Here is a 111,284-nt window from a genome sequence, read left to right as displayed (position 1 = left end):
GAAACGTGGCTATCGCCGTCATAAGGACTATTCGCCACCACCGTGAGGGTCCTGTCACCCGCACCACGACGGCAAGCCCAACGAGTAATGCGCCCATACACAGCGTTGCTTCGAGGACGAACTGCACGCGTTCCGCGATCGCCACTCCCCACGGGGCGAGCGCATTCGAGACTGCCGCAGCGAGGGCGACGGCAGATAGTCCCAATTGCAAGCGACGACTCTGAAACGACAACGCTTTCCCCTCCGACCGGCGGCGTTGACGTTCAATCCTTGCAGAACAGGTTGGCCGCTGGACCGTTATCGCTTACCGAGCTAAACCCGACGATCAATCGAGAGACGGCCTAGCGGCAAGAGATCGCAGGAGCCATACGGCGAAATGGATATGGTGGTTACCAGTAATGTACGCCGCATTTACCATTACGTTGCCTAGCAATGCATTTCCGTGCTGGCGCTGATGCTGGCCACCTTCACCTTCTGCGCAACGCAAGAGTTGAGACACGCGACAGCCCGTATCTGTCAACTTGCTATGGAGCTCGCAGGAAAAAACTCGTGACTTGCGGTTGACTAACACTCGATCGCGGGAAGCGCCCGCGAGGGGCGACTGCGAGGGGACGACTATGCCTACCATCACCACAACGGACGGTGTCGAAATCTTCTATAAGGACTGGGGCTCGGGCCAGCCGATCGTTTTCAGTCACGGCTGGCCGCTGACGGCCGACGACTGGGACGCGCAAATGATGTTCTTCCTGCGTCAGGGCTATCGGGTGATTGCTCACGACCGACGCGGGCATGGTCGGTCCGACCAGGTCGGGACCGGCAATGACGTCGAGCACTGGGTGGCCGACCTGGCCGCCTTGACCGACCAGCTCGACCTGCGTGAGGCCGTCCATATCGGGCACTCGACGGGCGGCGTCGAGGTGGCTTGCTATGTGGCGCGCCACCAGGAGCGGGTCGCCAAGGCGGTGCTGGTGTCTTCCCCGACACCGAGCATGCTCCAGACCGAGAACAATCCGGGCGGACAACCCCAGGAGTGGTTCGACGCGGTGCGGGCCGGTGTCTTGGGAAATCGATCGGAGTTCTTTCGCGCGGTGCCGGAAGGTCCGTTCTACGGATTCAACCGATCAGGGGTGGAGCCGTCCGAGGCGGTCATCGCGAACTGGTGGCGACAGGGCATGTCCGGCAGCGCCCAGGCTCACTACGAGACGGTGGCGTCCTGGCTCGAGGACTACTCCGACGAGCTGAAGGCGATCACCGTGCCCGTCCTGGTGATGCACGGCGAGGACGATCAGATTGTGCCGTTCGCCAGCGCGGTGCCCCGAGCGGTCGACCTACTCCAGAACGGTGCGTTGAAGACCTATGCCGGCTACCCGCACGGCATGCCGACCACGCACGCGGACGTCCTCAACCCGGATCTGCTGGCGTTCATCGCTTCCTGAGATGAGTTTTGCGCACCGGTGCAGTCTTGATGTTCATGGGCAAACTCATCTATGGCTTCAACGTGTCGGTGGACGGCTACATCGCCGACGCCCGGGGCAACATCGACTGGACCGATCCGAGCGAAGAACTGCACCAGTACTGGAACGACTTCGAGCGGGAGACCGCCTTGGCGTTCTACGGCCGACGGATCTACGAACTGATGTCCGCATACTGGCCGACCGCCGACAAGGCCCCGGACGCCTCCCCTTTGGTCGTTGACTTCGCCCAGATCTGGCGTGACATGCCCAAGGTGGTGTTCTCGCGCACGCTGGAGTCCGTCGACTGGAACTCACGCCTGGAACGCGGCAATCCGGTCGAGGTGGTGACGAAACTGAAAGCCGAAACCGACGGCAGGCTGGAGGTGGCGGGCGCGACGCTGGCTGCACCGATCGTTCAGGCCGGTCTGGTGGACGAATATCGGATCGTGGTTGCGCCCACCGCCGTTGGCGGCGGCACCCCGTTCTTCCCGACGCTCCCGTCGTGGATCTCGCTGCGACTGTTGGAGAACCGCACCTTCCCGGGCGGCACGGTCCTGCTGCGCTACGAGGCGAGTTACCCGTAATTACGCCGTTCTCAGTCGAAGACGACTACCTGGCGACCAACCACGTCTCCGCTGGCGAGCGCCTCGAGCTTGTCGTTGATGTCGTCGAGCGACACGGTGGTGATCGCGTGCTTGATCTGTCCGGCGGCGGCGAGCGCAAGGACTTCGGTCAGATCGTTGTAGTTGCCCCAGAACGAGCCGAAATAGGACAATTCCGTGCCGACGATGAGGTTCAGCGGAACCTCAACCTTGGTGCCCATCAGGCCCACCGAAGCGACCGCGCCCTCTGGCTCGAGGATCGAAAAGTCCAGCCCGATTGACTCCGCGGCCCCCGCGCAGTCGAGGATCGCGTCCACGGTGCTTCGTCCGGTGAGGTTCGTCAGCTCGGCCTTGACCTCGTCGGTGCTCTTGCCGCGGGTGTTGACGGTGTGATCTGCGCCGTTGGCCTTGGCGACCGCGAGCTTGTCGTCGGTGCGCGAGAAGGCGACCACCGTCGCGCCGCCGCCGAGCAGCTTCGCGTATTGCACTCCGTAGCCGCCGAGACCGCCGATGCCGGCGACCACCACCGTCCTGTCGGGTCCGAGCTTGCCGGCATCACGCAGCTTCTTCATACCCCGGTACGGTGTGAGACCAGCGTCGGTCAGTGGCGCGAACATCTCCGGCTTCTGACCGTCAGCCGCCGTCACCGCAATGAGATGGCGGTATGGCACGGCGACGTACTCGGCGAAGCCGCCCGGCGGCCCGAACCCGATCCATCCGCCGGTGCCGCTGCATAACTGCTCGTTACCCTCGTGACACTGCCGGCACATGCCGTCGCCCCACCCGGGATTGACCACGACCAGATCGCCGTCGGACAGACCGGCAGCGGCAGGCACGGCGGAACCCAGTTCGGCCACGTGGCCGGCGACCTCATGCCCAGGAATAGCCGGGAACTCCATTGGTGCGGCGGCCGCGAAGTATCCGTCGATGAGCTGATAGTCGCTCCGGCACATTCCGCACGCCGCCACCTTGACGAGGACCTCGTCCGGTGCGGGGTCCGGCACTGGGACCTCCTCTAGACGAAATGGCTCGTGGTATCCGTGCATGCGCGCCGCCCGCATTTTCATGGTTCCTCCCCCGATTTGCGCAACTGTATGTGTCTGTAAACGTAGAGGGGCCGACGCTGTACGCGCCATTCATGCCGCGCGCCACCGAAACCCTTTCTTCGAGGCGTGCCGCTATGTCAGGGGCAACGTGTTGCTCGTCGACGGCAACAGCGACATCAACGATGTGGCGTGGGCGCCGGATCTGGACTCGGAGTAGCGTCCTGCGATTGTGCAGCTTGCTCTGACACCAGACGGCAAGTGGGATATCGCGACGCCTGACCTGGTGTCCGCGGCGAGCGCGGCGGGATTCAGCGCAGTGGGCATTAACGCCGAGCGGGTCGACGGGGCCGCCGTCGAGGCGTACGCCGCAGCCGGAGCTCGTTGCCACGAATTGCTAGCCTTCGTCGTCGGCGACGACGAATCCGCCACCATGGCAAGTGCCGAGCAGTTGGCCGACCGCGCGCAGACTATTAGCGCGGACTGGGTGCTGACGGTGTTCACCGAGAGGGTGCCGGCCGAGCGAATTCGACGCTGCGCCAGGCTCTTCGACGGTGCCGGCGCGGGTATTGCGGTGGAATACACACCGCTGGGCGCAATTCCGACGATCGGCGACGCCATGGAGTACGTGCGCGCCGCAGGCGGGGCGGCGCGGGCCGGGCTGACGATTGACTCGTGGCATTTCTGCTTCAGCTCTAACACGTGGGCGGACCTGGCGGCGGTGCCGCTGGACGACATCGCCTACGTGCAGTTCACCGACGCGCTGGAACCCGAGCATCGAGACCGTATGATCCGCGAAAGCCTGCACCGCCGCGCCCTGCCCGGCGAAGGTGTTCTCGAGTTAAACCGTTTCGCGGCAACGCTGCTCGACCGCGGCTGGGACGGTACGGTCAGCGTCGAGGTGCTCAGCACGCAACTGCGCGACCTACCCGTCGACGAGCTAACCGGACGCCTGTACACCACGACCGCTGCGTACTGGAGCTGAGCCGTCGAGTGCAGCGATCGGCCGACTCAATTGTCTTGATCAACGGGCATTGTGTGGACAGTAATGTTGCCGCCCTTGCGTTTCGCATCGAGCATCGCTTGGTCGGCTCGACTAATGCTGGTATCGAGGAGGGCTATCGCGTCGGCCTCTGGCTCGGTGAAGACGCCGAGCTCGACATGGGTGACGCCGATGCTGGCGGTGACTGGAGCGTGATCGGCCGGTGCGGCGATCGCGCACCTGACTCGGGCGAGATTCGAAGTGGGACCCAACCCGGCGGATTGCCAGCAGAACCCGCCGACTCTAGGTGCAAGGGTATTGCCGATTGAGCACACAATTCGACGGCGGCGAGTAGGAACCGATCAGCACTCCCCTGAAACCACCTGTGGCTGAACCACCGGGTGCGATGACGCGATTCCAATTCGCGGGTGTGACGACAAAGTGGGTGCCAGATTGGGTAACGGTGCTATTCCACGCATGCGAGACGGACTGCCCCACCGGCATGTCGAATTCAAGCCTCCAATCGCTCAGCGGCGCCAGGCTCGCGTTGGTGACGGTGAAGCTTGCGATGAAACCGGTCTGCCACGTATGTTCCACCGACAACGTCGCCGCGGCCGCGGCCGCATGCGCCGTGGGAGCGATGCCGAGTCCGAGGATGGCAACCAGCAGTGCAGACAGGCTTACGTGAAGCGCTGCGCGCCAGCGTTTCACGTAGTTGTCCAGTCCCGCCATATCACCAAACCTAAAGCCAATCAGGCGATATGGGCGCTCGCGCGGCGGGTAAGCTGCAATACCTTTGCTCAACTGAAACCGTCATGAAATCTTGGCTTTGCCACGGCGGCATACTTGACACATGACGCTCCTCGGCGCCGACCCCGTCCTCGCCGTGCATGACCTTGACCGTGCCGCGGGATGGTTCACCCGAATATTGAATTGCACGGTGACTGAGCCGGACCCCGGTAACTGGGCATTCTGCTCGGCCGGGTCGGTGACGTTTAGGCTCGGTCGCTGTCCGGAGGCCTTGCCGGCATCTGACCTCGGCGACCACAGCTACATCGCGTATCTGACCGTCGTAGGCCTCGACGAATACTTCAGGCGCGCTGTCGCTGAGGGCGCCGAGATCCTGAAGCCCCCGACGACCGAGCCGTGGGGTCTGCGCGAGATGGGCCTGCGATCGCCTGAAGGACATCGATTTATGCTCTCCGAGCGGCCGTAGCGGCGGACCGTGTCGGTGACCTGCCATGCCGCTTCGATTCGCCATCCCCGCAGATCCACGGACACAGCCCATGGGTGGAGGCACACTTGTGCAATGGATGTATGCCATTTCATCACCGTCGCGCTGACTGCAGCGCCCCCGTCGCAGGCTTCGACGTCCCCGCGGAAGGCTGAACATGAACTCCGGTGAGGCCGACCCGCCCCGCAAGTTGCACGGCTTGTCGGATATACGCGCCTTCTTCCACACCAACAAGACGCCACTGTTCTTCATCTCACCGACGCCGTTCAACCTGCTGGGCGTTGACCGCTGGATACGAAACTTCTTCTACCTGACCTACTTTGACTCGTTCGAGGGCACGCACTCGCGCGTCTTCGTGCCGCGACGACGCGACCGCCGTGATTTTGACTCCATGGACGAGGTGTGCAGCCACCTCCTGTCCGATTCCGAGACGCTCGAATTCATCGCGGGCAAAGGCCCCGGCGGCAAGTGTTGCTTTGTGATGATGAACGAGGAAATCCAGGCGCTCGCGCGGTCGGCTGGCCTCGAGGTCATGCATCCGCCGATCGAGTTGCGCAATCGCCTGGGCTCCAAGATCGTCATGACGCGCCTGGCCGACGAGGCGGGCGTGCCGAGCGTGCCCAACACGATCGGGCGGGCCGGCTCGTACGACGAGCTTCTGGAGCTCGCACAAAACGCCGGATTGGGCGATGACCTCGTCATCTCGATCGCCTATGGCAATGCCGGCAGCGGGACGTTCTTCGTCCACGGCCCGCAGGACTGGGACAAGAACGCCGGCGACCTGGTCGGGCAGGACCTCAAGGTCATGAAGCGGATCCGCAATGTGGAGGTCTGCCTTGAAGGCGCCGTGACCCGCCACGGCACCGTAGTAGGGCCCGCGATGACCAGTCTCGTCGGTTATTCGGAGCTGACGCCGAGCCGGGGGAGCTGGTGCGGCAATGACATCTGGCACGAGGTGCTGCCGCCCGCACAGACACATGCCGCACGGGAAATGGTGACAAAGCTGGGCGACGTCATGCGCCGCGAGGGTTACCTCGGCTATTTCGAGGTGGACCTTCTGCATGACCTCGACTCCGACGAGCTCTACCTCGGCGAGGTGAATCCGCGCCTCAGTGGCGCGAGCCCGATGACGAACTTGACCACCGAGGCTTACGCCGACATGCCGCTGTTTCTGTTTCACCTGCTCGAGTACATGGGCGTGGATTACGAGCTCGACATCGACGAGATCAACTCGCGCTGGGAGCGCGGCTATGGCGAGGACGAGGTCTGGGGCCAGGTGATCCTCACCGAGACCTCGCCCGAAATCGAGATCTTCACCGCGACGCCGCGCACCGGGGTATGGCGCATCGACGACGACGGTCGGGTCTCCTTTTCGCGGACCGCCAACGACTGGGCCACGCTGCTCGATGGGTCCGAGGCCTTTTACATGCGGGTCGCCGCTCCCGGTGACTTACGTTCCGAGGGCGCCCAACTCGGCGTCTTGGTCACCCGCTCACACCTGCAGACGGACGACTATCAGCTCAGCGAGCGCTGCCAACGCTGGGTCAAAGGCATGAAGTCGAAGTTCGTCTCGACGCCCCTGACGCCGGCCGCTCCGATCGTCTCGCGACTCGTCGCGCGCGCGTGAGCGCCCCGGCCGGTATTTCACTGGACAACTGGCTCTCGGCGCCCTTTTCGCGTTGGTCGTTCCAGCACGTCGAAGACTTCGTGCCGACCGCTCTGATCCCACGCGGGACGGGGCCGGCCGCGGAGCTCCCCCCGTCCCCCGCTCCCCTGCGCGACGTCCCGGTAACCAGTGCCAACGGAGCCGCCACCACAGTCGACGCGGTGATGGCCGCCACCGCGACCGACGGGTGGGCCGTCGCCTGCCGCGGGTCGCTCGTGGCCGAGGAATACCTCGACGGCATGGCCGCCGACACCCGACACCTACTGTTCTCGGTTAGCAAGTCGCTGGTGGCCGCCGTCGTCGGCGCGCTGCACGCGGCCGGCGTGATCGAGCTTGACGCGCCGGTCACCACTTTCGTTCCCGCGCTGGCTAATTGCGGATATGCCGGCGCGACGGTTCGCCATCTGTTGGACATGCGATCGGGTATCGCCTTCTGCGAAAACTACGATGACCCCGCCGCCGAGATACACCTGCTCGACCAGGCGATGGGTTGGGCGCCCAGAAGTCGTCCGGACGCCCCGTCCACGCTGCAGGAGTTCCTGCTGACGTTGCGGCAGAAGTCGGCTCACGGCGGCCCCTTCGAATACCGCTCGTGCGAAACCGACGTGCTCGGCTGGATCTGCGAAGTCGCGGGCGGCCAGCGGATGCCAGAGCTGATGTCGGAATTGTTGTGGAGCCGCATCGGCGCCCAACGGGACGCCACCATCGGCGTGGACGCGGCGGGCACCGGACTGTTCGACGGTGGCATCAGCGCTTGTCTTACCGACATGATCCGGTTCGGGTCGCTGCTTCTGCGGGACGGTGTCTCGCTGACCGGCCAGCAAGTGGTGCCGGCGGCGTGGATCGCCGATACCCTCGACGGCGGGCCCGACTCGCGTCAGGCATTCGCCGCCAGCCCCGACCACGACACCGATTTGCCCGGCGGGATGTACCGCAATCAGGTGTGGCTCCCCTACCCCGGCAGCAACGTCGCGCTGTGCCTGGGCATGTGCGGTCAGATGATCTACGTCAACCGCGCCGCCGAGGTGGTCGCCGCCAAGCTATCCACCCAGCAGCACTCGCACGAGCCACACATGCTGGACACGCTGCGGGCATTCGATGCCGTGGCAGACGAACTGGCTGGCGTCCCCCACCAGGCGGCTATCGCTGACGAGTGAACGCGATCCGTTCTGGTTTGCGCCGCGCGACGACGCGCTTGTCGTGACGTTGGCGCGCCCACCATGCCCGCAGGGCTTCGACTTCGATCGGCGCGGTTGGGTCGTCAAAAGGCGATGGTGCGGTGTACATGGCGCCTTCGTTCTGAAGATAGTAGACGATAGTGTTCACTGTTCGTGACGAAACCAGGGTGGGCTGGCAACGAACGCCACGAGTGACTGTAGCGTGACGGCCGTGAAGTCCTACTCCTCCATCACGCTCGCGGCGTGCGTCGCGGCGTTCGTTCTACCGCTGGCTACCTCGGGCACGGCAACCGCGGCCGGTTCGTGCCCGACCGCGGCACCGCAGAACGCTGGCACGCCCGAATGGACGCTGACCGGGACGACCGGCAGCGTCGCGGTCACCGGATCCACCGATACGACCGCGCCGCGGATCAGCGTGACGGCGCCGTTCAGTGTGACGCAGACCCAGGTGCAGACGTTGCACGCCGGCGACGGGCCCGTGGTCCCGGGCACGGCGAAGGTCTCCGTCTGCTACATGGGCGTCAACGGACGTGACGGCTCGGTGTTCGACAGCAGCTACGAACGCGGCGCGGCGGTTGACTTCCCCCTGACCGGAGTCGTGCCGGGCTTCCAAAAGGCTATTGCCGGACAGAAAGTCGGGTCCACCGTTGCGGTCGCGATGACCTCCGCGGATGGCTACCCGAACGGTCAGCCCAGCGCCGGCATCCGGCCGGGCGACTCACTCGTCTTCGCGATCAAGATCCTCAGCGCCGCGGGCTGAGCGCTGATTTTTGCAGCGCCTGAATCGTTTTCAACAAGCGGGCCAGCGCGTGCTACCCTGTCCGCTTGGATGTTTTTGGTACATCCAATTTGAAATGAGAGAAGTAAGTAAATGGCACAGGGAACTGTGAAGTGGTTCAACGGTGACAAGGGCTTCGGCTTCATCACCCCTGACGAGGGCGACAAGGATCTCTTCGTCCACTACTCCGAGATCCAGGGCAGTGGCTACCGCTCACTCGAGGAGAACCAGCGGGTTCAGTTCGAGGTTGGGCAAGGCGCCAAAGGGCCCCAGGCAGTAGGAGTCACAGCGGTCTAGGGAACTCACATACCTGACGGTGGGCTGGTGCGGTAATTCGCACCAGCCCACTTTGTTTCATCCACTCAACTGGTCACCCGGAAACGCTTGATCCGTGACGTCATTCCGGACACCAACTCGACTCGACTTCTTGGCAATTGAAGATGCTCGGCCAGTAGTCGGGCGACCGCCTCGTTTGCTTTGCCCTCCACCGCCCGCTCCCGGACGTAGATCGTCAGCTCGCCATCAGGGCCGACTTCGACTAGCCGCCCCTTTCGGCTGCCCGGCTTGACCTTCACGACGACGCAGTCGCTCACGCCGACTAAGGCTAGCCGCCCGGACTTCTACGTCGACTCACGGAAAACGTTCACGCAATTGTCGGTAGCTGGTGCTATGCCTGTTCGCAAACGGCGGATGGGAGTCGGAATGGATAGCACAGTGCGGGCCGAGCGCGGCGAACGATTCTGTCGCCTCCACCAGGGCGACGAGATCCTGGTGCTCCCGAATCCCTGGGACATCGGCACCGCCCGGTTGTTTGCCAATCTCGGGTTTCAAGGACTGGCGACTACCAGTGCGGGACTGGCGTTTTCACTGGGTCGACGCGACGGCGACGGCGCCGTCAGCCGGAACGAAACACTCGAGCATGTGCGCACCATCGTCGACGCGACGCCGTTGCCGGTGACCGCGGATCTGGAGAACGGCTTCGGCGCGTCGCCCGAGGCTGTGGCAGAGACGGTGCGTCTCGCGGGCGAGCTCGGCCTGGCGGGAGCCTCGATCGAGGACGCAACATACCGGCCCGACGACCCGATCTTTCACCGCGAGCTGGCGATCGAACGAATCCAGGCCGCCGTGGACGCGGCGCGGTCCCTGCCCTACCCCTTCACCCTGACGGCTCGCTGCGAGAATTTCATCCGCGGCCGACCCGACCTCGATGACACGCTGTCGAGGCTGCAGGCCTTCGAAGCCGCCGGCGCCGACGTGCTTTACGCGCCGGGCTTGCCCGACGAAGCAGCCCTTCGCCTCGCGTGCAGCAGCGTTTCGAAGCCGCTGAACTACGTTGCCGGCATCGGGACGGCCCGATTCACCGTTGCCGAACTCAAGAAATTCGGGGTGCGTAGGGTGACTATCGGCACCTCGTTTTGCCGTGCCGCCCTGACCGCCGTCGTTCGGGCTGCGCGTGAAGTGCTCGACAGCGGATCGTTCAACTATCTCGAAGGTGTGCACAGCGTGGCTGAGTTCAACGCTCTCATCGATCCCTGACGGCGATCCCATGCCGCCGCCGATTACCCGGGCGGCACCAGCGGAGGGCGGCACGCGTTGGAGGTCGGATCCCACCACCAGCCGTTGTCGCACGCCAGTGGCTGCGGGCCGACACCGAGCGGCCTGCACACGTTAGCCGTCGGGTCCCACCACTGCCCCGCGTCACACGCCAAGGGCTGTGGCCCGACACCGAGCGGGCGGCACACGTTGGCCGTCGGGTCCCACCACTGTCCGGGGTCGCATCCAAGCGGTAACGGCGCCCCGGCTGGTCGACAGATGTTGGCCTTCGCGTCCCACCACTCGCCGTCGGCGCATTGGGCCGAACTCACCGCAGGCGTCGCGATCGTCACGGCGGCCATCGACGCCAACGCCCCCGTCACGACCACCAGCGCGTCGCGGACGAACATCTTCATTTGCGGGCCCTCCCCCTTTCGGCGATACACATCATCGAACCGAGCCCGCGCATAGAGGTCAAGGCCCCTTGGGCGCGGCTAGCGTGAATCCTGTGACGGTTGCTACTCAACACTTGGATGACGAAGCCGACATTCGCCGGCGAACCGACCAGTTGGCCGGCGCGATCCGCGCCGCGGATCTCGAAGCGGTGATGTCGATTTACACGCCGGACGTGGTGTCCTTCGACCTCGAACCGCCCCTGCAACACGTGGGGGCGCAAGCTAAACGACGAAACTGGGAGCGTGTGTTCGCGGCGTACGAGCACCCACTCGGCTACGAGATTCGCGACCTCACGGTCACTGTGGGCCACGACGTCGCATTCGCACACAGCATGAATCGGCTCAGCGGCACGCTGAAGAGCGGAACGACGACCGCCGGGTCCTGGGTCAGAGCGACGACGTGCTTCCGCAAGCTCGACGGCCAGTGGTTCATCGCGCACGACCACGTGTCGGTGCCCCTGGATGTGCCGACCGGCGCCGGGCTGCTGAACCTGCGGCCGTGAGATTGGCAGTAGTTGGCAGTTCATTGCGTAGACCTGGCAGCGCCCGTGCAGTGCGATGACAGAAAAGGTCGGAACGAAACGCGCAAGGAGGAACGACGACATGCCACAGCTCGCACTTCGGCAGGCCACCATCGAATACCAGGAATTCGGACCGCAGGATTCACCGCACCCGCCGGTGCTGTTCGTTCACGGCATCCTGGTCGACGGGCGGCTCTGGCGCGAGGTCGCTGACGGCCTGGCACGTCGGGGCTTCCGTTGCATCGTGCCAACGTGGCCCCTGGGCTCGCACCGCATCCCGGTCAACAACGCCACAGCGTTATCGCTGCCCGGCGTCGCCGAGCTGGTCAACGACGCGCTCGTCACCCTCGATCTTTCCGACGTGACGCTCGTCGGTAGCGATACCGGAGGCGGGATATGCCAACTGGTCATCGACGCCCATCCGGAGCGAATCGGCCGTCTGGTGCTCACCAACTGCGACGCCTTCGACAAGTGCCCGCCCTTCCCATTTGACCTCGTATTCGGATTGCTTCGCGGCCCCACCTCGATCAAGGCGCTATTCGCACAGATGAAACTGCGGGCGTTGCGCCAGTCGCCGCTCGGCTTCGGCCTGCTGATCAACAGGCCCGACCCGGACGTCACCGCCGGCTGGCTGGAACCCTGCCTCAAGGACTCGCGCATCCGCCGCGACCTCGCGGCGTTGCTGCGTAGCGTGGCCCGATTCGACCTCACCGACGTGGCCACCCGCCTCCCCCGGTTCACCAAGCCCGTCACGCTGGTCTGGGGCCAACGGGACCGCTGCTTCACCCCGGGCCTGGGCCGGCGCCTCGCGGCGTTGTTCAGCAACGCCAAACTCATCGAGGTACCCGACGCGAAAACCTTTGTCTCCCTCGATCAGCCGGGCGTGGTGATCGACGCGATAGTGGCAATCGCGGCAGTGAGGGCTTAGCACGCCGACGCCCCCGTCGGCCCGATGATCTTTTGATAAGCCGCGCTAAATTCCGCTCGCTGTCTTAGCCTGTCTAAGGGATAGTCGGCGCTCCGGCGAGTGGAAGGTGCCAGGGATATGGGCGCCTCGCGTGCCGGCGTATCGGTCTAGCGGCGTGGGCGTTGGGGATTCGATATGGCAGAGCAGGTCGTCGGAAGGCGAGCTGAAGAACAGGCCGTAGTCGACTTTCTTGATCGAGTGCCGCGTGAGGCGTGTGCGCTCGTCATCGAGGGCGAGCCGGGTATCGGCAAGACCACGCTGTGGTTGGACGCGCTGGACCGGGCTCGTAGCCGCGGCCTACGGACGCTGAGCTGTCGCGCCGCGTCCGCCGAGTCGGTGCTGGCCTACACGGTTTTGGCGGACTTGCTGAGCGACGTGGACGACTCGGTTTGGGCGGACCTGCCGATTCCCCAGCAGGAGGCCCTGGACGGCGCGCTGTTGCGTCGCCGGGTTGAGGCCCACGACATCGATCCCGGGGCGGTGGCGGCGGCGTTTGTGACCATCATCGGCCGACTCGCCGCCGAAAATTCGGTGGTGATCGCGATCGACGACCTGCAGTGGGTCGACACGTCCAGCGCGAGCGTGGTGTCGTATGCCGCACGACGGCTTCCGGCCGGGGCGGCCATGGTGTGCACGACACGCACCCCGGAGGCGGCGGCACGGCTGCAGCTGCCCAACCCCGACGGTGTGCGTCGAATCCGGCTGCGGCCGTTGACGGTTGGCGAATTGCACCAGGTCGTGCTTCTTCGGCTGGGTCGCTCGGTCACTCGCCCCACATTGTTGCGGATTCACGAAATGGCCAGTGGCAACCCATTTTTCGCGTTGGAACTGGCCCGGGAGGTCCGCGCTCAGGCCCGCACTGCCGGATTGAGCTTGCCGAGCAGCCTCAACGACGTGGTCCGTTCACGGATCGGCCGGGTTGGTGCCGAGGACGTTCTGCTTGCGATGGCCAGCCTGCCCGATCCGACGGTGCCGCTGGTGGCGCGCGCCACCGGCGCGACGCCGGATCAGGTGGTGGCGTCGCTCGGCGAGGCCGAGGTCCAAGCGGTGGTTGTCGTCGACGGGAACCAGCTCCGCTTCACCCACCCGATCCTGGCGCATGGCGTCTACAGCGCCGCGTCTCCCGGCCGCCGCCGCGAAATGCACCGGCGCCTGGCCGAACTCGTCGACGAGCCCGAGTTGCGCGCCCGCCACCTCGCCCTGTCGGACGCGACCGGCGAACCCGAAACGATAGAAGCCCTGGACGCCGCGGCGGAATTGGCGCGCAGCCGGGGCGCCCCGGCGGCCGCAGCCGAGCTACTGGAGCTGGCGATCGGGCTCGGCGGGGATTCCCCGGAGCGCCGAATCCAGTCGGCCGCATACCACTTCAACGCCGGAGATGCCGAGCGTGCCAGGGCGGTGCTCGAGCAGACCGTCGAACGGCCCGCGCCCGGAAGGCTGCGCGCGGCGGCGTTGCGGTTGCTTGGGCAATGGAGCTTGCTCGACGGCAGCTCGCGCGAAGCCGCCGAGCTGCTCGACCGCGCGCTCGGCGACGTCGGGACCGACCTCGCGTTGCGCACGATGATCCTGGTCCCGCTGTCGTTCGCGCTGCTCAACATCGGCCAACGAGATCGCGCCGCTCGCAGCGTCGAGGATGCCGTCGCCAGTGCCGAGGCGCATGGTGACCCGGACCTTCTCAGCCAGGCGCTGGGAATGCAGGTAATGGTGCGTTTTCTGCTCGGCGGCGACCTCGACGAGTCACGCCTGCAACGCGCACTCGAGTTGGAGGATTCCCGAGCCCCGGTCTCCGCGCAGCTGCGCCCGAAGATGCATAGCGCGATACTGCTGGCCGCAACCGGCCGCCTCGACCAGGCGCGAGCGGAATTTCATGCCATCAGGCGCGATCACATCGAGCGCGGTGAGGAAAGCGACTTGCTGCTGTTCGCGTTTCACAGCGGTCTCTGCGAAATTTGGCGCGGCGACTTCGTCGAAGCAACTCTGATCGCCGATGACGCCATGGAGCGCGCGTTGCAGCTGGGCCGGGATTTACCGCTCGCGGTGGCCCTCATGCTGCGGGCCGCGATCGCGGCCTACATCGGAGCGGAGGATGAGGCCAGGGGCGACGCCGCCGAGGCGCTCGCGGTGGGCGCGCGGTGCGACTCCCCCGGCTTGGTGACGGTGTGGCCGATCACCGTCTTGGGCTTTCTTGATGTCTCCCTTGGAGACTACGAGGCAGCGTTGAAAACCCTTGAGCCGCTGCTGGATACGTTCCGCGAGGCGCCGGAGGGCACCGAGATCTATGTCGCGCCCTTTCTTCCCGATGCCATCGAGGCGTTGATCGGTCTGGGCCGCTTCGACGACGCCGAGCCGTTGGTCGAAGCGCTTGAGCGCAACGGCCGGCGGCTCGATCGCCCCTGGATGCTCGCCACCGGCGCCCGCGGACGGGCCATGTTGCACGCCGGGCGCGGCGATCTGAGGACGGCCACGTCGACCGCCGAGCGCGCCATGGCCGAGCACCAACGCCTACCGATGCCGTTCGAGCGCGCCCGCACCCAACTATTGCTCGGTCAGCTGCAACGACGGCAACGACGTCGCGACGCCGCCGCCGCGACCCTGCACGAGGTGCTCGAGACCTTCCAGCGACTCGGCAGCCCGGCATGGGCCGGCCGCGCCGAGGCCGAATTGGCGCGCGGGGTCCAGGTCAGGCGGCGTGGGCAGGGTTTGACCGCGACCGAAGAGCGCGTCGCCGAGCTCGCCGCGTCCGGGATGATCAACCGCGACATCGCCGCCGCGCTGTTCGTCAGTCCGAAGACGGTGGAGGTCAACCTCAGCCGCGTCTACCGCAAACTCGACATCAAATCCCGCGCGGAGCTGTACCAAGCGCTGCAAGCGTGGAAATCGGAAACCGCGATGGGTGAATAAGTCCGTCGCGATGAGTTCCGGGCGTGCCACCAGTCATACCTACGAGATATGGAGTAATCGACAGCGCCCAAGGAAGAGGTTGGATGCCATGCCCACCACCAATACGGCTTTACCGCCAATCGTCGATCAGCAGACCTGGCGCGCGGCGCTCGACGACCTGCGCAAGCGCGAGAAGGCCGCCACCCGGGAGCTGGATGCGATCGCCGCCCAACGGCGCCGGTTACCCATGGTCGAATTGCCCGACTACACCCTGATCGGGGCCGACGGACCCATCCGCCTAGCGGATGTGTTCGACGGCCGGTCGCAGCTCATCGTCTACCACCACATGTGGTCCGACGGCGAGGAGTGGCAGTGCGGCGGATGCACGGGCTTCACGTCGCAGTTCACCCGGCTCGAGTTCCTCGACAACTACGACGCCCGCTTCGTCATCGTCACCAACGGACCGATCGACGAGGCGCTTTCCTACAAGCGCAAGGTCGGTAACCGGATGGAGTGGTATTCATCGTCGGAGAGCTCGTTCGGCGCCGACATGGACGCACCGCCCGGCGGGGGCTTCGGGGTCAACGTGTTCCTGCGTGACGGCGACACCGTCTACCGCACCTGGCATACGAACGGGCGGGGCACCGAGCAGCTCAGCCACTCGTTCGGCCTGATCGACATCCTGCCGTGGGGCCGTCAGGAGGAATGGCTCGATTCGCCCGAAGGCTGGCCGTCAAGGCCGACATACTCGGGATGGCTCGACTCCCCCGATATCGCCCGGGCCTACGGAAGTGAGGACAACAGATGACCACGACCGCCGAACGCCACGTCGCCACTCGCACGATCGCCGCGAGGCCCGAAGAGATTTTCGCCGTCCTCGCCGACCCCGCCCGCCACTGCACCACCGAGCCGACCGACTGGGTCCGCGATGCGGTGGACGCCGGGCCGATCACAGCCGAAGGACAGATGTTCGCGATGAACATGTTCCTCGCCCAGGCCGGCGGTCACTACGTGGTCCACAACCTCGTGAATGTGTTCGACAAGGACCGCGCGATCGGGTGGATGCCGGGCCAGCTCGACGACGCTGGCAAACACAATCCCGGTGGCTGGTTCTGGCGCTACGACCTCGCCCCGAACGGCGATGGCACCGACGTCACCCTCACCTACGACTGGAGCGGTACCCCACAGGACTTCCGCGAGCGCGTCGGCCAGATGCCGATCTTCGGCGAGGATTACCTCGCCGCCTCGCTGGCGACGCTGGAGCGGGCCGTCGCGGCTGACGAATGACCGCAGCCCTGGGGTACGCCAAAGCGACGGAAACAAACCTTCTTTCCTGTGCTGCTACCAAATAAAGACGAGGGGATCGAATTCGGCGGTTTTCGCCTAGACCACGTGTTTTAGGCGCGCGTTTTGCTCGATAATCGACCTTCCGAATTGGCTTCTTAATTCGTGCCATCCGGTTTACCTTGGTAGAACTCCAAGCCAGGCTTCAGCGACGTTGGGTCGGTGAATGCGGCAGTCGGGAAGGCGCGCAATGAATTGGGTGGCGGCGTGGTGGCGACAGCCTGACCACTTCGACTGGCTGACCGGCTATCTGCAGGCGCACGGGTTGAGCACCCCCACCCGCCGCATCCTGGCCGGCGTTTCGGCCTCGCTGGCATTGTGGCCGGCAAACATTCTGTGGGGAACGAAGCCGTTTTTCCCGGGCCTTACGCTCGCCGCCTCGGTGGTGGCCGGACTGATCGGGCTTGTCATGGCGATGCTGTGGTTGACCCGCTGGCCCACGCGCCGCCAATCGATCTTTTTCGCGATGACGGGCAGCGCGAGCATCGTGATCGGTTGCCTGACGCAAACCCAACCGATCGTCGCTCTAATGGCCTGCTCGGCCTTGGCCGTGTCGGGCGGCTACCTCGCGTTTTTCCACACCGCCCGATATATGGGCGTGAATTTCTTGCTGGCCGGCGCGGCGGGCGCTGTCGAGGTGGCCCGTCTGGTCGCTGCCGGCGAGGCGACGCTGGCCTTCACCGGCTACTTTCTCGTGCTCGAACTCAACGTGGTCGTCCCCTTCGCCATCCATATCGTCATCCGGGCGTTGGGCGTCGACCTGTTGCGCGCCGACCGCGATCCGCTCACCGGCCTGCTGAATCGGCGCGCCTGCGACCGCGCCATCATCGGCCGGATGCTGGCCGGCCACGACCATATGTTCCTGGCCGTGGCCATGGTCGACCTCGACCACTTCAAGGCGGTCAACGACAGCAGAGGGCACGCCGCGGGCGACGAGGCGCTCGTCGCGGCGGCCCGGGCGCTGACCGCCGTGTGCCATGACAGCGCGGTCGTCGGCCGCGTCGGCGGGGAGGAATTCCTGATCGCGGACATCGTCACGACACCACGGCCGCAGGGATGGGGTCACAAGTTCTGCAACGCGGTTGCGGCGATCCCCGCGTCGGTAACGGCCAGCGTGGGCACCGCCACCCTGGCGTTGCGCAGCGTGGGTTGCGGCGACGTGGAACAGGCATTGCGCCAGCTGGTCGCCGATGCGGACACCGCCATGTACGAAGCCAAGAGATGCGGCGGAAACCAAGCCCGCCACCACCGCGCCCCCACCCCGGCGACGATGTCCTGACGCAGCGTCCCCCGGAGCGCAGTCTAGATGCTGCGCCAAACGGCGCGCGCTGTCTTAGCCTGTCAAAGGGACAAATGTGCCTGCGACGAGGGGCGCGCCCGGGCATGGGGATTCGATATGGCAGAGCAGGTCGTCGGTCGGCGAGCTGAAGAACGAGTCGTCGCCGAATTTCTCGACCGCGTGCCGCGTCAGGCGTGCGCGCTGATCATCGAGGGCGAGCCCGGTATCGGAAAGACGACGCTGTGGTTGGACGCGGTGGGCCGCACCGGCGCGCGTGGGTTTCGGGCGTTGAGCTGTCGCGCTTCCGCCGCGGAGTCGGTGCTGGCCTACACGGTGTTGGCCGATCTGCTCGGCGATGTCGACGACTCGATTTGGGCGGACTTGCCGCTCCCGCAACAGCAAGCCTTGGATGGCGCGCTGTTGCGGCACCGGGTGGAGGCCCACACCATCGATCCCCGGGCGGTTGCGGCGGCGTTCGTGACGGTTATTGGGCGGCTTGCTACCGAAGGTCCGGTGGTGATCGCGATCGACGATCTGCAATGGGTGGATACCTCCAGCGCGAATGTGGTGGCCTATGCCGCGCGGCGGCTTCCAGCCGGCGCGGCCTTACTGTGCACGACCCGGACCGAGCAGGCTGCTTCGCGCCTGCAGCTGCCCAGTCCGGACGGGGCGCGCCGAATCCGACTGCGGCCCTTGTCAGTTGGTGAGCTGCATCAGGTGCTGTCGCTGCGGCTGGGCCGCTCGATCGCTCGCCCCACGTTGCTGCGTATCCACGAGATCGCCGGCGGGAATCCCTTTTTCGCATTGGAACTGGCCCGGGAGCTCGGCTCCCACGGCCGCACCTCCCAATTGAGCATGCCGGGCAGCCTCAACGACCTGGTCGAGTCGAGGATTGGTCGGGCCGGCGCCGCAGACGCGCTGCTCGCCATGGCCAGCTTGCCCCATCCGACCGTGCCGATGGTGGCCCGCGCCACTGGCTCGACGCCCGATCAGGTGGTGGCGTCGCTCGGAGAGGCCGAGGTGCAGGCGGTGGTGGCCATCGAGGGACACCAGCTTCGCTTCACCCATCCGATCCTTGCGCACGGTGTCTACAGCGCCGCGCCGCCGCAGCGCCGCCGCGAAATGCATAGGCGTCTGGCCGAACTCGTCGATGAGCCCGAGTTGCGCGCCCGCCATCTGGCCCTTGCCGACACGTCCGGAGAGGCCGAGACCGTGGCTGCGCTTGACGCGGCCGCCGTCATCGCGCGCGACAGGGGGGCACCTGCGGCCGCCGCCGAACTGCTCGAACTTGCCTTCGGTCTCGGGGTCGACGACCCGCGACGCCAGATACGTTGTGCGACCCACTATTTCGACGCGGGTGACCCCGGTCGCGCGCGGCAAATCCTCGACGCGGTCTTAGCCGCGGCGCCGGCTGGCCCGATCCGAGCCGAGGCCTTGCATCAGCTGGGGCTGGTGCGCCTCTACGACGACAGCTTCCCCGAGGCGGCGGAGCTACTGGAGGCCGCGTTGCGCGACAGCGGCGGTGACGCCGACTTACGGGTGCGCATCTCGATCAGCTTGTCGTTCGCTCTCCTCAACGCCGGGCGACCCGAGCACGCATATGCGCGGGTTCAGCAGGCCGTGGCCGACGCCGAGCGCCTTGGCGCCGGGGCTTTGCTGAGCCCCGCCCTCGGAATGCGGGCGGTAATGGATTTCATGGCGGGCCAGGGCTTCGACCAGTCCGCGTTGCGTCGCGCTGTCGAGATGGAAGAGCCCAGCTTCCGCATTCCGGTGCCATTTCGGCCTCACGTCCAGCTGACGCTACTGCGCGCTTGGACGGGTGGGCTCGAGCAGGCACGTGAGGAGCTGATTGAGCTAGGTCAGCAATGCCTCGTCCTCGGCGAGGAAGGCGAGCTGACGTTCGTCGGATTTCACCTTGTTCTCGTCGAGATCTGGCTCGGCCGGCTGGACAGCGCGGCCAGTACCGCCGATGCGACGATGGAAATGGCAACACAGCTCGGCGGCGACTTTCCACTGTTCATTGCGCTGACCGTTCGGGCCGGGGTCGCCGCCTATGCCGGCCGCCTCGACGATGCCCGGCGTGATCTGGGCGAAGCGATCGCGGCGGGCCAGCGCTGCGGCTCAACGCGGTTGGCCGAGTGGCCCGCGACGCTGGCCGGGTTTGTCGAGGTCTCCCGCGGTGACTATCAAGCGGCACTCGGCGCTCTGGAGCCATTGTTGCCGATGGTGCGGAGCTTCCCCGAGACAAGTGAGATCATCTCGTCGTCGTTCGTTCCCGAGGCAGTCGAGGCGATGATCGCACTGAACCGCTTCGATGAAGCCGAACCATTGGTTGAAGCCCTGGAGCGCAACGGCCGCCGGCTGGATCGCGCGTGGACGCTGGCCGTCGGTATGCGTTGTCGCGCGATGTTGCAGGCGGCACGCGGTGATGTTGCCGCCGCGCTGACAACCGCCGAGCGGGCTATGGGCGAGCACCAACGCCTGGCAATGCCGTTCGAGCGCGCCCGCACGCAGCTGTTCCTGGGTCAGCTGCAACGTCGCCATCGTCGCCGCGAGGCCAGTGCCGCGACCGTGAGCGAGGCCCTGCGGACTTTTGAGCGCCTCGGCACCGCGGCATGGGCCGCGCGCGCCGAAGCGGAATTGGCGCGCTGCGTCCAAGGCAGGCGGCGCGAGCAAGGGCTGACCGCGACCGAAGAGCGTGTTGCCGAGCTGGCCGCCTCGGGCATGATCAACCGCGACATCGCCGCCGCATTGTTCATCAGCCCCAAAACGGTGGAGGTAAACCTCAGCCGCATCTACCGCAAACTCGGCATTCGCTCTCGCGCGGAGCTCTACCAAGCCCTCCAAGTTGGTAAATCAGAATCCGATATGAGTAGGTAAACCCCTGATGTAAGCGGCCGCCCGCATCTATAGCGTGGCCGGGGTGGCGAGCATCGACGCGGGAACACACTCGTTTCTTGTCGAGTGGTATGGGCCGCGCGCGCCCGCGCACTGGATCGGCGAAACCGCTCAACGCCTGAACGACCGCGCCGCGGCAATTTCGGCCCGCGGCGGACAGGTCCGATTGCTCATGGCCGTGGCCGTCCCCTCGGACGACTACGCGTTCGGCGTGTTTGCCGCCGTGTCAGCCGAAGTTGTCGCCGAAACCTGCGCCGACGCCGACGCTCCCCCGGAACGGATCAGCGCCGCCGTCGGTTGGTGGCAGGGGCAGGATTTTCGCTCACCAAGCGAAACGTAGCGACTCGGCGGCCCGCGAATCTACGCATCGGCGTCGGAAACGGCCGCCCGCGCCCGCGGGTAAGGTCAGCGCATGACCGCTCTGCGAACCCAGGTCTGTGTAGCCGGCGGCGGTCCCGCCGGGCTCGTTCACGCTCTTCTGCTGGCCCGCGCCGGCGTCCAGGTCGTCGTGCTGGAAAAACACAACGATTTCTTGCGCGACTTCCGCGGCGACACCGTGCACCCGACCACCCTGCGGATCATGGACGAGCTGGGGTTCGTCGACGAGTTCTTGCGCCTGCCCCACACCAAGATCACCCGCGTTGCCTTCGACGCCGACGGGACACTTCGCACCTTCGGTAACTTCAGCGCGCTCAAACGGCTGGGTTTCAACCAGCCCTACATCGCGCTGATGCCGCAATGGGACTTCCTCGACTTCCTGGCCGAAAAGGCAAGCGCGTACCCGGAATTCACCTTGATCCGCAACGCCGAGGTCAAGGAGCTCATCTTCGACGGCGACCGGGTCAGCGGGGTACGCACACCGGAACTGGAGGTGCATGCCGAGCTGGTGGTCGGCGCGGACGGACGCAAGTCCGCCGTGCGGGAGGCCGCCGGCCTGAACCTCGCCGCCGCGCACTCCCCGATGGACGTGTTGTGGTTCCGGCTGAAATGGCGTCCCGGCGATCCGCAAGAGCTCTTCGGAGTCGCCCGTAGGGGTCTGCTCATGGCCATGATCTACCGCGGCGACTATTGGCAGGTCGCCCATCTCATGCCCAAGGGAACCGACCCGCGCGACGGTTCGCTGGAGGCGTTCAAGGAGCGCCTGGTCGCCGCGCGACCGCAGCTCCGCGAACACGTCAACGACCTGCACTCGTGGGACGACACCAGCCATCTCGACGTGCGGGTGGACCGGCTCGAGAAATGGTGGCGCACAGGGCTTTTGTGCATCGGCGATGCCGCGCACGCCATGTCTCCGGCTGGAGGGGTCGGCATCAACCTCGCGGTCGCCGATGCGGTCGCCGCGGCGAATATTCTGTGCGCCCCACTTCGCGAAAACCGATTGACCGATGCGGATCTCGCCAAGGTTCAGCGCCGCCGCGAGCTACCCACTCGAATCATCCAGGCCGGTCAGGTCTTCATCCAGAACCGAGCTGTCGAACCCAATTTGACCGGCGACCTTTCCCCGATCAAGATTCCCAGCTTCATCGGTCGCGGTCCCCTGCAGTTCATCCCGCCGATCATCGTCGGACGCGGCTTCCGCCCGGAGCACGTACGCACGCCCGACGTACACGCGTCCTAGGGGTCAGCGCGCGAGCGGTTCGAACATGTGCGCCGGGTCTATGCCGAGTTGCCGAGCGACGTGGCTAGTGTCCCAATACTCGCGCCAGTGAGTGATCGCGCCGTCGCGGACCTCGAAGAGGGCGGTGACGGGCGCGTCAGGCCTGGGGGCCCTCCGACGGCGGCCAGTGCGCGCCCGGCGAGGCATCGCCGGGTTCGGCGTGCTCGCCACGGGCCAGCGGCACCCACTGCTCGGTCGGCGCGGGTTGCTTGGAGGACGGGAAGTCCCGCAGCGGACCCGACGGCTTGGCGTCCCACTTGGCGAAGGTCAGCGGGGTCCGCAGCCAGCAGTGCAGCAGGTTGTAGGCCGCCTCCAGCGAGTCGATGTGGGTTCGCTCCCAACCGTGACTGCCGTCGAGCCCGAAGCCGACCAGCGCGGCCCTGGTGCCCGCGCCCGCTTCGATCGCCGCGGCGGCGTCCGAGCGGTAGTAGCGAAACACGTCCCGTACGAAGGGAATCTTTTGCTCCTCGGCGAGCCGGCACAGCTTGCGGGTCAGGTGGTAGTCGAACGGGCCGTGCATGTCGGCCATCGGAATCGTCACGCCATCCTCGATGGAGTGCTGGCCGGGCGCGCAGACAGCGTTGTCGACCGAGATCAGCTCCGCGACGTCAGCGGGCAGGCCGTGGCTGGCCCCGTGGCCGACCTCCTCGGTGATGGTGACCATGATCGTGGTGCGGTGCGGCAGCACAACCTTGTTCTCCGAAAAGTGTTTGGCCAGTGCGAGCGCGATCGCGACGCCGGCCTTGCCGTCGAGGTGACGGGAAACGATGAAGCCGTCGGCGGTTAGCTCGGGGCTGGCGATCAATGCGACAAAGTCGCCGACGTTCACGCCCAGCTTGACGAGGTCTTCCCGCGAAGACACCTTGCGGTCGACGCGGACCTCGACGCTCTCCCAGTTGGTGGGTTGGGTGTCGATCTCGTCGCCGAACCTGTGCCCACTTGCCTTGAGCGGCAAGACCGTTCCCGTGATGAACTCGTCGGGGTCGTCGCTGAAAATCCGCACGCGGGCGCCCGTGGCGAATCGCGCCGAGAAGGTGCCGACCGGAATCAGCTCGAGGCGGCCGTTGTCCTTGAGGTCGCGCACCATGCAGCCGATGGTGTCCGCGTGAACCGCCAGCGCCCGGTCGATGGTCGCGGACTCCCCCGGCAGTTCGGCGGTCAGCGCACCGCGGCGCGTCAGGGTGAACGGCACCCCGAAGTCGTCGAAGATGTCGCCGATCAGCTGCATGACCGCATCCGTGCGCCCCGCCGGACTCGGGGTCTGCAGCAGTGCGAGCAGCGTGTCGATCATCCACGCGCGGTCGGCCTCCGCCATGGCCGCGGTTTGGCCCACGGTTTCTCCTTCCCGGTTCGTTCGGAATCCGGGTTCAACCTACCGGTTCGCGCGGGGACGGAAGGGTGCAGCCGCAACGTCAGCCGGGGTGGCGCAACAGGGGAAATTTATTTCCGTCGTTGCTACAAAATCGAGTTAGGCTCCTCGATGTCCGGGTCACATACATATGAGGAGCCCGCCATGAAAGAGGACGCGCAGGGACACGAGGAAAAAGACATCCGCCGGCTACGCGAATTCGCCACATTCGACAAACTCTCGGATAGTGATTTGCAGCGCATTGTCTCGGCGGCACATCACACCTCCACGTCCGCGCCGTTGCCGCTCATTCATGAGCAGACCCCTTCGGACGCCTGCTACATCCTGCTCACCGGCGAGGCCGGCGTCTACGTCGGCCAGGACCGCGTTGCCCTGGTAGGGCCGGGCGAAGTGATCGGCGAATCTGCGCTCCGCCGTGGGAAGCTGCGTTCCGCGACGGTCACGACGACCGGGCCGTCCGAGGTCCTGCGCATCGAGCGCGACGACCTGGCCCGTTTGCTCGACGAGATTCCGGCACTGCGCGAAACCATGGACGCGACTGTGGCGCGACACGCGCCCGTCGCCGTCCCCGAGCAGACGCCGAAGCCGAAGCCCACGCACCGCAGGGTGGACGCTTTGGTCCCGACGGAGTTGATCGAGCGGTTCGAGCGGGCCGCGGAGGGCGCCGGGGTGCGTGTCTCGGCCGCGCTCGAAGATGCTCTCACTCAGTGGATCGAGCGAAACGGCACAGGGTAGCCGCCTACGGATTCACATTCGGGCAGATTTGCTTGATCCAACCGGTGACCAGGTCCCTGTTGGAGTTCAGGTCGGGGTCGCTGGGTTGCGCGCCGACGGTGGTGACGAAGTGCTCGATCGCCGCCTTCACCGGATCCGGCGGGCTGTACTTCTCGAGCGTGTCGGCGGCTTTGCGCGCGCTTTCCGGTTTCGCCGCCACCATCAAATTGTCCTTGGCGAACGAGATGTCCAGGCAGGTCGATTGGTCGAGCGGCGCGGCGGGCGCCGAGGAGGTGGCGGGCGTCGTCGGTTGCGACGGCGCCGCCGTCGGCGAGCTCGCCGTCGACGTCTCACTCGACGTCGAAGCCGACGAGGAATTGCCGTTCGAGCAGCCCGCCGTGACGACCGCGATGGCGACCATTCCTGCGAGCGCCGTTGGTTTTACCCGCACCAGACACTCCTTTGCCCGACGATGTATTTGCTGCAGGCACCTTACCGGCAATTCCGTTTCGACGCCGTCTCAAAAGCTGGATGTTATGCCGATTCCATTTTCGCGATCAGATCGCCAAGGGCGAGGATCCGCTGGGCGTCGCGCACGTGCAGGCTCTCGATCATCCGGCCGTCGACCGTTATGACGCTGTTCCCAGCGGCCTGGGCCTGTTCATAGGCCGAGACGATCTTGCGGGCGTCGGCCAGTTCGCTGTCCGACGGGCCGAACACGTCATTCGCCGGCCCGATCTGGGACGGGTGAATGAGGGTCTTGCCGTCGAAACCCATCTCCCGGCCTTGCCGGGCCTCGGCGCGGAAGCCGGCCTCGTCGGTGATGTCGTTGAAGACGCCGTCCAGGACGACCTTTCCGGCGGCCCGCGCCCCCAACACGGCCAGCGACAACGCCGTCAACACCGGCGCCCGACCGGGCAGGTGCAATCCGTGCAGATCGTTCACCAGATCGTTGGTGCCCACCACCATTGCGGCCAAGCGGTCGCTGGCCGAGGCGATCTCCTCCACCCGCAGGATGGCCCGGGGCGTTTCGATCATCACCCACAGCCGCAACGAGTCGGGCGCGCCGAGCTCGTCCAGCGCCCCCGTCAGCGCCCGGACTTCTTCGCCGGTCTCGACCTTCGGCACCAGCACGCCGCCGGCGGGCGAACCGGCCACGGCCGCCAAATCGTCGTCGTGCCAGTCGGTGCCCAAGCCGTTGATGCGCGCCACGATCTCGCGGGGTCCGTAGGTCCCGGACGAGATGGCGGCGCACACCCGCGCCCGCGAGTCGGCCTTGGCATCGGGGCCCACGGCGTCCTCGAGGTCGAAAATGAGGACGTCGGCCGGCAGCGTCTTTCCCTTCTCCAGGGCTCTGCCGTTGTTGCCGGGCAGGTAGAGGGCGGATCGGCGCGGGCGCAGCGTCGGTGGCATGACACGACAGTAGGGCCTTTGGGATAAGCCTTGCCCAGAGTGGGAAATCCCCGGGGTGGGAAGAGGGAGGAGCAGCTCATGCAGCGTCACGAAATCCGGTCACTCGCGGACCTCGCGGGTGAGGGCACCCGCGTGCTCACCACGCTCGTGCGCGACACGCACAGTGGCATCGCGCGGCGCGTCTTCGGCGCCGTTGGTCCGGTGTCGAAACCCGTGGAGGTCGTCCACAACACGGCAGCCGCGGCGACGTATCACGCCGTCGACCGCGCGCTTCGGGCCGCCTTGCGCGGCGCCGGTGAGCTGGCCGCCGAGACGCGCGGCAGCGACGAGGACGAGACGGTCGAAGCCAACCCCAGGGTCGCCGGCGTCATCGCCGCGCTTAACGGCATCTACGGCGACGAGCTGACCGACCGCGGAAACGGCTTCGCGCTGACCATGCGGGTGCGCCACCGCGGCAGGCCGGTCGCGATGAACGGCCCGGATCTCGGCGGGGCGTTCCCCCGGGCAACCGGCCGGATCGCGGTGTTCGTGCACGGCTGGTGCATGACCGAGATGTCGTGGTGGCGCCGCCCGCGCGACGGCGAGGAGGTGAAGTCCTACGGCGCGCGGCTGCGCGACGACCTGGGATTCACCCCGGTCTACCTGCGGTACAACACCGGGCTGCACATCTCCGACAACGGGAAATCGCTCGCTTTCCTGCTGGATCGGCTGCGGGGGCTGTGGCCGGTCCCGGTCGAGGAGATCGCGCTGATCGGTCATTCGATGGGCGGCCTGGTGATCCGCAGCGCCTGCCACTACGGAACCCAGCATGAGCACGGCTGGCCCGGCGCCGTCGGCCACGTCGTCTGCCTCGGCTCCCCGCACCTGGGCGCCGACCTGGAGAAGGGCGTCAACGCCGCGTCCTGGGCGTTGGCCCGGCTGCCCGAAACCCGGGCCCTGTCTTCGTTTCTCAACGCCCGCAGCTCGGGCACCAAGGACCTGCGCTACGGCGCGCTGCTCGACGAGGACTGGCGCGAATGCGACCCCGACGAGTTTCTGCGTGACCGGTGCAACGAAGTCCCCTTCCTCTCCCACGCCACCTACCACTTCGTGGCAACCAGCGCGGGCCCGGGCGCGTTAGGCGCCGTGCTCGGCGACCGCCTGGTGCGCCCGCACAGCGCGTCCGGCGCGGGCAAGTCCCGGCAGATTCCGTTCGACCCGGATCACGGGCTGACGCTCACCGGCCTGCACCACTTCGATCTGCTCAACCACACCGACATCTACGCGAAGTTGCACGACTGGCTCGCTCAGCCGCGGCCGGACTCCCCGGGTTAGCCCTTGGATTCGCGCCACTCCCGCTCGAACGGCAACCGCCAGGCGTTGGGGGCGATCAACTGATGAATGGCGTTGGGGCCCCAGGTGCCGGGCTGGTACAGCTTGGCCGGCGGCGGGTCGGTGAGCAGTTCCTCCGAACGCTCCCAAAGTGATTCGATGCCCTCGGCGGTGTTGAACAGCGTGTGATCGCCGCGCATCGCGTCGAGGATCAGCCGTTCGTAGGCCTCCAGCACGTCGACGACGGTGTCGATCTCCTGCGAGGAAAACTGCATGGACAACTTGTCCAGCTTCATCCCGGGGCCGGGCCGCTTGCCGTAGAAGGACAGTGAAACCTTGGAGTTGTCGGCGAGGTCGAACGTGAGGTGGTCGGGACCCTGGGTCCCCACCCCCGATCCGGGCGGAAACATCGTTCGCGGAGCCTCTTTGAACGCGATCGAGATGATGCGGATGCCCTCGGCCATCTTCTTGCCGGTGCGCAGGTAGATCGGTACGCCGGCCCAGCGCCAGTTGTCGATGCCCACCTTGAGGGCGATGAAGGTTTCGGTGTCGGAATCCTTGGCCACCCCGGTCTCGTCGCGGTAGCCGTGGTACTGGCCGCGCACCACATCGGAGGGTTTGACCGGCAGCATCGACCGGAACACCTTGTTCTTTTCCTCGCTGATGGCGAACGGCTCGAGCGCCGTCGGCGGCTCCATCACCACAAATGCCATCACCTGGAACAGGTGGGTGACCACCATGTCCTTGTACGCGCCGGTCTCCTCGTAAAAGTTGGCCCGCTGATCCAGCCCCAGCGCCTCGGGGATGTCGATCTGGATGTGGTCGATGAAGTTGCGGTTCCAGATCGGCTCGAACAGGCCGTTGGCGAAGCGGAACGCCAGGATGTTCTGGGCGGCCTCTTTGCCCAGGAAGTGGTCGATGCGGAAAATCTGTGATTCCTCGAACGTTTCGTGCACGAAGTCGTTCAGGGCGACGGCGCTGGCCAAGTCGGTTCCGAAGGGCTTCTCCATGACCACCCGGGAGCGCTCGACGAGCTTGGCGTCGCTCAGCATCGTGATGACACTGCGCGCCGCTTTGGGCGGGACCGACAGGTAGTGCAGTCGGCGCACGTTCGGCCCCAGGTTGTTTTCGGCTTCGGCGACCGCTTCGGCGAGGGCTTCTGGCCCGGCGCTCTGCGGGACGTAGCGGATGATCTTCGCGAAGTTGTCCCACTGCTCGGAGTTGAGCTTGTGCGTGCCGAACGCCTCGATCGCGTTCTTGGCGAGTTCGCGGAATTCGTCGTCGCCGAGGTCTTCCAGCGACGTCGCGACGATTTGGATATCGGGGGCAAGCTCGGACTGGTCCAAGTAGGCCAGGCCCGGGATCAGCTTGCGCTTGGCGAGATCGCCGGTCGCACCGAACAGGACGATGACGTGGGGATCGAGGCGTTCTGTGTCGTGGCGGCGCGGTCGTTTCTCCGGCGCCGGATAAGAGATCGTTTGCGGTTTCTTGTCGGCCACTCTTGCGATCCTTCCATCGCCGCGCCCTCATTGCAGCCCCACGTTGGGGTCGATCTGCGCGGTTACCGATCGCGCGGCGGGGTATGGAAAGCGATATGACCGGACCCGACCGAGACCAGCTGAGCCACGCCGAGGAGCTGGAGAACATCGTCGACGAACTCGACGAGAAGGTGGCCAACGAGCGGGAGGCCGAAGGCGTCCCCGGCAAGCCCAGCGACCGCGAACGAGACGCTGCCGATGGCGGCTCGCAGGACGAGCCGCCAGACTGATCCCTAGGCCGCCGCGGGCCACGGCGCCTCGCCGCTTGACCGACTCGCGCGTTGCGTCGGCGGTCAAGTCGAAAAACTAGGGAAACCCCTTATTGATCGGCGGCCGCGGCATCTGACAACATCGGGTTGTCCGGGGCAAAACTTCACTCCCACCGCAATTTTCGGGCAACTCGGCCCCACGGTTGCGGGATTTCGACGACGTGGCAGCGACCGCCAGACAACTACGAACGGGGCCCCCAAGTGGCACGTGAGAAACCACTGACCGATACCGCGGCTGAGTTGGCCGGTCACTACGAGTCTTTGTCGGCGGTGCCTGGCCACACGCGGATGGAAAGTCTGATCCTGGCTGAGGGCGGCGTTTATCGGTACGAGTCAGTCGACCGCGTCGGCGACCATCCCACTCCTCCCGGCGACATCTCCGATCTGCCGCCTGACACGACCGTGCGTCGATTGTCCAGCTCGGGAATGTGGTCCGTCGTCGAGGACGACAAGGTGGAGGCCGTGGAGCTCGTCGACACGAGTACCAACCTGGAGGCCGCATTCCGGCAGATGTCGCTCGCAGTAGTCGACGGGGACCTTGTGGTTCGTGACGGCCCTGACGGTCACGGTCAGAAATTCGTCAAGACCCGAGGCGCAGCCGGAGCAACAACGCAATGACGTGCGTCAGGAGCAGACCGGGCCGCTTCTGATCGCATAACCGAAATCGTCGATTACATGTGAGGGTGCGATGACTGCAAGCAGTGGGCTTCAGGTGACGGTCACCGGCGAATTGCCGGAAGATGTGTTGAGCCATATTAATGCCGCCGTTCAGAAAGCCGTTCGCGACGAAGTCGCCAAACTCGATTTGTTGCGAAGCTGGACGGAAAGCGACCCCGTCGCCGAGGACTCGGCAGTTCTGCTTCACCGTCCGATCATGGGAATTATTTTCAAGCCCCCGGTTTGACCTGCGCCGCATGCAGGTCCGGCGACCTAAGGTAGCTGCCGATCCTCTAATCGAGGTGTCCCAATTGGTGTCTGACATGTCAAATCGCGCTGCGCCCGTCGGAGCCGATGGCTTTACGTGCCCGAGCGGTCTGTGCTCGAGTGGCAACCTCTTGATCGGCATCGTCCGGGCGAATGGCACCGTCGCTATGGTCAGGCCCCCGCTGCAGGTGGATCAAGATTTCATTGAGAAAGCCCACGGCGCAAGCGATAACCCGCCCGAGGCACGGTTTCGCTTCGCCGGCCCGTGTGTGTCGACATCGTGCCAGCAGTGGGCGCACGGCAGGTGCACCGTTGGCGACACAGCCGCGGGGGCGTCGCCGGGCGTTGACGACGGCTTGCGTGCCTGCGTTATCCGCCCGACCTGCCGATGGTGGTCCCAGAATGGGCCCGCGGCGTGTCACTCATGCAGCGCGGTTGTTCACACTCCCCGGCCTGAACAAGATGGCCGCGTTGCGACTACCGAAACCTCAGCTGTTTGTTGCCGCCGTTGACACATCACGAGAAGGGTTAAGGGATGGACGAGATGGATGGACTAACCGACCTAATTAAAGCCGACCTCGACAAGGTTCGGTCCGAGCCGCAACCGACGACAAACAGCGAACGCGTGGCTTTCTTGGAAGCTCACCTCAAGACAGCGATGACAAGAGGCGCGCTCATACCGGATGCGCGCGTCGACGTTGCGCGTTTGCGGAAGGCGGATGGCACACCGGACATGGACCACGTCTGGCCGCTGGTAAAACGAACAGTCAAAAGTATGTACGACGCCACCCAAGAATCGTTTCCGATCACCGACGACGTTTCGGAGTGCGGTAAAGCCGTTATGGGAGGCGTCGCGGCGATTTCTGTTGGTTGCGCCATAAGCCCCGCGGCGGGCGTGATCGGATTCGGGGTAGGTGTCTATATGCTCACGCAAAGTTGTCATGAAGGAAGCACGTTCCTCGAATGAATTCCTAGGATCGGGGACACGGCCACAGGAAACAGTGTCCTAGGCCGCCGCGGGCGGCCCGAACCACATGGTGAGCGCGTCGGCGAGGGGTCGTTCCCCCACCCACGCGACGTATCCGTCGGGCCGAATCAGCACCGCGTCCGGGGCGGTGACGGTGCCGAGCGCCGGAAGCTCCCATGCGCCAACGCTTTTCGCGTCGATCGACTTAACTCGGTCCGCCCACCCAGATACGTCCAAGGCGCCGGGCTCGGCGAGGTTGAGCAGCACGGCCCGCGCATCGTGCAGCAGGGCGAAGGTCCGCACCGGGCCGTCGGCGGTGACCAGGTCGAGATCGGGCATCCGACGGCCGAGGAGCGGGTGCCCTTCGCCGAGGCCGTAGTGGATGTCGAGCCCCGACATCATCGCGCCGAATCGTCGCCGGGGCTCGGCCATGCCGAGGAGATCGGAAGTGACCTCCCGCAAGGCCTTCGTCCGGTCGTCGGGGCGAAGCAGGGCCATTTGGGCCATGGCGTTGCGCAGCACGCGCGCCCCGACCGGGTGGCGTTCGGTGTGGTAGGTGTCGAGCAGGCTTTCCGGGGCCGTTCCCTTGGCCACCTTGGCCAGCTTCCAGCCCAGGTTCACCGCGTCCTGCATACCGGTGTTGAGGCCCTGCCCGCCGATCGGGTGGTGCACGTGCGCGGCGTCGCCGGCCAGCAGGATCCGCCCGTCGCGATAGGTCGCCGCCTGCCGCGCGGCGTCGGTGAACCTGGAAATCCATGCGGGACTGTGGATCCCGTAGTCCGTTCCATACACGGCGATCAGCGCCTCGTTCAGGTCGCGCAGGGTGGGTTCGCCAGCGGGCGTGACCTGCCGCTCGGTCACCATGACCCGCATCGGGCCCGGGTCCTGGACCAGGCTGAGCGAATGGACACCGAGGGCGTCGTGGCGGATGCCCCAGGGCGGCGCTTCCCCGGCGTCGAAGTCCATGTCGACCTCGGCGAGTAGGTAGCTCATCGTCGGGTCCCACCCCGGGAAGTCGATGCCGGCCGATTTGCGCACCGAACTGCGTCCCCCGTCGCACCCGACGACGTATTCCGCGCGCAGAAACTGGCCGTCGGACAGCACGACGTCGACGCCGCCGTCGTCCTGCGCGACGCTGGTCACCTCACGCCCGCGATAGATCGGCACCTTCAGCTCGTCGACCCAGCCGGCCAGGATGCGCTCGATGTGGATCTGCCACAGCGCGAGCCCGTACGGGTGCCGGGTGGGAAAGTCGCTGATGTCCAACCGAATCTGCGCGAACCCGGCTACCTGTGCCACCTGGCCCTCGGCAAGGAAACGGTCGGCAATCCCGCGCTGATCGAGGACCTCGATCGTGCGCGAATGCAATCCGCCCGCCCGCGCCCCGATCAGCTCCTGGCCGGCGCGCCGCTCGACAATGGCAACGTCGACGCCCGCCAACGCCAACTCGCCCGCCAGCATCAGCCCGGTCGGGCCTCCCCCGGCGATCGCTACCGCATGCTCGGCCAACGGCAACACACTCATCCCCTGTAACCCCCAGATTTCATTCCGCTCTCGCTTCGACCAGCGATTTTGCGGCATGACCCCGGTCTTGCCGCAAGCCCCCGGGTGCGTAATATGTTGAAGTGGGACGGATTAAAAGCCGTCCCCTTCTTTGCATCCGAGTAGGTTTTCGATAAACCACCAACCGCCTACTGAGATCTGAACTACGGTTCACACGAATGGCGGTTGCACGCTCCCAAAATGGCGGTGAAAGAATTGGCCGCGCGTCCGCATCAGCGCACCTGAGCAGAGAGTGACGGGATGGGTCTACGTTTTGCAGGCCCCCTCGGCCATGCCCGCCGATACAAACTGCGGCTGCGCGCCGACTCCGGAAGCGGCTTCTACGGCAAACACCAGGTCCGGTTGCTGCGGATCTACTTGGGCACCACGACCTTCCTGTACGCCTACGGCGTGGTGTTCACCACCGTGATTGTGCTTCACCCCGACCGCCCGCGGGGCAATCCGGTCGGGGGCATCGTGGCGATCGTCCTCGGTATCGCGGCGCTGGCCTGGCTGGCGGTCCGGCCCGACAAAACCGGGCCGGCGACGGCCGCGGCCATCGCGGCGACGCCGATCGTGATGGCTTTTCACATCGCGATCACCGCCGAATTCGCCTGCCTGATCGCGCCGATGTTCCTGGCGATGTACCTGCGCGCGTTCTACTCTCCACGCCGCGGCATGGTCCTGGTCGGCGTGCTCGCCCTGGCGTGCGTTGCCGGCCTCGCGTTCTCGCACACGGCCAAGTTCTACCTCGACTACCTCATCTTCGTGATCGCGATCATCGGGGCCGCCGAGTCGTTCGGGTTGGTGACGCGAACACTGGTCGCGGCGGCGTGCACGGATCCCCTCACGGGTCTACTCAATCGCGCTGGCTGGGAAATCGCGACCGCCGACCTGCTGGCGCGATCGCGTTCGACGTCCACCGTCATCACCGTGGTCGCGCTGGACATCGACAACTTCAAACGCATCAACGACACCGACGGTCACGTCGCGGGCGACCAGCACCTGATCAGCCGCGCGACCGCATGGCAAAAAGTGGCTCCCGCCAACGCCGTCCTGGCCCGGCTCGGCGGCGACGAGTTCGCCGTGTGCATCGCCGAGCGCGCGGGTCCGGCCCCGAGCGCGGCCGAGCGGTTCGTCGCCGCGGTGCGGCTACAGACCCCGGGCACGAGCGTCGGGACCGCATCGGCCGGCGGGGCGAGCGCCAACGTCGCCGTGCTGTGGGCGGTCGCCGACGCGAATCTGTACGCCGCCAAGCAGAACAGGACTCCGCAGCGCCGGGATCCCGATCTGCGCCACGCGCTGTAGAAATTGTTTATGCGCCAAGCTGTTTCGACTCAGATACGGAACCGGCCTAGTTGTTTGTCGGTGGTGGCTGCGGCTCGAAGGGGTCGTACCACCACCAGTCGGCGCGTTCCCCGAGCGGTCCGCGGCAGGGTGGGACGGCGGGCGGCGGCCGGTTCGGTGGACGCGCGAGTGATCCCGCGCTCAGTGGTCGGCCGGTGTCGTCGGTGACGCTCAGCTGGTCAGCGGGTCCGGTGATGGTGATCAGCCCGCGGTGGTGTGCCCGGTGGTGATACGGGCATAACAGCACCAGGTTGGCCAACTCGGTCGGCCCGCCGTCTTCCCAGTGCCGCAGGTGATGGGCGTGCAACCCGCGGGTGGCACCGCAGCCGGGCACCGCGCAAATAGGATGGCGGTGCTCAAGCGCGCGGCGCAGCCTCCGATTGACTGTGCGCGTGGTGCGCCCGGCGCCGATGGGCACGCCGTCGCGTTCGAACCACACCTCACAGGTGGCATCACAGGTCAGGTACTGGCGCTCGGCATCGGACAGCAGCGGACCCAGATGCAGCGCGGCGGCACGCTGCTCGACATCGAGGTGCACCACCACCGTGGTGTGCTGCCCATGCGGGCGGCGGGTGGCGTCGGCGTCCCAGCCGGCCTCCACCAGCCGCATAAACGCATCAACAGTGTCGGGCAACGGCGGCGCCGCATCCGATGGGGCCTTGCCGTCGCCGCGGTCGCGCTTCCACTGGGCAATCAGCGCCTCGCGATGCGACGCCAACGCGGCATCGAACGTCGCCGCCTCGTCGCGGGGCAGGCTGATCCGCCAACAGCTGCCCTCCTCGCTCGAAGTCTTGGTGATCGAGCGCCCCGCCTCGGGGCGAGGATCGGGTTGTGGGCGCGGTTCAAGCTTGATCGCGGTGCGCAGCTGAGTGACCGTGGCCACTGCGGCCAACTGCGCGTAATGCTCATCCGAACCCTCACCCGCGCGGGCGGCGATCACCCCGATCTGATCCAGCGACAACCGCCCCTGGCGCAAGGCCCGGGTGCACCGCGGAAACTCCTGCACCCGGCCCGCCACCGTCGCGATCGTGTGCGCGTTGGCCGGCGAACAGCCGGTCTTCCAGGCCACCAACGCCGGTATCGACCGCGCCCCGGTATTACCCCACAGTCCGTCGCGATCGATCTCGGCGACGATCTCCACAATGCGCCCATCAATCGCATTGCGTTGACCGCACAACTCCGCCAACTCCTCAAACAGCACGTCAAGACGCGTCGGAGTATTCACCACCCAAGCGCCAACAGATGGGGTTGAAGACATAACCCCATCCTCGCAGCCGGGTACGACAAGTTTTCGGCTACGAAACCCGGGCCGGGATCCCCATCACTGCGGGTGGCTGGCCACGTACTCCGCGGCGGGGATCGGCGACGACGCGGCGTAGCCGATGGGCAGCAGCACGTCGCCGGCGGTGGTGTTGCAGTAGACATCCCAGCGGTAGTAGCCGACAAAAGTGGCGGGATCGGACCCGATGAGGGCCGCGTATTGATCGACCGCGCGCACGTATTCGTTTGCGTGGTTGTACCGGCAGATCGCGTGATCGCGGTCACTGGCAAAGCCGTTGGCGGCCAGGTAGCGGCCCGCCGCCATGATGCTGTCGCGCGGCGAGTTGACGTCGCCGCCCTGCCCATAGGTGGCAAACGTGCCGGGCAGGAACTGCATCGGCCCCTGCGCGCCGGCAGTGCTCACGCCATGGATGCTGCCGAGGCGGGTTTCGACGAGGTTGACGGCGGCCAGGTAGTTCCAGCCGACGCCGGATTCGGACTCCGCCTGGTGGTAGTAGCCCAGCAGTTCGTCGGCCGGGGCCGGTGGCTCGATGCTCCACGCGGGCAGCGTGTCCCGGACGGCCGTCATCGCGGTGAGTTGCCGGCGGGCGTCGACGTTGCGGTCGTAGACATCGAGCAGCGACGCCGGGATCCGCGGTCGGATGGTCGCGTCCCAGTCGGGGTGGCGCCCGATGGCGCGATATGCCGCCTGCTCGCGGTGCGCCGCCGCCACCAGCGCGGCCTCCCCCGTCGACGCGTCACGCAGTGCGTGCTCGTCGGCGACGAGGTCGTCGGCCACCTGTGCGGGGTCTGACGCCAGCTGTGGCTGTGCGCCGGCGGGGATGCTCGGCGCCTCGGGCCGCGTCATGATCGACGAAGATGCCGTTGGAGTCGGTCCCCCGGCCAGGGCGACCAGGATCGCGCCGAGGACAAGCAGCGTGGCGCGCGGTTTACCGCTCACAGTGTGCCTCCCGTTCGATCCGACTCGGGGTAGGACAACGGTAGCGATACCGCCGGCCGACGCTATGTGCTATCCCCGATTCCCGCGCCGGCGACCGTCACCGGCTCGAGCGGCGGTTGCCGCCGGGCCGGCAAACTGGCCCCGGCGGCTTCGTCGCGGCCCAGCGCGATCGCGGCCGCCGCCATCGCCGCCACCGCGACGGTGAGGACCAGCGCTGCCGACCCCCGAACCGCCAGGTGTTCCCCGAGTACCACGACACCCAGCACCACCGCGACGATCGGTTCGCCGACCAGCATGATCGGTACGGACGCCTGCAACGCGCCGGCGTGAAACGCTGCCTGCTGCACCACGGTGAGCGACGCGGCCAGCGCGACCAGCACATAGGGAGCGGGCACGGTCAGCAGCCCGTGCCAGCCGCCCACGGCGAAGCGGTGCGTGCAGATCTTGGTCAGGACCGCGATCATGCCCAGCAGGACGGCCACCGGGACCGCCAGCAGCATGGCGCGGGGGCGGCCGGCGGTGCGGCGGGCCGCGGCGACGCACCCGATCACCAGCGGGACGGTCGTCAGCAACGCGATCGTCCACCCCGGCACCGGCGCCCGGTTATGGCCTTCGCGAGGCTGGCCGACTAGCACGAACACGGCCAGGGCGGCGGTCAACAACGTCGCCCAGCCCCAGTCGGCCCAACTGATCCGCTGGTGACACATCCTCGCGCTCATCGGCAGCGCGAACAGCAGCGACGACACCAGTAGCGGTTGCACCAAGAGCAAGGAGCCGTTGGCCAGGGCCAGGGCCTGGAAGATGTAACCGGCGACCGCGGCCAGCGTGCCCGCCCACCACAACGGTTCGCGGACCAGGGTGGTGGCCATCGTGGCCGACATGGCTTTGTCGTCGGGAACGCCTTGGGCGACTCGTTGCCGAACGACGATGCCCACCGCGGCCCAGAATGCGGCGAGCAATGCCGACGCGATCGCCGCCGCGTGCGACGCCACCCACCCCATGGCCGGGTGCATACCCGGCATTCAAGCGATGTGAACCTCGGCAGTCGAGGGGGCGCGACTCACCGATAGAAGATCGTCGTCCCGACGCCACCGGGGCTATACGAGATGTACACGGGGTGTTCGAGGAAGGGCAGCGCCCCGGTGTTCATGACCTACGGCGAGGGTGTCAGCGTCAGATCAGCTGTAAACGGTCGCGCCGCCCGTGGCGTAGTTGATGTAGATCGGGTGGTCCTGGAAGATCAGGTTTCCGGTATTCATCAGCCCGCTCGTGATCGGCGTCGGGAAGTAGTCCCCGTTATAGGTGTACGAGTACAACAGGTTCCCGCCGGTGTCGTAGACGTTGATGGTCTGTCCGGGCAACGCGCCAAGGCTCGACGGCAGAGTCCCCTCTACACCACCGGAGTCGACGATCGACGAAACGGTTTGCAGAGGTCCGCCATTTACCTGCACTTGCAGGTTGGTAATCGGCATTTGCGGGAGGGTCGTCAACACGGGATGCCCACTGATCGTCGGCTGCGCTCCGAACTCCAGATAGGGATTGGCGGTGGTCTGGTTGATCAGCAAACCCTGGTTGTACGGCGACGGCAGCGCCTGGAGCGGAATGCTGGGACCCGGGCCGCCCGCGTTCGGTCCGACCCCCAGGACGCCCGACGCGCCGTCGGAAGCGAAGAACGACTGGAAGGTCAGCCCGTTGGTCATCGCGGACTGGATGGACACCGGGAAAGCCAGGAACTCGACGTTGACCGGGGTCGACGCGGTGATCAACCCGCCGCCGAAATTCACGGGCGCGTTGTAGGTCAGGTAAATGTAATCCAGACCGCCGCTGTAACCCCCGATGCCGCCCCCGATGGGGATGCCGAGCTGGAGGACGCCCAACAGTCCGCCGACCTTCGTGAAGGGTATGACGAGGCCCTCGGATCCGGTGTCGACCAGCAACGGCGCCGGCGACCCGGCGCCGACCGAGGCGTTCACCAACGGCTCGGTCCCGCCGAAGACCGTCAGCGGGGCGGTTGCGGTGCCGCCGCTTACTGTCGCGCTGGTGCCGAGCGACTGCGGCCCGGTGGGGATGATTTGGCGCCCGAACAAGATGTCGGTCGGGAAATTGATGATGTCGGCGGCGTAGGTTTCGGCGCGTCCGACCAGGCCCGCAATGGGATTGCTGGCCGCGGGGGTCAGCAAGCCAAGCGCCGCCGGGGCGGCGGCGGCCGGGTTGAGGGTGCCGGAAACTGCGGCGGACGCCTGCGCCGGCAGCGCCTGCACCGCGGACGCCCACGACGACAGTTGGGCCGCGGCGGCCGAAACCCCGCCGTGGTAGCCGACCATCGCCGACACGTCCTGGGCCCACATCTCCTCGTAGGAGGCTTCGGCGGCGGCGATCGCGGGCGCGTTCTGGCCGAACAGGTTCGAAAAAACCAGTTGGACCAGCTGGTTCCGGTTCGCGGCGACCACCACGGGATGCACCGTCGCGGCCAGGGCGGACTCGAATTCGCTGGCGACCACTTGCGCCTGCGCGGCGGCCGTCTGCGCTTGAATCGACGCCGCGTTAAGCGTGCCGGCGTACTGGGCCGCGGTCGACAGCATCGCCGCCGAGGCGGGCCCCTGCCAGGCGTCGGCGGCCAGCCCCGAGGTGATCGACGAGAACGACTGAGCCGCGGTACCCAATTCGGCGGCAAGCCCGTCCCACGCCGCGGACGCGGCCAGCATCGGCCCCGGGCCGGCGCCCGAATGGAGCAGAGACGAAATGATCTCTGGCGGTGACGTCAGAAAACTCATCCCCCGGGTGTCCTTCCGCTCTGCCCTCGACCACGTTTCCACCGGGGACGGGCACGTCACGCCCACCAGCCGATACGCCAGACTCTAGGGAAAACCGACCCAAAATTCTCGGGATTAACCAAACGTTTGCGTGACGGCGGCCACGACTACCGTGGCGCCGTGACCGACCGTCAGCAACGCGCGATGTCCTTCGGATCGATTGCCGAAAACTACGACGGGCTGCGGCCGCAACCCCCGCAGCCGGCGGTGGACTGGCTGGTCCCACCGGGTTGCGGGGTGGCCGTCGACCTCGGTGCGGGCACCGGGCTGTTCACCCGCACGCTGGTGGACAAGGCCGCGCAGGTCATCGCCGTCGAACCCGACGCGCGCATGCGAAGGGTCTTGACGGCCCGGTCGCCCGGCGTGCGCGTCCTCGAGGGCTGTGGCGAGGAGATTCCGCTTCCCGACGCCTCCGCGGACGCGGTGTTCGTCTCGTCGGCGTGGCACTGGATGGACCATGAGCGGGCCGTGCCCGAGATCGGCCGGGTGCTGCGCAACGGCGGCCGGCTCGGCCTGATCTGGACGAGCCGCGACCGCGAGGTGGGCTGGGTGCGCGAGCTGGACCGGCTGCCCGGGGACGAGGTGCCCGCCGACGCGGCTGACCGCGCGCGCCGGCGCCTGGACGTCGTCCTCCCGCTGCCGGCGATGTTCCGCAACTTCGCCCGCGAGACGTTCCGGTTCACCCGAACCATGACGATCGACGATGCCGTCGCGATGCTGGGCACCTACAGCCGGGTCATCGTCGCCTCCCCCGACGAACGCGCCCGGCGGCTGGCCGCAGCGCGGGCGGCCCTGGATGCGCGGTTCCCCGGCGCCGACCCGGTCGACATCCCGATGCAGGCGCGCTGCTGGCGCGCTGACCGGATCGCGCGCGGCGACGGGCTTTGAGACACCGCATGCGCTGCCATCGGCGGCCGTGTGTCAGCATTTGGAAATGAATTCACGCAGGCTTGCCCGCATCGTTGGAGTTTCGGCCGTGACGGCGTGGGCCGCGCTCAGCGCGCCCGTCGTCATTCCGGCCGCATCCGCCGATCCCTGCACCGACGTCGCGGTGGTCTTCGCCCGCGGCACCCACCAGGAGCCCGGCCTCGGCAACATGGGGCAGGCGTTCGTCGACTCGCTCACGGCGCAGCTCGGGGGGCGGTCGGTCAGCGTCTACGCCGTCAACTACCCGGCGAACGACGACTACCACAACAGCGCGACGGCCGGCTCCAACGACGCCAGCGCGCACATCCAAGACGTCGCCGCCAGCTGCCCCAACACGAAAATGGTGCTCGGCGGGTACTCCCAGGGCTCGACCGTGATCGACCTCGCCAGCCAGACGTTGCCGGGCCCGGTGGCCGATCACGTCGCCGCCGTCGCCCTTTTCGGCGAGCCGACCAGCGGGTTCTCCAGCATGTTGTGGGGCGGCCAGCCGCTTCCGACGATCAGCCCGGCGCTCGTCGGCCGGACCATCAGCCTGTGCGCCCCCGACGACCCGATCTGCTCCCCCGGCGGCAACATCTTGTCGCACATGTCGTACATCGACTCCGGGATGGTCAACCAGGCCGCGACGTTCGCCGCCGGCAAGATCGGTCAGGCGCCCCCGCGGGCACAGAACGGCTAGCCGCCTCCGAACTCCCGGATTGTGAAATCCCTCGTCGCGGTTCGGATCCTGATCGCCGTGGTTCTCGGGACCGCCGTCGCATTGGCGGTGGGCAACACCATCGGCTGGCGATTCGCCCTCGTCGGCTGGGTCGTCACCGCCGCCGTGTACGTGCTGTGGACGTGGCTGCTGCTGGGCCGACTGGACGCCGGCCAAACCCGCGAATACGTGACCCGCGAGGACCCGACCCGCTGGATCGCCGACACCGTCGTCGTGTCGGCAAGCCTCGCGAGCCTGGTCGGGGTGGCCTACGTGGTCGCCGCGGGGTCGCGCTCCGGCGCCGCCGCCGTCGCCGCCGCCCTGCTGGGAATCCTGGCCGTCACGGCCTCCTGGTTCGCGGTGCACACGCTGTTCACCGTGCACTACGCGCGGCTCTACTACTCGGACGAACCGGGCGGGATCAACTTTCACGACCCGGAGCCGCCCCGGTTCAGCGACTTCGCGTACCTGGCCTTCACCGTCGGCATGACCTATCAGGTGTCCGACACCGAGATCGGGCTGACCTCGATCCGGGCGACCGTGCTGCGCCAGGCGCTGCTGTCCTATCTGCTTGGCGCCGTTGTCCTTGCGGTCACCATCAATTTGATCGCCGGGCTGGGTTCCAAGCTGTGACGCCGGGCTAATCTGGCTGGCATGGCCATCGAGTCCACCATGCTCGCCCTCGGCACCCCCGCGCCGCCGTTCTCGCTCCCCGACCCGGCCACCGGGGCCACGGTCAGCCTCGACGAGCTCACCGGCCCCGCACTCGTCGTCACCTTCATCTGCAACCACTGCCCGTACGTCAAGCACGTCGCCGCCGGGCTCGCCGCGCTGGGCCGCGACCTCGCGGACCAGGGCGTCGCGATGGTCGGCATCTCCAGCAACGACGTGGTCACCTACCCGCAGGACGGCCCCGAGCAGATGGCCGCCGAGGCCCGCGCCCACGGCTGGACGTTCCCCTACCTCTACGACGAGAGCCAGGACGTCGCGCGCGCCTTCTCGGCGGCCTGCACGCCCGACACGTTCGTCTTCGACGGCGAGCGCCGGCTGGTCTACCGCGGACAGCTCGACGACTCCCGCCCGGGAAACGACAAGCCGGTGACGGCCGCCGACGTCCGCGCGGCGGTCGACGCGGTGCTCGCCGGCAGGCCGGTCGACGCCGATCAGCGCCCGTCGATCGGGTGCGGCATCAAGTGGCGTTCAGCCTGATTCGCGCGTTTGGGCGCTCTGTGCGCGGGTATCGCAACACCAGCTATGACCGCGCAACCCCCCGACCCCGATCCCGCACAAACCCCCGACCTCGAGCCGGGCGGAGGCGTCACGCCGGGCGCAACCCCGCCGGCCGCGCCGCAGACCTCCGGTGTGGCCGAGGCCCAACCACTCAATCGCGGGCGATTCACCCGCGGGTCGGCCCTCACGGTCCTCGCCGTTTGCGTCTTCGTCGTGGCCTTCGCCGCGGTGGCGGTGCTGCTCGTCATGAAAATCCTCGGGCTGACGGGCTGAGGTTCCCGGCTACCGGGGCAAAAACTTCGCGATGGCTGTCGCGGCGCGTCACGCCCAAGTAGTCTCGCGCGCATAGGGTCGGTAGCCGACGGGCGGAAGGCTCGGGACATGCGGTTTGTGGTCGATCTGAACAAGTGCCAGGGCTATGCCCAGTGCGTTCCCCTAGCGCCCGAGGTGCTGAAGCTTGTCGGCGAGGAGGCCCTGGCCTACGACCCCAACCCCGACGACTCGCAGCGCCAGCGCGTGTTGCGCGCCGCGGCGTCCTGTCCGGTTCAGGCGATCATCCTGGAAGTCGATCCGCCGGCGGACCGGGACACCACGTGATCACCACCCCGCTCGTCAGCCAGCTCGTCGAAACCTTCAAGACGCAGGGCCGGATAGTCATCGTGGGTGCGTCGCTGGCCGGTTTGCGCGCTGCGGAAACGTTGCGGGAGAAAGGTTTTCGCGGTCCGCTCACCATCATCGGCGACGAGCCGCACGAACCCTATGACCGGCCGCCGCTGTCCAAGCAGGTCTTGAAGGGATGGGTGCCCGCCGACCACACGAAGCTCCCCCGCCTGTGTCCGGTCGACGCCCAATGGCGGCTCGGCGTCGCGGCGGTAGGGCTGGACCGGTCAAACCGCCAAGTCCTGCTGGCCGACGGCGACCGGGTGGATTACGACCGGCTGCTGATCGCCACCGGCACCCGCGCACGCCCGTGGTTCAACCCGCACGAGGCCGCCCTGGACGGCGTGTTCACCGTGCGCACGTGTGACGACGCCGCGAAGCTGGCCGCCGCGCTCCGGGAGCGACCGCGCCGGGTGCTGATCGTGGGCTCGGGTTTCGTGGGCTCCGAAATCGCTTCGGTGTGCCGCGATCTCGACCTACCGGTGACGGTCGCCGAGCGCGGCAAGGCGCCGCTGTCCGGCGCGCTGGGCGGTGTGATCGGCGACATCGCCGCGCAGATGCAGATCGACGCCGGCGTCGATCTGCGAACGGGTGTGGCGGTGCAGGGCCTCGACGGTGACGCCGGCGGCCACGTTCGCGAGGCCCGGCTGTCCGACGGCACCGTGCTCGACGTCGACGTGGTGGTGGCCTGCCTGGGCTCGATCCGCAACGTGGAATGGCTCGATGGCGCGCAGCTGGCGAGCGGGTTCTGGGGGCTGGCCTGCGACGCCGGGTGCCGCGCCTTCGACATCAACGGTGTGGTGACCGACAACATCTTCGTGGCGGGCGATGTGGCGCGCGCGCCGCACGTCCTCTACGAGTACCAGTTCATGTCTCAAGAGCATTGGGACAACGCCGTTTTCGGTGCCGAGGTGGCGGCCAACAACATGATCACCCTGGAGATGGGCCGGCGGCCTCACCTGCCGCTGCCGTCGTTCTGGTCCGGCCAATTCGGCGTCAACATCAAGAGCGTCGGGGTGTGCTCCTTCGGCGACGAGATCGTGTTCACCCAGGGCTCGGTCGAGCAACGCCGGTTCGCGGCCGCCTACGGTCACCGCGGCCGCATCGTCGGGGCGGTGACGTTCAACCACGGCAAATGGCTGCCCTATTACGCCTCGCTGATCGAACGATCCGCACCGTTCCCGCCGCCCCCGCCGGGCTACGACCGGGCCGCCATCTCCGAGCCGATGCCGGCCCGGTTTCCCGATCCCCGCGAACCGACCGCCCTTCCCGATGTGGTGCTGACCGGGCACGACCCAACCTCGCGCGGCGCCGAATTCCGGCCCAGAAGCCGCTGAGCCCAGGAGCCGACGATGAATGCCGAAACCGCCTGGGCCGAGGCGATGAAGTTCGAGAACCGCCCGAACCCGTACCCGTACTTCGAGCAACTGCGCGACACACCGGTGGCCAAGGTCGCCGAAAAGACCTACGCCGTAACCGGTTATCGCGAATTGCTCGCGTTGGCACACGACCCGCGGATCAGCTCCGACATCAGCCGGAGCCCGGCGGGCTTGGGCGGTGACAAACCCGAACCCGAGCCCGGCAGCGAGCACATGCAGGCCTACGGCCGCGCGCCCAGCATCATCGTCTCCGACCCACCCGATCACGACCGGGCCCGCCGGCAGGTCATGCGTCACTTCGGTCCGCCGCACTCCCCCGACCTGATTCCCGGCATGGAACCGTTCATCGTGCAGCTGGCCAACGAGTCGCTGGACAAGGTCAAAGCCCGGGCCGGCACCCGCCTGGACGTGGTGGAGGACTTCGCCTACCCGATACCCGTCGCCGTCATCTGCAGGATCCTCGGCGTGCCCGTCGAGGACGAGCCGATGTTCCACGCCTGGATCTTCGACTTCATGAGGGGCACGGATCTCGGCCCGGAGGGCGGCACCGACGACGGCCGGGCGTTGGCCGAAAAAGGCCGCGCCAGCACCGCGGCATTGCACGACTACCTGGGTGGCTTGGTGCAGAGCTACGCGGAAACGCCCGGCGAGGGCCTGCTTTCCAGGCTGTTGCACGACGATGGGCCCGACGGTCCGATGTCGGTGAAGGAGACGACGTCGAACGCCATGCTGCTGTTGGTCGCGGGGCACGACTCCACGGTCAACACCATCACCAACTGTGTGATGACGCTGCTGCGGAACCCCGGTTCCTGGGATCTGATGCGGCAGCGCCCGGAGCTGATCCCGCGCGCCATCGAAGAGGTACAGCGGCTGCAGTCCGCGGTGCAGTTCTTCCCCAGCCGCAGCGCCACCGCCGACATCGAGATCGGAGCGACGGTGATCCCGGCCGGGTCGGCGGTGCACCTCGTCTACGCCGCGGCCAATCGGGATCCCCGCCGGTTCGACAACCCCGATCGTTTCGATCCGCTACGTGAGGACAACGAGCATTTCGGCTGGGGCAGCGGCATTCACACCTGCATGGGCGGCCCGCTGGCGCGCCTGGAGGTCAACCTTGCGCTGGAAACGTTCCTTCGCCGGGTCGAGTCTCCGAGGCTCGTCGTCGACCCGCCGCCGTATCGGCACAATCAGGTGTTCCGCGGGCCGCGACACCTTTGGGTGGATTTCACCGCGATCGCCGGCTGAGCTTGCCTACGCGATGGTGACGCGGTCACCGACCCGGATGACGCCCTGCCCCACCACCTCCAGGTACGCCCCGGCGCACGGCTGCGGCCCGTGACCGCCCGTGTCCCAACGGTTCTCGGCGGCGGGAGTGCGAAGCGCGTGCGGGGCCCGCGGCAACCTACCGTGCTCGAGCGTCGGCACCACGCACCGTGAGGTGGCCGTCAGCGCGCGCAGCCGGGCCTCGCCCACCACGAGTTCCCTTCCCACCCAGTCGTTTTCGGTATACGGGGGGTGGTCCGGCGGGGTCGCGATCACCAGGTTCGGCCGGTAGCGCAGCGCCTCCACGCCGATGTGCTCGAGGGTGGCCGTGGTGATCGCGTGCAGCGGGGCCTCGTCGGTGAACGAGTCGCCCGGGGTCGCCTGGGCGATCTCGAGGATGCGGCCGCCGACCTCGGCGTCCAACCCGAGCTCGAGCAGCTGCTCGGGATCCGGGCGTTCCAGCGTCGCGCCCTGCGGTCGCTGCCTGACCAGTCGCACCGTCCGGCCCAACAGCCGCGAGAGCACGTCGTCGACTCCGGGGTCATCGGCCGTGACGTCGGTCCCGTCGGGCAGCCTGATCCTGACGCGCCCGGTGTCGGCGTGGGCCCTGCATTTCAGCAGCCCACGCCACAGGCGCGCCTGTTTGGCGCTGGCCACATGGCCGGTTTCGGCGTCGATCAGCGCGAGCCGCCGGTCGCCCTCGGCGCCGCCTTCGTCGACGAACAGGGAGTCCACGGCTTCGCCGAGCATCGACTTCACCGGATAGCGGCGCAAACTCTCCACACGCATGTGCACCGCAGCGAGATCTTCCACTGCCTATCCCCCGCAAGAGACACGTCATTCACCGTCAGGGGAGACAGTACTGGGGCGCGCAGCGGCGACTAGCCCGGGCAGTAGGTGGATTCCGCCGCGCTGACCCAGCCGGTCATGTCGGCGAACGAGAAGCCCTTCGCGCTCATGCTGGAGTGCAAGTCGGTGGCGATCGCATCGGGCGTCTTGCCGGCCATCCGGTCGGCGCAGACCGCGTGTCCCATCGCGATCATGTCCGAGTCGGCCGACTCGGGCCAGCTGAATCCGAGCGTTTTCAGTTTCGCGAGGTATGCGTCGTCCGTGGAGTCGGCCGATGCAATCGCGGTGCTTGCTGTCAGGGCGGCGCCGACCATCACAGGGATAGTCAGTTTGGCCAGCCATCGAGGTGCAAACATTTCGTTCCCCTTTTCTTATCGGCGTCCAAGGTGTCGTCAGTATATGGCTGTTCACGCTAATCGATCACCAAATATTTCGAAACTTGAGAGCAGCCAATTGCGAGGTGACGGCAATCGAGCACAGCCGCCTTCCGGACCGCCGGCGCCTCGGAAGGCGGCAACAAGCGCATCGCGAGTTGGCAGGAATGCAACGCCGGCGAATACGCCGCGTAACCAATCGATGCACAGCTTCAGCAGACTTCAAATGGCAACTGTTGCCCTGATCGACAATTTGCTAGGGGATCTGAGCCAGGAGTTTCCTTTTCTGTTCCGTGAATTCCTCGTCGGTGAGGATTCCCGAGTCACGCAGCGAGGCCAGTTCCCGGAGCTCCGCGGCCACGCTCGTGATCGGTCCGCCGGCCGGTGCTTCCGGGGGCGCCTTCTTGTCGGTGGTCGTCGGCGCCCCGATCCGCTCCCGGCGGGCCGGGCCACCGCCCGCGCCGCCGGTGCCGGCCATCGCGCGCCCGGCCATGCCCGCCAGGGCCATCTGGCTGAACAGGCTGCCCATGCTGCCGGTGGAGGCCTCGGCGGTGGCGCCCATGCTGGTGGCCGGCAACGCGACCGCCAGGGGCCGTATCATCGTTGTCTCGGCGGCCCAGGCGGGCGGAACCGACAGCGCCCCAATCGTTTTCGCCTCCGCGAGGCCGGCGGTGGCCGCTGACCCGCCGGCCAGGTTCGTGATCACCGGGAACGGCGACGGGGGCACCGGCGCCGTCCCCGGCCACGCCTGGATCCCCGCCCAACCGCTGACGATGTCGTCGGTGTGGAAACCGGTCAGCGCACCGGCAACGTCGAACGGCAGCGCCGGTAGCGCCACTCCGGTGTCGACCCCGAGGCTCGCCGCGCTCAATTCAGGGTCGATGAAGACCCCGCTCAGGTTGGCCAGCACGGCCAGCAGATCGAGTGGCCCGAACTGGGCCGGGGTGGCCGCGAGGCTGGTCAGCGCGGCGGGCACCGCGGCGATCGCCTGCGGCACGCTCGACACGGCGCTCTGCGCGTTTCCCGCGGAGGTGCCGCCGGCTCGCGCCACCGCCGCGGCCTGGGCGGCCGGCCCGGCGGGACTGGTGTTTCGCGGCGGCGCCGAGAACGGCGTCAGCGCCGTCGCCAACGCCGACGCGGCGGCATAGCCGTACATGGCGGCGGCGTCCTGGGCCCACATCTCGGCGTACTGCGCCTCGGTCGTCGCGATGGCGGGGGTGTTCTGCCCGAAGATGTTGGTCGAGACCAGCGCCAGCAGCAGGCTGCGGTTGGCCGCGACCACCGGCGGCGGGATCGTCTCGGCGAAGGCCGCCTCGTAGGCGCCGGCCGCGGCTTTGGCCTGGGTGGCGGCCTGTTCGGCCTGCGTGGCGGAGGTTCTCGTCCACGCCAGGTATGGGGCGGCCGCGGCGGCCATCAACCCTGAGGCCGGGCCCAGCCAGGGGCCGGCGGTCAGCGCCGCGACCTCCGATTGGTAGGAGCTCGCCGCCGCGTGCAGGGCGGCGGCCAGCCCATCCCATGCCGACGCGGCGGCCAGCAACGGCCCCGAGCCTGGGCCGGTGTACATCCGGGTGGAGTTGATCTCGGGCGGCAGCGCTGCGAAGTCCATGTCGTTCCCTCCGATCGAGTCAAAACGCCGCCAGGGCGCTGGCGGCCTCGGTGACGACTAGTTGGGCGGCGCGGCCAAAACCGGGCCGGCAAAGGATCGCACGTCCCTCAGTAGTACATGTCCGGCGCGTGAACGTAGCCGATACCCCGCCAAACGGACGTGTTAACGGGTGGTGTCCGACGGCCGCCCCTGTGCGACCCCGGATCGGGTCGTGTAGAAGAGTCTCGTGGACGCGCCGCAGCCCAAACCATTCGACACGCCGAGGCTGCGCGAAGCGATGGTCAGCCGGCTCTACCGCCGATCGATGGCCGAGGGCCAAATTTCGGTGCCCGCCGTGCCCGGCATGATCGACGAGTACTCGCAGCTGTGCGCGAACCTGTGCGCGACCCTGGGTGTGCCGTACACGCCCGAACAAGCTCGTCAGCTCAACCAGGTGCTGGAGGCCGAGCTGGCGAAGGCCTTCAAGGCGTCCCAGCGGTCGGAGATCGTCATCTCGTTTCAGGTTCCCTTCGGAACGGGCCTGAACTACCGCGTCAAGGCCGAATGGCGCACGGTCGAGGCCGATTACGACAACTGGGTTGCCACCCGGCAGCCGCCGCTGTTCGGCCACGAGCCCGACGCGCGCGTGCTGGCGCTGGCCTGCGAAGCGGCCGACCCGGCGAGCTGCCGGGTGCTGGACGTCGGCGCCGGAACGGGGCGCAACGCCATCGCCCTGGCCCGGCGTGGCCATCCGGTGGACGCGGTCGAAATGGCGCCGAAGTTCGCCGAACTCATGCGCGCGGAGGTGGAGGGCGAATCGCTCGGCGTGCGCGTCATGCAGAGCGACGTCTTCACCGCGATGGAGGGCGTGCACGACGAGTACCAGCTGATGGTGCTCTCCGAGGTGGTGCCCGACTTCCGGACCCCCCACGAGTTGCGCGGCGTGTTCGAACTCGCCGCCGATGTGGTGGCGCCCGGCGGACGCCTGGTGTTCAACGCGTTCCTGCCGAAGCCCGGCTACACCCCCGACCACGCCGCGCTCGAGCTCGGGCAGCAGTGCAACACCATGATCTTCACCCGTGAGGAGTTGACGAACGCGGCGGCCGGGCTGCCCTTCGAGTTGATCGCCGACGATTCGGCCTACGACTACGAGAAGGCAAACCTGCCCGAGGGCGCCTGGCCCCCGACGGGCTGGTTCGAGAGCTGGGCCAGCGGCCTCGACGTGTTCGACGTCCCGCGCGAAGAATCCCCGATCGAGTTGCGCTGGCTCGTCTACCGGAAGACGGTCGGGCGCTAGGCCGTCAGGTCCCGGGTGGCCGGGCCTTCCAGCAAGGTGCCGTCGGGGGCGAATCGCGACCCGTGCAGCGGGCACTCCCACGCCTCGTCGGCGTCGTTCCAGTTGACGATTCCACCCAGGTGCGGGCACACCGGCGACACGCGGTGCTCGGTTCCGTCGACGCGGCAGCGGGCCTCCAGATGCCACGGCGGCCCGCTCACCACGCCGCCCTCGCCGTTGACCGGGCTGCGACGGCCGGTGCGCATCGCCGGGGTGATCCAGCCCTTCGCCAGGTCGAAGCCCACCTCGAGGTTGGCCTGCAGAGCCATCAGCAGGCCCGACAGCTCGTGCGGACTCCAGCTGGCGAACGCGCTCGACCAGTCCATCCGCCCGCCCAGGATGCGGCTGGACAGCGCCAACGCCGCCGCGGCGCCGTTGGTCATGCCCCACTTGTTGAATCCCGTTGCGACGAAGATGGTTTCGGTGTTCGGCAGGATGGGGCCCACATACGGCAGGTAGTCGATGGGCGTGTAGTCCTGCGCGGACCAGAAGTGGGTCTGCACGGACCCGGGGTAGTGCTTTTGCGCCCACGACGAGAGCTCGGCCAAGGATTTCGACGGGCTCTTCTTGCGACCCACCGTGTGGCCGGCCCCGCCCACGATCAGCCGCTCCCCGCCCGCCACGGGCGCATAGCGGACCGAGCGCGTCGGCGAATCGGTGGAGATCATCATCGGCCGGGTGATGTTGCCGGGGACCTTGAACGCCAGGCAGTAGGACCGGCTCGGCTTCAGCCGCGCGAAATAGCCGCCGCGATCCAGGATCGGGATTCCGGTGGCGAGCACCAGCTGCCCGGCCCGTAGCTCGACGTCACGCCCCGCGGCATCGTCGACGTGCACGCGCACCCCCTTGCCGCGCCAGGACACGCGCCGGACTCGGGTGTGCTCGACCAGTCGTCCACCGCGGCCGAGTAACTCGGTGGCCAGCGAGTCGAGGAACGGCATGGGGTCGAACTGGGCCTGGTCGGGCAGCCGCACGCCGCCGTGATACGGAAACGGCACGTCCGCGTCGTCGTCCCACACGGCGTCCAGGCCCACCGCCTGGCAGGCCGCCAGTTCCGCGCGCGCGGACAGGACGCCCCGCGCGGATTGGGCGTAGGTGTAGGCGTCCTCGCGCTGCACGGCGACGCCGTTGGCCTCGCAGTGCTGCAGCACCCACTCCTGGCCCTCGCGATTGCCGCACACGTAGGCGCGGGCCACGTCCGGGCCGTGCCTGGGCAGCAGCTTCGACAGCTGGCTGCCCTGCAGCAGACTGATCTTGGCGGTGGTGTTTCCCGTCGCGCAGGAACCGACGGTGCGCGCCTCGACCACCAACACGTCCCTGCCGGCGCGGGCCAGCAGAACGGCGGTCATCAGCCCGGTGATCCCGGCGCCGACGACGATGACGTCGGCGGAACGTGGGCCGTCATCAAGCCGGCTTGCGGCCCAAGGCGGTTCGGCGCGGTCGGTCAGCCATAAAGAAGTCACGGCTGGGCTGATACCCGCGCAGCGGCGACGGAAACTGGTCGCCGCCGGCGGGACCGCATTCACGCCCTCTTGAGCTGCGCTTTCGCCTCTTTGACCGATTCGGCGGCCGCGCGGCTGGCCCGCTTCGCCTTGTCGTAGTCGGCCTCTGCCCTGTTGAATTCGCGCTCGGCCTTGCGCAGGGTCGCGCGCGCCTCGTCGTGTTCGGCTTGCCGCCGGGCCAGGGCGTCGTCGGCGGCGGCCTGGGCTCTTTCGGCGTCCGCGACGGCTGCGTTCAACTTTTCCAGGCGCCGCTCCGCCGCGGTCTGCTTCGCGGGCCGCGCCGGCGCCGCGTCACCGAATCCGCCGAAACCCGACCATCGTTCGGGCTTGGCCAATCGGCCGAGCCGTTCGGTGACCTCGGGGTCGGCGATCGCGGCTTGCAGGGTGCCGGTCACGTCCTCGCGCACCGACGCCGACGGCCGTTTGACGTCGGCCGCTTCGAACGCGGCGCGGGCGAGCCCCTCGATCAGCTTGTGTTGTTCGGCGGACAACGCCCGGATGCGTTCGCCGTCCATCGCGGCATGCGCGGCGCGCAGGCGGTCACCGAGGTCGGCCAGGCGTTTCTTGGTGTCCTTTTGGCCGAGCACGACCCGGTTCACGATCCAGGCCGCCGTCGTGGGCTTGCGCGCCGCGGAGATCCGTTTGGCGGCCGCCTCGTCGCCGCGCTTCTTCGCCGCGGCGGCCAACTTGGTGCGTTGCGCGGTGAAAGCCTCCGGCTCCACCCGGTAGAGAGTGTCGAGTTCGTCGGCCATGACCCCATGATCCCCCGACGTTTCAGGGAGAACGCCCTGGGCTATTTGATGCACATGATCGCGCTCCGCTCGGCAAATCGATGGCTGCGCCTCTTCCTTCCGGCGGTGTTGCTTGTCGTCGCGCTTGTCGGCGGCTGCGCGAAGCACGGCGCCGCATCGAAACCGCCTGAGCCGGCACGGATCAACATCATCCCCGCCTCGGGCGCACACGACGTCGACCCTGTCGCGCCCGTGCTGGTCAAGGCCGACGGCGGGACGCTGGTGGGTGTCCGCATGGTCAACGAGAGCGGCAAGGCGATCGACGGCGTGATGACCCCGGACAACACGGTCTGGAAGCCCACCGTGCCGCTGGGCTACGGGCGCACCTACACGCTGACGGTCACCAGCCGGGGCTCGAACGGCGTTGACAACACACAGGTTTCGTCGTTCTCGACGCTAAAGCCGTCCAACCAGACCAAGGTCTCGTTCACCACCACCTCGGAGGCCGCGCTGCACGACGGCGGCACCTACGGCGTCGGAATGGTGGTCGTCGCCCACTTCGACGAGCAGATCGCCGACCGGGCCGCCGCCGAGCGACAGCTGAGCGTGACCACCAATCCCCCGGTGCAGGGTTCGTGGTTCTGGGTCGACAGCCAAAACGCGCATTGGCGACCCGAGCACTACTACGCCCCGGGAACGACCGTCACCGCCGAAGCCAAGATCTATGGAATCGCCTTGGGCGACGGGCTATTCGGGCAAGACGACACGCGGGTGTCGTTCCGGATCGGCGACGCGCACATCTCCATCGCCGACGACGCCACCAAGCAAGTCAGCGTCTTCGACAACGGGAGGCTGGTCCGCACCATGCCCACCAGCATGGGCATGGGCGGCACCGAGGACGTCGGCGGCCGAAGCATCTCGCTGTGGACCCCGCCGGGCGTCTACACCGTCATCGACAAGGGCAACCCCGTCGTGATGGACTCCTCGACGTTCGGCCTGCCCAAGAACTCGCGTCTCGGCTATCGCGAGACCATCAACTACGCGACGAAGATCAGCACCGACGGCATCTACCTGCACGAGCTGGACGCGACGGTGTGGGCCCAGGGCCACCGCGACACCTCGCACGGGTGCCTGAACCTCAACGCCGACAACGCGAAGTGGTTCTACGACTTCTCCGTGCCCGGAGACGTCGTCGAGGTCCGCAACAGCGGCGGGCCGCCGTTGACGCTGGCCCAGAACGGTGACTGGACGCTCAGCTGGGACCAGTGGCGCAGCGGCAGCGCCTTGAAGTCCCCGTAACCACTTCTGCTGCAACATCATTCGTCCCGCCACCCCCAACGGAAGGGCACGGTTCACCAGATATTCGCGAGCTCTCCCCCAGGAAAGTCTTGACTGATTCCAAATAAGGGAGTGATATGGACCACGTGTCCTCATCGGCGAGTTCCGCGGAACGGCTGCGCCTGGCCGACCTGCGCGTGACCCGCCCCCGGGTCGCCGTCCTCGAGGCCGTGCACGCCAACCCGCACGCCGACACCGACACGATCTTCAACGCCGTGCGCGGGGAGTTGCCCGACGTTTCGCGCCAGGCCGTGTACGACGTGCTCAGCGCGCTGACCGCCGCGGGCCTGGTACGACGCATCCAGCCATTGGGGCTGGTCGCCCGCTACGAATCCCGCGTCGGCGACAACCACCACCACGTGGTGTGCCGCGCCTGCGGGATCATCACCGATGTCGACTGCGCGGTCGGCGAGGCGCCATGCTTGACCCCGTTGGACGACAACAACGTTCTGGATGGCTTCGTCCTCGACGAGGCCGAAGTCATCTATTGGGGCATGTGCCCCGACTGCTCGACGGCAGAGTCCTGATCACTCCTGTGATCGCAGCCCGATTCACCTAACACCGAAAGGAATGTTGTGTCTGAGAGTGAAAACCCGGTAATCCCGGCGCCCGAGCCCAAATCGCACGGGCCGCTGACGAATCGGGACTGGTGGCCCAACCAGATCGACGTGTCGACGCTGCACCCGCACTCCCCCCAGTCCAACCCGCTCGGCGACGACTTCGACTATGCAGCGGAATTCGCCAAGCTCGACGTCGACGCGCTGAAGGCGGACGTCATCTCGGTGATGACCACCTCGCAGGACTGGTGGCCCGCCGACTACGGCCACTACGGCGGCCTGTTCATCCGGATGAGCTGGCACGCCGCGGGTACCTACCGCATTCACGACGGCCGTGGCGGTGGTGGCCAGGGCATGCAGCGCTTCGCCCCGCTCAACAGCTGGCCGGACAACGTCAGCCTGGACAAGGCCCGCCGGCTGCTTTGGCCGGTCAAGAAGAAGTACGGCAACAAAATCTCCTGGGCCGACCTGATCATCTTCGCCGGCAACTGCGCCCTGGAGTCGATGGGCTTCAAGACCTTCGGCTTCGCCTTCGGCCGCGAGGACGTCTGGGAGCCCGAAGAGATCCTCTGGGGCGAGGAGGACGAATGGCTGGGCACCAACAAGCGCTATTCCGGTAAGCGGGATCTCGCGCAGCCGTACGGCGCAACCACCATGGGTCTGATCTACGTGAATCCCGAAGGGCCCGAGGGCAAGCCGGACCCGATCGCCGCGGCGATCGACATCCGCGAGACGTTCGGCCGGATGGCGATGAACGACGAGGAGACGGCCGCGCTCATCGTGGGTGGGCACAGCTTCGGCAAGACCCACGGCGCAGGTGGCGGCGATCTGGTGGGTCCCGAGCCGGAGGCCGCCCCGATCGAGCAGCAAGGGCTGGGCTGGAAGAGCTCGTACGGCAGCGGCGTGGGCAAGGACGCCATCACCAGTGGCCTCGAGGTGGTCTGGACGCCCACTCCGACCAAGTGGGACAACACCTTCCTGGAGACCCTGTACGGCTACGAGTGGGAGCTGACCAAGAGCCCCGGCGATGCCTGGCAGTTCGTCGCCAAGGACGGCGCCGGTGCGGGCACCATCCCCGACCCGTTCGGCGGGCCGGGCCGCGCCCCGACGATGCTGGTGACCGACATCTCGATGCGCGAGTCCCCGATCTACCGCGACATCACGCGGCGCTGGCTCGATCATCCCGAGGAGCTGACCGAGGCGTTCGCCAAGGCCTGGTACAAGCTGCTGCATCGCGACATGGGACCGATCAGCCGCTACCTCGGGCCGTGGGTCGCCGAGCCACAGCTGTGGCAGGACCCGGTTCCCGCCGTCGACCACGAGCTGGTCGACGACAAGGACGTCGCCGGGCTGAAGAGCAAGGTGCTCGACTCCGGCCTGTCGGTGCCGCAACTGGTCAAGACGGCCTGGTCGGCGGCGTCGAGCTACCGCAACACCGACAAGCGCGGCGGCGCCAACGGCGCGAGGCTGCGCCTGGAGCCGCAGCGCAACTGGGAGGTCAACGAGCCCTCCGAGCTGGACAAGGTGCTGCCCGTGCTGGAGAAGATCCAGCAGGACTTCAACGCGTCGGCTTCGGGCGGCAAGAAGATCTCCTTGGCGGACCTGATCGTGCTGGCCGGCTCGGCGGCGGTGGAGAAGGCGGCCAAGGACGCCGGCTACGAGATCGCGGTGCACTTCGCGCCCGGTCGCACCGACGCCTCGCAGGAGAGCACCGACGTGGAGTCGTTCGCGGTGCTCGAACCGCGGGCCGACGGGTTCCGCAACTACATCCGCGCCGGCGAGAAGGCGCCACTGGAGCAGTTGCTGGTGGAGCGGGCCTACCTGCTGGGCGTGACGGGGCCCGAAATGACGGTGCTCGTCGGCGGGCTGCGTGCCCTCGGCGCGAACCACGGCGGCAGCAAGCACGGAGTGTTCACCGACCGGCCCGGCACCCTGACCAACGACTTCTTCGTCAACCTGGTCGACATGGATAACGCGTGGAAGGCATCGGAGACGGCGGAGAACGTCTACGAGGTGGTGGATCGCGCCACGGGGCAGCAAAAGTGGACGGCCACCGCCAACGACCTGGTGTTCGGGTCGAACTCGGTGCTGCGCGCGCTGTCCGAGGTCTACGCCCAGGACGACAACCAGGGGAAGTTCGTCGAGGACTTCGTCGCGGCCTGGGTGAAGGTCATGAACGCCGACCGGTTCGACCTCAAGTAACGCGCGGAATCCGTTAATACCCCACGCCCCGCGAGCTACCGACTCGCGGGGCGTGGGGTATTTCGTGCGCAGTGAGGCCAGCCACACTATTACCCACGGGTAACCTACGAAGGCGTAAGTTGCGTACCGTGGCTAACAGGCCGATGCGTCCGACTACCAAAGCTGGGTAAACGGTTGACATGAGCGAATTGCAATATCTCGAACTTCACGGAGACCGGATCGCCTACCGTGATGCGGGCAACGGCCCTGCCCTGTTGCTGATACACGGGATGGCCGGCAGTTCCGCGACGTGGCATGCGATCATTCCGCGGCTGTCAAAGAAATACCGCGTCATCGCGCCGGATCTGCTCGGCCACGGCATGTCCGCGAAACCGCGCGGGGACTACTCGCTGGGGGCCTTCGCCGTCTTTCTGCGCGACCTGCTCGACGAACTCGGGGTGGACCGGGCAACGGTGATCGGGCAGTCGCTCGGCGGCGGCATCGCGATGCAGTTCACCCACCAACACCGGGACCATTGCGAGCGGCTTGCCCTCATCGGCAGCGGTGGCCTCGGCCCCGACCTCAGCCCCCTACTTCGGATTTTGTCCGCGCCGGGCGCTGAGTTCTTGCTGCCGGTCGTCGCGCCGCAGCCGGTGCTGAATCTGGGGAACAAGGTTCGTTCCTGGCTGACCTCGGCCGGCATTCAGGCGCCGAGGGCCGGTGAGATGTGGAACGCGTATTCCTCGCTGTCGGACGCACGGACCCGTCAGGCGTTCTTGCGGACGTTGCGCTCAGTGGTCGACTACCGCGGTCAAGCCGTCAGCGCGATCAACAAACTTCATGTCGCGGCCGGCTTGCCCACCTTGTTGATCTGGGGAGATCGCGACGGGATCATTCCCGTCGCGCATGCCTATGCCGCCCATGACGCGCTGGAAGGCAGCCGCCTCGAGGTGCTCGAGGGGGTCGGACACTTTCCTCACGTGGAAGCGCCAATGGCCGTGGCGGAAATTCTGGAGGACTTCATCGCCTCCACCACACCGCAGGAGACCACCGACGGTTCGGTACGGCTGGGGATGTAGAGCCGGATCAGCGGGAAAGGTCCCACTGGCCGTAGTCGGCCGCGAGGACGTCGTCGATGTCCACGTTGATCCCGCCCAGCAGCGGGCTCGGGTTCGACGGGCTGTTGACCACGGCCTGATAGAGCACCGCCGCCGGCTCGCGCTCCCCGTTCGACCACGACCTGGTCTGCCACGCCCAGCGGTGGCCCGGGGTGGTCGAGTTCCCGATCACGCCGTCACGGATCGCCCACCCGCATGCCCGGGAATGCCCGTAGATGCCGGTGCGGCCCACGCCCAACACCGAATTGATGCCCCGAAACCATTGCACCGCAGGGCCATTCCAGGTGTTCTCGTCGATGTTGTCGTCGACGCTGAAGAAGATCGGGGCCGCGGCCGTCCCCCCCGCCGCGTTGTGCAGTTGCAGGGCGGTGTGCGCGTCGGCCACCCCGCCGTCGTACCCGCGGGTGTAATCCGACGGGTCGGGCCAGCCGGGTTTGCCGTACTGGAAGTTGCTGACGATCTGAAGGCCCGCGGCGCGCAGCGCGTCCGCGTACTCGCGCGTGATCGGCTTGGCCTCGAAGTTCGCGCCCGGCCGCGACGCGGACACGTAGTTCACCACCCCGCCGTAGCCGGCCGACTTGATCTCGTCGGGCGCAATCCTCTTCTCGGCGAAATCGATCAGCTGCAGGTTGGCCGCCGACGCCGTGTGCTGCGCGAGCGGCGCGGCCAGGCTCAGCAGAGCCGGCGCGAACGCGTACTTGAGGGCGTCGCGTCGCGAGACCGATCGCCATCCGCCGTGCACGGCGCGATGGTAACAAACCGGACCCAGCTCAGAACCGGTGCTCGGCTTCGATGAATTGCGCGGCGCGCTCGCCGATCACCACGCAGGGAGCCATCGTGTTGGCGCTGGTGATGCGGGGCATGATCGATGCGTCGGCGACGCGCAGGTTCTCGATTCCGTAGACCTTCAGGCGGCCGTCGACCACCGACATCGCGTCGCGACCCATCTTCGCCGTCCCCGATTCGTGCCAGTAGGTGGTCACGGCGTCGCGCAGGTAGGTCTCCAGTTCGGCGCCGGACAGGTCGCCCGGCATGACCTCCCGCGCGACGAACGGACGGAGCTCGGGGGCGTTGCCGATCTCGCGCAGGGTTTCGATGCACGCGATCGCGGTCTTGCGATCTTCGGGGTCGGACAGCGCGTTGGCTTCGATCCGGATGGCATCGGCCGGATCGGCGCCCGACAGCCGCAACCGGCCGCGGCTCCTCGGGTGAGTCGGCGAGCCGAACAGGATCCAACTGTTTTGCGGGAGGCCGTATTTCGCGACGTTCTCCGGGGTGGACTTCGGGAACGGCCCCAAACACGCGAACAGATCCGGTCCCTGGATGTCGGCGGCTCCGGAGTCCCAGAACAGGGCCGCGGCGACTTGGGTGTTGCCGGGCAAATCCTCGGGAAACTCCCACACGCAATCGAACCCGAAGTGGTCTTGAAAGTTGCGCCCGACCCCCGGCAGGTGCTGGCGGACCGTTATGCCGGCACCACGCAGTTCCGCTTCGTCGCCGACGCCGGATTGCATCAGCACCTTGGGCGTGTGGATCGCCCCGAGCGACAGCACGACCTCGGCGTCGGCGACGACCCGGTGCATCGCGCCGCCGTGCGCGACTTCGACGCCGACGGCCCGGTCGCCCTCGAAGATCACCCGCGTGACCAGTGCGTGCGGCACCACCGTCAGGTTCGGCTTGTGGAGATGCGGGGCGGTGTAGGTGCGAAACACTGACAGGCGCTTCCCGGCGCGCCAGCGCAGGTCGGCGATGGCGGTGCCGCGGGTGTCCTCCATCAGGCGGCCGTTGGGGCTTTGATAGGTGGGAATCCCCAGTGCCCTCGCCGCCTGGAGCGTCGCCGCGGCGACGGGATGCGCGCCGGGTGCCGGCTGCACGAACACCGGCCCGCCCCTGCCGCGATGATTCGGCTCCCCGACGCCGTGCCAATCCTCGATCCGCCGGTAGAGGTCGAGGACCGGCTCGTATCCCCAGGCCGGCTCGCCAGATTCGGCCGCGAAGTGGTCCCAGTCGCTGCGGTGTCCGCGCGCCCACACCATCAGGTTGATGCTTGACCCGCCGCCCAGCGCTTTGCCCATCGAAAACGGGATCGATCGCCCGTGGATCCGCGGATCGGGTTGCGAGGCAAAGCCCCAATCGAGTTCGCTCCCGAGATTCAGCGGCCACTGGCTGGCCTCGGTGACGCTCGAGACCTCATCGCTGCCACCGGCTTCGAGCAGCAGCACCTTCACGTCGGAGGTTTCTGCCAATCGTCCGGCGATTACCGACCCCGACGACCCAGCCCCGCACACGATGACGTCGTATCGCGGCTCCAAGACAGCATTCACGAATGGCTCCTCAACCCCGGCTGGGTATAGCTAGTGATATCTAGCTATACGCGCGGACGCGCCCGAAGGTTCAATCCGCGAAATATGCGCCCGGGATCCACGGCGCAAGCCGTCGGGGCGCAACCTGGCGGGGTGTTCGGCCCTCGATTGCATCAATTAGGTCGGCGAACTATAGTCTGGACACATGTCCAGTTTGCTGTCACGGAGCTCGGGAGTCCGTTGATCGCGATGGATTGGGGGCCGCCCGCCCGCTATTTTTCTTCGGCGGATAAGAGTTGAGTATGCGAATTGCCCTGCTGTCCTATCGCAGTAAGGACCATTGCGGCGGACAGGGCGTCTACGTGCGCCATCTCAGCCGCGGCCTGGTCGAGCTCGGCCACGACGTCGAGGTGTTCTCCGGCCAGCCCTATCCCGAGCTGCTCGATCCGCGGGTGCGCCTGACCAAGGTGCCCAGCCTGGACCTCTATCGGGAACCCGACCCGTTCCGGGTGCCCCGTCCCAGCGAGATCCGCGACTCGATCGACCTGCTGGAGCTGCTGACCGTGTGGACGGCGGGCTTTCCCGAACCGCGAACGTTCACCATGCGCGTGGCCCGGCTGCTGGCCGAGCGCGCGAACGATTTCGACCTCGTGCACGACAACCAGAGCCTGGGCACCGGCCTGCTGGCGATCGCGGACGCGGGGCTGCCCGTCGTCGCCACCGTGCACCACCCCATCACCCGCGACCGCGTGCTCGACGTCGCCGCCGCCCGCTGGTGGCGCAAACCGCTGGTGCACCGCTGGTACGGGTTCTCCAAAATGCAGGAGCAGGTGGCCCGCCGGATCCCCGACCTGCTCACGGTCTCGTCGTCGTCGGCCGCCGACATCGTCGCCGACTTCGGCGTCTCCCCCGAGCAACTGCACGTCGTGCCACTGGGGGTGAACACCGAGCTGTTCCGGCCGGCATCGGGCCCCCGGCAATCGGGGCGCATCATCGCGATCGCCAGCGCCGACACCCCGCTGAAGGGCGTGCGCACCCTGTTGCACGCGGTCGCCCGGCTGCGCACGCGCCGCGACGTCGAGTTGCGGCTCGTCGCCAAAGTCGAACCCAACGGTCCCACCCACAAACTCATTGCGGAGCTGGGGATCTCGGACATTGTCCACATCACCAGCGGGCTTTCCGACGAGGCGCTCGCCGCGTTGTTCGCCTCGGCCGAGGCGGCCTGCATTCCCTCTCTTTACGAAGGGTTTTCGCTGCCGGCGGTGGAAGCCATGGCAAGCGGCACGCCGATCGTGGCCAGCCGGGTGGGCGCGCTGCCCGAAGTCCTGGGGACCGACGGCGCCTGCGCCGAGCTGGTGCCGCCGGCCGACGTCGACGCCCTGACCGGCGCGCTCGGCGAGCTGCTCGACTCGCCGGAGAAGCGCCGCACCATGGGCAAGGCCGGCCGGGACCGCGCGATCAACGTGTTCAGTTGGGAAGCCGTGGCCGCTCAAACCGTGCAGGTCTACGAGCGGGCGATCGCGCGATGCTGACGATAGATTTCGACCGGCTCGGTATCGGGCCGTCCACCAAGGTGATCGACGTGGGATGCGGGGCGGGCCGGCACGCGTTCGAGGCGTATCGGCGCGGCGCCGACGTCGTCGCGTTCGACCGCGATGCCGACGAACTGCGCTCGGTCGAAGCCATCCTGCAGGCGATGGCCGAGACCGGCGAGGCGCCCGAGGCGGCGTCGGCGAAGGTCGTGCACGGCGACGCGCTGAGCCTGCCGTATCCCGACGAGACGTTCGACTGCGTCATCGCCTCGGAAATCCTCGAACACGTCCCGCAGGACGACGCCGCCATCGCCGAGCTGGTCAGGGTCCTCAAAGTCGGTGGGACGCTGGCGGTCAGCGTCCCACGCTGGCTTCCGGAGCGGGTCTGCTGGCTGCTCTCCGACGAATACCACGCCAACGAGGGCGGCCATGTCCGCATCTACCGGGCAAGCGAGTTGCGCGGCAAGATCGCGGGCGGCGGAATGGAATTGATCCACGCCCATCACGCGCACGCTTTGCACTCGCCGTTCTGGTGGCTGAAATGCGCAGTGGGCGTGTCGAATTCCGGCCATCCGGCCGTGGCCGCCTACCACAAGCTCCTGGTGTGGGACCTGATGCAGCGGCCCAAGGTGACGCAGCTGGCCGAGTCGCTGCTCAACCCGCTCGTCGGCAAGAGCGTGGTCCTGTATTTCGCCAAGTACTACAACGCGCGGCCGGCCGCGGAAAGCGAAGCAGCCCCGGGATATTCAGTTGCGTCGAGTTAGCGCGCCGGCGATTCCGGGTGTCCTCACCCCGGACCAATGCCGGCAGACCGCGCGGTCGATAGCCGCCGACCAGGAACCGTCCGGCGCAATCCCCTGGTTCGCGGGCGGCCACACCGACCCGTGGGATCACGTGGAGTGCGCGATGGCGCTCACCGTGGCGGGGCTGCTGGAGCCGGCGCGGGCGGCGTTCGAATGGAGCCGTCGCACGCAGCGGCCCGACGGCTCCTGGCCCATCCAAACCCGCGCGGGGGTCGTCGAAGACGCCAACAGCGACAGCAACTTCTGCGCATACATCGCGACCGGCGTCTGGCATCACGTGCTGATCACCGGAGACAGGTCGTTCGCCGCCGAGATGTGGCCGGTGGTCCACAAGGCGATCGACTTCGTCATCGATCTGCAGTTCGGCTACGGCGAGATCGCCTGGGCCCGAAGCGAAGCCGGACCGCTCCCGGAAGCGCTGCTGACCGGGTGCGCCAGCGTGTTCCACAGCATCCGCTGCGCTCTGGCACTGGCCGCCCTGGTCGGGGACCCGCAGCCGGAGTGGGAGCTGGCGCTTGGGCGCCTGGGCCACGCGATCGAGGTGCACCCGGAGGCGTTCACCGAAAAGGACCGTTACTCGATGGACTGGTACTACCCGATTCTCGGCGGTGCCCTGCGGGGCCCGGCGGCCGCCGGGCGGATCAGGCAGCGCTGGGACGACTTTGTGGTCGGCGGTCTCGGCATCCGCTGCGTCGACGATCGGCCCTGGGTGACGGGCGCCGAAACCTGCGAACTGGTGATGGCCCTGGACGCCATCGGCCACCGCTCCGCCGCGCACCGGCAGTTCGCCGCGATGCAGCACCTGCGCGAAGAGGACGGGTCCTATTGGACCGGTTTGGTTTTCGCCGACGGCAAGCGGTGGCCCGAGGAGCGCACCACCTGGACCGGCGCGGCGATGATCCTGGCGGCCGACGCGCTGTCGGATACCACCGAGGGCGCCGGGATTTTCCGCGGCGACAGGCTGCCCATGGGGCTGCAGACGGACTTCGACTGCGAATGCGTCGTTACTTGACGGGCTCACCCGGCCGACCGCCGGTGCGTTCGAGCACGCGCAGCGACCCGGTGGCCGAAACCTCCCGGAACTGACCGGAATCCATGGCGCGGCAATAGATGTGATACGGCGGGCGGCCGCCGTCGCGCGGGTCGGGGAACACGTCGTGGATGAGCAGGGCCCCGCCGATGTCCACCCATTTCGCCCAGCCGTCGAAGTCCTCGTTCGCGGCCTTCTCGGAGTGACCGCCGTCGATGAACAACATTCGCAGCGGGGCGCGCCACCCCCGTGCCACGACCGGTGACTTCCCCACGACGGCGACGACATGGTCGTCGAGCCCGGCGGCGTCCAGCGTGCGACGGAACGTCGGCAGTGTGTCGAACAGCCCGGTCACGTCGTCGACCAACGACGCGTCGTGGTACTCCCAGCCGGCTTGGTGCTCCTCCGAGCCGTGGTGATGGTCGACGGTGTAGAGCACGCTGCCGGTCTGTTGCGCCGCCGCGCCGAGCAACAGGGTGGACTTGCCGCAGTACGTGCCGACCTCGACGCCGACGCCGCCGTTGAGGTACTGCAGCGCGGCGTCGTAGAGCGCGCGGCCCTCGTCGGGCGGCATGAAGCCCTGCACCTGCTCGGCCAGCGCAAAAAGGCGCTCGGCGGGACTGGCTTCGGCGTGGCTCATCAGGCGAACCTATCCGACCGCTATTCACGGTGCCCAGGCGGCGCGGTCGCTCTACGATCGTGCTGTGCGTGCTTTGCCTTTCCGCAAGTTGCTTGATATCGGGATGGCCGCCGTCGTCGGCGCGGCCGCGCTGACTTTGACCGCCGCCGTGGTGCCGGCCGCGACGCCCGAGGCCGCCGCCGCGAACTGTCCCGCGGTGCAGGTCGTCTTCGCCCGCGGCCGGTATGAGTCGCCGGGCACGGGGGTGCTGGGCAACGCGTTCGTCAGCGCGCTGCGATCCAAGGTGTCCAAGAACGTCGGCGTCTACGCCGTGAATTACCCCGCCGACACGCAGATCGACATCGGCGCCAACGACATGAGCCATCACATCCAGGACATGGTCAACAACTGCCCCAACACCCGGCTGGTGCTGGGCGGCTACTCGCTCGGGGCCGCCGTCACCGATGTGGTGCTCGCGGCGCCCATCTCCGCGTTCGGTTTCGACAGCCCCCTGCCGTCGGGCATCGATCAGCACATCGCCGCCGTCGCGCTGTTCGGCAACGGAAGCCAGTGGGTGGGTCCGATCACGAACTTCAACCCGCTCTACAACGACCGAACCATCGAGTTGTGCCACGGTGCCGACCCCATCTGCAACCCGGCCGACCCGAACACCTGGAAAGAGAACTGGCCGCAACACCTCGCCAGCGCGTACATCGACGCGGGCATGGCGAATCAGGCCGCCGATTTCGTCGCGGGCAAGCTCTGACCTCGCGATTTCAGGCTTCGTACGTGACCTGATACCAGTGGCGTACCGGCTTGTGGCTCTTGTCCGCCTGACCCGTGTCCGTCGCGCTGACCACATTGACGTCTGTCACGCCCGGATTGTGGGCCTCGATGTAGCGCTCCAATTCGTGCAGAAGTGCGCCATGCGGCTGGGCGGGGTTCGCGAGTGCTTTCGTCCTGCGTGTCTGGGCCACGCGAAGAATTATGCCGTGCGGCAGGCCGTTGCGCACCCGATGCTAATGGATTGCATTACAACGGAATTCGGATAATGGCCGGACCCTCGAAAGCGCAATTGTCGCGCATTTCGCGGTTTAATAGCGGCGGGTTTCAGGCCGGTGTGTGGGTGCTCGAGTACACCTTGAAGTCGCGGGTGACCTGGCCACCCGCTGCGGCGGCGGGCCGCCGCGCGAGGAACGAAGGATGGCGACGCATCGCGTCGCGGCGCTCCCGGTCCCGCCGCCGAGCCGCGGCCCATGCGGGATGGGACTGAAGGAAAATGACCGTCGCTCCGGCCGCGTCCGCCACGATTCCAACTCCTCCCGAGCAATCCGCAAAAGCACGAACAGTGTTTATCGGTTCGTAATTCAGGATGCCCTGCCGATCCTGTGACCAAACCACGCCCCAAGATGAGAATTGGCCATGAATTTCGGCGTCATCCACCTCCACTGCCCGGCCGTCGTCCGTTTTGCGGCCAGCGGCGATCCACACGCTAGCGACGGCCACCGACAGAAATTCCCGTTTCGACCTAGGGCACGAGCGGCTGCTATGGTGCCTTGCTTATGCCAGAGATGGACCGTCGCCGGATGATGCTGACGGCCGGGATCGGCGTGCTGGCAGCCGCGCTGCCGCTCCCCGAGGCCTGTGCCTTTCCGAGTCGACCAGACACACCTGCCGCGAACTACATCTTCCAGGACGAATTCGACGGTCCGGCCGGTTCGGCCCCCGACCCGTCGAAGTGGGCGATCGCGAAAGCCCGCGAGACGATCAAGGACCCGACGTATTGGGAATTGCCCGAGCACATCGGGCAGTACCGCGACGACCGCAAGAACGTGTTCGTCGACGGCAACTCCAACCTCGTCCTGCGCGCCGCGAAGGACGGCCCCACGTACTTCAGCGGCAAGGTCCAAAGCCTGTGGCGGGGCGGCGTCGGGCACACGTGGGAGGCCCGGATCAAGCTCAATTGCCTGACCGCCGGCGCCTGGCCCGCCTACTGGCTGGGCAATGACGACCAGGGCGAGATCGACGTCATGGAGTGGTACGGCAACGGCAATTGGCCGTCGGCCACCACGGTGCACGCGAAGGCGAACGGCGGTGAATGGAAGACCCACAACATCGCGATGGACAGCGCCTGGCACACCTGGCGCACCCAGTGGGACGCGACCGGCATCCGCTTCTGGAAGGACTACTCCGACGGCGCCCAGCCCTACTTCGATGTGCCCGCCAGCTCGCTTCCGGATTGGCCGTTCAACAACCCCGGCTACGCCGTGTACCCGGTGTTCAACCTGGCCGTCGCCGGTTCGGGCGGCGGCGATCCCGGGCCGGGAAGCTATCCCGCCGACATGCTCGTCGACTGGATCCGCGTCTGGTAGCTCACTGGGTGAGCAGCGCGACCGCACTCCACGCCCTGCCGCCGGGATGGCGGGGGTCAGGCTGGGGCAACCAGGTGAGCGGGCGCATGAACATCGGTAACCGGCGGAACCGATGGGCGGCGAGATACAGCGCTTGCACCTGCACCGTGCGCCAGCCGAGGTCTTCGAAGTAGGCCAACCCGTTCTCGGGCGCGAATTTGAACGGCGCGTTTTGCAGCATGCCGGCCATCTTCTTGTTCATCAGCCTTTTGAGGCCGGGGCCGGCGAAGTCGAGCATCCACCAGGCCACCTCGGGCCGCTTGATCGCCGCCGAAAGCGCGACGACGTCGCTGTCTTCCAGATACATCAACAGGCCCTCGGTCAGCACCAGCGCCTTGGTCGCGCCGTTGAGCGCGCCGTCGAGGAAGGCATCGCGGGCCTGCGGGTCGGCCAGGTCGACGGCGACCCGGGTCAACCGGCAGCGCGGTGTCTGGTCGGCGAGCAGCTGCGTCTTTTCCTCGAGCACCTTCGGCAGGTCGGCCTCCACCCACGTGAACTCCGGCGGGAGCTCCAACCGATACGGCCGGGTGTCCAGGCCTGCGGCCAGGTTCAGCACCCGGTCGCAGCCGGCGGCGATCGCTTCGGCGATGGCGTCGTCGATGAGTTTGGTGCGCGCGACGAGCCACCACCCGTTGCGGGTCGAGCGCGGGACGTTGGCGACGATCGCGCGGCCGTGTTCACCGGCGAGGCGTTCGGCGAGCGGGTCGCTGAAAAGCGCGTCGGGACGGGCGGATTCGGTGGCCCGGTGCAGAGCCGTCCAGCGGGCCGTGTCCGAAACGTGGGTGATCGAGTGCGTGGGGCCTGACATACGTGCGTTATAGCAGCCGCGTCCTCGCGCTACTGACCGGCCTTGCCTCCCGCCAGCCAGACGGCGCTCACCGCGTGGGTCTGCGGCGGCGGGAAGACGCTGTCGGGTTCGCCGACCTCTCCGACCTTGACCTTCCACACCGCCGAGGAGCGGTCGATGCAGGCCCCGGCGCCCTGGCTGGGCTGCCACAACACCGCGGGGTTGTCGGCGCCGCCGATGCCACAGCCGTAGACGCCGACGTACCCGTCGGCGCGTCCGCCCCAGGCGCCGCCGTTGCGGAGCAGGCAACGCGTGCCGTCGTCGAGCGTCAGCGCGAACGGGTCCGGGGTGGCGTTGGGCTGCACGGACGGGAGCGGCCCGTCATAGCTCACCCGATGCAGGCGCTTGTCCCACGGATCGTCGACGCACAGCATCGTTCCGGGCGTCGACGGCCAGCAGGTGCCGGCGCCGGCCGCGGTCGGCGAACAGTAGTAGACGTCGCCGGCCACCGCCGAAGGCGACGGCGTCGTGCAGTCGGTGACGGTGAAGACGTTGCTCTCCCCGGGCGCCTCCCGGTAGCCGTTGATCGGCTGTCCGCCGGGCCCGACGGCCACGACGGTGATCTGCTGGGTGGGCGCCGGGGCGGCAGCCGCCGGCACGGGCAGCGACAGGCCCGCCGCCGTCAGGACTGCGATCAGGGCACCTCGCGTCACCACATTCACCGCGCACAACCTTCCGTCCAGTACCCCCTCGTTGAAGGGTAGAGCGCCGGGATCTGGACGGATAGCAACCGCGCCGCCCCCCCTACTGACCGGCCCTGCCTCCCGCAAACCAGGCCTCGGTCACGGTGCGTGTCTGCGGCGGCGGAAGGGCGGCGTCGGGTGTGCCGAGCTGACCGACCTTGACCGTCCACGCCGGCGACGAGCGGTCGATCGGGCTCCCGCCCGGGCTGGGACGCCATAGCACCGCGAGGTGCGCGCCGGTGCCGCTGCAGCTGTAGGCGCCCTCGTAGCCGTCGGCGCGCACGCCCCAAGCGCCCCCATTGCGAAGCAGGCAATGGGTGCCGTCGTCGAGCGTCAGCGCGAACGGCTCCGGGGTCGCGGTCGGCTGTACCGGCGGCAGCGAACCGGCATATCGCACCCGGTGCAGGCGCTTGTCCCACGGGTTATCCACGCACAACAGCGACCCGGGGGTCGACGGCCAGCAGGTCGCCGCGCCGGCCACGCTCGGCGAGCAAGAGTAGACATTGTCGGCCACGGCCGACCGTGAGGGTTCCGAGCACTCGACGGTGACGACGTTGCCCTCCGTGGGCGTCTCCGTATAGCCGTTGATCGGTTCGCCGCTGGGGCCGATGGCCATGACGGTGATCTGCTGCGTGAGTGGCGGATCGGCGTTGGCGGTCACGGACGGCGATAAACCCGCCATCACGACGGCGATGGGAATCAGGGCAATTCGCGACACCATGTTCACGGCGCAAAACCTCCGTCCGGGCGGCCCCCTTTGTTGGAGCGTAGTTGCCGCGGCGCCGGTCCAGTACGGTGCGCTTATGCCCGAACGAAACCGCCGTTTTCTGCTCCGCGAACGCCCCACCGGCCGTATCGGCCCCGAAACCTTCGAGCTGAGCGAAGAGGCCGTGCCCGAGCTCGCCGACGGCGAGGCGCTGGTGCGCGTCGACTGGATATCGCTCGACCCCACAAACCGCATGTGGATCAACGACACGCCGACCTATCTACCGCCAGTCGGCATCGGCGAGGTGATGCGCGCGGGCGGCCTGGGCGAGGTCGTCGCGTCGAAAAGTGCGCGCTTCCCGGTCGGGCAGACCGTGCAGGGTCTCCTCGGCTGGCAGGAGTACGCGGTCCTCTCGGACACGGCGCTCGTGATGCCGGTCGACGTCGCCGAGGGCATTTCGCCGAGCGCCTACCTGGGTGCGCTCGGCACGACCGGGCTGACCGCGTGGGTCGGCATCCGCGACATCGGCAAGCCCAAGCCAGGCGAGACGGTGGTGGTCTCGGCCGCGGCGGGCGCGGTCGGGTCGATCGCCGGGCAGCTCGCCAAGGTCGACGGCGCACGGGTCGTGGGCATCGCGGGCGGACCCGAGAAGTGCGCCCTGCTCACCGACCAGCTCGGCTTCGACGCGGCGGTCGACTACCGCGCCGACGACTGGACCGCGCAGCTCGCCGCGGCGACCCCCAACGGCATCGACGTCGACTTCGAAAACGTCGGCGGCGACATCATGGACGGGGTCTTCGCACGCCTCAACATCGGTGCCCGCGTCGCGCTGTGCGGCATGATCTCCGGCTACAACGCGGAAGATCCGCCGCCGGGACCGCGCGCGTTCGGCAACCTGCTCATCCAGCGTGTGACGCTGCAGGGCTTCATCGTCCTCGATCACCTGGGGCGCGCGCCGGAGGCAGCCACCGAGATCGCCGGCCTGATCGGCGCGGGCAAGCTCACCCCGCTCGAGACGGTGGTCGAGGGCTTCGAGCAGCTGCCGACGGCGATCAACATGCTCTTCGACGGCAAGAACGTCGGGAAACTCGTCGTGAAACTGTGGAATTAGCAACATGTTTCGCATGACGGTCCAGGGCGTGTTCGTGATCCGCGGGCGCGGCGCGGTCGCCACCGGCCGCGTGGAGTATGGGGAGCTGCGCGTCGGCGACCAGGTGCAGATCAACGACGGGCCGACGGTCCGGGTGGACGCCATCGAGGCTTTTCGCAAGAAAATCGACACCGCGACAACCGGTGACAACGTCGGATTGCTTTTCAAATCGCTCGACAAAAACGACCTCGCCGCCGGCGACGTAATCACCTCGTCAGGCGCCTTTTTGGCCTAAGCCGGGCACTTGATAACTGTCGCGGGCCGCCGCCCTCGCCTCTAATGTCTTCGCCATGACATCCGCCGCCCCGCAACTGCGCCGGGGTCTCGCCAACCGTCACATCCAGTTGATAGCGATCGGCGGGGCGATCGGCACCGGGCTCTTCATGGGGAGCGGAAAAACGATCTCGCTGGCCGGCCCGGCGGTGCTGCTGGTGTACGCGATCATCGGCTTTTTCGTGTTCTTCGTGCTGCGCGCGATGGGCGAATTACTGTTGTCGAACCTGAACTACAAATCGTTCGTCGACTTCGCCGCCGACCTGTTGGGCCCCGCGGCGGGCTTTTTCGTCGGCTGGTCGTACTGGTTCGCCTGGATCGTCACGGGCATCGCCGAGATCGTCGCGATCGCCGGCTACTCGAAGTTCTGGTGGCCCGACGTGCCCCTGTGGCTGGCGCCGCTGGTGACCGGCTGCGTGATCCTCGTGTTGAACCTGTCCAGCGTCCGCAACTTCGGGGAGATGGAGTTCTGGTTCGCCCTGATCAAGGTCGCGGCGATCGGATGCCTGATTGTCGTTGGTGTCGTACTCGTGGCGACGGATTTCGTTTCGCCGCAAGGCAATCGGGCGACGGTCGAGAACCTGTGGAACGACGGCGGGTTCTTCCCGACGGGGTTCATGGGGGTGGTCGGCGGGTTCCAGATCGCATTCTTCGCGTTCGTGGGGGTGGAACTCGTCGGCGCCGCGGCGGCCGAAACGGCGGACCCGCGCCGCACCCTCCCCCGCGCCATCAACGCGGTCCCCATCCGGGTGGCGATCTTCTACATCGGTGCGCTGTTGGCGATCCTCACCGTCGTCCCGTGGCGACACTTCGCCGGCGGCCAGTCCCCGTTCGTGACCATGTTCGCGTTGGCCGGACTCGGCGCCGCGGCGTCGATCGTCAACTTCGTGGTCACCACGGCGGCCGCCTCCTCGGCCAACTCCGGGGTCTTCTCCACCGGCCGCATGCTGTTCGGCCTGGCGGACAACGGAAGCGCCCCATCGCCCTTCCGCCGGCTCAACCGCGGCGGCGTGCCCTCGGTCGCCCTCTTTCTCACCGCGGCGCTGCTGCTGACCTCCATCCCGCTGCTCTACGTCGGCGGTTCGGTCATGGGCGCGTTCACACTGGTGACCACCGTCGCCTCGCTGCTGTTCATGGTCGTGTGGGCGGTGATCGTCCTCAGCTACCTCGTCTACCGGCGCCGGCACCCGCAGCGGCACGCCAATTCGGCCTACCGGATGCCCGCCGGCGTGGTGATGTGCTGGGCCATCCTGGGCTTTTTCGCGTTCGTGATCTGGACGCTGTGCACCGAACGTGAGACCGCGATCGCCTTGGCGTGGTTTCCGCTCTGGTTGGTGGTGCTCGCCGCCGGTTGGCTGATCGTGCGGCGCCGGCCCGGCCGCGCCGAGACGTACCGGCGGTTCGAGGCCGACATGAACAAACCCGTCGGCTGACGTCCGCCGTTCTTGGGATCGGTAGCGAATCCCGGCCTTTGTACTTGTCACAACGACGACGCCAACCCGGCGGCGCCACGTGAAAGGAAATCGGAAATGAAGCTTGTCCCCACCAGCATCGAAGAGCAGATCAACCGCGTCGACCGCCAGCGCAGCCTGTACTTCGGCATCAGCGCCGCGGTGGTCGCGGTGCTGAGCCTGTTCCGCATGATCTGGGCGCTGTACCTGGCGGTGACCTTCGATTGGATGTTCGGCTCGATGATTTTCCAGGTTCTGCTGCTGGGCGTCGTCGGCTCCGTCGCGGGGATCGCCGCCTTCGGGTTCCTGACCCGCTACACCAGGGGATCTTGAGCCTCCACACAACGGTCGAAAGTCCCGAACCCGCTTGAGGTTCGGGACTTTTCCCGTTTCTGCGCTCAGCGCACCTGCTGGATGCGGATCAGGTTCCCCGCGGGGTCGCGGACCGCGCAGTCGCGCAGCCCGTATGGCTGCTCGGTCGGCTCCTGGACGATTTCGGCGTCGGCGGCCTGCAGCCGCTCGAACGCGCCGTCGAGGTCCTTGGTGGCCAGCATGAGCATGGCGTAGGTCCCCTTGGCCATCATCTCGGCGATGGTGCGTCGCTCGTCGTCGGTGATGCCCGGATTGGCGGCCGGCGGGCTCAGCACGACGGACGTGTCGGGCTGGCTCGGCGGCCCCACCGTGATCCAGCGCATCTTGCCCTTGCCGACGTCGAGGCGAACCTCGAAACCCAGCGCGTCGCGGTAGAAGGCCAGGGAGGCTTCCGGGTCGTCGTGCGGAAGCATGCTCGAATGAATCGTGATGTCCATGTCGTCAGGCTAGGTGCGGCCCGGCGGCGGACGCTTCTCGATTCCTGATCGGTCTGGTGACTTGCTTTGCGACGCACGGCGGTATCCCCGCCGTCGTGTCGGCCGCCTGGCGCCGAAACGCGCTGGGCGGCATGCCGACCAGCTCCGTGAACCGGGTGCTGAAGGTGCCCAGCGACGAGCAGCCGACCGCGAAGCAGACCTCGGTGACGCTCATGTCGCCGCGACGCAGCAGCGCCATCGCGCGCTCGATGCGCCGCGTCATCAGATACGAGTACGGCGATTCGCCGTAGGCGCGCCGAAATTCGCGGCTCAGGTGCCCGGCGGACATGTGCACCGCGCGGGCGAGCGCCTCGACGTCCAGCGGCTGCGCGTAGTCCCGGTCGATGCGGTCGCGGACGCGACGCAGCAGCGCGAGGTCGCGCAGCCGCTGCTCGGCGGAGCTGCTGGTCACCCAGCCGATACTGCCACGATCGGCGCGGCACCTACGGCGTCGTCGCCCGGTGCCACGCCAGCGGGTTGAGGCCGCGGTAAGGATCGCCGTCACGCAGCCGCCGCAGCTCACCCAGGATGTCCTCCAGCGCACTTTGCGTTTGGCCTTTGACGATCTCCACCCACTCCTGCTCGGTGACTCCCAGCGGCCTGCTGGTGTCGATCGGCGAACCGAACCGCAGATACATGCGCTGCGGCCGGGGAATCAGGGTGGGCCCGATCCCGCGCAGCAACGGCATCGCCATGTCCGGGCGCCCATTGAGCCTGCGGCCCAACGCCTCACTGAATCTTCCGTAGGCGCTGTCGCGGGTGGTCAGGCTGCGATAGACGTCGTCGCCGCCGACGAGGCCGGCCGGCACGATCGGATAGCCGTTCTCCACCGACAGCCGCGCGAACCCCGCGCGCCCCTGCCAGCGCAGCCGGTACTCCTCGCCCTTGAACTTGGCGATCTCGGGGCCGCCGCCGGGGAACACCAGAATCGTCTCGTCCTCGCGCATGAGTTCGCGCGCGGTCTCGGGTGCGCCGACCACGGCGCCGTACGCCGCCATCAGGTCGGCGGGCAGCCCGCGCACCCGCCCGAAATTTCGATCGGCCAGTGGTCGCACCCGGGTCCCGATCGTGCGTCGCACGGTATCGGAGATCAAGAAGACCTCGGAGCCGAACTGAGTGTGGTTGCCCACCAACAGGAATCGCCCGTCCGCGGGGAGGTGTTCGACGCCGTCGACATAGGGCCGGGAAAGGTCGGTGAGCGGGCGTAGCCGGTCGCTCAGCCCGTCGAGGGCTCGACGCAATGTCCGCACCCGCGTGCTCGGCTGGACGATCGCGGCCAAGTCTGTGTTGTCAGCCACGGCGGGCCGCTTTCGGGCGGGTGAACACGACGGTGAGCGAGGGCGGTCCGAACCGCGTCGGGCTTGGCAGCATCTCGACGCTCATCTCGGGATTTGCGGCGCGCCCCAGCGCCTGCATCGCCGACGGGCTGTAGGCGCGCAGCGCGCTGATGAACCCGTCGTGTAGCGATGGCTGAATCCACGACCAGGGCATCAGCGCCAGGTTTAGGGGCAGCGTCACGACCGGAAACAGCAAGGTGCCCAACGGGCTTCGCCGCTTCAGGTCGATGACGAGAAATCGCTTGGCCACGCGGGTGGCCTCGGCGACGGCGCGGGCCGCGACCGCCGGCGGGAGGTGGTGAAACGCCAGCGCGAACACGACCAGGTCGTAGCTGTCGTCGGCGGCGTCGATCGCCGTGGCGTCGACCACCTGGGTGCGCGCCCGCGGGTGGCTGCCCAGCTCGCCCGCCACGATGTTGGCCACCGAGTGCGGGTTCACGTCGCTCACGGTGACAGTGGCCGTCGGGTGGAGCTTGAGGATCTGGGCCGAGAGCTTTCCGTGGCCCGCGCCGAGTTCCAGGATGCGCGGATTGGGGATGTCGGCGACGACGTTCAGGGCCGTGCGCGCGTTCTTCTCGTGCTGGTTGGTCAGCGTGCCCATCCGGTCGAGCATGCTGATGACCTTTTGCTTGACCTCGTCGGCGACGTCGTCGCGGTCGAGGTACTCCAGCGCGTCTGTCTGGAATCGGCGATCCAGCCACGACGCGTCGGGGCCACCCCGCGGCATCGTCGCAATCGCCTGGTCCAGCTTGTCTGTCGTAGCCATTGCGGCCTCTCCTTCTTGTTCTCCGCGTGTTGTCGAAACCACCATAACAAACGAACCGGTTCGTCTGCGTATGATATTCCTGTGAGATCGAAGACAGAGCTCCGCGGCGAGATCCTGGCCGCTGCCCGCGCGGAGTTCGCGCAGTACGGCCTGGCCGGGGCACGTATCGACCGCATCGCGCGCGCCGCGAGCGCGAGCAAGGAACGGCTGTACGCGCATTTCGGTGACAAGGAGACCCTGTTTCGCGACGTGGTCGCCACCGACGGCCTCGAGTTTTTCCGGGCCGTGGAGCTGCGCCCCGACGCGGTGCCCGAGTTCGTCGGCGGCATCTTCGACCTGGCGCAGAACCGGCCCGAGCACGATCGGATGATCACCTGGGCCAGGCTGGAAGGCTTCCCGCTGGACATTCCGGAGTTCGATGAGGAGCACCCGCCCGAGCGGGCCATCGCCGCCCTGGAGCAGGCGCAGGCCGATGGCCACGTCGACCCGACGTGGGATCCGCAGCAGCTGCTGGTTCTTCTGTTTGCGATCGCCCTGGCGTGGGCGCACTGGCCCGATCCCGCGGCGGCCACCACGGACGCGGCGGTGATCGCCCGCCGGCGCGCCGCCGCCGTCGAGGCGGCGTCCCGCCTCGTCAAACCCATCGAGGCCGTTGATCGATAACCGCCGAGAGTGCATTGTGTGACGCATTCTCGGCGTGTCGCGTCGTGATTTGCACGCTCGGCCGGCCCGACAAGGCGCGTAGTGTCCCAGGCCATGGCCGATGAGATCCACTTCGTCGAAGCCAACGGGCTGAGATTCGCCTATCTTCAGGACGGCTCCGGGCCGCTCGTCCTCCTGCTGCACGGGTTCCCGGACACCCCGCATTCCTGGGACGATCTGCGCCCGCGGCTGGCCGCCCAGGGCTATCGCGCGGTCAGCCCGTATATGCGCGGGTACCACCCCAGCGCGATCCCCGCCCGGGACCCCGACCAGGAAACGCTGGCGCGCGATCCGCTCGCGCTGATCGAGGCGCTCGGCGCCCGCGACGCCGTCGTCATCGGGCACGACTGGGGAGCCGCGGCGGCCTACGGCGCGGCCGCGCTCGGGCCGGATCGCGTCAAAAAGCTGTTCGTCGTTGGCATTCCGCATCCGGCGGCGCTCAAGCCGTCGCTGAAGAAGCTGTGGGGCGTCCGTCACTTCGCGGCGTACAAGTTGCCGGGCGCGCCGAAACGCTTCGCGCGCAACGACTTTGCCGCGCTGCCGACCATTTGCCGGCGCTGGTCGCCGACCTGGAACCCGGATCCGCGCGAGTTCGACGCCGTGCGCGCCAGCTTCGCGAACCCGGCGAGCCTGAACGCGGCGTTCGGCTATTACCGCAAGCTCTCCCCCATCCCCAGCGCGTCACTGAAGGCGAAGATCAAGGTGCCGACGGTTGTCTTCGCGGGGCTGGACGACCCGATCGCCGAGCCATCCGACTACCGGGGCGCCGCTCGCATGTTCGAGAACGAGTACGTCGTCGAGGAGGTCCCCGGCGGGCATTTCATGCACCGCGAGCATCCAGAGGCCTTCGCCGAACGGCTCTTGGAGCACCTCTGATCGTGGGCTAAGCGTCGACCAGCTCGGGGTGGAACTTCGCGGCCAGGCGGCGCATGCCGTCCTGCCAGTCGACCGTCGTGCCGCCGATGAGCTCGTGCATGCGGGTCAGGTCGGTGGGATTGCCCCGCAGCGCGTGAGCGTCCTCGGTGAAGACGGGCTCCTTGCCCACCAGCGAGCCGAGGTAGCCACACCACTCCTGGAGGCTGACGGTCTGGTCGCCGCACCAGTTGACCGTGGTCGCCGGCACCGAGGCCGCGTCGAGCAGCTTCGGCAGCGTCGCGATGATGTCGTCCTCGTGGATCGGGTTGTATCGGGCCGGCCCGCCGGGCGGCACCGGGATCGGGATGCCGGCCAGCATCATCTCCATGTGGTAGAACGGCCACCCGCCGTTGTTCCCATACGGGACGTTGAGGCGGGCGATGACGGTGGGTACGTCGAGGATGCGCGCCATCGACCGGGCGACGACCTCCCCCGCGACCTTGGAAATCGAGTACGTGGGGAACAGGAACTTGTGGTTGTCGCCCAGGGCGGCACGCTCGGTGCGCGGCTCGTCGCCGGGCGGGTCGTACACGGCGGCCGAGGAGCAGTGCAGGAAGGCCTTCGCCCCGCGGCAGTGGGCCATCAACAGGCCGACCGATTCGGCGTTGGCACCGAGGTCGGTGTCCCAGTCCCCGCTCTTGGCCACCGCCAGGTTGAGGACGTAGTCGAAATCGTCTGGGAGACCGGTGAAGTCGCCGGCCGCCAGGTCGACCGTCTCGCACCGGACCCCCGCTTTTTCGAGGCCCTCCCGGGCCGCGGGATTGGTGAAGCGGGCGACGCCCCACACCTCGTTGTCGGGCGCGAGCGCCAGGGCGATGGGAGTGGCCAGTTGACCGGTCGGGCCGGTGATCAGGATCTTGGATCCGCGCATGCGCTGATAGTAGAAAGGGCCGCCGGCCCCTACCGCGCGGGGTACGGTGAGCGCCGACGGACCGTTCGATTTCCAGTTCTACAAACTCGCGGAAGGTCAAGCTCGGCTTAGCGATTCTCTGCCGAGGGGCCCGGGTAGGCCGGTGCGTCGTCCGCCGTGCCGGGGCTCGCGTCGTCGGTCAACGAGGATGACGACGAGAGCGAGACCGGCGGTCCCGGCGAGCGCAACCGGGCGAGCGCCTGCTATAGCCCCGGCTGATCTTCGATGATGCCCAGCCAGATCTGCGCCACGTCGATGGCCACCTTCTCGCTGATGAAGGCGTGCTGCGTTCCGGTGTAGATGTCGCGGAAGGCGCGCTCCAGGCGGCTGCCCTCGCGGATCGAGCTGGTGCCCGCCACCAGGTGGGCCCACTCGGCGCAGGCCCGGGCTGTGTCGGTCGCGTAGACGGCGGCCACCCGCATGTCGGCCCGCAGGGCCGGCGTCAGGTCGTCGCCCGCGGCGACGGCGGCCTCGGCGGTGGTGAACGCGTCGAGCACCAGCAGGCGGGCGGCGCGCCAGGCGGCCCGGTGGTGCGCCAGCCCCTTCTGGAACGTCGGGCGGCTGGCCAGCGACGCCATGTCGCTCATCCGGAACTTCGTGGCCGCCAGTTCCTGGACGTCGTCGAGCATGCTCTTGGAAACCCCCAGCGCCCACGAGGCGTGACCGGCGGCCGTCACGGGCATCAGCCCCATCCGGGTCGCCGGCGACGTGCCCCGGTACGGCTGGCGGACGAACAGCTCGAAGGTGCGGCTTTCGGGCACGAACACGTTCTCGGCGCTGTAGTCATAGGAGCCAGTTCCCTTGAGCCCCTGCACGAACCAGCCGTCGTTGAAGCTGATCTGGTCGCGCGGGACGACGGCGACGCGCATCTCCGGGAAGCCCTCGCTGATCCAACGCATCTCGCCGTTGTCCATCGGAAAAAACCCGGCCGCGATGTACTGCGAGTGGCCGATGCCCGAGCCGAAGTTCCACGACCCGCTCACGGTGTAGCCGCCGTCGACCACGGTCCCCTGCCCGTTGGGGAAGAACTGGCCGCCCAGGGTGACGCGGTTGTCGTGGGCCGTGAACACCTCGGCGAAACCCTCGTCGGGCAGGTACGCCGCGGCCGCGAACGACGACGGCAGGTTGGCGATGCCGATCCACCCGAACGACCCGTCCTGCCAACCCATTTCGATCCAGGTTTCGATCATCGCGGCGAACGATGGTTCGACGCCGCCGGCCTCGACGGGGTTGAACGAGGACATCAGCCCGCTGGCCCACATCTCGTCGACGATCGCCGGGGTGAGTGTGCGCGCCCGCTCGGACTCGGCGGCTTCGGCCCGCACGAGGTCGCGCATGCCACGGGCCAGCGAGACCACCCGATCGTCCGTGTCGGCTATCGACGTCATTGTCGTTTCCCATCGTCGAATGGTGAAAACTGATATCAGTGACCGTAGTTAATACCATTGCTGCGCCTTTGCGGGCGGGCAGTCAGGAATTAGTGCGCGCTGACGGCCTTTCGCGTGTATCCGGGGCGGCTCGCGTCGGCGTGTCGCCGCCCTGAGCGCACACTCAACGCGGTGCCCTACGGTGTGTTTGTGCGCTGGATCGTCGACGGCATGAACGTGATCGGGAGTCGCCCCGACGGTTGGTGGAAGGACCGCGGCCGGGCGATGGTCGCGCTGGTGGAACGGCTCGACCGATGGGCATCGGTCCGAGGAGAGGACGTGACCGTGGTGTTCGAGCGACCGCCGGCGACCGCCGTCACGTCATCGGTGATCGAGGTTGCCCATGCTCCGAAGGCGGCGGCGAACTCGGCCGACGACCAGATCGTCCGGCTGGTGCAGGCCGACGTGCGGCCGGAGCAGATTCGGGTGGTGACGTCGGACAAGGGGCTGACCGATCGCATCGCGGCCCTGGGCGCCTCGGCCTACCCCGCGGCGAGCTTCCGCGACCTGATCGACCCGCGCGGCTGATGGCCGTTCAGGGCGGGGACCCCGCGCCGAACCGGGTCTGCGAACTCGCGGGGATCGACGTCCCGATCATCCAGGCGCCGATGACCTACATCGCCGGCGCGCAGCTGGCCGCCGCGGTCTCCAACGCCGGCGCGCTGGGCATCATCGAGACCACCTCCGACCAGGGCCGGGCCGACGTGCGACGCGTGCGCGAGCTCACCGACCGCGCGGTGGGCGCCAACATCGCGCTGCTGTTCAACCGCGATCCGGCCGTCGTGGATCTCTTGGTCGCCAACGACATCCGCTTCGTCACCACCTCGGCGGGCGACCCGGCGCTGTTCACGGATCGGCTCCACGACGCGGGCATCACGGTGTTCCACGTGGTGGGCACGCTGGCCGCCGCCAGGAAGGCCGTCGATGCCGGCGTGGACGGGCTGGTGGTCGAGGGCGTCGAGGGGGGCGGGTTCAAGAATCGATTCGGCGCCTCGACGATGGTGCTGCTGCCTCTGGTCGCGGCCCACGTCGACGTGCCCATCGTGGCCGCGGGCGGGATCTGCGACGCCCGATCCATGGCCGCCGCAATGGTTCTCGGCGCCGACGGCGTGCAGATGGGCACGCGGCTGATGGCCTCGGCGGAGTCGCCGGTGCACGCCAACCTCAAGCGGGCGGTCGTGGGCGCCGACGACACCGCGACCGTGCTACTGCCCCTGGACGGCAAACGGATGATGCGGGTGATCCGCACCCCGGCCGCCGAAAAGATCGATTCGTCAACGTCTTTCGGGGAGGGCGGCGCGGCGCTGCAACGCGTGCAGCGGCTCTACTTCGACGGCGACATGGACGCCAGCGTCGCCAACACCGGTCAGGTGGCCGGCCGGATCGAGGACATCGCGCCGGCCGCCGACATCATCAAGCAGATGTGGGCCGGGTGCCGCCAGGTGTTGGCCGCCACGGCCGATCGACTGGGACCGGCTACGACGGACGGCTTCTGACGTCGAACTCGACCCGCTCGCCGTCGACCTTGGTGATGCGCATGTGCGCGGTGTACGGCTTGCCCTCCGGGCCGGTGAAGTGACAGTCGAACTCCTGGCCGACCTTGGCCTCCACGCCCGACGGGCAGCGCACGTCGGTCGGATGGAAGCCGGTCTGGCTGGAGACGACGTCGACGACGGATTGCGCCGCGCCGTCCGGCTTGACCGTCGACTTCGCGTGACACGCGGTCAGCAGGACCGCCGTTGCGAACATTCCCGCAGCCGCCCGCGCGACAAGTTTCGTCATTGCTCACCCGCCGTTTCAACGGTTGACGATCGTGATGGGATCGTCAGGCTAACACGCGCGTTGCAACACCTTCCGCGGTCGTTACCCCACGGCACCCGCGCCAGTGTGATCCGCCGACGGCGGCCACGACGATCAAGGCGGCGGGCCAACGGTGACTCTTCATGGCCGGCAGCCCCTACTGCGGCGGCATCGCGGGCGGTGGGTAGACGCCGCGCAAAACCCATGGGAGCCAGTTGATGCCGTATTCGATCTCGTCGCTGGCGTCGTAGTCGGGGCTGGGGTCGATGGGTATGTTCTGCTGCAGTGCCACCACCGGTGGCGGTCCCGCCTGGGGCGCCTTCGGTGCCGGGTTCGGTTGGTTGGGCTGCCCGTAGGTGGCCACCACGACGGTGCGATCCCGGCTGTTTTCCGACCACACCCCGATCTGGGTGTTGGCGCAGTTGGACATGATCGCGAAATCGGCGGGGTTGTCGTACCACTGGTTGAGCAGCTCGATGCCGCTGATCGCGATGGCCGGGTTGATGGCCACGGTTTCGGCGACCTTGCCTTGGAAGCCCGCGGCGTTCGCGCGATCCTGCGGCATGGACCCATCGGAACCGACGTCGCCGTCCAGGTTGCGGTTGTTCAGCACGTCGAGAGCGTGCCACTGGGCGGCCAGTTGCAGTTGCGGGTTGATCTTCACGTCGTTCGTGCAGCCCGCCTGATGTTGAACGGTGTACACGTTGGCGACGACGCCGTCGTTGAGCCGCTTGTTGTCGGCGTGCGCGGCGGGCGAAGGCAGCACTGCGCCAGCGGACACCGCGGCCAGCGCGGACACGGTTTGCAGTCGATGCGGCATGTCGATCTCCCTGTCTAGACCGGGTCGAATTGCGAGATCAGCCAACGCCCGTCGATCTTGTCGAGCGTCACCCGAAGGCTGGATGCGGTGCTGGTCGGTGCGTCCTGGCCGACGATGATCGTCTGGTTGACGAAGAGGAGCACGACGGCGTGGCCGGCGGTCGCCGACTTCGAGGCGGCGGCCGGGACGGTGGCCACCGCGGAGATCTGCTTCTGCTTGGCACCCGGAATGACCACGTCGTGGGTGAGTTTCGTGTAGGCGTCCAGGAACGAACCCGTCAGCCTGGCACTCGCGGCCTCGAGGTCCTTCTGCACGGTGTCAGGCCGGTAGGACAGCAGGGCGACGGTGCCATCGGTGGCGGCTCGCACCGCTTCCGTGCCGGCGGCGCCGGAGTCGCCCACCGAGCCGTCCTGCCATTTCAAATAGCCTGCCGCGCAGGCCAGTACCAATGCCAGCCCGGGCAGCAGCCCGGCCGCCACTGCGCGCGACCACCGGATCCGGCGCCGCGCCGTTGCCCCGCCCTCGTCGGGTTGCGTTGGCTCAGTTGGCTTTCCCGCCATGGTGTCGGTGTCGCCGTGCTCGTCCGCGCGGGGCGCGATGATCGCGCTCATGACACGAACCCGACGTTGGAGACTTTGACTTGGTCCCCGACCCGTTGCACGGAGACGCGCATTCGCCACGCGCGCGGGGCCTGGTCCGGTTCGCCCGCGGTCGACGTCTGAACGGACACCGCCACCAGCGCCTGGGCCGTATCCCTCGCCTGCGACTCCAGGGCCGCCTCGGTAATCGTGCCCACCGTGGTCGCTTTCGCCTGCTTGAGCACCTCGATGAAAGGCTGTGCGCGCTTGGCGAAGTCGTTGTAGAAGTCACCGGTCGCGCCGTCCAGGATGCGGTGAACGTCGGCGTCGGCGCGCTGCCAGTCAATCGTCGTCAAGTTGAGTGCGCCCTGTCTTGCCACCTGGAGAAATTGACTTCGCTGAGCCTGTACCTGCTGTGAATGGTGGACGCGAACGCCAAACCATCCGACCATCGCCGCGAGTGCGACCACGACCGCCAGGCCGAATGTCGCCGCACGCCGATGTGTGGACCGGGGTTCGAGCCCGGCCGACGGCGCGGCCTCCGCGCCGTCGGCATCGGCATCGGCATCGGCGATGGACTCGTCCTCTGCCACTTCGGAATCCGCGGCTACCGGCATACCGTCCTCCATTCCATCGCGATCGTGTGGTTCGCGGTTACTGTCCGCTGCCCGGCGGCAGCAACATCGCTTGCCACGTCTTGTCTTTCGGCGCGTTTTGCGCCAGATCGGATCGGGTGTACTGATGACCGTCGGGTCCGGTATAGGTTCCGGTCGCCGGGTCGTACTGGGCGGCGGCGACGGGTGGCGGCGGCGCGGCGGGCGGCAGTTGCGGGATGTCCTGACCGGAGAGCGTCCCGTTGGGGTCGCCTTTCCAGTTGTTGCCGTCGTTGAGCGGAACGTACTGTTCGTTGCTCTCGCACATCTTCACGGTGGGTGCCCGCTTGCCGGGCACGGTTTCGCAGGGAGTGTTGCGGGCGCCGCGAACGTTGAGCCACGAGTCCTGCGGCACCCGGCAATACAGGTCGCCCGCCGGGCGGCCCGGGTAGTCCTCAAACGTGGGGATGCGCTGCTGCTGGGCGGGCAGGAAACCCGTCGTGCACGGCGGCGGCAGGTTGAGGTTGAGGTTGAAGCTCAGGTACTGGCCGCGGTATGCCTGCTTGGTGTTCAGGTTGGCCACAATGCCGGCCTGGTCGGCGGCGACGGCCATCGGGAACACCACCAGCAGTTGTTCGATGTCGTTCTGGTAGGTCAACGCGACTTGGCCCACGCTGACCAGGTTGGCCAGCAGGATCGGCAACGTGGGTTGCAGGCGCTCGATCAGTTGACGCGTCTCCCCCAAAGCCGGACCGCCCCGGTCGATGACGCCGCCGACGGCCGCGTCATGCGTCTGCAATTCCGTTGTGACCGTGGCCAAGTGCGCTGCCCACCCCGCGATCGCGTCCGATGTGTGAGTCTGCGAATCGAGCACCGGCTGCGCCTGGTCGATCAGCGCGACCAGCGGGTCGAGGTTCTTGCGTGCGTCGATCGCGAGGTTGGACGAACCCGTGATGAGCCGGGAGAGTTCCGGCCCAAGCCCGCCCACCGCGGTGTACGACTCGTCGATCACGGTCCGCAGGTTGTCGCGCGGGATCGCCCCGAGCGCGGTGTTCGCGGCACCGAGCAGGGCGTTGATGTCGGGGGGCACCGAGGTATCGGCGAGCGGAATGACGTCGCCGTCGCGCAGCGGCCGCGACGTGCCGTTGCGGGGCAACAACTCGACGTACGTTTCGCCGATCGCCGTGTGGCTGTGCACTTCCGCTTTCAGGTCCGACGGGATGTCGATGCCCGATTTCAGGGACAGCGTCGCTTCGACGCCGGCGTCGGTCAGGCGCACCGATTCCACCCGGCCCACTTCGAAGCCGCGATAGGTGACGTTGCCGGTGTCGTACAGTCCGGCGGCTTGCGGCAGCTCCATCCGCACGGTGTAGCGGCCGACGCCGAACAGCATGGCCGGCAGTTTCACGAAGTGCAGGAACGTGATTGCCAGCACCCCCACCGCGATCACGGTGAAGACCGCCAGCTGAATGACGAATCGTCGCTGCAGATGCATCTAGGGCCCCTGGTCCTGCCGATAGGGGACGACCAGCGGATTGCCCGGGGTGCCCCGGTAGCCCGCGGTGCACGGGCTGGGGTACTGGCCGATGGTTCGGCCCCACTGCAACTCGAGCTGGGTCAGATGGCACTCCCACCGCGTGCCGGTGAACAATCCCTGATCGATTCGGCTGAGCGTGAGGTCGACGATCGCGGTCAGGTTGGCGTAATCGCCGCGCTGAAAATTCTCGAACGTCTCGTTCGGGAAGGGGAAGGTGGCGAGGAGGCTGAGCGATCGCGTGAGGCTGGGACCGGCGTTGGCCAGCGACTCCAGGACGGGCCCGACCTGTTGTAATTCCTTGACCAGGTTCGCTTTTGTCTGGTTGACCGAGTCGACGGTCAGCGCGCTGAACTTACTCAGCTGATCGGCCGCCTCGACGAGCTTGCCTCGTTCGTCGTTGAGCACCGCGAGCGCGTCGGGGATGGTCGCCAGGGCCCGATCCAGTACCGGTTGCTGGGCGGCGAACCTACCGACCAGGCCGTTGAGGCTGTCGGTGGCCGCGATGATGTCGCCGGACTGGTCGTTGAGGTACGCGGTGAATTTGTCCAGCTGCCCGATCAGGCCGCGCAGGTCTTGCTCGCGGCCGCGAAACGCGGTGCTCAACGCTTCGGTGATGTCCTGTACCTGACCCAGCCCGCCGCCGTTGAGAACCAGCGACAGCGCCGCCAACGTCTGCTCGGTGCTCGGGTAGGCGCCCCCGCGCGACAGCGGTATGAGCGATCCGTCGCGCAGCTTGCCTTGCGGCGCTTCGCCTTTCGGCAGGCCGAGCTCGATGTGGTATGAACCCAGCAAGCTGGTCGTGCCGATCTTGGCCGTCGCGTTGGCGGGCAAGTTGACGTTGCCGTCGAGGCGCATGCTCACCAAAGCATGCCAGCCCTGGCGCTCGATTTTCGTCACATGGCCGACCGTCACGTCGGCGACGCGCACCCGCGAATTCTGCTGAATGTTGTTGACATCCGGCATCTGCGCCTGGATCACATAGGACCCCGGCCCGTTGCCCTGAGTACCGGGCAGCGGCAGCGAATTCAGCCCGTGCCAGCCGCAGCCGGACAGGCCCGCGACGACCACGATCATCGCCAGGCTCGTCGCCCGGCGCCGGCGGCCGCCCACCATCAGCCACCTCCCGGCATCATGAGGCCGCGCAGGCCGGCCGCGGGGTCGGTGCTGACCGTCGAGGGGGGCGGCGGGGGTGGTCCGTCGGCCGGCGGAACGAAGTCGGGCCGCATCCAGTCCTCGCTGTAGGTGACCTCGTTCGGCCTGGCCTGTGCCCCGACGAAGAGGTTCTCCCCTATCGGGGGGAAGTTGTACTGACGGTTCTTCACGATCGGCGCCATGTACTGGGCGCAGAGTTTCGCCGCTTGCTCGCCGCCCAACCGCGACGCGGCCTGGATCGCCCCGCACAGGAAGGCGATCGGGTTGGCCATGTTGGTGCCCGCCAGGGCTCCGGTCAGGGCACCGTTGGCCGGTTCGAAAATGTTGCTGAAGTTCTGCAGCACCGTTGGGCTGATGTGCAGGGTCTGCTTGATGTCGTCGAGGCTCGCGACGAGCACCTTGCTGATCGACGTGAGCTTGTCCGATGCTGTGCCGACCGCCTCGCGGTTCTCCGCGGCGAAGCCCTGCACGTCGGCCACGACCGCGTTGAGGTCCTCGGTCGCCTGGGCGACCTTGTTGGGGTCGTCGGCCAGCACCGACGACACCGCGGCCAGGTTGTGGTTCAGCTGCTCAAGCAGATCCGCGCTGTCGTGCAGCGCCGTCACCAAGGTCGACAGGTTCTTCAGCGTGGAGAAGATGTCCTTGCTGTGGTCGCCGAGCGCGGACACCGCCTGCGATAACTTGATGATGGTGTCGCGAATGGTGGCGCCCTGCCCGCGCAGGTTGTCGGCGGCGGTGTTGATGAGCGCACCCAGCGTGCTGACGCCGCCCGGCTGAGTGGGTTTCAACAGGTCGGTCAGCCGCTGGAGTTGCGCCCGCAAGTCGTCCCACTCGACCGGTACCGCGGTGCGGTCCTGCGGAATGACCGCGCCGTCGACCATCGCCGGACCCCCGGCGTAGGGCGGCGTCAACTGGATGGCCCGGCCCGTCACCAGTTGTGGCGAGAGGATCGCGGCCTTGGCGTCGGCGGGCACCTTGTATTTGCGGTCGATCGAGAACGAAATCTTCGAGCGCAGCGGTTGCGGTTCGATTTTGAGGACCCTGCCCACGGGCACTCCCCGGATGCGCACGTCGTCGCCGGCGAAGACGCCGTTGCTGTTGTCGAAGTAGGCGACCACGGTTATTCGGGGGGTCTCTCCGGCGGTTCGCATCGCGACAATCACGCCCGCGACGAGCACCAAGGCAAGCGCGGTCGCCAACACCGAGCGGGCATGTCGAAGTCTCGCGGTCACGGGTGATCTCCCGGTGGCTGCGCGGGCGGCCCGGGCGGGGGGCCCCCGGGCGGCGGGGCCGGCGGCGGCTCCCGGTAGGGGTAGCAACCGGGACCGGGTAACGGCACGCTGGGGAAACCGCACGGATGATCGCCGGGGTTGCCGGTGATCGCGTCGGGCAGGGTCGTCCGTGGTGGGCCGCTCTGGCCCGTCCGCGGGTACGGCATCGGCAGCGGCGGGGTGCCGGGCTGCCCCGTCTGCGGGTCGGTCAGCTGCGACGGGAGCAACGTGGCTGGATCGAGCCCCAGGTCGGAGAACGCCGCACCGATGAAGGGCTGGACGAACTGGCCCGGCAGCAGGTTCACCACGTACGCCTTGAAAAAAGGGCCGGACGACAGCGACTCGCCCAGCGACATGACGTAGCTGTTGATCAGCGGAATCGCCTTCTGCACAAGCTCTTTGCGATTTTCGACGATGGCCAGCACCCCGTTGAGCTTGTCGAGCGCCGGGCGCAGCTGCTGTCGGTTCTCGGCGATGAAGCCCTGCAGTTGTCGCGACGCCGCCGAGATATTCGACCAGATCTGATCGAGTGCGGCGCTCTGGGTTCGTAGCTGCCCCAACAGCGCGTTGGTGTCGCGCACCAGGCTCACGATCTGATCGGTGCGCTTGGCCAGCACCCCAGTCGCTTTGGCCGCGTTGTCGAGCAGGCTGCGCAGCTGTGTGTCACGGTCATCGAGGGATTGCGCGAGCCGGGCCACGCCCTTCATCGCGTTCCGGAAATCGGCCGGAGTATCGGCAAAGGTTCGCGCCAGCGCGTCCAGCGAGGAGGACAGCCGGTCGGTGTTCAATCCGCTGATCGTGCTGGCCAGGTCGCCGAGCGCGTCGGGCAGCTGATAGGGCGACATCGTCCGCTCCATCGGAATGGGACCGTGTAACCGGCCCTCGCCCCGGGGTATGACGTCGATAAACTTGCTGCCCAGCAGCCCCTTGGTCTTGATCGCCACCTCGGTGCGGTCGCCGAGCCGAATGTCGTTGTCCACCTTGAACTTCACCAGGACGCCGGGCCCGTCGAGTTCGATGCTGGACACTTTGCCCACCGGGTAACCCGAGACCTCGACGGTGTTGTCGGCCCGCAGGCCGCCGGCATCGGCGAAATAGGCGGAGACGCTGTTGCCCTGATCGAAGAAAGGCAGCTTCCGGTATTCCAGCGCGCCCAGCACCACGCCGGCCACCGCCACGATGCCGACGGTGCCGATGATCATCGGGTTGCGTTCAGCGAATGATCTCATTTGGGCGCGCACCGCCCGGTGGCCTGGCCGGCGACCTTGATATAGACGGGCTGGCCGCCCTTGCCGTTGACCTTCAGCACGATGTCGCAGAGATAGAAGGCGAAGAAGTCGCCGTACATGCCCTGGCGGACCAGCGCCTGATATTTGTCCGGCAGGGTGTTGAGCAGGTTGTCGAGGTATTCGTGGTCGGCGAGCGCGATGTCCGCGACGCGGTCGGCCTCGTGAACGACCTTCGAAAACGGCGCGCGCGCCTGCGACAGTAGGTCGGCGACCGAGCCGGCGGCCGCGTTCGTGTAGGCCACCGCGTTGGAGATGTCGGTCTTGCGCTCCGCGAGCCCGTGCACCAACGCCGACAGCGACGTCACCGCCTTGTCCAACCGATCGCTTTGGCCCCCAAGCGAACCCAGCACCACGTTGAGGTTGGTGACGACCTGCCCGATGAGTTGGTCTCGGTCCGCCAAGGTGTTGGTGACGGCCGCCGCCTGCTCCAGGAATGACCCGATGGTCGCGCCCTGCCCCTGAAACGCCTGCAGCAACTGCTCGCTGAGCGCGTTGACCTGGTCGGGGTTCAGCGCGCGAAACAGTGGCTTGAATCCGCCGATCAGGGCATCGAGGTCCAGCGCCGGCTTGGTCCGGGCCAGGGGAATCGTCTGGCCGGGGCCGAGCGCGGCCAGCCCGCCGGCCCCTTCCTCCAGCGCGAGGTAGCGGTCGCCGAACAGGTTGTCGTAGCGGATCACCGCCTGGGTCCCCTGGGTGAGGGTGACGGAATTGTCGGCGGTGAACGCAACGCGCACCGTCGCGTCCGGGTTGATGGAGATCTTTTCCACCTTGCCGACTTCGACGCCGGCGATGCGGACCAGCTTGCCCTCCCGCAGGTTGGACACGTTGGTGAACTCGGCGTAGTACGTCTTGCCGTCGGAGAACCGCGCCTCCGCGAACACGGCTACCAGCAAGGACGCGGTGAGCAGGCACACCGCCAGGAAGAAGCCGAGGCGCACCACGACGCCCTTCAGGCTCTCCTTCACGGCCGTTCTCCCGGCGGCGGGCCCGGTTGAGGCGCAGCGGTTTCCGGCGGCGGGGCCGGCGGTACCCCCGGCCACAGCGGCACACCGCCCGGCCCGTACAGCGCCGCGCCGTAGGGCGGGCCCCCGGGGTTCGGCCCGATCGCCGGCCCGGGAATGCATTGGCGGATCGAGGGCGGCTTGGGCTCGGCGCGGGTCACCGGGAGGAAGTCGGCCCAGCACGGATGCCCGATGCCCGGGTTGGGCCGGATGTCGAGCCCGGTTCCCCATCCGGTGTTGGTGACGAGCTCGCGCACCGGGAAGTTCTTGGCGGGGTCCGGCAGCGAGCCGCACCCCGGCTTCCCGCCGGGACCGCCTCTGGCCGCGACAAGCGGCAGGTTGTCGGGGTACACGTAGGGGTCGTTGCCCAGCAACAGCGCCACATCCAGCTGCAGCGTCCGGCCATCGGCGCCGCCCCACGCCGAATAGCCCCCGTTGTCGAGATACCACTTGGCGCCCTGCAGGAAGCAGGTGTACTCGGGGTTGTATTTGAGCAGCAGGTTGGTCGTCGGCTCGAGGGTGTTCACGGAGGCGACGAGATTGTCCCGGCTGTAACCGAGCAGGTTGGTTCCCGTGTTGGACAACCCGATCACGTTGAGCAGCAATGCATCCAGTTGCTTCGTGTGATTCACGACGGTCGCGCTTGTCGTGCTGGCGGCGTTGAGAATGGTCAGGATGTCCTGCGCGGCAGCGCCATAGGTCTCGGCGAAGTTCTTGACCGATCGCCAGTCCTGGCGGATGGTATCGCTGCGCGCGTTGAGGGCCGCCAGCACCTGGTTGAGGTCGGTGGTGGCCTGGCCTATCCGCTCGCCTTGGCCGCGCACGGCGTCGGCCACGGAGGTGAGCACCGCGTTCAGCTTCAGCGGATCGATCACGTTGAGCAGGTCGACAACGTTTTCGAAGACCGTGTTGATCTCGGTGCTGACGTTCTTCGAATGCAATACCGCCCCGGCGGCCAGGCGCCCACGGCTCGGGTCCTGCGGCATCACCAGCTCGACGAACTTAGCGCCGAACGCGGTGGTGGCACTGATCTGCGCCTCGACATTGGCTGGGATATAACGGATCTGGTCGGGGTCGATCTCCAGTTTCAGGCGGGTGCCGTTCTGGTCGTCCGCGATCTGGCTGACCCGGCCGACCTGCACCCCGCGCATCATGACCTTCGCGCCCGTGTCCATCACGAGCCCCGAGCGTTCGGCGGCCAGCGTGACCGGCACGTAGGACCGGAGGGCTCCGTTGAAGGACACCGCCGTCACGAGGACGACCACGCCGATCGCCGCAACCAGGACCAGTGTCCACCACGCGTCGTGCAGACGCTGTTTCCCGGGCCCTCGGCTCATGCCCATTCAGCTCGCCAGGTGGAAGTTGGGGGACTGGCCATAGATCGCGAGCGTCATGACGACGATCGCGATCGACGCGACGACCATCGAGGCGCGCACGGCGCGGCCGACGGCCTCGCCCACCCCGGCGGGCCCGCCGCGCGCGTTGTACCCGTAGTAGGTACAGACGAGCATGATCATCAGTGCGACGATGACGACTTCAACCGACGACCACAGCACATCGGTCGGTCGGAGGAACGTGTTGAAGTAGTGGTCGTAGACGCCCGACCCTTGCCCGTAGACGGCCGTGGTGCCGATGCGAGCGGCCAGATAAGCCGTCATCAGCCCGACGCAAAACAGCGGGACGGCCACGACCACGCCCGCCAGCACCCGGGTGCTCGCCAGATAGCTGATGCTGCGGATGCCGATCACCTCGAGGGCATCGATTTCCTCGTTGATCCGCATCGCGCCCAGTTGCGCCGTGGCGCCGGCGCCGACGGTGGCCGCCAGCGCGACCATCACGGTTCCCGGCTGAATTTCCCGGGTGTTGAAGAAAGCGGACGCGAAGCCGGTTAGCGCTTCGACGCCGACGGAGGCGAACTGGTTGTAGCCCTGCACCGCCACGATGGCGCCGGTGGTCATGGCCAAGAACCCGACGATCACGACCGTCCCGCCGATCACGGCGAGAGTCCCTACCCCCAAACCCATTTGGGCGATTACCCGCAGCAGTTCGCCGCGGTAGTGCACCACGGCGTCGGGAATCCCCGCCACGGTGCTGGCGTAGAACCGCACCTGTGAGCCGACGCGGTTCCATTCGCCCGCAACGCCGTTCGCGAGGCGGTGGATTCGGGTGGGGCCGCTCGGGAGGCTGATCGTCATCGGTTCACCTCACGACACCATGAACGGCATGCCGACGGCGGTGACGATGATGTTGATGACGAACAAGACGATGAAGGCAAAGACCACGGTTTCGTTGACCGCCCTGCCGACACCGGCGGGGCCACCGCCCACCGACATCCCCTTGTAGCAGGCGATCAGTCCTGCCATCATGCCGAAAAGCGTCGCCTTGATCATCGAGATCATGACGTCGATCGTGTGGGTGAGCGTGGTCAGGCCCGTCACCCACGCGCCCGCCGAGACGTGCATCAGGAATACGGAGCAAAAGAATGCGCCGATAAGACCCGTCGCGGTCACCACCGAACTCAGCGCGAGTGAGATCGTCGTGGCCGCCAGCACCCGGGGAACCGCCAGCGCTTGAATCGGATTGATGCCCATGACCCGCAGCGCGTCGAGCTCCTCGCGGATGGTTCGGGCGCCCAGATCCGCGCACATTGCCGTAGAACCCGCGCCCGCAACCACCAAGACCGTGACGATGGGGGCGCTCTGGTCGACGGTGAAGATCGCGCAGCCGGTGCCGGAGAAATCGGCGGCGCCGATGTCGGTCAGCAGGACGTTGAAGAGGAACCCGGAAATCACCGCCCACGGGATCGTCATCAACACCCCCGGCAGCGTCGACACCCGCGCGACGAACCAGCACTGCAGCAGGTACTCACGCCAGGCGAAGGGCGGCCGGAACATCGACGCGAACGTGTCCAGTGTCATCGCAAAGAAGTCGCCCATCGCGCGGACTGGCTTCGCCGCCTGATCGACCACCATCACCATCGCGCTGCGCACCACCTGGAGTTGCTCACGCCGGCCCCCCGGACAGGTCGAAATGGACGAGTGACATCAGCGAGGGTACGCGGCACCCGCCCATCATGTCCATAGCCGATACGCAGATCTACCGCTGACTGCATCGTAAATTACGAAGCAAAACGCCACTTGTCCGCGACGATGTATCTTGCGAGTATCGCTTAAGCATCGGGTGTCGGCCCGTCAGGCGACGTGCGCTGGCGTCGTTTCGGGGGCCGGCGCGCGGCCGCGCCAGCGCGCCTGCCGATGTATTTGTCGATCTCGCTGGTGTCACTGAAAGAAACTCACGATTGGCAATGCAAGCCACCGCCGCGATGCCACGGTCAGACGCCAACGGGAAGTCTTGGTGCCCCGAAGGAGAGCTGAGCGGTTGGCGAACGACCGCGAAGGGCGCTCCCTAAAAGACCACTATGTCCATCGGCGATATGTCTTTAGATTGGCAACTGTGAGACAAAGCACCATGTGATGGCGCATATGCGTGAATTGATGTATTTTGTGAATCCGAGTCGAATAGGAGTATGCGGATGACCGACACCAAGGAAGCCAGCGAGAAACTCGTCCGCGACTTTCTGGGATCCTGGCCCGCGCGCAGCATCGAAACCATCTGCGGCGGCTTCGCCGACGACGCCGTCTATCACAATGTGCCGGTCGAGCCGATCGTCGGCATTGCCGGCATCCGCGCGACATTCCAGGCGTTTTTGGACGCGTTCTGCGATGCCAAGCTCGACATCGTCACTCTGGCCGCCGAGCCCGGCCGGGTACTCGTGGAGCGAATCGACTACTTCACCATGAACGACGGCCGAAAGGTCGTGCTGCCGGTGACCGGCGTGTTCGAGGTGAAGAATGGCAAGATCACGCGCTTCAGCGACTACTTTGACCTTGCGGACTTCGAGGGCCAGAGCGGGATGAAGCTATAGGGGGGGGTCGAGTCGATGGAGACCATGCAGTCCCCCGTCCGACCCGTGCGGCGCCGGCCGAAAGACCGCAAGCAGCAGATTTTGGAACAGGCCGTTGGGCTGTTCATCGACCGCGGTTTTCACTCGGTCAAGCTGGAGGACATCGCCGAGGCGGCGGGGGTCACCGCTCGCGCGTTGTATCGCCACTACGACAACAAGCAGGCACTGCTGGCCGAAGCGATCCGAACCGGCCAGGACCAGTACCAGAGCGCGCGTCGTCTTACCGATGGCGAGGCGGAACCCGCGCCGAGGCCCCTGAGCGCCGATCTGCCCGACCTCATCGCGGCGGCCGTCGCATCCCGGTCCCTGACGGTGTTGTGGCAGCGCGAGGCCCGTTACCTCAACGACGACGACCGCGCCGAGGTGCGGCGGCGCATCAACGCCATCGTCGCCGGCATGCGCGAGAACGTCCTGCTAGAGGTGCCCGGTCTGAGCCCGCAGCACTCGGAGCTGCGGGCGTGGGCGGTGTCCAGCACCCTGACCAGCTTGGGCAGGCACAACCTGACCCTGCCGGCCGACGAGCTCAAAGAGCGCCTGTTCCAAGCCTGCATGGCGGCGGCGCGGACGCCTCCGGTCTGCGAGCTGACGCCCCTCCCGGCCGCGGCCGCCGACGGCGACGAGGAAGGCGTGCTGTTCTCCCGCTACGAGACCCTGCTGGCCGCGGGCGCGCGACTGTTCCGGGCGCGGGGTTATCCTGCCGTCAGCACCAGCGAGATCGGCAAAGGGGCCGGAATCGCCGGCCCCGGCCTGTACCGTTCGTTCTCCTCCAAGCAAGCGATCCTCGACGCCTTGGTCCGACGCTTTGACGAGTGGTTGAGCCTGGAGTGCATCCGAGCGATGCGCGCGAATTCCGCAGCCGCACTACGCCTTCGCGGCCTGGTCCAGGGCCATGTCAGGATCAGTTTGGACGCGCCGGACCTCGTCGCCCTTTCCGTCACCGAGCTCTCCCACGCCTCTGGCGAGGTGCGCGACGGGTACCTGAGAAATCAGTCCGACCGCGAGACGGTGTGGATCCAGCAGATCACCAAGCTGGTACCCGCGACCACCGCTGCCGAGGGTCGACTGCTGGTCGCGGCGGCGATCAGTTTCATCGAAGATGTCGCTCGCACTTGGCATCTGACGCGTTACGCCGGGGTGGCCGATGAGGTCACCGCCATCGCACTGTCAATCCTGACCAGCCGAGCACCGCTGTCTTGACATCAGACGGGTTTGTCGTCGTCGGTGTCGCGGAGGAAGCGTTCGGGGTGGTGAAAGCTGTTGGTGCGGGGTTGGCCGCGGTCCAGGTGGGGCGGGGGGAGCCATTCGGTGTCGCCGTGGGTGTTGGTGCGGGTGGTCCAGCCTTGTTCGGCGAGGCGGTTGTCGGGTCCGCAGGCCAGGGTGAGGTCGTCGATGTCGGTGCGGCGGGTGGTTTTCCAGCCGGTGACGTGGTGGACCTGGGTGTGATAGGCCGGGGCGTCGCAGCCGGGTTTGGTGCAGCCGCGATCGCGGGCGTAGAGCATGATTCGCTGTGCGGGTGAGGCCAGCCGCTTGGTGTGGTAGAGCGCCAGCGGCTTGGCTTGGTCGAAAATGGCGAGGTAGTGGTGGGCGTGGCCGGCCCAGCGGATCACATCGGACATCGGCACCAGGGTGCCGCCGCCGGTCAGCGCCTTGCCGGTGGCGGCCTCAAGCTCCTTGAGCGTCGTCATCGCCACGATCGACACCGGTAACCCGTTGTGGGTGCCCAGCTTTCCCGAGGCGAACAGGGCGCGCAGCCCGGCGAGCAATGCGTCGTGAGAGCGCTGGGCGCCGGTTCGGGTGTCGCGGCGCACCGCCTGTTCGTCGGGTGTCTCGTCGACGACCGGGTTTTCGTCGTCGGGGTTGCAGGCGCCGGGGGCGGCCAGCTTGGCCAGCATGGCCTCGATCGCGGCCCGCAGCTCCGGGGTGATCAGCCCGGTGAGCCGCGTCATGCCGTCGAATTCCTGGGCGCCGAGGGTGAGTCCGCGCCTGCGCGCTCTTTGTTGGTCGCTGAATTCGCCGTCGGGGTTGAGCCAGTCCATGATCCGCCGGGCGTATTTGGCGACCTCGTCGGGGCGATAGTGGCTAGCCTTGTCGGCCAGGTCGGCCTCGGCGGCCTCCCGAGTGGACAGGTCCACCTCGGCGGGCAGGTGGGCGAAGAAGCTGCGGATCACCCGCACGTGGCCATCGCCGATCAGGCCCTCGCGTTGGGCGGTCGCGGTCGCGGCCAGTTGCGGGGCCAACGCCTCCCCCGTGAGTGCCCGGCGCTCGCCGAGGTCTTCGGCGTCGTCGATGCGCCGGGCGGCCTCGGCCTTGGTGATGCGCAGCCGGTCGGCCAGCGCACCACGCAGCGTGCCGCCGAGCTCTTCGGCGCTGGCTTGCGCCCCGACCTGATTGATCAACGTGTGCTGCGGGGCGCGCAGCCCGCGCGCGAAGGATTCCAGTTGTTCGAGGGCCGAAAGTCGTTCCGGGGTGGTCAACACCTCAAAGGACAAATCCCGCAGCCGTTTCAGCACCCCCTTGAGATCGCCGAACACCTCGACGATCTCGTCACGACTGCTCGAAGCCATGCCCCAAGATTAGGAACACCCACCGACAAGAAACCCTGATTTGTGACCACTGAAGCCAAAGTGACACAAGGGATTACGAGGAGCCAGCGGCCCAATGACGACGAGCTAGTGCTTCCGCACGACGCGCTCCGGCTCGCCGAGCTTCCAGATTGTGATGTCCAGGTGCCCATCAGCCACCTGCACTGCCGAACCGCCAATCAAATCGGCGCGATAGCAGTGGTCGAAGTCTTGACCCCTGATGTCGAAGCCGGTTTGCCGGAACAGATCCTCGGCGAAGCGTCGATGCAGGGCCTTGTCGCGGACGTCGTCGACGATGCCCCACAACTTTGCGTCGCCGTCTTTGACCTCGGTGTCGACGGTCGCGGTGTGTAGACAGAAGCGCGGATCGCGCGCGAGGTCCCTGAACTTCGTGGTGCCGGGCATGCCAGAAATCCACAGCTGATCTTCGAAGAACCTCGGCTCGACCGGGCTTATCCGCGGGAATCCGTCCGAGCGCAGGGTGCCGAGCATGCACAGGTTGCCCGCATCGGCGTGGCGGCGCGCGAAGATGGCCGCGATTTGCGGGGCCGCTTCGGTGAATTCTTTCCAGCCAGTCACGATCACTAACCTACGACGAACCACCGCGCCCGCTCACCACAGCGCGGCGATGGTTCCCCCGTCGGCGACCTGGGTGGTTCCGGTGATCATCGACGCGTCGTCGGACAACAGGAAGGCGACGATGCCGGCCATCTCCTCCGGGGTGGCCATGCGGCCCTGCAGGCGGGCGATCATCGCACCGGCGCCGCCTTGTCCGAGGGCCTCGTCGAACATCGTCATCGCGGTCTGCTGCATTGGGGTGTCGACGAATGCGGGCAACAACGCGTTGGCGCGGATGTTGGACGAGCGCAGCTCCGCGGCGGTGATGCGGCTGAGGTGGCTGATCCCGGCCTTGGACATGCCATACGCCCCCGTGCCGCCCACGGCGACATGACCGGCAAGCGAGGACATGTTGACGATCGCTCCCCCTCCCCGCTCGATCATCCGTGGCGCCGCATGCTTGGTGCACAGCCAGGCGCCGCGGAGGTTGACCGTGATGACACGATCGAAGTCCGCGACGGTCGTCTCGATCAGCGAAGCCATGTGAACCACGCCGGCGTTGGCGACGAGCTTGTCCACGCCCCCGAACGACGCGACGCAGGCGTCGACCATGCCGATCACCTGTTGCTCGTCGCTGACGTCGACCCGGTGACCGATTGCGCCGCAACCGATTTTGAGCGCGGTAGCACCGGCCGCGGCACCGTCGATGTCCGCGCACAACACGCGGCATCCCTCGACGGCGAGCCGTTGTGCGACCGCAAGTCCGATCCCGGCGCCGGCCCCGGTGACGATCGCGGCCTTGCCGGCCAGGTCTGGATGGTTCAACCCGCCGCCGCCAACGGTTCAGCGCCAGTGCCGCGCTCGCGAATGGCACCGAAAAGGACAAGCCCCAATCCGGGAACGCCGTCGGAAAGTTTGAGCGCATACACCCCAAGGTCGCGAAGGATCCACGCCACGGTCTCCGCCATCGGGTCGACGGCAGCGTCGCGTCCGGCAAAGAGGCCACAGGCCCTTGGTTGTCCCGAAGGACGCAGATAGAGAACCAGGCCGCTGCCTCGGGACGACATTATGTTCAGCGCGCTGTTGAGTTCCCCTCCGCATCGGCACGCCTTCGAGCCGAACACGTCCCCGGTCAGGCACTCGACGTGAATGTGAAGCGGCACCGGCACTCCGGTGCCGGCCGAGCCGACGATGACCGCCAGATGTTCGCCACCTTCGTGCGCGCCGCGGAAGCCGATGACGCGTGAGTCGCCCACCCACGTCGGCAGCACCGTTTCCGTCAGCCGGACCACCTGGGGCTCGGTACGGCGCCGATACGCCACGAGCTCACCGATCGACACGACAGCCAGCCCATGTTCGACGGCGAATTCGGTCAGCTCGGCACCGCGGGCCATCAGCGTCGGGTTGCGCCGCGAGACGATCTCGCACAGCGCGGCGGCGCGGCGACGTCCCGCGAGGGCGGCGAGGTCGACGGCGGCTTCGGCGGCCCCGCGCCGGCCGAGCACTCCGTCCGTTCCGGCCCGCAGCGGAACCACATGTCCCGGACGGAGGAAGTCCGAAGCCTCGGTTCCCGCGGACCCCAGCGCCGCGATGGTGCGGGCGCGGTCCGCCGCCGAGATCCCGGTGCCGGTCCCGCGAACGTCGACCGACACGCGAAGCGCGTTGTCGCGGTGGCACATCGGTGGGAGATCCAGCCGCTCGCACTCGTCCCCCGGCAGGGCGACTCGCACGTATCCGCAGGTATGGCGAACCATGAAAGCCGTCAGCCCCGAGGTCGCGGCGTCGGCGGCGAAGACCAGATAGCCGTCACCTTCCGAATCGCCGGTGACAACAACGGGTCTACCCGCCGCCGTTGCGGTGATCGCACGCCGCACCCGCACGTCGGTGGTCTTCATCGGCGCGCGCTCAATGACCTAGTCCGCCAAGGAAATCCAGCAACAACCGGTTGGTCTCCTCCGGCGCTTCCTGTTGGATCCAGTGCCCGACATCGGCAACCATGTGAGTACCGCGGTAGTTCGGCATGACGTCGGGTGCGCGCTCGATGGCCTCGGCGCCCCAGGTCGTCCCGACGTCGTATTGCCCGCCGATGAACATCGCCGGTGGCGTGAGCGGCTTGCCTTCCTGGTCGGCCAGATCGTGCCAGTCGTTGTCGATGTTGTGATAGAAGCTCAGCGGACCCGCGAAGCCGGAACGCTCGAATTCGCCTGCGTAGAAATCGAGGTCGGCGTCGGTGAGCCACGCCGGCATCGTCTCCGGATAGACGAAGGCGTCCTTGAGCTTCGCGCCTTCGGCCATGCAGAGCGGGCCGGCGCGGATCACGTCGATCGGGTCCATGGATGCCAGGTCGACGCCCGCGTCGACCGCGGCCTTGGTGGCCGCGATCATTCCCTCGCCGGAGACCGTATAGGTCAGGCCGAGCAGCCATCCCCGCACATCTTCCTCGATCTCGGCGATGATCCCGTCCTGCGCCGAGAAATAGTCCTGGTACCAAACCCGGCCCTCGCCGGCGAGCTCGAGGTGATAGTCGTTGGGGCGATGCTCGCCGAAGGGGCTGCCCGGCAGGCCGATCACGCCCCGACCGGCGAACGGAACGCTGATGCCGACCACACCGGCGCACCTGTCCGGGTGCAGCCAGGCGAAGGTCCAGGCCACCGGCGCGCCCCAGTCGTGACCCACCACGATCGCCCTGTCGGCACCGTAAGCATCGACAACGCCGAGGACGTCGCCGACCAATTCCTTGATGCGGTAGGCCGATTGGACCCGATACTTCGACGAGCGGCCGTAGCCGCGCTGGTCGATCGCCACCACCCGGTAGCCCGCGGCCGCCAACGCGGGAATCTGATGGCGCCAGGAATACCAGGACTCCGGGAACCCGTGCAGCAGCACGACCAGCGGGGCTCCTGGGCTTTCGGGGCCGTCTTCGACGGCATGAATGCGAGTGCCCCGACAATCCAAGAATCGGTGGACCTGCGACATCGTCTTCGCCTTTCTGGTCGAGGCCTAGAGTGGTTGACCTAGAGCGTTTGGCTCGGCGCCGAACCGGCAACGGCCACCAGCCGTTCCGCGGGATCGGCGACCGGCACCGTGCGATTTTCGTAGTTGCGGGCGATGAGCGTCTTCTGCCCCGACAATCTGGTGCGCGCCCACTTGCCGATCACCCGGCCGGCGATCCCGGGCTTCATGAGCGCCGACGGCGGCTTGACGAGGTGGACGACGGCGAGGAACTCGCGATAGGCATCCAGATCGTCGTGTATCAGCTCGACCAGCCGGTCCATATACCACGTAAGCGCCCGGAAATAGAACGGCCGCTTCTTGTCCACATCTTTCATCCAGTCGAAACGCAGGTTCTGTTCGCGGATCACGAACCAGGCCGTGTCGGCCATCTTGGCGATCACTCGGTAGTAGCGGCGCGGCAGCTCCGGGTGGCCCGGACCGTACTTCGCCAATAACACCTGCATCTCGCGAACTTCCTTGAGCGCCAGGCTCATACCCAGGCCGGATACCGGGTCGGCGCTGGTGTAGGAATCGCCCACGGCCAGCAACGCCCGCGGCAGGTTGCGCTTCTTCTCGTAGTGCAGGCGGAGCATGTTCGGATAGCGGAAGTTGTAGATCGGCGAGGCCGGCTCCAGCCCGTCGATATTCTCCCCGATGACCGGTGACGGCATCAGGTCGGCGAATTCGCGGAACTCCCGCGCGGTGCGGGGCGGCGAGTAGCAGTTGTACGCCACCAACGACGTGGACAGGATGGTGCGTGAGCTGTCCGTGTAGTACTGCGCCGCGTACGTGTCCTCGAATGGACGGTACGCATAGCAGATCACCATGACCTTGTCCCGCCACTGCCGGTCGGGCGGAACCCGGTGCTGCATCGTCGAATAGAAGCAGTTGATGATGTCCTGCTCTACCTCCGGAGCCCCAATCCCGATGCGCTCCAAGATCTCTGGCACCCGGGTGTTCTTGCCCGACGCGTCGACGACGAACTCGGCGGGCACCACTTCCAGGTCGCCGTCCCCCGCCGCGCCCTTGCTGACGGCGACCCCGACGATGGCGTTGTTCGCGCGGTCGAAGACGAGGTCGACGACCTCCGCCTCGTAGCGGAAGTCGACCCGCGGCTCGTCGTCGAGGCGCCGCCGTACGCACCACTCCAGCAGCGGTCTACCGGCACAGACGATCTCGATGTCGCTGGTGCCGGGCTTCTTCCAGCTTCCGCCCACCCGGATTCGGTATTGGGCCGCCATGTCGACCTTGAACGCGCCCTCGCGCACCATGTCGTCGACGATGCCGGGAAAGAAGCGCTCCAGCTCGATCTGCCCGGCGGTCAGTAGATGGTGCAGATGCCAGCCCTGCGCCGCACCCGGTCTGCCTTCGCGCCGACGATGCGGGTCGTCCTTCTCGAGAACGATGACCCGATCGAAGGTCCCGGTGAGCACCTTGGCCGCGGCGATGCCCGCGATGCTCCCGCCGATCACCACCGCCGTACCGCGACCGCGGCCGCGCACCTCGGCGATGTCGAGGGCCGCGGTGTCGAGCCGATCCGGATTGCGCCGCCGCGCCGCCCCGCTCGGGACGAACTTCTCGTAGTACAACCCGACACGATGAAACCGGTTGGCGTCCAGCCAGGTTCGGGCGGCCTCGACCATCGGCGCCGGACCGCACAGATACACGTCGGCGTCACCGTCGGCCGGCATCGCCCCGTCCAGCAGGTCGGTGACCAGGCCCGTCCGGCCATCCCATCCGGCGTCCGGGTGCGCGACGATGACCTCCACCTCGAGGCCGGCGAGGCGGCGCCCGAGCTCGTGGAGTTCATCGAGCTTGCACAGGTCCTCGGTGGAGGTGACGCCGTAGAGCAGGCGGACGGGCTGAGCGGTGTCGGCGGCCAGGCTCTGGGCCATCGCGAGGATGGCGGACAGGCCCGTGCCGCCGGCCACCAGGATCACCGGCCTGACCACCGGGCGCAGATAGAAGCTGCCTTTGCCGCACCGCAGCGCAATATGGTCGCCCGGCTTCGCGCGGTCGCGCAGGTAATTCGACATCATCCCGTCGGGCAGCAGCCGGATGATGAACTCCAATTCGCCGCCGCCGTCGGCGGGATGGGCGTAGGAGTAGTTGCGCCATGTGGTGGTGCCCGGAACCTGCAACTGGGCGAACTGCCCGGCCTTGTAGGTCAACGGCGCGGCCGTCGGCGAGGAGTGCGTAGCGACATCCACTCGCAGCACGGCGGTGCTCGGCGAAACCAGCTCGACCCCGGTCACCACGCCGTCACAAGTGACGAGCAGCGCCGCGTTGTCGTCGGCCGAATACTGCAGTTCTATGCGGCAATCCGAAGTGGGGAATGTCTGGCAGGTGAGGATCTTGCGGGCCTCGCGCTCCACGTCGGACAGGCCCTCGGTGCGTCCCATCTCGTACCGGCCGGCGGTGCAGGTGGCGACGCACGTGCCGCAGATTCCGCTTTGGCATTCGTTGACGATGGCCACACCGTGTTCTTCGGCGGCATCCAGGACCGTCTGGTCCGGCCGGACCGGCATCGCCTTTCGCGTTCCGTCCGAATAGTCGATGGTGACCTGACAATCCGCCATCGTCAGACGACCGCTGTGACGGGCTTCTTGGCGATGCGTGCATTGAGTCTGGGCATGACTTCCTCGGCCAGCAGGCGCAGCGACTCCTTCCAGGGACCCGGGTTGTCGATGTAGTCGAATCCCAGAACGAGGAGATGGCCGAATCCGCCTACCTGGTCGTAGGTGGCCTCGAGCTTGTCGACCACCGTCTCCACCGAGCCGACCACGAAGGTGTTTTCGGCGAGGTACTCCGGCGTCACGTCGTCGTCGGGCACCGACGGGTTGTGCTTGTAGAACTTGGTCATGCCGAACATGCGGAACGTCGGCAGCACGTATTCGCGCATGGCGCGTCCCATCGTGCCGTCGACGGCGTAACGGAACGCCTGCTCGTCGGTCTCGGCGACGAAAACTTCACGCACCAAACGCCAATCGCGGCGATCCGGGGTCCGACCGCTGCGCTCGGCGCCCTCGAGCACCGCATCCCAGTGGGTCGCAACGTATTCGGTGTTGAGGTCGAGACTCATCGGCAGGTAACCCCGCTCACCCGCGAGCTTGAGGGTCTCGGAGCCCGCGCTGAACCCGGTTACCCCGATCGGAGGATGCGGCTTCTGAAACGGCTTGATGTGGCGCTTCATCAGGCCCTCGAACATCGGCGCGATTCCGTTCGCGTTCCAGTACTTTCCGCGATGTTCCCAGGGCTCGTCCTCGGTCCAGATGCGCAACATGATCTCGAGCGCCTCGCGGGTCATCTCCCGGTGCTCGCCGTTCTTCCCGTCCACGTCGTACAGGGCCCAGTCGCCCGGGATCCCGCTGGCGCCGACGCCCAGCATGAATCGGCCTTGCGCGAGGTGATCGAAGTAGGCCACACGGTGCGCCAATTCGACCGGGTGGTGATACGGCAGCAGATGCGCCCCGGGCGCGAGCTTGATGGACTTCGTGCGCAGCAGCGCCTGCGCCAGCAGCAGGTCGGGCGCGCAGATCGGCTCCCACGGCACGGTGAAGTGTTCGCCGACCCAGGCTTCGACGTAGCCGAGTTGGTCCGCCAGTTCGATGATGTCGAGGTCCCATTGCGTGGCGTCGTAGAGCGTGCGCTCCGGTGGATGGGCCGGCATCAGGAATATTCCGATCTCCATGGTCAACCCTTCCGGTCTTCGCAGTGGCTGCGGGCCTGCCTTAAGTAGGTATACCACAGTACTAGCAAGATACTTCGCTGCGCACAAGAGCCATTTTGCTTGGGAGTTTGTCGCGATCATGTTTTTTACAGCGCGTATTGGCTATGGACATCCGGGCCTGGCGCCGCGTAACCTCGCACAGGTCACCCGCTCAAGCGCGCGGTGAGCAGTAAAAGGAGGCGCCATGAACGTCACCGGACTCCATCCGGTCGATGGCCGGGAGAGTTCCGCGCGGCATTTCGACTTCATCGAGTACGAGACGATCGATGACGGTCGGATCGCGGCAATCACCCTGAATCGCCCGAAACAACGCAACGCGCAGACACGCGGAATGCTGGTGGAGCTGGGTGCCGCCTTCGAACTTGCCGAAGCCGACGACGCGGTCCGGGTGGTCATCCTGCGGGCGGCGGGCCCCGCCTTCTCCGCCGGACACGACCTGGGGTCCGCGGACGACGTCCGCGAGCGCTCGCCGGGCCCGGATCAGCACCCCACGTACCAGTGCAACGGGGGAAGCTACGGGGGCGTCGAATCGCGCAATCGCCAGGAGTGGCACTACTACTTCGAAAACACGAAGAGGTGGCGAAACCTGCGCAAGATCACCATCGCTCAGGTGCACGGCACCGTCCTGTCGGCGGGCTTGATGCTGGCTTGGTGCTGCGACCTGATCGTCGCGAGCGAGGACACCGTGTTCGCCGACGTCGTGGGCACCCGGCTCGGCATGTGCGGGGTCGAGTACTTCGGGCATCCGTGGGAGTTCGGGCCCCGCAAAGCGAAAGAGCTTCTGCTCACCGGCGACTGCATCGGCGCGGACGAAGCGCACGCGCTCGGGATGGTGAGCAAGGTATTCGCCGCCGATCAACTCGGCACCAGCACAATCGAATTCGCCCGCCGGATCGCCAAAGTTCCGACTATGGCCGCGTTGCTCATCAAGGAATCGGTCAACCAAACCGTCGACGCCATGGGTTTCACCACGGCGCTCGACGGCTGCTTCAAGATCCACCAGCTCAATCACGCCCACTGGGGTGAGGTCACCGGCGGGAAACTGTCCTATGGGACGGTCGAATACGGGCTCGACGACTGGCGCGCCGCGCCGGCGATCCTGCCCGCGACCAAACACCAACCGTGAGTCCGGGCGCCCCGCAGTGGACATCACCTACCCGCTCGAAGCGGAAGCGTTCCGCGACCGGATCCGCGCCTTCCTGGCGCAACACCTCCCGGCCGGCTGGGCGGGAGTCGGAGCATTGCCGCCGGAGGAGCGGGACGCGTTCGGGTCGCGGTGGCGCGAAACGCTGGCCGCCCGCGGCCTGATCGCCGTTTCCTGGCCGAAAGAATACGGCGGATGCGGTCTGTCCCCCCTCGAACAGGTAGTGCTCGCGGAGGAGTTCGCCCGGGCCGGCGCTCCCGAGCGGGCCGAAAACGACCTCCTGGGAATCGATTTGCTGGGCAACACGCTGATCGCGCTGGGGTCGGAGGCGCAAAAACGGCATTTCTTGCCACGCATCCTCACCGGTGAGGATCGTTGGTGCCAGGGATTCTCCGAGCCCGAGGCCGGCTCGGATCTGGCGTCGGTGCGAACCAGGGCCGCGCTCGACGGCGACGAGTGGGTGATCAACGGGCAGAAGATCTGGACGTCGGCCGGTCACACCGCCAACTGGATCTTCGTGTTGGCGCGCACGAATCCCGACGCGCCCAAGCACCAGGGTCTGTCCTTGTTGCTGGTGCCGATCGAACAACCCGGCGTCGAAGTACGCCCGATTGTCAACGCGGCCCGACACTCCTCCTTCAGCGAGGTCTTCTTCACCGACGCGCGGTGCGCATCCGGCAATGTCGTGGGCGGGACCGGAAACGGATGGCCGACCGCGATGACGCTGCTGGGGTTCGAACGCGGCTCCCAAGTCACCACCGCCGCCATCGAATTCGGTCGCGACCTTCAGCGACTGTGCGAACTCGCCCGCGAACGCGGACTGAACTCCGATCCGCTCATCCGAGATGGGTTGGCGTGGTGCTTTTCCCGGATACAGATCATGCGGTACCGCGGCTACCGCGGATTGACGCTGTCGCTGAACGGACGACTGCCCGGTGCCGAGGCCGCGATCACCAAAGTCATCTGGAGCGAGTACTTCCGGCGCTATACCGACCTTGCCGCCGAGATCCTGGGACTGGACGCGGTCGGCCCCGAGGGGCCCGGAAACGGCGGTGCGCGCCTGGTGCCGGAAGCGGGCACGCCCAACTCGCCCTCCTGCTGGATGGACGAGCTGCTCTACGCGCGCGCCGCGACCATCTACGCCGGGAGTTCGCAAATCCAGCGGAACGTGATCGGCGAGCAACTCCTCGGGCTGCCGAGGGAACCGCGCCGGGAGGCGGTGCGCTGACGTGGATTTCCGTTACAGCACCGAACAGGACGACTTCCGGGCATCGCTGCGCGGATTGCTTCGCGATCAGCCGCGGCGCCTGCGTGACGTGGCCGCCTCCGGCGGTCACGACGGAAGGCTCTGGCGGCGGCTGTGCGGCGCGATGGAGCTGCCCGCGCTGCACACGCCGCCGGAGTACGGCGGGCTCGGCGCGACCCTGGTCGAAACCGCGATCGCCTTCGGCGAGCTCGGCCGGACGCTGGCTCCCGTCCCCTTCGCGGCCACGACGTTTGCGATCGACGCGATCCTGACATTGGGCGACGAGGAGCAGCGCAAGAGCCTGCTCACCGGTCTGCTCACCGGCGAAAAGATCGGGACGCTCGCGGCCGGTGGCCACAACATCCTCGAGCCGGCGGAGACGACGGTACGGGCCCATCGACTCGACGGTCGTACGGTGCTCAGCGGGGAGTGCGCCCCGGTGCTGCACGGGCAGGCGGCCGGCGTGTTCGTGGTTCCGGCGGTTGCCGACGGTGCCGTCGTGCTGCACGTGGTGACCGCCGACTCCCCCGGGGTCACGGTCGTCCCGCTGCCCTCGTTCGACATCACCCGTCCCGTCGCCAGGCTGCGGCTGACGCAGGCCCCGGCGGAAGCCTTGGCTGGGGGATCCCCCGACGACGTCCAACGGGTCCTGGACGTGGCACGGATGCTGCTGGCCGCCGAGATGCTCGGTGGCGCCGAGGCCTGCCTCGAGCTCTCGGTCGAATACGCCCGCAGCCGAAAGCAATTCGACCGCACGATCGGATCATTCCAGGCGATCAAACACGCCTGCGCCGACATGCTGATCGAAATCGATGCGACTCGCGCGGCGACGATGTTCGCCGCGATGACGGCCACCCACGGTGACGAGCTGCACGTCGCGGCCCCGCTGGCCAAGGCGCAGGCCGCGGACACCTATGTGCTCTGCGCCGGCACCGCCATCCAAATCCACGGCGGCATCGCCTTTACCTGGGAACACGATCTGCACCTGTACTTCCGCCGGGCCAAGACCACCCAAGCGATCTTCGGCAGCACCGCGCGGCACCGGGCGTTGCTCGCCGACCGAGCGGGCCTGTAGGAACCGCAATGCATCCCGTGGCCGGCGGTGGCATCACCCTCAGCGACGTCTTGGCCCGGCACGCGCGCGTTCGGCCCGGCAGCCTCGCGTTCGTCGACCCGCGCCGGCGATGCACCTTCGCCGAACTCGACGAGCGGGTCGACCGCCTGGCGAACGTGCTGTCGGCGAACGGTGTCCGGCACGGTGATCGGGTCGCGGTGGTCGGCCTGAATCGTCTTGAGCTGATCGAAGCCTGGTTTGCCGCACTGCGTCTGGGGGCGGTCGCGGTGCCCGTCAACTTCCGGCTCGCCGCCGACGAGATCGCCTACGTGCTCGCCGACAGCGGTTCGGTTGCGGTGGTCGTCGACCCGCCGTGCGCAGCGGCCGTCGCGAGGGCCCGCGCCAACGCGCCATCGGTCCGGGCCGTCCTCACGATCGGTGGGGGTCTCGAGGACGAAATCGCCGCGGCGTACGGTGCTGCCGCCGGCGTCGCGGTTGCGGACGAGGCGCCCGCGTTCATCATGTACACCTCGGGCACCACCGGCTTTCCGAAGGGCGCGGTCATCACCCACCGCAACCTGTTCGTGCACGCCGTGAGCGTGATCGCCACGCTCGGGCTGCGCGGGGACGACAACTGCTGGCTGGCGCACGCGCCGCTGTTCCACGTCGCCGGTGTGTCGGGGATGTTCCCCACGTTCCTGACCGGCGGCACGGTCGTCGTCCCGCCGTCGGGCGGCTTCGACCCGGAGGCCGCCATGCGAACGGTCGTCGACCAGAAAGTCACCTCCTGCTGGATGACGCCGGCGCAGTGGCAGCTGGTCTGCGCATGGCCGGGTCTCGGCTCGTTGGACCTCAGCCGCCTGCGACGGGTTTGGTGGGGCGCGGCGCCCGCGTCAACCACGTTGCTGCGCAAAATGTTCGACGCATTTCCGGGCGCCGAGGTCGTCGCGGCTTTCGGGCAGACCGAGTGCAGCCCCATCACCTGCCTACTGCGCGGCGAGGACGCCCTTCGCAAGATCGGATCCGTGGGCATCCCGATGCTCAACGTCGAAGTGCGCATCGTCGACGACGAGATGAATGACGTCCCGGGGGGCGAAATCGGCGAGATCGTCTATCTCGGACCGCTGGTGATGAAGGAGTACTGGAACAGGCCCGCCGAGACCGCGGAGGCGTTCCGCGGCGGCTGGTTTCATTCCGGCGACCTGGTCCGGCGGGATGCCGACGGCTACGTCTACGTCGTGGACCGCAAGAAAGACATGATCATTTCGGGCGGCGAGAACATCTACAGCGCCGAGGTGGAGAACGTCGTGGCCGCGCACGTCAAGGTCGCCGAGGTTTCGGTCATCGGCGTCCCCGATCCAAGATGGGGCGAGACGCCGATGGCGGTAATCGTGCCGCGCGACCCCGCGGATCCGCCGACCGACGACGAAATCGAGGCGCACTGCCGCGGGCGCCTCGCCCCGTACAAGCGACCCCGCCGCGTCGTCGTCGTGGATGCGTTGCCGCGCAATGGCAGCGGCAAGGTGCTCAAGACCGATCTGCGCCGCGAGTACGCGCCGTGAACTCCTACGAGGCGGGACCCGTCGACACTCCCCTGCTAGACGAGACGGTCGGGGCCAACTTCGAGCGCACCGCGCTGACGTACCCCGATCTCGACGCGCTCGTCGACGTGACCGGCGGCCGGCGCTGGACCTATGCCGAACTCAACGCCGAGATCGATTGTCTGGCGCGGGCATTGATGGCATCCGGCATCCGGCGCGGGGACAGGGTCGGTATCTGGTCCCCCAATTGCCCGGAGTGGACGATCCTGCAGTACGCCACCGCCAAAATCGGCGCGATCCTGGTTACGGTCAATCCCGCGTATCGAACGCACGAGTTGTCTCATGTGCTGCGCGATTCGGGCGCCCGGATGTTGGTGTCCGCGGCTACCTTCAGGAGCTCCGACTACCGCCACATGGTAGACGAGGTCCGTTGCGAGGTACCCGAATTGGTCGACGCCGTGTTTCTGGGCACGGACGACTGGGAGCGATTGCGGCGGCGCGCCGATCAGGTAACGGGTGACGAATTGCGTCGCCGAATGGGCGCGCTGAGTCCGGTGGACCCGATCAACATCCAGTACACCTCGGGCACAACCGGTTCGCCCAAGGCCGCCACGCTCTCGCACCGCAACATCCTCAACAACGGCTTCTTCGTCACCGAGCTCATCGGGCTCGGGCCCGGGGACCGCTTGTGCATCCCGGTGCCGTTCTACCACTGCTTCGGCATGGTGATGGGCAACCTGGGCTGTACGTCCCACGGCGCGACCATGGTGATACCCGCCCCCGGGTTCGATCCCGCCGCGACGCTGGCGGCGATCGAAACGGAGCGCTGCACCGGGCTCTACGGCGTGCCCACGATGTTCATCGCGATCCTCGGGGACCCCGACATCGCTCGGCGCGACGTGTCGTCGCTACGGACCGGGATCATGGCGGGTGCTTCCTGCCCGGCGGAGGTCATGAAACGCTGCGTCGACGAGCTGAACATGTCACAGGTGTCGATCGCCTACGGCATGACCGAGACCTCGCCGGTGTCCTGCCAGACGCTGATCGACGACGACCTGCGGCGGCGAACCACCACGATCGGCCGCGCACACCCGCACGTCGAGGTGAAGATCGCCGACCCCGACACCGGCGGACTCGTGCGCCGCGGCCGGCCGGGCGAGCTGTGCACTCGCGGCTATTCGGTGATGCTGGGCTATTGGAACGACGACGAGAGGACGCGCGAGGTCATCGACGACGACGGCTGGATGCACACCGGCGATCTGGCGGTGATGCGGGACGACGGGTACTGCGTGATCGTCGGGCGCATCAAGGACATGGTCATCCGCGGCGGGGAGAACCTGTACCCCCGGGAAATCGAGGACTTCCTGCACACCCACCCCGACGTCGACGACGTGCAGGTGATCGGCGTTCCCGACGACACGTTCGGCGAGGAGCTTTGCGCGTGGATCAAGATGCGGCCGGACCGTCCGCCGCTGGACGCGCGCGCGGTGCGCGCATTCAGCGCCGGAAAACTCGCGCATCACAAAATCCCGCGCTATGTCCACATCGTTGACGGATTCCCGATGACGGCCACCGGAAAGGTCCGCAAGGTGGACATGCGGACGCAGTCGGTGCGGTTGCTGGGACTGTAGAAAGTCAGCCGACCGCGGCCAGCGCCGCGTCGTAGTCGGGCTCCTGCGCGATCTCCGGCACCAGCTCGGTGTACGCGACGTTGCCGTCGGCGCCGATCACGACGACGGCGCGCGCGAGCAGCCCGGCCATCGGGCCGTCCACGATGCTGACGCCGTAGTCCTTGCCGAAGTTGTCCCGGAACGCCGATCCCGTCTTGACGTTCTCGATGCCCTCCGCGCCGCAGAATCGCGCCTGCGCGAACGGCAGGTCGTTGGACACGCACAGCACCGAGGCGCCGGTCGCGGCGGCGCGCTCGTTGAAGGTCCTCACGCTGGTCGCGCACACCGGGGTGTCGATGGACGGAAAGATGTTCAGCACCACGGGCTTACCGCTGTACTGGTCGTTGCCGATCGCGCCCAAGTCCGTTCCGACCAAATTGAAGGCCGGGGCCGAAGATCCGACGGCCGGCAGCTCGCCGACGGTGTTGATCGGGTTTCCACGCAAGGTTATCTGTGCCATGCGCACAGTCTGCCAAGCCCGGTGGGGGCGCCTCGGGTCAGGTCGGCATGTCCTAATTCGTGGGATACCTGGCGTAGACGCCATGACCCGGTCTGGCCGAGACTGAATCCATGGCTCGCAGGGTGGTGATCGTCGGCTTTCCGGGCGTTCAGGCGCTCGACGTCGTGGGACCCCACGACGTGTTCACCGGTGCGTCGACGCTGACCGCCGGCGGGTACGCCGTCGAACTGGCGTCGGTGGACGGCCGGCCCGTGACCACCGCCACCGGCCTGGCCTTCCTCACCACCCGGCTGCCCGACCCGAGCGAACCGATCGACACCGTGGTGCTGCCGGGCGGCGGCGGCGTCGACGCGGCGCGATCCGATCCCGAACTGGTGGGATGGATCAAGCGGGTCACCGGCAACGCCCGTCGCGTGGTAACCGTCTGCACCGGTGCCTTCCTCGCCGCCGAGGCGGGGCTGTTGGACGGCCGGCGGGCGACCACGCACTGGGCGTTCGCCGCGCGACTGGCCCGCGAGTTCCCCGCCGTCGACGTCGACCCCGACCCGATCTTCGTCCGTAGCTCGGACACGGTGTGGACGGCCGCGGGCGTCACCGCCGGCATCGACCTCGCGCTCTCGCTGGTCGAGGACGACCACGGCACCGAGGTCGCCCAGACGGTCGCCCGCTGGCTCGTCCTGTATTTGCGCCGCCCCGGCGGGCAGACGCAATTCGCGGCCCCGGTCTGGATGCCGCGCGCCAAGCGCACCTCGGTCCGCCAGGTGCAGGAGGCCATCGACGCCGAACCGGGCGGCCAGCACAGCATCGGCGATCTGGCCCGCCGCGCGGCGATGAGCCCGCGCCATTTCACCCGGGTGTTTACCGACGAGGTCGGCGAGGCGCCCGGGCAATACGTCGAGCGCATCCGCACCGAGGCCGCGCGCCGCCAGTTGGAGGAGACCGACGACACCGTCGTGGCCATCGCCACCCGGTGCGGCTTCGGCACCGCGGAAACGATGCGCCGCAACTTCATTCGGCGCATCGGCATCTCGCCGGATCAGTACCGCAAGGCTTTCGCCTAAATCGAGAGAGGAAAGAACCGATGACGCAAATCGCATTCGTGGCCTATCCCGGATTCACCGCGCTGGACATGATCGGCCCCTACGAGGTGCTGCGCAACCTGCCCGACGCCGAAGTGCGGTTCGTGTGGCACGAATCCGGACCGATCACCGCCGACTCCGGTGTGCTGGTCATCGGCGCCACCCACTCGCTGGCCGAAACCCCTTCCCCCGACATCATTCTGGTGCCGGGCGGCCCGTCGACCCCGGTGCACGCGCGCGACGAGGCGCTGCTGGAGTGGCTGCGCCGCGCGCACCGGACCGCGACCTGGACGACGTCGGTGTGTTCGGGCTCGGTGATCCTCGCGGCCGCCGGCCTGCTCGAGGGTCGGCGCGCGACGTCGCACTGGCTCGCCATTCCCTTGCTGAAGGGCTTCGGCGCCATCCCGGTCACCGACGAGCGGGTGGTGCACGAGCTCGACGTCGTCACCAGCGCGGGCGTGTCCGCCGGACTTGACCTGGCGTTCTGGCTGGCCGGCCAGATCGGCGGCGAAGGCCGCGCGAAGGCGATCCAGCTCGCCATCGAATACGACCCCCAGCCCCCGTTCGATTCCGGTCACATGTCGAAGGCGTCGGCAACCACCAAGGCCGCGGCCACCGCGCTGCTGTCGAAGGACAGCGCCAAGCCGGCCAACCTGAAAGCCACCACCATGCTGGCCTGGGAGCAGGCGCTGGCCGCGGTGCGGTCGCGGCGGCGCAGGCGGGTGACGCCCGCGGCTTCGGTCCCCTCCGGCTAGGCGTCATGCCGCTACCCCTTGACAGGCTTGTTTAGCGACTCCTAAATTTAGGAGATGCTTAACAACGGTCCGCCCGACCCCCTGTTTCTGTACCGCGCTGCGACCGATCGGGCCGGCGCGGTCGTGGACGCGGTCAGGGGCGACCAAATGGGCTGTCCGACACCCTGTTCGGAGTGGTCGGTGCGGCAATTGATCGATCACCTGGTCGGCGGCGCGGAATATCTACTCGCCGCAGCGACGGGTGCGGCGGAAGTCCCGTTCGCCGCGTCAGACAGGAATTACCGGACGTGTGTGGACCGCGTCCTGACCGCCTTGGAATCTCCTGGAGCGATGGAGCGCGTTTGTGTCTCACCGCTCGGCTTCGAGTGGTCGGTGGCCGACGCGGTTGCCGGTACGTTCATGGATGTTCTGATCCACACCTGGGATCTGGCCCGGGCGACGGGGCAGGACGAGCGGCTGGATGCGGACCTGGTGGAAGCGTGCGCCGCAATGTTCCTTCCCGACATGCCAAGACGCGGACGGGAAGCCGGGATTGTCGGTCCGGAGGTGCCGCTCGGCGAGGACGCGTCGGCGCAGGATCGGTTGCTGGCGGCGATGGGCCGCACGGCGTGACGGAGCCGGCTGTCGAGGCCGCGATCAGGGCGCTGGCGCATCCGGGCCGGCGGACAATGTTGCGTTTGGTATGGGATCAGGAGCGCCCCGCATCCGCTCTTGCCGAGGCCGCGGGTCTCTCGAAATCGGCCGCGAGCCAACACCTCAAGATTTTGCGAGACGCGGGACTGATCGACGTCCGCGTCGATGCGACCCGGCGGCTGTATCGTGCCGACCTGGCTCGGGTCGCCGAGGTCGCAGCGCTGCTCGACGACTTCTGGGCCGCGCCGCTGGAACGGCTGCGCGCGGTGGCGGAAAGCGAATCGCCATGAAGTTGGTGGTCCAGCAGTTACTGGTGCGGGCCAGCCCCCAGCGTGTCTTCGAATTGTTCACCGACCCGGTGCAATTCGGGCGATGGATGGCCGAGGATGCGCTGCTGGACGCGTCCCCGGGTGGCGTTGTCCGCTGGACACATCCCAACGGCGACACCGTGTCCGGTCGCTACGTCGAGGTCGATCCGCCGCGCCGGATCGTCTTCA

119 protein-coding genes (2 of these 119 cut by a window edge) are annotated in these 111,284 nt (G+C 67.3%); 64 read left to right on the top strand and 55 right to left on the bottom strand.

The window, feature by feature from the left end; genetic code table 11:
- Positions 1-22 carry the beginning of a putative bifunctional diguanylate cyclase/phosphodiesterase gene (locus AC5Y2S_RS22140; RefSeq protein WP_499958368.1) on the bottom strand. 2,042 nt of this gene lie to the left of the window's left edge, so only the first 22 of its 2,064 coding nucleotides appear in the window; the start codon lies at positions 20-22; its stop codon lies off the left edge, out of view.
- 595 nt (positions 23-617) lie between these two features.
- On the opposite strand from AC5Y2S_RS22140, the gene AC5Y2S_RS22135 reads away from it, so the two are divergent.
- Both AC5Y2S_RS22135 and AC5Y2S_RS22130 read left to right on the top strand, forming a co-directional pair.
- A complete protein-coding gene (locus AC5Y2S_RS22135; protein ID WP_499958366.1) occupies positions 618-1,436 on the top strand; it encodes an alpha/beta fold hydrolase in 819 nt (272 codons plus the stop codon).
- Between the two features lie 35 nt (positions 1,437-1,471).
- On the top strand, positions 1,472-2,038 hold the full coding sequence (locus AC5Y2S_RS22130; RefSeq protein ID WP_499958364.1) for a dihydrofolate reductase family protein: 567 nt from the start codon (positions 1,472-1,474) through the stop codon (positions 2,036-2,038).
- A gap of 11 nt (positions 2,039-2,049) precedes the next feature.
- Here the strand turns inward: AC5Y2S_RS22130 and AC5Y2S_RS22125 are convergent, their stop codons facing one another.
- Positions 2,050-3,060, bottom strand: a complete 1,011-nt coding sequence (locus AC5Y2S_RS22125) for a zinc-binding dehydrogenase (RefSeq protein ID WP_499958363.1) — start codon at positions 3,058-3,060, stop codon at positions 2,050-2,052.
- 271 nt (positions 3,061-3,331) lie between these two features.
- Between AC5Y2S_RS22125 and AC5Y2S_RS22120 the strand changes: the two genes are divergently transcribed.
- Entirely contained in the window at positions 3,332-4,084 is a 753-nt protein-coding gene (locus AC5Y2S_RS22120) for a sugar phosphate isomerase/epimerase family protein (protein WP_499958361.1), read from the top strand.
- 35 nt (positions 4,085-4,119) lie between these two features.
- Positions 4,120-4,410 (top strand): hypothetical protein, encoded by a 291-nt coding sequence (locus AC5Y2S_RS22115; RefSeq protein ID WP_499958360.1) that lies wholly within the window; start codon positions 4,120-4,122, stop codon positions 4,408-4,410.
- On the opposite strand, the gene AC5Y2S_RS22110 is transcribed toward AC5Y2S_RS22115, so the two are convergent.
- Complete coding sequence (locus AC5Y2S_RS22110; RefSeq protein ID WP_499958359.1) at positions 4,385-4,813, bottom strand: cellulose-binding domain-containing protein; 429 nt, start codon at positions 4,811-4,813, stop codon at positions 4,385-4,387. The genes AC5Y2S_RS22115 and AC5Y2S_RS22110 overlap by 26 nt on opposite strands.
- 121 nt (positions 4,814-4,934) lie before the next feature.
- On the opposite strand from AC5Y2S_RS22110, the gene AC5Y2S_RS22105 reads away from it, so the two are divergent.
- The 3 genes from AC5Y2S_RS22105 to AC5Y2S_RS22095 all read left to right on the top strand — a co-directional run bounded on the left by AC5Y2S_RS22105 (position 4,935) and on the right by AC5Y2S_RS22095 (position 8,138).
- Positions 4,935-5,297 carry a VOC family protein gene (locus AC5Y2S_RS22105; protein WP_499958358.1) on the top strand — a complete coding sequence of 121 codons (363 nt, stop codon included), beginning with the start codon at positions 4,935-4,937 and terminating at the stop codon, positions 5,295-5,297.
- A 175-nt stretch (positions 5,298-5,472) separates the two neighbouring features.
- Positions 5,473-6,942, top strand: coding sequence for a biotin carboxylase (locus tag AC5Y2S_RS22100; protein WP_499958357.1), 1,470 nt, complete (start codon positions 5,473-5,475; stop codon positions 6,940-6,942).
- Entirely contained in the window at positions 6,939-8,138 is a 1,200-nt protein-coding gene (locus AC5Y2S_RS22095) for a serine hydrolase domain-containing protein (RefSeq protein ID WP_499958356.1), read from the top strand. Before AC5Y2S_RS22100 ends, AC5Y2S_RS22095 begins: the two co-directional genes overlap by 4 nt.
- Here AC5Y2S_RS22095 and AC5Y2S_RS22090 read toward each other — a convergent pair.
- A complete protein-coding gene (locus AC5Y2S_RS22090; protein ID WP_499958355.1) occupies positions 8,122-8,307 on the bottom strand; it encodes a hypothetical protein in 186 nt (61 codons plus the stop codon). The genes AC5Y2S_RS22095 and AC5Y2S_RS22090 overlap by 17 nt on opposite strands.
- A 54-nt stretch (positions 8,308-8,361) precedes the next feature.
- Between AC5Y2S_RS22090 and AC5Y2S_RS22085 the strand changes: the two genes are divergently transcribed.
- Positions 8,362-8,919, top strand: a complete 558-nt coding sequence (locus AC5Y2S_RS22085) for an FKBP-type peptidyl-prolyl cis-trans isomerase (RefSeq protein WP_499958354.1) — start codon at positions 8,362-8,364, stop codon at positions 8,917-8,919.
- Positions 8,920-9,030: 111 nt separating this feature from the next.
- Entirely contained in the window at positions 9,031-9,234 is a 204-nt protein-coding gene (locus AC5Y2S_RS22080; RefSeq protein WP_499906161.1) for a cold-shock protein, read from the top strand.
- A 65-nt stretch (positions 9,235-9,299) separates the two neighbouring features.
- On the opposite strand, the gene AC5Y2S_RS22075 is transcribed toward AC5Y2S_RS22080, so the two are convergent.
- A complete protein-coding gene (locus tag AC5Y2S_RS22075; protein WP_499958353.1) occupies positions 9,300-9,530 on the bottom strand; it encodes a DUF167 domain-containing protein in 231 nt (76 codons plus the stop codon).
- Between the two features lie 121 nt (positions 9,531-9,651).
- Between AC5Y2S_RS22075 and AC5Y2S_RS22070 the strand changes: the two genes are divergently transcribed.
- Positions 9,652-10,473 carry an isocitrate lyase/PEP mutase family protein gene (locus AC5Y2S_RS22070; protein WP_499958352.1) on the top strand — a complete coding sequence of 274 codons (822 nt, stop codon included), beginning with the start codon at positions 9,652-9,654 and terminating at the stop codon, positions 10,471-10,473.
- A gap of 23 nt (positions 10,474-10,496) precedes the next feature.
- Here AC5Y2S_RS22070 and AC5Y2S_RS22065 read toward each other — a convergent pair whose 3' ends face one another.
- Positions 10,497-10,886: a hypothetical protein gene (locus tag AC5Y2S_RS22065; RefSeq protein ID WP_499958350.1), complete on the bottom strand. Its 390-nt coding sequence runs from the start codon at positions 10,884-10,886 to the stop codon at positions 10,497-10,499.
- Positions 10,887-10,978: 92 nt separating this feature from the next.
- Here AC5Y2S_RS22065 and AC5Y2S_RS22060 point away from each other — a divergent pair, with 92 nt between their 5' ends.
- From AC5Y2S_RS22060 to AC5Y2S_RS22020, 9 genes are all read left to right on the top strand, one after another.
- Positions 10,979-11,428 carry a YybH family protein gene (locus AC5Y2S_RS22060; RefSeq protein WP_499958349.1) on the top strand — a complete coding sequence of 150 codons (450 nt, stop codon included), beginning with the start codon at positions 10,979-10,981 and terminating at the stop codon, positions 11,426-11,428.
- Between the two features lie 100 nt (positions 11,429-11,528).
- The gene (locus AC5Y2S_RS22055; RefSeq protein WP_499958347.1) at positions 11,529-12,374 is read left to right on the top strand and encodes an alpha/beta fold hydrolase; all 846 of its coding nucleotides are present in this window, start codon (positions 11,529-11,531) and stop codon (positions 12,372-12,374) included.
- Positions 12,375-12,548: 174 nt separating this feature from the next.
- Complete coding sequence (locus AC5Y2S_RS22050) at positions 12,549-15,314, top strand: helix-turn-helix transcriptional regulator (protein ID WP_499958343.1); 2,766 nt, start codon at positions 12,549-12,551, stop codon at positions 15,312-15,314.
- Positions 15,315-15,402: 88 nt separating this feature from the next.
- Positions 15,403-16,101: a DUF899 domain-containing protein gene (locus AC5Y2S_RS22045; RefSeq protein WP_499958342.1), complete on the top strand. Its 699-nt coding sequence runs from the start codon at positions 15,403-15,405 to the stop codon at positions 16,099-16,101.
- The gene (locus tag AC5Y2S_RS22040; protein ID WP_499958341.1) at positions 16,098-16,580 is read left to right on the top strand and encodes an SRPBCC family protein; all 483 of its coding nucleotides are present in this window, start codon (positions 16,098-16,100) and stop codon (positions 16,578-16,580) included. The genes AC5Y2S_RS22045 and AC5Y2S_RS22040 overlap by 4 nt, the downstream gene beginning before the upstream one ends.
- A 247-nt stretch (positions 16,581-16,827) precedes the next feature.
- Complete coding sequence (locus AC5Y2S_RS22035; protein WP_499958340.1) at positions 16,828-17,916, top strand: GGDEF domain-containing protein; 1,089 nt, start codon at positions 16,828-16,830, stop codon at positions 17,914-17,916.
- A 117-nt stretch (positions 17,917-18,033) separates the two neighbouring features.
- Positions 18,034-20,796, top strand: coding sequence for a helix-turn-helix transcriptional regulator (locus AC5Y2S_RS22030; RefSeq protein ID WP_499958339.1), 2,763 nt, complete (start codon positions 18,034-18,036; stop codon positions 20,794-20,796).
- A gap of 43 nt (positions 20,797-20,839) precedes the next feature.
- Positions 20,840-21,154, top strand: coding sequence for a hypothetical protein (locus tag AC5Y2S_RS22025; RefSeq protein WP_499958338.1), 315 nt, complete (start codon positions 20,840-20,842; stop codon positions 21,152-21,154).
- Between the two features lie 72 nt (positions 21,155-21,226).
- Positions 21,227-22,432, top strand: coding sequence for an FAD-dependent oxidoreductase (locus AC5Y2S_RS22020; RefSeq protein ID WP_499958337.1), 1,206 nt, complete (start codon positions 21,227-21,229; stop codon positions 22,430-22,432).
- A 136-nt stretch (positions 22,433-22,568) separates the two neighbouring features.
- Here the strand turns inward: AC5Y2S_RS22020 and AC5Y2S_RS22015 are convergent, their stop codons facing one another.
- Complete coding sequence (locus AC5Y2S_RS22015; protein ID WP_499958336.1) at positions 22,569-23,804, bottom strand: osmoprotectant NAGGN system M42 family peptidase; 1,236 nt, start codon at positions 23,802-23,804, stop codon at positions 22,569-22,571.
- 180 nt (positions 23,805-23,984) lie between these two features.
- On the opposite strand from AC5Y2S_RS22015, the gene AC5Y2S_RS22010 reads away from it, so the two are divergent.
- Positions 23,985-24,575, top strand: coding sequence for a cyclic nucleotide-binding domain-containing protein (locus tag AC5Y2S_RS22010; RefSeq protein ID WP_499958335.1), 591 nt, complete (start codon positions 23,985-23,987; stop codon positions 24,573-24,575).
- A gap of 4 nt (positions 24,576-24,579) precedes the next feature.
- On the opposite strand, the gene AC5Y2S_RS22005 is transcribed toward AC5Y2S_RS22010, so the two are convergent.
- A complete protein-coding gene (locus AC5Y2S_RS22005) occupies positions 24,580-25,005 on the bottom strand; it encodes a hypothetical protein (RefSeq protein WP_499958334.1) in 426 nt (141 codons plus the stop codon).
- An 83-nt stretch (positions 25,006-25,088) separates the two neighbouring features.
- The gene (locus AC5Y2S_RS22000) at positions 25,089-25,967 is read right to left on the bottom strand and encodes an HpcH/HpaI aldolase/citrate lyase family protein (protein ID WP_499958333.1); all 879 of its coding nucleotides are present in this window, start codon (positions 25,965-25,967) and stop codon (positions 25,089-25,091) included.
- A 78-nt stretch (positions 25,968-26,045) separates the two neighbouring features.
- Here AC5Y2S_RS22000 and AC5Y2S_RS21995 point away from each other — a divergent pair, with 78 nt between their 5' ends.
- On the top strand, positions 26,046-27,281 hold the full coding sequence (locus tag AC5Y2S_RS21995) for an esterase/lipase family protein (protein ID WP_499958332.1): 1,236 nt from the start codon (positions 26,046-26,048) through the stop codon (positions 27,279-27,281).
- Here AC5Y2S_RS21995 and zwf read toward each other — a convergent pair.
- Positions 27,278-28,777, bottom strand: coding sequence for a glucose-6-phosphate dehydrogenase (zwf, locus tag AC5Y2S_RS21990; protein WP_499958331.1), 1,500 nt, complete (start codon positions 28,775-28,777; stop codon positions 27,278-27,280). The two genes, AC5Y2S_RS21995 and zwf, sit on opposite strands and share 4 nt — an antisense overlap.
- 83 nt (positions 28,778-28,860) lie before the next feature.
- Here zwf and AC5Y2S_RS21985 point away from each other — a divergent pair, with 83 nt between their 5' ends.
- From AC5Y2S_RS21985 to AC5Y2S_RS21970, 4 genes are all read left to right on the top strand, one after another.
- Complete coding sequence (locus tag AC5Y2S_RS21985; protein WP_499958330.1) at positions 28,861-29,046, top strand: hypothetical protein; 186 nt, start codon at positions 28,861-28,863, stop codon at positions 29,044-29,046.
- A gap of 240 nt (positions 29,047-29,286) precedes the next feature.
- The gene (locus AC5Y2S_RS21980; protein WP_499958329.1) at positions 29,287-29,703 is read left to right on the top strand and encodes a hypothetical protein; all 417 of its coding nucleotides are present in this window, start codon (positions 29,287-29,289) and stop codon (positions 29,701-29,703) included.
- Between the two features lie 94 nt (positions 29,704-29,797).
- The gene (locus tag AC5Y2S_RS21975) at positions 29,798-29,989 is read left to right on the top strand and encodes a hypothetical protein (protein ID WP_499958328.1); all 192 of its coding nucleotides are present in this window, start codon (positions 29,798-29,800) and stop codon (positions 29,987-29,989) included.
- Positions 29,990-30,544: 555 nt separating this feature from the next.
- Positions 30,545-30,976 carry a hypothetical protein gene (locus AC5Y2S_RS21970; RefSeq protein WP_499958327.1) on the top strand — a complete coding sequence of 144 codons (432 nt, stop codon included), beginning with the start codon at positions 30,545-30,547 and terminating at the stop codon, positions 30,974-30,976.
- A gap of 39 nt (positions 30,977-31,015) precedes the next feature.
- On the opposite strand, the gene AC5Y2S_RS21965 is transcribed toward AC5Y2S_RS21970, so the two are convergent.
- Complete coding sequence (locus AC5Y2S_RS21965) at positions 31,016-32,485, bottom strand: FAD-dependent monooxygenase (protein ID WP_499958531.1); 1,470 nt, start codon at positions 32,483-32,485, stop codon at positions 31,016-31,018.
- Positions 32,486-32,827: 342 nt separating this feature from the next.
- Here AC5Y2S_RS21965 and AC5Y2S_RS21960 point away from each other — a divergent pair, with 342 nt between their 5' ends.
- The gene (locus AC5Y2S_RS21960) at positions 32,828-33,826 is read left to right on the top strand and encodes a GGDEF domain-containing protein (RefSeq protein ID WP_499958530.1); all 999 of its coding nucleotides are present in this window, start codon (positions 32,828-32,830) and stop codon (positions 33,824-33,826) included.
- Between the two features lie 46 nt (positions 33,827-33,872).
- Here AC5Y2S_RS21960 and AC5Y2S_RS21955 read toward each other — a convergent pair whose 3' ends face one another.
- From AC5Y2S_RS21955 to AC5Y2S_RS21935, 5 genes are all read right to left on the bottom strand, one after another.
- Positions 33,873-35,123, bottom strand: a complete 1,251-nt coding sequence (locus AC5Y2S_RS21955) for an HNH endonuclease signature motif containing protein (protein WP_499958326.1) — start codon at positions 35,121-35,123, stop codon at positions 33,873-33,875.
- Positions 35,124-35,186: 63 nt separating this feature from the next.
- On the bottom strand, positions 35,187-35,993 hold the full coding sequence (locus AC5Y2S_RS21950; protein WP_499958529.1) for a lytic transglycosylase domain-containing protein: 807 nt from the start codon (positions 35,991-35,993) through the stop codon (positions 35,187-35,189).
- A gap of 155 nt (positions 35,994-36,148) precedes the next feature.
- Complete coding sequence (locus AC5Y2S_RS21945; protein WP_499958325.1) at positions 36,149-37,099, bottom strand: DMT family transporter; 951 nt, start codon at positions 37,097-37,099, stop codon at positions 36,149-36,151.
- Between the two features lie 47 nt (positions 37,100-37,146).
- Positions 37,147-37,236 (bottom strand): hypothetical protein, encoded by a 90-nt coding sequence (locus AC5Y2S_RS21940; RefSeq protein WP_499880582.1) that lies wholly within the window; start codon positions 37,234-37,236, stop codon positions 37,147-37,149.
- A gap of 28 nt (positions 37,237-37,264) precedes the next feature.
- Positions 37,265-38,860 (bottom strand): PecA family PE domain-processing aspartic protease, encoded by a 1,596-nt coding sequence (locus tag AC5Y2S_RS21935; RefSeq protein ID WP_499958324.1) that lies wholly within the window; start codon positions 38,858-38,860, stop codon positions 37,265-37,267.
- A 159-nt stretch (positions 38,861-39,019) separates the two neighbouring features.
- Between AC5Y2S_RS21935 and AC5Y2S_RS21930 the strand changes: the two genes are divergently transcribed.
- From AC5Y2S_RS21930 to AC5Y2S_RS21895, 8 genes are all read left to right on the top strand, one after another.
- Positions 39,020-39,787: a class I SAM-dependent methyltransferase gene (locus tag AC5Y2S_RS21930; RefSeq protein ID WP_499958323.1), complete on the top strand. Its 768-nt coding sequence runs from the start codon at positions 39,020-39,022 to the stop codon at positions 39,785-39,787.
- A gap of 46 nt (positions 39,788-39,833) precedes the next feature.
- Positions 39,834-40,505, top strand: coding sequence for a cutinase family protein (locus AC5Y2S_RS21925; RefSeq protein ID WP_499958322.1), 672 nt, complete (start codon positions 39,834-39,836; stop codon positions 40,503-40,505).
- 21 nt (positions 40,506-40,526) lie between these two features.
- Entirely contained in the window at positions 40,527-41,156 is a 630-nt protein-coding gene (locus tag AC5Y2S_RS21920) for a DUF1345 domain-containing protein (protein ID WP_499958321.1), read from the top strand.
- Between the two features lie 21 nt (positions 41,157-41,177).
- Positions 41,178-41,732, top strand: coding sequence for a thioredoxin family protein (locus tag AC5Y2S_RS21915; RefSeq protein ID WP_499958320.1), 555 nt, complete (start codon positions 41,178-41,180; stop codon positions 41,730-41,732).
- A 45-nt stretch (positions 41,733-41,777) separates the two neighbouring features.
- The gene (locus AC5Y2S_RS21910; RefSeq protein WP_499958319.1) at positions 41,778-42,026 is read left to right on the top strand and encodes a DUF6480 family protein; all 249 of its coding nucleotides are present in this window, start codon (positions 41,778-41,780) and stop codon (positions 42,024-42,026) included.
- Between the two features lie 108 nt (positions 42,027-42,134).
- The gene (locus AC5Y2S_RS21905) at positions 42,135-42,350 is read left to right on the top strand and encodes a ferredoxin (RefSeq protein WP_499958318.1); all 216 of its coding nucleotides are present in this window, start codon (positions 42,135-42,137) and stop codon (positions 42,348-42,350) included.
- Positions 42,347-43,750, top strand: coding sequence for an NAD(P)/FAD-dependent oxidoreductase (locus tag AC5Y2S_RS21900; RefSeq protein ID WP_499958317.1), 1,404 nt, complete (start codon positions 42,347-42,349; stop codon positions 43,748-43,750). Before AC5Y2S_RS21905 ends, AC5Y2S_RS21900 begins: the two co-directional genes overlap by 4 nt.
- A 15-nt stretch (positions 43,751-43,765) precedes the next feature.
- Positions 43,766-45,034, top strand: coding sequence for a cytochrome P450 (locus AC5Y2S_RS21895; protein WP_499958316.1), 1,269 nt, complete (start codon positions 43,766-43,768; stop codon positions 45,032-45,034).
- A gap of 6 nt (positions 45,035-45,040) precedes the next feature.
- On the opposite strand, the gene AC5Y2S_RS21890 is transcribed toward AC5Y2S_RS21895, so the two are convergent.
- The 3 genes from AC5Y2S_RS21890 to AC5Y2S_RS21880 all read right to left on the bottom strand — a co-directional run bounded on the left by AC5Y2S_RS21890 (position 45,041) and on the right by AC5Y2S_RS21880 (position 47,881).
- Positions 45,041-45,841, bottom strand: a complete 801-nt coding sequence (locus tag AC5Y2S_RS21890; RefSeq protein WP_499958528.1) for an MOSC domain-containing protein — start codon at positions 45,839-45,841, stop codon at positions 45,041-45,043.
- Between the two features lie 92 nt (positions 45,842-45,933).
- On the bottom strand, positions 45,934-46,215 hold the full coding sequence (locus tag AC5Y2S_RS21885; RefSeq protein WP_499958315.1) for a DUF732 domain-containing protein: 282 nt from the start codon (positions 46,213-46,215) through the stop codon (positions 45,934-45,936).
- Between the two features lie 316 nt (positions 46,216-46,531).
- On the bottom strand, positions 46,532-47,881 hold the full coding sequence (locus tag AC5Y2S_RS21880; protein ID WP_499958314.1) for a PPE family protein, SVP subgroup: 1,350 nt from the start codon (positions 47,879-47,881) through the stop codon (positions 46,532-46,534).
- 277 nt (positions 47,882-48,158) lie between these two features.
- On the opposite strand from AC5Y2S_RS21880, the gene AC5Y2S_RS21875 reads away from it, so the two are divergent.
- A complete protein-coding gene (locus AC5Y2S_RS21875; RefSeq protein WP_499958526.1) occupies positions 48,159-49,157 on the top strand; it encodes a class I SAM-dependent methyltransferase in 999 nt (332 codons plus the stop codon).
- Here the strand turns inward: AC5Y2S_RS21875 and AC5Y2S_RS21870 are convergent.
- Together AC5Y2S_RS21870 and AC5Y2S_RS21865 are read right to left on the bottom strand one after the other, a co-directional pair.
- Entirely contained in the window at positions 49,154-50,659 is a 1,506-nt protein-coding gene (locus AC5Y2S_RS21870) for an FAD-dependent oxidoreductase (RefSeq protein WP_499958313.1), read from the bottom strand. The two genes, AC5Y2S_RS21875 and AC5Y2S_RS21870, sit on opposite strands and share 4 nt — an antisense overlap.
- A 59-nt stretch (positions 50,660-50,718) precedes the next feature.
- Positions 50,719-51,450, bottom strand: coding sequence for a hypothetical protein (locus AC5Y2S_RS21865; protein WP_499958312.1), 732 nt, complete (start codon positions 51,448-51,450; stop codon positions 50,719-50,721).
- 48 nt (positions 51,451-51,498) lie between these two features.
- On the opposite strand from AC5Y2S_RS21865, the gene AC5Y2S_RS21860 reads away from it, so the two are divergent.
- The 4 genes from AC5Y2S_RS21860 (at position 51,499) to AC5Y2S_RS21845 (ending at position 56,584) form a co-directional block, all read left to right on the top strand.
- Complete coding sequence (locus AC5Y2S_RS21860; protein WP_499958525.1) at positions 51,499-52,728, top strand: L,D-transpeptidase; 1,230 nt, start codon at positions 51,499-51,501, stop codon at positions 52,726-52,728.
- Positions 52,729-52,844: 116 nt separating this feature from the next.
- Complete coding sequence (locus AC5Y2S_RS21855; protein ID WP_499958311.1) at positions 52,845-53,294, top strand: Fur family transcriptional regulator; 450 nt, start codon at positions 52,845-52,847, stop codon at positions 53,292-53,294.
- Between the two features lie 48 nt (positions 53,295-53,342).
- Positions 53,343-55,526, top strand: a complete 2,184-nt coding sequence (katG, locus tag AC5Y2S_RS21850; protein ID WP_499906101.1) for a catalase/peroxidase HPI — start codon at positions 53,343-53,345, stop codon at positions 55,524-55,526.
- A 179-nt stretch (positions 55,527-55,705) separates the two neighbouring features.
- Positions 55,706-56,584 carry an alpha/beta fold hydrolase gene (locus AC5Y2S_RS21845; protein ID WP_499958310.1) on the top strand — a complete coding sequence of 293 codons (879 nt, stop codon included), beginning with the start codon at positions 55,706-55,708 and terminating at the stop codon, positions 56,582-56,584.
- A 7-nt stretch (positions 56,585-56,591) separates the two neighbouring features.
- Here AC5Y2S_RS21845 and AC5Y2S_RS21840 read toward each other — a convergent pair whose 3' ends face one another.
- The gene (locus AC5Y2S_RS21840) at positions 56,592-57,392 is read right to left on the bottom strand and encodes a DUF1906 domain-containing protein (RefSeq protein WP_499958523.1); all 801 of its coding nucleotides are present in this window, start codon (positions 57,390-57,392) and stop codon (positions 56,592-56,594) included.
- A 1-nt stretch (position 57,393) separates the two neighbouring features.
- Entirely contained in the window at positions 57,394-58,947 is a 1,554-nt protein-coding gene (locus AC5Y2S_RS21835; protein WP_499958309.1) for a GMC family oxidoreductase, read from the bottom strand.
- Positions 58,948-59,228: 281 nt separating this feature from the next.
- Here AC5Y2S_RS21835 and manT point away from each other — a divergent pair, with 281 nt between their 5' ends.
- Genes manT through mmpH form a run of 3 tightly spaced genes read left to right on the top strand, consistent with a single transcriptional unit; the run spans position 59,229 to position 62,273 of the window.
- Positions 59,229-60,458, top strand: coding sequence for an MMP alpha-(1->4)-mannosyltransferase (gene manT, locus AC5Y2S_RS21830; RefSeq protein ID WP_499958307.1), 1,230 nt, complete (start codon positions 59,229-59,231; stop codon positions 60,456-60,458).
- Positions 60,452-61,222: a class I SAM-dependent methyltransferase gene (locus tag AC5Y2S_RS21825; RefSeq protein WP_499958305.1), complete on the top strand. Its 771-nt coding sequence runs from the start codon at positions 60,452-60,454 to the stop codon at positions 61,220-61,222. The genes manT and AC5Y2S_RS21825 overlap by 7 nt, the downstream gene beginning before the upstream one ends.
- Positions 61,209-62,273 (top strand): MMP endo-(1,4)-3-O-methyl-alpha-D-mannosidase, encoded by a 1,065-nt coding sequence (gene mmpH / locus AC5Y2S_RS21820; protein ID WP_499958303.1) that lies wholly within the window; start codon positions 61,209-61,211, stop codon positions 62,271-62,273. Before AC5Y2S_RS21825 ends, mmpH begins: the two co-directional genes overlap by 14 nt.
- Here the strand turns inward: mmpH and AC5Y2S_RS21815 are convergent.
- Positions 62,266-62,931, bottom strand: coding sequence for a class I SAM-dependent methyltransferase (locus tag AC5Y2S_RS21815; RefSeq protein WP_499958301.1), 666 nt, complete (start codon positions 62,929-62,931; stop codon positions 62,266-62,268). The genes mmpH and AC5Y2S_RS21815 overlap by 8 nt on opposite strands.
- Before the next feature lie 103 nt (positions 62,932-63,034).
- Here AC5Y2S_RS21815 and AC5Y2S_RS21810 point away from each other — a divergent pair, with 103 nt between their 5' ends.
- A complete protein-coding gene (locus tag AC5Y2S_RS21810) occupies positions 63,035-63,676 on the top strand; it encodes a cutinase family protein (RefSeq protein WP_499958521.1) in 642 nt (213 codons plus the stop codon).
- 10 nt (positions 63,677-63,686) lie between these two features.
- On the opposite strand, the gene AC5Y2S_RS21805 is transcribed toward AC5Y2S_RS21810, so the two are convergent.
- Positions 63,687-63,887: a hypothetical protein gene (locus AC5Y2S_RS21805; RefSeq protein WP_068182199.1), complete on the bottom strand. Its 201-nt coding sequence runs from the start codon at positions 63,885-63,887 to the stop codon at positions 63,687-63,689.
- Between the two features lie 133 nt (positions 63,888-64,020).
- Positions 64,021-64,416 (bottom strand): hypothetical protein, encoded by a 396-nt coding sequence (locus tag AC5Y2S_RS21800; protein WP_499958300.1) that lies wholly within the window; start codon positions 64,414-64,416, stop codon positions 64,021-64,023.
- Positions 64,417-64,472: 56 nt separating this feature from the next.
- Here AC5Y2S_RS21800 and AC5Y2S_RS21795 point away from each other — a divergent pair, with 56 nt between their 5' ends.
- Positions 64,473-65,282, top strand: coding sequence for a glycoside hydrolase family 16 protein (locus tag AC5Y2S_RS21795; protein WP_499958299.1), 810 nt, complete (start codon positions 64,473-64,475; stop codon positions 65,280-65,282).
- Position 65,283: 1 nt separating this feature from the next.
- On the opposite strand, the gene AC5Y2S_RS21790 is transcribed toward AC5Y2S_RS21795, so the two are convergent.
- The 3 genes from AC5Y2S_RS21790 to AC5Y2S_RS21780 form a co-directional block, all read right to left on the bottom strand.
- Positions 65,284-66,129: a class I SAM-dependent methyltransferase gene (locus AC5Y2S_RS21790; RefSeq protein ID WP_499958298.1), complete on the bottom strand. Its 846-nt coding sequence runs from the start codon at positions 66,127-66,129 to the stop codon at positions 65,284-65,286.
- A gap of 29 nt (positions 66,130-66,158) precedes the next feature.
- On the bottom strand, positions 66,159-66,830 hold the full coding sequence (locus AC5Y2S_RS21785; protein WP_499958297.1) for a hypothetical protein: 672 nt from the start codon (positions 66,828-66,830) through the stop codon (positions 66,159-66,161).
- A gap of 82 nt (positions 66,831-66,912) precedes the next feature.
- Entirely contained in the window at positions 66,913-67,572 is a 660-nt protein-coding gene (locus AC5Y2S_RS21780; RefSeq protein ID WP_499958520.1) for a hypothetical protein, read from the bottom strand.
- Positions 67,573-67,654: 82 nt separating this feature from the next.
- Between AC5Y2S_RS21780 and AC5Y2S_RS21775 the strand changes: the two genes are divergently transcribed.
- The 4 genes from AC5Y2S_RS21775 to AC5Y2S_RS21760 all read left to right on the top strand — a co-directional run bounded on the left by AC5Y2S_RS21775 (position 67,655) and on the right by AC5Y2S_RS21760 (position 70,764).
- Positions 67,655-68,668 (top strand): NADP-dependent oxidoreductase, encoded by a 1,014-nt coding sequence (locus tag AC5Y2S_RS21775; RefSeq protein WP_499958295.1) that lies wholly within the window; start codon positions 67,655-67,657, stop codon positions 68,666-68,668.
- 4 nt (positions 68,669-68,672) lie between these two features.
- Positions 68,673-68,942 (top strand): EF-Tu/IF-2/RF-3 family GTPase, encoded by a 270-nt coding sequence (locus AC5Y2S_RS21770; protein WP_499958293.1) that lies wholly within the window; start codon positions 68,673-68,675, stop codon positions 68,940-68,942.
- Positions 68,943-68,997: 55 nt separating this feature from the next.
- Positions 68,998-70,413: an amino acid permease gene (locus AC5Y2S_RS21765; protein WP_499958291.1), complete on the top strand. Its 1,416-nt coding sequence runs from the start codon at positions 68,998-69,000 to the stop codon at positions 70,411-70,413.
- Between the two features lie 96 nt (positions 70,414-70,509).
- Positions 70,510-70,764: a hypothetical protein gene (locus AC5Y2S_RS21760; protein ID WP_499906077.1), complete on the top strand. Its 255-nt coding sequence runs from the start codon at positions 70,510-70,512 to the stop codon at positions 70,762-70,764.
- 65 nt (positions 70,765-70,829) lie between these two features.
- Here the strand turns inward: AC5Y2S_RS21760 and AC5Y2S_RS21755 are convergent, their stop codons facing one another.
- The 4 genes from AC5Y2S_RS21755 to AC5Y2S_RS21740 are packed head-to-tail and all read right to left on the bottom strand — an operon-like array spanning position 70,830 to position 73,382.
- On the bottom strand, positions 70,830-71,240 hold the full coding sequence (locus tag AC5Y2S_RS21755) for a VOC family protein (protein ID WP_499906076.1): 411 nt from the start codon (positions 71,238-71,240) through the stop codon (positions 70,830-70,832).
- A 4-nt stretch (positions 71,241-71,244) separates the two neighbouring features.
- Positions 71,245-71,691 (bottom strand): helix-turn-helix transcriptional regulator, encoded by a 447-nt coding sequence (locus AC5Y2S_RS21750; RefSeq protein ID WP_499958290.1) that lies wholly within the window; start codon positions 71,689-71,691, stop codon positions 71,245-71,247.
- A gap of 31 nt (positions 71,692-71,722) precedes the next feature.
- A complete protein-coding gene (locus AC5Y2S_RS21745) occupies positions 71,723-72,577 on the bottom strand; it encodes a lysophospholipid acyltransferase family protein (RefSeq protein WP_499958289.1) in 855 nt (284 codons plus the stop codon).
- Positions 72,570-73,382 (bottom strand): methyltransferase domain-containing protein, encoded by an 813-nt coding sequence (locus AC5Y2S_RS21740; protein ID WP_499958287.1) that lies wholly within the window; start codon positions 73,380-73,382, stop codon positions 72,570-72,572. The genes AC5Y2S_RS21745 and AC5Y2S_RS21740 overlap by 8 nt, the downstream gene beginning before the upstream one ends.
- An 81-nt stretch (positions 73,383-73,463) precedes the next feature.
- On the opposite strand from AC5Y2S_RS21740, the gene AC5Y2S_RS21735 reads away from it, so the two are divergent.
- Positions 73,464-74,045 carry a TetR/AcrR family transcriptional regulator gene (locus AC5Y2S_RS21735; RefSeq protein ID WP_499958286.1) on the top strand — a complete coding sequence of 194 codons (582 nt, stop codon included), beginning with the start codon at positions 73,464-73,466 and terminating at the stop codon, positions 74,043-74,045.
- A gap of 93 nt (positions 74,046-74,138) precedes the next feature.
- The gene (locus AC5Y2S_RS21730; RefSeq protein ID WP_499958284.1) at positions 74,139-74,960 is read left to right on the top strand and encodes an alpha/beta fold hydrolase; all 822 of its coding nucleotides are present in this window, start codon (positions 74,139-74,141) and stop codon (positions 74,958-74,960) included.
- Between the two features lie 7 nt (positions 74,961-74,967).
- On the opposite strand, the gene AC5Y2S_RS21725 is transcribed toward AC5Y2S_RS21730, so the two are convergent.
- Entirely contained in the window at positions 74,968-75,870 is a 903-nt protein-coding gene (locus AC5Y2S_RS21725) for an NAD-dependent epimerase/dehydratase family protein (RefSeq protein ID WP_499958282.1), read from the bottom strand.
- A 242-nt stretch (positions 75,871-76,112) separates the two neighbouring features.
- Positions 76,113-77,297 (bottom strand): acyl-CoA dehydrogenase family protein, encoded by a 1,185-nt coding sequence (locus AC5Y2S_RS21720; RefSeq protein WP_499958280.1) that lies wholly within the window; start codon positions 77,295-77,297, stop codon positions 76,113-76,115.
- A 189-nt stretch (positions 77,298-77,486) separates the two neighbouring features.
- Between AC5Y2S_RS21720 and AC5Y2S_RS21715 the strand changes: the two genes are divergently transcribed.
- The gene (locus AC5Y2S_RS21715) at positions 77,487-77,864 is read left to right on the top strand and encodes an NYN domain-containing protein (RefSeq protein ID WP_499958518.1); all 378 of its coding nucleotides are present in this window, start codon (positions 77,487-77,489) and stop codon (positions 77,862-77,864) included.
- Positions 77,864-78,832, top strand: a complete 969-nt coding sequence (locus AC5Y2S_RS21710) for an NAD(P)H-dependent flavin oxidoreductase (RefSeq protein ID WP_499958279.1) — start codon at positions 77,864-77,866, stop codon at positions 78,830-78,832. Before AC5Y2S_RS21715 ends, AC5Y2S_RS21710 begins: the two co-directional genes overlap by 1 nt.
- Here AC5Y2S_RS21710 and AC5Y2S_RS21705 read toward each other — a convergent pair.
- From AC5Y2S_RS21705 to AC5Y2S_RS21650, 12 genes are all read right to left on the bottom strand, one after another.
- On the bottom strand, positions 78,813-79,118 hold the full coding sequence (locus tag AC5Y2S_RS21705) for a DUF4333 domain-containing protein (protein ID WP_499958277.1): 306 nt from the start codon (positions 79,116-79,118) through the stop codon (positions 78,813-78,815). The two genes, AC5Y2S_RS21710 and AC5Y2S_RS21705, sit on opposite strands and share 20 nt — an antisense overlap.
- Before the next feature lie 175 nt (positions 79,119-79,293).
- A complete protein-coding gene (locus AC5Y2S_RS21700) occupies positions 79,294-79,956 on the bottom strand; it encodes a CAP domain-containing protein (protein WP_499958275.1) in 663 nt (220 codons plus the stop codon).
- A 14-nt stretch (positions 79,957-79,970) separates the two neighbouring features.
- Positions 79,971-80,453: an Rv1363c family protein gene (locus tag AC5Y2S_RS21695; protein WP_499958517.1), complete on the bottom strand. Its 483-nt coding sequence runs from the start codon at positions 80,451-80,453 to the stop codon at positions 79,971-79,973.
- A gap of 110 nt (positions 80,454-80,563) precedes the next feature.
- A complete protein-coding gene (locus AC5Y2S_RS21690; protein ID WP_499958274.1) occupies positions 80,564-81,151 on the bottom strand; it encodes an Rv1363c family protein in 588 nt (195 codons plus the stop codon).
- 37 nt (positions 81,152-81,188) lie between these two features.
- Entirely contained in the window at positions 81,189-82,622 is a 1,434-nt protein-coding gene (locus tag AC5Y2S_RS21685) for an MCE family protein (RefSeq protein WP_499958272.1), read from the bottom strand.
- A complete protein-coding gene (locus AC5Y2S_RS21680; protein WP_499958516.1) occupies positions 82,623-83,738 on the bottom strand; it encodes a virulence factor Mce family protein in 1,116 nt (371 codons plus the stop codon).
- Between the two features lie 38 nt (positions 83,739-83,776).
- Positions 83,777-85,048 carry a virulence factor Mce family protein gene (locus AC5Y2S_RS21675; RefSeq protein ID WP_499958271.1) on the bottom strand — a complete coding sequence of 424 codons (1,272 nt, stop codon included), beginning with the start codon at positions 85,046-85,048 and terminating at the stop codon, positions 83,777-83,779.
- Positions 85,045-86,316 carry an MCE family protein gene (locus AC5Y2S_RS21670; RefSeq protein WP_499958269.1) on the bottom strand — a complete coding sequence of 424 codons (1,272 nt, stop codon included), beginning with the start codon at positions 86,314-86,316 and terminating at the stop codon, positions 85,045-85,047. Before AC5Y2S_RS21670 ends, AC5Y2S_RS21675 begins: the two co-directional genes overlap by 4 nt.
- Positions 86,313-87,341 (bottom strand): virulence factor Mce family protein, encoded by a 1,029-nt coding sequence (locus AC5Y2S_RS21665; protein WP_499958268.1) that lies wholly within the window; start codon positions 87,339-87,341, stop codon positions 86,313-86,315. Before AC5Y2S_RS21665 ends, AC5Y2S_RS21670 begins: the two co-directional genes overlap by 4 nt.
- Positions 87,338-88,714 carry an MCE family protein gene (locus tag AC5Y2S_RS21660; RefSeq protein ID WP_499906040.1) on the bottom strand — a complete coding sequence of 459 codons (1,377 nt, stop codon included), beginning with the start codon at positions 88,712-88,714 and terminating at the stop codon, positions 87,338-87,340. The genes AC5Y2S_RS21665 and AC5Y2S_RS21660 overlap by 4 nt, the downstream gene beginning before the upstream one ends.
- A 6-nt stretch (positions 88,715-88,720) precedes the next feature.
- Positions 88,721-89,572 (bottom strand): ABC transporter permease, encoded by an 852-nt coding sequence (locus tag AC5Y2S_RS21655; protein ID WP_499958266.1) that lies wholly within the window; start codon positions 89,570-89,572, stop codon positions 88,721-88,723.
- A 9-nt stretch (positions 89,573-89,581) separates the two neighbouring features.
- Positions 89,582-90,355 (bottom strand): MlaE family ABC transporter permease, encoded by a 774-nt coding sequence (locus tag AC5Y2S_RS21650; RefSeq protein WP_499958515.1) that lies wholly within the window; start codon positions 90,353-90,355, stop codon positions 89,582-89,584.
- 554 nt (positions 90,356-90,909) lie between these two features.
- Here AC5Y2S_RS21650 and AC5Y2S_RS21645 point away from each other — a divergent pair.
- Both AC5Y2S_RS21645 and AC5Y2S_RS21640 read left to right on the top strand, forming a co-directional pair.
- Positions 90,910-91,302, top strand: coding sequence for a limonene-1,2-epoxide hydrolase family protein (locus AC5Y2S_RS21645; RefSeq protein ID WP_499958265.1), 393 nt, complete (start codon positions 90,910-90,912; stop codon positions 91,300-91,302).
- 24 nt (positions 91,303-91,326) lie between these two features.
- Positions 91,327-92,538: a TetR/AcrR family transcriptional regulator gene (locus AC5Y2S_RS21640; protein WP_499958514.1), complete on the top strand. Its 1,212-nt coding sequence runs from the start codon at positions 91,327-91,329 to the stop codon at positions 92,536-92,538.
- A 2-nt stretch (positions 92,539-92,540) separates the two neighbouring features.
- Here the strand turns inward: AC5Y2S_RS21640 and AC5Y2S_RS21635 are convergent, their stop codons facing one another.
- The 7 genes from AC5Y2S_RS21635 to AC5Y2S_RS21605 form a co-directional block, all read right to left on the bottom strand.
- Positions 92,541-93,905: an HNH endonuclease signature motif containing protein gene (locus AC5Y2S_RS21635; RefSeq protein WP_499958264.1), complete on the bottom strand. Its 1,365-nt coding sequence runs from the start codon at positions 93,903-93,905 to the stop codon at positions 92,541-92,543.
- A gap of 105 nt (positions 93,906-94,010) precedes the next feature.
- A complete protein-coding gene (locus AC5Y2S_RS21630; protein WP_499958263.1) occupies positions 94,011-94,502 on the bottom strand; it encodes a pyridoxamine 5'-phosphate oxidase family protein in 492 nt (163 codons plus the stop codon).
- Between the two features lie 33 nt (positions 94,503-94,535).
- Positions 94,536-95,306 (bottom strand): SDR family oxidoreductase, encoded by a 771-nt coding sequence (locus AC5Y2S_RS21625; RefSeq protein WP_499958262.1) that lies wholly within the window; start codon positions 95,304-95,306, stop codon positions 94,536-94,538.
- On the bottom strand, positions 95,303-96,376 hold the full coding sequence (locus tag AC5Y2S_RS21620; protein WP_499958261.1) for a 3,4-dihydroxy-2-butanone-4-phosphate synthase: 1,074 nt from the start codon (positions 96,374-96,376) through the stop codon (positions 95,303-95,305). The genes AC5Y2S_RS21625 and AC5Y2S_RS21620 overlap by 4 nt, the downstream gene beginning before the upstream one ends.
- Before the next feature lie 10 nt (positions 96,377-96,386).
- A complete protein-coding gene (locus tag AC5Y2S_RS21615) occupies positions 96,387-97,457 on the bottom strand; it encodes an alpha/beta fold hydrolase (protein WP_499958260.1) in 1,071 nt (356 codons plus the stop codon).
- Positions 97,458-97,495: 38 nt separating this feature from the next.
- The gene (locus tag AC5Y2S_RS21610; protein ID WP_499958259.1) at positions 97,496-100,054 is read right to left on the bottom strand and encodes a 2Fe-2S iron-sulfur cluster-binding protein; all 2,559 of its coding nucleotides are present in this window, start codon (positions 100,052-100,054) and stop codon (positions 97,496-97,498) included.
- Between the two features lie 2 nt (positions 100,055-100,056).
- Positions 100,057-101,166 (bottom strand): LLM class flavin-dependent oxidoreductase, encoded by a 1,110-nt coding sequence (locus AC5Y2S_RS21605; RefSeq protein WP_499880528.1) that lies wholly within the window; start codon positions 101,164-101,166, stop codon positions 100,057-100,059.
- Positions 101,167-101,389: 223 nt separating this feature from the next.
- Here AC5Y2S_RS21605 and AC5Y2S_RS21600 point away from each other — a divergent pair, with 223 nt between their 5' ends.
- From AC5Y2S_RS21600 to AC5Y2S_RS21580, 5 genes are read left to right on the top strand one after another with little or no spacing between them, the layout of a single operon-like run.
- On the top strand, positions 101,390-102,331 hold the full coding sequence (locus tag AC5Y2S_RS21600) for an enoyl-CoA hydratase (protein ID WP_499958258.1): 942 nt from the start codon (positions 101,390-101,392) through the stop codon (positions 102,329-102,331).
- A gap of 16 nt (positions 102,332-102,347) precedes the next feature.
- Complete coding sequence (locus tag AC5Y2S_RS21595; protein ID WP_499958257.1) at positions 102,348-103,577, top strand: acyl-CoA dehydrogenase family protein; 1,230 nt, start codon at positions 102,348-102,350, stop codon at positions 103,575-103,577.
- A gap of 1 nt (position 103,578) precedes the next feature.
- Positions 103,579-104,670, top strand: a complete 1,092-nt coding sequence (locus tag AC5Y2S_RS21590) for an acyl-CoA dehydrogenase family protein (RefSeq protein ID WP_499958256.1) — start codon at positions 103,579-103,581, stop codon at positions 104,668-104,670.
- An 8-nt stretch (positions 104,671-104,678) separates the two neighbouring features.
- Entirely contained in the window at positions 104,679-106,211 is a 1,533-nt protein-coding gene (locus AC5Y2S_RS21585; RefSeq protein WP_499958255.1) for a long-chain-fatty-acid--CoA ligase, read from the top strand.
- A complete protein-coding gene (locus tag AC5Y2S_RS21580; RefSeq protein ID WP_499958254.1) occupies positions 106,208-107,821 on the top strand; it encodes an AMP-binding protein in 1,614 nt (537 codons plus the stop codon). The genes AC5Y2S_RS21585 and AC5Y2S_RS21580 overlap by 4 nt, the downstream gene beginning before the upstream one ends.
- A 4-nt stretch (positions 107,822-107,825) precedes the next feature.
- Here the strand turns inward: AC5Y2S_RS21580 and tpx are convergent, their stop codons facing one another.
- Positions 107,826-108,320 (bottom strand): thiol peroxidase, encoded by a 495-nt coding sequence (tpx, locus tag AC5Y2S_RS21575; protein ID WP_499906010.1) that lies wholly within the window; start codon positions 108,318-108,320, stop codon positions 107,826-107,828.
- Between the two features lie 110 nt (positions 108,321-108,430).
- Here tpx and AC5Y2S_RS21570 point away from each other — a divergent pair, with 110 nt between their 5' ends.
- The 5 genes in view from AC5Y2S_RS21570 to AC5Y2S_RS21550 are tightly spaced (at most 54 nt apart) and all read left to right on the top strand, a layout consistent with a single transcriptional unit that may run on beyond the window.
- Positions 108,431-109,381, top strand: coding sequence for a GlxA family transcriptional regulator (locus AC5Y2S_RS21570; RefSeq protein WP_499958253.1), 951 nt, complete (start codon positions 108,431-108,433; stop codon positions 109,379-109,381).
- A 20-nt stretch (positions 109,382-109,401) separates the two neighbouring features.
- Entirely contained in the window at positions 109,402-110,154 is a 753-nt protein-coding gene (locus AC5Y2S_RS21565; protein ID WP_499958252.1) for a DJ-1/PfpI family protein, read from the top strand.
- Between the two features lie 54 nt (positions 110,155-110,208).
- Positions 110,209-110,766 carry a TIGR03086 family metal-binding protein gene (locus tag AC5Y2S_RS21560; RefSeq protein WP_499958250.1) on the top strand — a complete coding sequence of 186 codons (558 nt, stop codon included), beginning with the start codon at positions 110,209-110,211 and terminating at the stop codon, positions 110,764-110,766.
- Complete coding sequence (locus AC5Y2S_RS21555) at positions 110,763-111,077, top strand: ArsR/SmtB family transcription factor (RefSeq protein ID WP_499958249.1); 315 nt, start codon at positions 110,763-110,765, stop codon at positions 111,075-111,077. The genes AC5Y2S_RS21560 and AC5Y2S_RS21555 overlap by 4 nt, the downstream gene beginning before the upstream one ends.
- A protein-coding gene (locus tag AC5Y2S_RS21550; protein WP_499958248.1) for an SRPBCC family protein crosses the window boundary here: on the top strand, positions 111,074-111,284 show its beginning. Its footprint extends 257 nt past the window's final position; only the first 211 of its 468 coding nucleotides appear in the window; its start codon is at positions 111,074-111,076; the stop codon falls past the right edge of the window. The genes AC5Y2S_RS21555 and AC5Y2S_RS21550 overlap by 4 nt, the downstream gene beginning before the upstream one ends.

Source organism: Mycobacterium sp. NGS69, from assembly GCF_059812165.1.
Note: the sequence above shows the minus strand (reverse complement) of the source record. Positions and strands in the feature narration are given on the sequence as shown.

What these genes read in the sequence shown, in the direction of transcription:
- AC5Y2S_RS22135 (WP_499958366.1), top strand. Translation starts at nt 618, where the DNA reads ATGCCTACCATCACCACAACGGACGGTGTCGAAATCTTCTATAAGGAC.
- AC5Y2S_RS22130 (WP_499958364.1), top strand. Translation starts at nt 1,472, where the DNA reads ATGGGCAAACTCATCTATGGCTTCAACGTGTCGGTGGACGGCTACATC.
- AC5Y2S_RS22110 (WP_499958359.1), bottom strand. Translation starts at nt 4,813, where the DNA reads ATGGCGGGACTGGACAACTACGTGAAACGCTGGCGCGCAGCGCTTCAC.
- AC5Y2S_RS22105 (WP_499958358.1), top strand. Translation starts at nt 4,935, where the DNA reads ATGACGCTCCTCGGCGCCGACCCCGTCCTCGCCGTGCATGACCTTGAC.
- AC5Y2S_RS22100 (WP_499958357.1), top strand. Translation starts at nt 5,473, where the DNA reads ATGAACTCCGGTGAGGCCGACCCGCCCCGCAAGTTGCACGGCTTGTCG.
- AC5Y2S_RS22080 (WP_499906161.1), top strand. Translation starts at nt 9,031, where the DNA reads ATGGCACAGGGAACTGTGAAGTGGTTCAACGGTGACAAGGGCTTCGGC.
- AC5Y2S_RS22065 (WP_499958350.1), bottom strand. Translation starts at nt 10,886, where the DNA reads ATGAAGATGTTCGTCCGCGACGCGCTGGTGGTCGTGACGGGGGCGTTG.
- AC5Y2S_RS22055 (WP_499958347.1), top strand. Translation starts at nt 11,529, where the DNA reads ATGCCACAGCTCGCACTTCGGCAGGCCACCATCGAATACCAGGAATTC.
- AC5Y2S_RS22050 (WP_499958343.1), top strand. Translation starts at nt 12,549, where the DNA reads ATGGCAGAGCAGGTCGTCGGAAGGCGAGCTGAAGAACAGGCCGTAGTC.
- AC5Y2S_RS22045 (WP_499958342.1), top strand. Translation starts at nt 15,403, where the DNA reads ATGCCCACCACCAATACGGCTTTACCGCCAATCGTCGATCAGCAGACC.
- AC5Y2S_RS22040 (WP_499958341.1), top strand. Translation starts at nt 16,098, where the DNA reads ATGACCACGACCGCCGAACGCCACGTCGCCACTCGCACGATCGCCGCG.
- AC5Y2S_RS22035 (WP_499958340.1), top strand. Translation starts at nt 16,828, where the DNA reads ATGAATTGGGTGGCGGCGTGGTGGCGACAGCCTGACCACTTCGACTGG.
- AC5Y2S_RS22030 (WP_499958339.1), top strand. Translation starts at nt 18,034, where the DNA reads ATGGCAGAGCAGGTCGTCGGTCGGCGAGCTGAAGAACGAGTCGTCGCC.
- AC5Y2S_RS22020 (WP_499958337.1), top strand. Translation starts at nt 21,227, where the DNA reads ATGACCGCTCTGCGAACCCAGGTCTGTGTAGCCGGCGGCGGTCCCGCC.
- AC5Y2S_RS22010 (WP_499958335.1), top strand. Translation starts at nt 23,985, where the DNA reads ATGAAAGAGGACGCGCAGGGACACGAGGAAAAAGACATCCGCCGGCTA.
- AC5Y2S_RS22000 (WP_499958333.1), bottom strand. Translation starts at nt 25,967, where the DNA reads ATGCCACCGACGCTGCGCCCGCGCCGATCCGCCCTCTACCTGCCCGGC.
- AC5Y2S_RS21995 (WP_499958332.1), top strand. Translation starts at nt 26,046, where the DNA reads ATGCAGCGTCACGAAATCCGGTCACTCGCGGACCTCGCGGGTGAGGGC.
- AC5Y2S_RS21985 (WP_499958330.1), top strand. Translation starts at nt 28,861, where the DNA reads ATGGAAAGCGATATGACCGGACCCGACCGAGACCAGCTGAGCCACGCC.
- AC5Y2S_RS21970 (WP_499958327.1), top strand. Translation starts at nt 30,545, where the DNA reads ATGGACGAGATGGATGGACTAACCGACCTAATTAAAGCCGACCTCGAC.
- AC5Y2S_RS21955 (WP_499958326.1), bottom strand. Translation starts at nt 35,123, where the DNA reads ATGTCTTCAACCCCATCTGTTGGCGCTTGGGTGGTGAATACTCCGACG.
- AC5Y2S_RS21950 (WP_499958529.1), bottom strand. Translation starts at nt 35,993, where the DNA reads ATGACGCGGCCCGAGGCGCCGAGCATCCCCGCCGGCGCACAGCCACAG.
- AC5Y2S_RS21945 (WP_499958325.1), bottom strand. Translation starts at nt 37,099, where the DNA reads ATGCACCCGGCCATGGGGTGGGTGGCGTCGCACGCGGCGGCGATCGCG.
- AC5Y2S_RS21940 (WP_499880582.1), bottom strand. Translation starts at nt 37,236, where the DNA reads ATGAACACCGGGGCGCTGCCCTTCCTCGAACACCCCGTGTACATCTCG.
- AC5Y2S_RS21935 (WP_499958324.1), bottom strand. Translation starts at nt 38,860, where the DNA reads ATGAGTTTTCTGACGTCACCGCCAGAGATCATTTCGTCTCTGCTCCAT.
- AC5Y2S_RS21925 (WP_499958322.1), top strand. Translation starts at nt 39,834, where the DNA reads ATGAATTCACGCAGGCTTGCCCGCATCGTTGGAGTTTCGGCCGTGACG.
- AC5Y2S_RS21915 (WP_499958320.1), top strand. Translation starts at nt 41,178, where the DNA reads ATGGCCATCGAGTCCACCATGCTCGCCCTCGGCACCCCCGCGCCGCCG.
- AC5Y2S_RS21910 (WP_499958319.1), top strand. Translation starts at nt 41,778, where the DNA reads ATGACCGCGCAACCCCCCGACCCCGATCCCGCACAAACCCCCGACCTC.
- AC5Y2S_RS21905 (WP_499958318.1), top strand. Translation starts at nt 42,135, where the DNA reads ATGCGGTTTGTGGTCGATCTGAACAAGTGCCAGGGCTATGCCCAGTGC.
- AC5Y2S_RS21895 (WP_499958316.1), top strand. Translation starts at nt 43,766, where the DNA reads ATGAATGCCGAAACCGCCTGGGCCGAGGCGATGAAGTTCGAGAACCGC.
- AC5Y2S_RS21890 (WP_499958528.1), bottom strand. Translation starts at nt 45,841, where the DNA reads ATGCGTGTGGAGAGTTTGCGCCGCTATCCGGTGAAGTCGATGCTCGGC.
- AC5Y2S_RS21885 (WP_499958315.1), bottom strand. Translation starts at nt 46,215, where the DNA reads ATGGTCGGCGCCGCCCTGACAGCAAGCACCGCGATTGCATCGGCCGAC.
- AC5Y2S_RS21880 (WP_499958314.1), bottom strand. Translation starts at nt 47,881, where the DNA reads ATGGACTTCGCAGCGCTGCCGCCCGAGATCAACTCCACCCGGATGTAC.
- AC5Y2S_RS21875 (WP_499958526.1), top strand. Translation starts at nt 48,159, where the DNA reads ATGGTCAGCCGGCTCTACCGCCGATCGATGGCCGAGGGCCAAATTTCG.
- AC5Y2S_RS21865 (WP_499958312.1), bottom strand. Translation starts at nt 51,450, where the DNA reads ATGGCCGACGAACTCGACACTCTCTACCGGGTGGAGCCGGAGGCTTTC.
- AC5Y2S_RS21860 (WP_499958525.1), top strand. Translation starts at nt 51,499, where the DNA reads ATGCACATGATCGCGCTCCGCTCGGCAAATCGATGGCTGCGCCTCTTC.
- AC5Y2S_RS21855 (WP_499958311.1), top strand. Translation starts at nt 52,845, where the DNA reads ATGGACCACGTGTCCTCATCGGCGAGTTCCGCGGAACGGCTGCGCCTG.
- AC5Y2S_RS21845 (WP_499958310.1), top strand. Translation starts at nt 55,706, where the DNA reads ATGAGCGAATTGCAATATCTCGAACTTCACGGAGACCGGATCGCCTAC.
- manT (WP_499958307.1), top strand. Translation starts at nt 59,229, where the DNA reads ATGCGAATTGCCCTGCTGTCCTATCGCAGTAAGGACCATTGCGGCGGA.
- AC5Y2S_RS21825 (WP_499958305.1), top strand. Translation starts at nt 60,452, where the DNA reads ATGCTGACGATAGATTTCGACCGGCTCGGTATCGGGCCGTCCACCAAG.
- AC5Y2S_RS21815 (WP_499958301.1), bottom strand. Translation starts at nt 62,931, where the DNA reads ATGAGCCACGCCGAAGCCAGTCCCGCCGAGCGCCTTTTTGCGCTGGCC.
- AC5Y2S_RS21810 (WP_499958521.1), top strand. Translation starts at nt 63,035, where the DNA reads ATGGCCGCCGTCGTCGGCGCGGCCGCGCTGACTTTGACCGCCGCCGTG.
- AC5Y2S_RS21795 (WP_499958299.1), top strand. Translation starts at nt 64,473, where the DNA reads ATGCCAGAGATGGACCGTCGCCGGATGATGCTGACGGCCGGGATCGGC.
- AC5Y2S_RS21790 (WP_499958298.1), bottom strand. Translation starts at nt 66,129, where the DNA reads ATGTCAGGCCCCACGCACTCGATCACCCACGTTTCGGACACGGCCCGC.
- AC5Y2S_RS21780 (WP_499958520.1), bottom strand. Translation starts at nt 67,572, where the DNA reads ATGGTGTCGCGAATTGCCCTGATTCCCATCGCCGTCGTGATGGCGGGT.
- AC5Y2S_RS21775 (WP_499958295.1), top strand. Translation starts at nt 67,655, where the DNA reads ATGCCCGAACGAAACCGCCGTTTTCTGCTCCGCGAACGCCCCACCGGC.
- AC5Y2S_RS21770 (WP_499958293.1), top strand. Translation starts at nt 68,673, where the DNA reads ATGTTTCGCATGACGGTCCAGGGCGTGTTCGTGATCCGCGGGCGCGGC.
- AC5Y2S_RS21765 (WP_499958291.1), top strand. Translation starts at nt 68,998, where the DNA reads ATGACATCCGCCGCCCCGCAACTGCGCCGGGGTCTCGCCAACCGTCAC.
- AC5Y2S_RS21760 (WP_499906077.1), top strand. Translation starts at nt 70,510, where the DNA reads ATGAAGCTTGTCCCCACCAGCATCGAAGAGCAGATCAACCGCGTCGAC.
- AC5Y2S_RS21755 (WP_499906076.1), bottom strand. Translation starts at nt 71,240, where the DNA reads ATGGACATCACGATTCATTCGAGCATGCTTCCGCACGACGACCCGGAA.
- AC5Y2S_RS21740 (WP_499958287.1), bottom strand. Translation starts at nt 73,382, where the DNA reads ATGGCTACGACAGACAAGCTGGACCAGGCGATTGCGACGATGCCGCGG.
- AC5Y2S_RS21730 (WP_499958284.1), top strand. Translation starts at nt 74,139, where the DNA reads ATGGCCGATGAGATCCACTTCGTCGAAGCCAACGGGCTGAGATTCGCC.
- AC5Y2S_RS21725 (WP_499958282.1), bottom strand. Translation starts at nt 75,870, where the DNA reads ATGCGCGGATCCAAGATCCTGATCACCGGCCCGACCGGTCAACTGGCC.
- AC5Y2S_RS21720 (WP_499958280.1), bottom strand. Translation starts at nt 77,297, where the DNA reads ATGACGTCGATAGCCGACACGGACGATCGGGTGGTCTCGCTGGCCCGT.
- AC5Y2S_RS21710 (WP_499958279.1), top strand. Translation starts at nt 77,864, where the DNA reads ATGGCCGTTCAGGGCGGGGACCCCGCGCCGAACCGGGTCTGCGAACTC.
- AC5Y2S_RS21705 (WP_499958277.1), bottom strand. Translation starts at nt 79,118, where the DNA reads ATGACGAAACTTGTCGCGCGGGCGGCTGCGGGAATGTTCGCAACGGCG.
- AC5Y2S_RS21700 (WP_499958275.1), bottom strand. Translation starts at nt 79,956, where the DNA reads ATGCCGCATCGACTGCAAACCGTGTCCGCGCTGGCCGCGGTGTCCGCT.
- AC5Y2S_RS21690 (WP_499958274.1), bottom strand. Translation starts at nt 81,151, where the DNA reads ATGCCGGTAGCCGCGGATTCCGAAGTGGCAGAGGACGAGTCCATCGCC.
- AC5Y2S_RS21685 (WP_499958272.1), bottom strand. Translation starts at nt 82,622, where the DNA reads ATGCATCTGCAGCGACGATTCGTCATTCAGCTGGCGGTCTTCACCGTG.
- AC5Y2S_RS21680 (WP_499958516.1), bottom strand. Translation starts at nt 83,738, where the DNA reads ATGATCGTGGTCGTCGCGGGCCTGTCCGGCTGCGGCTGGCACGGGCTG.
- AC5Y2S_RS21670 (WP_499958269.1), bottom strand. Translation starts at nt 86,316, where the DNA reads ATGAGATCATTCGCTGAACGCAACCCGATGATCATCGGCACCGTCGGC.
- AC5Y2S_RS21660 (WP_499906040.1), bottom strand. Translation starts at nt 88,714, where the DNA reads ATGAGCCGAGGGCCCGGGAAACAGCGTCTGCACGACGCGTGGTGGACA.
- AC5Y2S_RS21655 (WP_499958266.1), bottom strand. Translation starts at nt 89,572, where the DNA reads ATGACGATCAGCCTCCCGAGCGGCCCCACCCGAATCCACCGCCTCGCG.
- AC5Y2S_RS21650 (WP_499958515.1), bottom strand. Translation starts at nt 90,355, where the DNA reads ATGGTGATGGTGGTCGATCAGGCGGCGAAGCCAGTCCGCGCGATGGGC.
- AC5Y2S_RS21645 (WP_499958265.1), top strand. Translation starts at nt 90,910, where the DNA reads ATGACCGACACCAAGGAAGCCAGCGAGAAACTCGTCCGCGACTTTCTG.
- AC5Y2S_RS21640 (WP_499958514.1), top strand. Translation starts at nt 91,327, where the DNA reads ATGCAGTCCCCCGTCCGACCCGTGCGGCGCCGGCCGAAAGACCGCAAG.
- AC5Y2S_RS21635 (WP_499958264.1), bottom strand. Translation starts at nt 93,905, where the DNA reads ATGGCTTCGAGCAGTCGTGACGAGATCGTCGAGGTGTTCGGCGATCTC.
- AC5Y2S_RS21620 (WP_499958261.1), bottom strand. Translation starts at nt 96,376, where the DNA reads ATGAAGACCACCGACGTGCGGGTGCGGCGTGCGATCACCGCAACGGCG.
- AC5Y2S_RS21615 (WP_499958260.1), bottom strand. Translation starts at nt 97,457, where the DNA reads ATGTCGCAGGTCCACCGATTCTTGGATTGTCGGGGCACTCGCATTCAT.
- AC5Y2S_RS21610 (WP_499958259.1), bottom strand. Translation starts at nt 100,054, where the DNA reads ATGGCGGATTGTCAGGTCACCATCGACTATTCGGACGGAACGCGAAAG.
- AC5Y2S_RS21605 (WP_499880528.1), bottom strand. Translation starts at nt 101,166, where the DNA reads ATGGAGATCGGAATATTCCTGATGCCGGCCCATCCACCGGAGCGCACG.
- AC5Y2S_RS21600 (WP_499958258.1), top strand. Translation starts at nt 101,390, where the DNA reads ATGAACGTCACCGGACTCCATCCGGTCGATGGCCGGGAGAGTTCCGCG.
- AC5Y2S_RS21585 (WP_499958255.1), top strand. Translation starts at nt 104,679, where the DNA reads ATGCATCCCGTGGCCGGCGGTGGCATCACCCTCAGCGACGTCTTGGCC.
- tpx (WP_499906010.1), bottom strand. Translation starts at nt 108,320, where the DNA reads ATGGCACAGATAACCTTGCGTGGAAACCCGATCAACACCGTCGGCGAG.
- AC5Y2S_RS21570 (WP_499958253.1), top strand. Translation starts at nt 108,431, where the DNA reads ATGGCTCGCAGGGTGGTGATCGTCGGCTTTCCGGGCGTTCAGGCGCTC.
- AC5Y2S_RS21565 (WP_499958252.1), top strand. Translation starts at nt 109,402, where the DNA reads ATGACGCAAATCGCATTCGTGGCCTATCCCGGATTCACCGCGCTGGAC.
- AC5Y2S_RS21560 (WP_499958250.1), top strand. Translation starts at nt 110,209, where the DNA reads ATGCTTAACAACGGTCCGCCCGACCCCCTGTTTCTGTACCGCGCTGCG.